Here is a 115,343-nt window from a genome sequence, read left to right as displayed (position 1 = left end):
ATTTTTTATTTTTTTAATATTAATGATGGAAAGTACCGAGACAAACAATAAGGTATAGTTAATGGTCCAAATATTACTTAATTTTCTAATATCGTAATTCCAAAGGTAATTTGGGTGTTCTTGGCCCTCTGGCGAAATAACGAGAGCGGAATCCAAGTATAATTGATTCCAATAAGTAGTTATTTCTATCCTGAATGCAAAATATATTATTAGCCCTAAAATGATGGGAATGGACTTGGAGATTATTGTCAAGTAAGTGTTCCTTGATGTAATTGTGGAGGAATACCTATGCTTTAAATCAATCCAGTACATGAATCCAAAAGCGGATATTATCAGTAATGAGGTTAGAAAATTAATATTAAGTAAGGGAGTAATCCTTGTTCCACTTATTTCCGGAACGTATCTACCATAAACCCACGACCAGTCCTCAAAAATGCTCAATAAGGCTAATATCATCAATGGATAAGATAGTTTTTCATAAATAGGCACATTTTTAGATCGCCCAATCCAAAATAATAAAGTGGCCTCTCCCGCCCACAACAGCGTCACCCAATTTCCGTCTAGTTGAACAGGTACAGCAATGGTTATAAAGACTAAGACCAAACCAATAATAAAATAAAACAAATTTACATCAGCCAATTTTTGACGATAGATTAAAATACCTACGGCAAAGTGTATTAACGCGTTTCCTAAAGTAAATAATCCCAAGAGTTGTTTTCCTGTCTCATGACTGCTTAGAATGGCATAACCCAACCCATAAAAAATAATTGAATTCAACAACAGGAGTATTACATCCGTAATCCCAAATTTTTCTTTCTGAAGTAGTTTGTAGCCTAAAAAGGCCAAATAAAATATAATGAAAAATAGGCTTAAAAAAGTCAAGGCTATTCCGAAATGGTCCTCCATTTTATAATTTATCAGGTACCAAAAAAGGAACATGACCCATGTTAAACCAAAAGACGAATAGTATACCGGTTTCCAATATTTTTTAAAGGCGATAATTAGTATCCCTATCTTGATGATACCCATATAACTAAAAAGAACCCTCACTTCCCCTGAACCTTCACTCAACAAAAATGGGATGGCGTATGCTCCTACCAAGCCGATAAGGGCAATGACCTGCCTATTATAATTTAAGGCAGCCACGACTGTAAAAACAGTAAAAACAACCATAATTGCAAAGGCCAATAGTTGAGGGAAAAGTGCATAGAAACTATAGGCCGCAAATGTTATAAAATACAAAATGGCCATGGCGCCACTAACCAATACAGCACTATAATTTTCGTATTTTACTTTTAATTTTATTCCAAACCCCAAGAGTCCAGCTCCGGCCAAATAGCCTAAAATTATTCTTGTCAGTGGACTTATAAGATCATGTTCAATAGTGTATTTTGCACCAATAGCTACCCCGATTACAGTAATAACAATACCTATTTTATTGATAAGGTTTTCGCCTATGAATTTTTCAATATCCGATTTTAATTTTGGTGTGTTTTTTGCTCTAGGCAGATCATTTCCAGCATTGGTGTTTTTTTGCTGAGAAACTACTGGTGAAGTTGGCAATACCTTTTCAGTCAATTCTTTGCCTTGCACTGGGGGCATAGAAGAAATTACTTCTGGGAGGCTTGCATCTTCTTTGGATCCTCTTAAGGAATTGATATCTGTGCGTAAAGTATTTATTTCCTTTGAAAATTCGTCCTGTCTCCTTAACAATAGTTCGAGCTTTTCTAAAAGGAGATTTATTTGTTCCTGGGAGTCTGCCATTATATGTTGGTTAGCTTATTGGTCAAAATATATAATATCCTTGGTTAAACTAATTGGTAAAATATTAATTAACCTGGATTGCTCAATACAAACGTTATTTTGGCTATTGTATTTTATCTATGGGACAACTATCTATAGGGCAAGCTATATCAAGTTGTCCAGTAATCTTAATTTTAATGAGGAAAAATTTGGCTGCAAGGGCTATTTAAAATAGATACTCATTATTTTTTAATAGCCTTGGCAATTATAGGCCAAATATTATTGGCTACTATCTTTTGTCCCTCTGCAGTGGGGTGTATGCCATCTGCCTGATTCAGATCCGGATTTCCAGCTACATCTTCCAAAAGAAATGGGATTAGGCCAATATTATACTGTTGTGCAAGTGAAGGAAATATATCCCTAAATTCTGCAGTATATTCCTGACCCATATTGGGAGGAATTTGCATTCCCGCCAAAATTATGGTCGTATTTGGGTTTTTATGGTGTACCACATCTATAATTTCCTCCAAGTTTTTACGCGTTTCCTCCAAGGGAATACCACGTAGCCCATCATTTGCACCAAGTTCCAATACAAATACATCTATATCTGAATTTAACACCCAACTGATCCTATTTTTACCACTTGCCGTAGTTTCACCACTTAAACCTGCATTTATTACATTGTAGGGCAATTGCAATGAATCTATTTTGCCTTGGATCAATGCAGGAAACGCCTCATTGAGGTCGAGCCCCATTCCGGCAGTTAAACTGTTTCCAAAAAACAAAATGACCTTCTTTTCAGTCGTGGTCCCAACAACGTTTTCAGAACCATTTTTCCCTTTTTCTTCAGAATCCGATTTTTTGGTTCCCAGATCCCCGCAAGACACGCAAAAAATGATTAATAAATAAGAAAATCTTAACAAGGTTCGCATGGAATATTGGATTAAAATCAAAATCATTTCTGTATTTTGCCTTCTTCAGCAAAACCGCGAAATAGATATTATATGGCAAAGATATTAAACGTAGACAATTTAGGGAAAATCTATAGTAGTGGTTCCAAAAAACTTACGGTATTGCAAGATATTAGCTTCGATGTGGAAGAACGGGATTCTTTTTCCATTGTTGGGCCTTCCGGTAGTGGAAAAACTACCTTATTGGGTTTATGTGCAGGTTTGGACCAACCTGATTCTGGTACCGTAACCTTATGTGGTACCGAGCTGAGTAGTTTAAGCGAAGATGAAAGAGCAATATTAAGAAATAGGAATGTCGGTTTTGTCTTTCAAGATTTTCAATTATTGCCTACCCTTACTGCTTTGGAGAATGTTGCCATTCCATTGGAATTAAGGGGGGATAAAAATGCTATGAAAAATGGAAAGGAACTATTGGACAAGGTGGGCTTACAAAATCGTTTCCACCATTATCCCTCACAACTCTCTGGTGGTGAGCAACAACGCGTAGCCTTGGCAAGGGCATTTTCTAATAATCCATCAATACTTTTTGCCGATGAACCAACGGGTAATTTAGATGCGGAGACCGGGGAGAAGGTAATACAACTACTTTTTCAGCTCAATGAGGATGCGGGAACTACCTTGGTCATTATAACGCATGATTTGGAATTGGCGGCTAAAACCCAACACATTTTGAGGTTAAAAGGGGGTAAAATTGTTACCACCCAGAATACAACTGCCTTGTGAAGAACCTAAATAATACTTCGAAGGCTGGGTTTAGATGGCTTCTAAAGATGGCATGGCGCGATGGAAAAGCCAGTAAGAGAAAACTATTTCTTTTTATGGCCTCAATTATTATGGGGATTGCTGCAGTTGTTTCTATCCAATCCTTTGGAGATAATCTTAAAAAAAATATTGCAGCACAGTCCAAATCTTTAATGGGGGCAGATTTTATAGTGGATAGCAGAAATCCACCAAATGAAAAGGTTTTAAGAATAATGGACTCCCTTGGAGGTCCAAATGCCAAAGAAATAACCTTTCCTTCCATGGCCGCGTTTCCGAAAACAGGAGCCTCCAAATTGGTTCAAGTTCGCGGAATTGAAGGTGGATTTCCATTTTATGGTGTTTTGGAGACCGTACCGGTGTCAGCAGCAAATAACTACCAACAGAAGGGTGCCGCTTTGGTGGATGCCACAGTCATGCTACAATATGACCTACAGGTCGGAGATAGTATTAAGGTTGGTGAAATAACCTTTCCAATTGCAGGTTCTTTAAAATCCATGCCAGGGAGTTCGGGCCTATTTAGTACTATAGCTCCTCCTGTAGTAATTCCGTATAGATTTATCCAAGAAACAGGATTGATCCAGAAGGGTAGTAGGTTGGACTATGAATTCTATTTTGCCCAGCCCAATGCGGACCTTGAGGTTCTTGAAGAAAAATTAGATCCTGTATTGGATGCCGAAGGTGCGGATTTGGATACCCATACTTCTACGAGTGCCAATCTGGGAAGGAGATATGGGAATTTTGGTAAGTTTCTTAATCTAGTTGCCTTTATCGCCCTTCTTTTGGGCTGTATAGGAATTGCAAGTGCTATCAATATTTACATAAAGGAAAAGTTACGATCGGTAGCTGTTTTAAAATGTTTAGGGGCAACCAAAAAGCAAACTTTTTTAATTTATTTATTACAAATCGGGGCGCTAGGATTACTGGGAGGAATTATCGGTACCGCAGTTGGTTTAATTCTACAGCAGTTATTTCCTATGTTTTTAGGGGATTTGCTACCGGTAGATGTACAAATATCCCTGGCACCAAAAGCAATTGCAATGGGACTTTTGTTGGGCCTCTTTATGTCCATACTATTTGCTCTTTACCCTTTAATGAGTACTCTGTATGTATCTCCGTTACAGGCTTTAAGGGTACAGGAAGTGGACCGGTCCAAGCATAAGAAAGGATTAGCCTTGGTCTCTTTGGGGATTTTGGCCTTTTTATTTCTTTTTTCCTTTTGGTTATTAAAGGATTGGAGGTATTCGGCAGCCTTTGTAGCGGGAATTTTAGTAACCTTTGTTATACTGGCGGGTTTGTCTGCAGGAGTTATGAAAATCATAAAAAAATACTTTCCTACTTCCTGGAGTTTTACTGCGCGTCATAGCTTATTAAACTTATTTAGGCCACAAAACCAAACCCTCACCTTGGTACTAGCTATCGGTATTGGAACGTTTTTGATAAGCACCCTTTATTTCACTAAAGATTTTCTGTTAGCCAAGTCGGCTATGGGAACTGACGCCAATAGTCCCAATATGATCCTTTTGGATATTCAAACGGAACAGAAAGAGGCCGTTGCAAATACTATTTTACTGGGGGGACATCCTGTTTTGACCAATATACCTATTATTACGATGAGGGTCAATAGTATACAAGGAACGGCGGTAAATGTCATTAGAAAAGATACTACTTCCACCATAAATTCCTGGATTTTGAATCATGAATTTAGGGTAACCTATAGGGATAGTCTCATTGCATCCGAGAAATTGGAATCAGGAGAATGGGTATCCAAAGTGACTTCCAAAGAAAAAATACCCATTTCCATTAGCGACAACTTTGCTAGGGATGCTAAGGTAGAGGTTGGTGACAAATTATCCTTTAATGTACAAGGGGTAATTATGAATACTGTAGTAGCCAACATAAGAACGGTGGACTGGGGTCGGATGCAACTAAATTTTTCCATTGTTTTCCCCTTGGGTATTTTGGAAGAAGCCCCTCAATTCACAGTGCTTACCACCAAGGTAGCTGATGAAAATGCTTCGGCATCACTTCAGAAAGAATTGGTAAGCAAATTTCCGAATGTATCCATTCTGGACATTAGACAGATCTTGGTTGTAATAGAAAATTTGTTGAACAAGATTTCATGGATCATTAATTTTATGGCTTTTTTCAGTATCCTTACTGGAATAATAGTGCTTTTAGGGGCGGTGAGGACAAGTAAATATCAGCGAATACGGGAAAGTGTACTTTTACGGACCATCGGTGCCAAGAGTGGACAAATACTAAAAATAGTGGCCTTGGAGTATCTGTATTTGGGTATTTTAGGAGGGCTATCTGGAATCTTGTTATCACTGGTGAGCAGTCAATTGCTAGCTTTATTCGTGTTCGAAACCCCATTTACACCATCATTATTTCCATTTTTGGTGCTGTTCCCCGGAATAACTGTGCTTGTTTTACTAATTGGCCTTGGGAATAGCATAGGAGTTATAAAAAGTCCTCCCTTAGAGGTATTGCGAAAGGAAGGGAGATAGGCCCGACGGAATATTCATTTATTTTGTAAAATACGGCAGTAACTGTGGTTCTATTAGGATTATCCTTTATTTATCCTTTCATAAGTAGGTAGAGGTCATTAGCTTTACCTAGGTCCGTTTTAAAATTTAGTTCTATGTTCAAAAAATATTCAAGTTGCCATTTTTGGGTTTTTTGAGCTGTTTTGTTGGTGGGGTTTGTCCAAGGAGGGTAAACACGAAAACCACGTTTCCCTAACTTTATACCATGTGATACAATTCCTTTTTCCTTAAGAACATTTTTAGGAAATACAAATTGACCTAGTTGTGAACCCTGGCGAGAGTTTATTACAATAAGATCAACTTCATCAGAATCTTCCAAAGGTGTTGTTTCCCCCTTTATATTTCTTTTCCACAGGGTAACGAATTGCCCAATTTTTTTTGGAGTGATTTTACTTCTTCTAGATTTTATGTTCAGGGTATTTAAGAGAAAGGAAACTGCCTCGTATTCTTTGCTTTCCTTGTCTAATACAAAGTTTGATACTTTTAAGCCACAAGGTGCATAGACTTCTTCCACAATAAGGGTGAAATCTGAATTTGATGTATTCTTCATTTCTATAAATCTACTGCAAAATGTAGATAACTAAGTACTTATTTTTCAGTATTAAATACTATTATCCGCCAATTTAAGCCTCTCGGCTTCCCAACCATGATCTATATATTCATAGAAAAAATCATTACCCTTCACCTTAATTTTGACAAAGCCTTCTTTGGTATTGTGCCTTCTGCCTTTCCATCCGTTCCCAGCAATAGAACCACCAGTTAGAAAATGAAATCGGTCGTTGATGAATCCGTATTCCTTCCAATGAATATGCCCTTGTAAGACTAATTTTAAATTATGGTTTTCCATTATCTTAAAAACATCTGAAGCATTACTGGCGGTTCTACTTCCTTCACCTCCATTTAATTGCAAATAGGTACAAATCATTGGAATATGGGTGGTGATGACAATGGGCGTAGATTTATCCACTTTTTCAATATCCTCCTTTAACCACTGCAGTTGTTCTTGGTGAAAGAATCCTTTATATCTTTTGTTTTCTGTTACGTCCAAGGAATTCAAGGTTATAAAATGCCATCCTTTATGATCAAAAGAGTAGTACGTTTTTCCAAAATGTCTTTCCCACATTCCATACTTATAATCAGGATGATCTTCCGATTCCGGACTTTCTTCATAGATAGCGAACAAGTCGTGATTTCCTATACAATTATAGACCGGCATTTTAAACCCTTTACTCATGTCTTTGTACAAGGTAAAAAGTGATTCGCTTTGTTCGTAATTACCGCGCATAGTATCATAAACAAGATCTCCGCCTGTAATCACAAAATCGGGGTTCAATTCATTTACCTTATCAATGGCCATTTGAAATCCTTTTGGCGCGTTCATTTCAGGTTTTATATGGATATCCGTTAAGAATGCAAATTCAAAGGAATCTTCATGATTTTCTTCTTCTAATTGCTTTTCTTTTGAAGATTGACAGGAAATTTGTGTAAACGGAATAGCCACCGCTGCCAATCCTGATTTAAGCAAAAATTTCCTTCTACTGTCAATCTTTATCTTTTTTTCCTCCATAACCTATTCCTTTCCTAAGTTACCTTGATTAATTATCCAAATCTCGGATACTTGAGCGCCCCTTTCTCCCTCACCACAGGTCCATTCCAGTTCCAAAACTCCGTCCTGTAATGCTTCAGTTGGAATTTTAAACTCATAAATGGGTTGCACTCCAGTCTTGATGAAGTCGTGCACAGGTATATTCTCTGCAGTCAGTTTTATTTTTGAACGAAAACGCCCCGTATAAGCCACTTTAATGACATAGGAACCTTTGGGGTCCAAACCATTATAGACCATTTTGAGAGGCTCGTCATATAAGGTGGTTACTTGGTTCATCCAAGATAATGGCGTTGTATGGCCGTCAAAACCTATAGCCGTAATCTCGTGTACCCATTCTTCCCCTTTAAGTCCTACCCCAAAACTTACCCTTGGCGAATTCAACCCTCCCGGGTCCTCCGCATAACTATGATTGGAAACTACCCGGTTCCAACTTCTTGGTGTACCAAAATTGTCATAGTACCCTCCGGGACCGGGGTTGTTGCGTTGTAGCAAATCATTTATAGAAACCAATTTTTCAGCCTCGCTTCCATTTTTTTCAATCGTAAAAAGTTGATCTATCAACCACATTCCATCATTCAACGGCACATCTATATTATCAATAAAATTTCCTCTTCCTCCTGCGGCAAAGTGCTTTTCTACCGTTAATTGGGCGCCAATACTCTCAAACAAATCATCGGCCAAGGACAGGCATCTATTTTTCCATTGGGCCATAATAGGTTCCTTTTTTGCCTTATACAATATATTCTTTGCCTTTTCTATAGCGCTAATTGGGCCTATAGTTTTGGCTGTTGACAATATTTCGCGAGCTTGTTGTTCCAATTCCGTCTCGTATATCAATCTTCTGTATTGATAAGCATCAAAATAGGCTCTAATAAGCCCCATTTGGAAACGGAAATTACTTAAAACTTCTTGGGATGCACTCTTTTCCAAATCCTGCCATTGTTGTAAAGTGGTAATTACACCATCATTATTTAGTAGTGGGCCTTGAATATTTCTTTCCAATGCCATTAAACCACTAGAAACAGTTTCGGTATATTTTGGTCCGATAAAATAGCGCGAATAATCTCGTAGGGTTTCCATAACCGGGGTTTCCGGATCCCAATCCTGATCGCTCCATATTATTTTATTAACGTCATCGTTGGTTCCTTCAGAGTAGCTAATACTTCCTTGTGCAAATTGGTCAAAGGCATTATGTATTAATTTTTGGTCTTGTGGCCGTGGGTTGATGGATTCTCTCCCTAAGGTAATGGCATATGCCAAATCCCAGTTGGGAATTGGGTATTGACTACTTAGGTTATGGGTAATGTCGGGATATCGCCTTATTGGAATTCCAGGGTTAATGCGTTCTGCAATTTCTTTTATAGGGGTTTTTATCCACGGGCCGAAAACCACGCCTCCAAGCCAGGGATAATTTTTGTTGATATGTTCATAAAAGGAATCGAACCAAGCTTTAGTTGGTCTGAAAACCTGTGGAGAAACCCATATTTTGGCATTGGGATGGTACTCATGCAACACTTCGGCTTCTATTTTTAACCAATTAAACAATTCATCAGGCTCCAAATCCCCAGGATCTCCCCCCGGAACAAATAGAGCGTCCAAACGCGGAATGGCTTTGAATACTTTTCGCCTCTCTTCAATTTCCACTTTTAAGGAATCTGGATTTGTATAGTCCGATCCCAAATTGGGATACCACATCCAAACATCCATACCATATTTATCACAAATTTTGGATTGCTCCACAATCATTTCAATGGCGGGAATTTTCATGTGAACATTTGTGAAATCATCATCGGTACGGGGAGGCATTATTTCAATACTATTGGCACCGAAAATGGCCATATCACGAATGTAGTTGTCATATTGCTGTACCGAAAATGCATCGTACGCATTAGTTTTTGGTCTGTATCCCATTTGATGGCCTCGGATAGGAAATCTAGGGGTAGAGGCGATATTCAAATCGTTGGGCAGTAAAATTTGTCCAGGATATATTTCCAATTTTCTCAAAAGTTTTCCAATGCCATATAATACTCCTCGGGAATCGTGCCCTACCACCAGAACAGTATTTTTTTCAGGTATCACCACAATTTTATATCCTTCAGCCTTTATTACCGGCATTGACGCAATGAGCTGCTGATATTCCATTGGAAATTTGTCCAATCCAGCTTCAAGTCCAATAACAATACGGTTTTGTAATTGCTTAGGGAATTTGCCCACCTTGTTTAACATTATCCCACTCCCTTTATCGATTTCTTCCTGCAATACGGATATAGCGTTCAAGACAAGAGGATCTTTTTTCTCAAGGCTGATAATTTTCGATTTACTTAAATCTATCATTTGCCCAAGAAGGGAAGATGGATTAAGACCAAACAAGCAAAGTAATATTAGAAATAGTTTAAAGTATGTATTCATATAATCTCTATTAATTCTTTAATAATCAATATATCTAGTATCGAAGAATGACTTATATTATATCGCCAATTCGCTACCCTCGGATAAATTTCTGTCATCACCCACGGCAACTTTTATAGTATTCATGTCCTCGGAGAGTTTTTGACTAAATAGGCGAAGGTCGGAACTGTGTAAGACTATGTTAGCCCCTTCCTTTATCCATTTAATCTGATAATTTGGATGTGCGGGAAAATGTATTCCGGCGGCAATACCTTTACTTCTTGCCTTGTTTATGATTTCCTTTACCGTTTTTTCAAAATCGGGATGGTCATATTGTTCGGGCAACCCCATATTTATAGAAAGATCATGTGGTCCTATTATAATGCCATCCAATCCAGGAACACTGAGGAGTTCGTCCAAACGCTCCACCGCAATGGTACTTTCTATGTTTATCAAGCATAAACTATCTTGGTTGAAATGGTCCAGATAGGTCTTCAATTCAACTGATAATTCCTCCTTCCCAAGAAGCACATTTTGTAATCGCTCTCCTTTCAGAGGCCTGTATTTTGTTGCCCCCACCATTTGTTGTATCTGCCCTATATTTTCAATATAAGGGGCAAGCACTCCCACCGCACCAGCATCTTTGGCCATACATGCTGCATACGGATCAGGACTAGGTATACGGACAATTGGAGACAAACCATGAGCAGTATACACCTGGCACAAAAAAGTGAGTTCCGTTCTGTCCATTGGAATGTGTTCCGTATCCAAAAAAACAAAATCCAATCCACTCCCTTTTACAACCTTGGACCAAATAGGAGAGGTAGATAAAATACAGGTGCCATAAATATTTTGTTTGTCGCGTAATTTCTGCTTGAGGTTGATTGGCATTGGTTGTTATTTAGTGTTCGTTTTTGGGCTTTTAATTTTATTTGTTCACCACATTAATTGGGTTACCTTTTAAAAAAGCTTCCAAATTTTCCAGGGCCGTATTCAACAATCTATTTCGAGATTCGTTTGGAGCCCAAGCAATGTGAGGTGTTATTATGCAGTTGTCGGCTTTTAACAACTCATTGTTTTTATCTATAGGTTCTTTGGAAACCACATCGATTGCTGCACGGGAAATTTTACCATTATCTAATGCCTCTTTTAAGTCCTTTTCCACTATCAATTGCCCCCTGGAGGTATTAATGAGCATGGTACCCTCCTTCATTTTGGAAATGTTGGTAGCGTTTATGATGCCGTCGGTTTCTGGAGTTAAGGGGCAATGTAGGCTTATCACATCTGAATTAGCTAAAAGTTCATCCATATCCACCTGCTTACAGCTACTTGTCTCTAATTCTGGCCTCTTTCTACTACCTGATGTCAAAATATTCATTCCAAATGCTTGGGCCAATTTCGCAGTGGCTTGCCCAATTCTCCCAAAACCAATAATTCCCATGGTTTTCCCGTCCAGTTCCATGAGCGGGTAGTTCCAAAAACAAAAGTCCTTGCTTTTAGACCAGTCACCCTGCTTTACAGCCCGATTATGTTCTCCTACATGATGGCACATTTCCAAGAGCAAGGCCATTGTCAATTGTGCCACGGCAGTGGTGCCATAACTGGGCACATTGGTAACTACAATACCTAATTCCTTTGCGGCTACAACATCAACTACATTGAACCCTGTGGCCAAAACGCCAATATATTTCAGCGATGACGCTTTCTCCAATACTTTTTTGGGCAAAGGCGTTTTGTTGGTAAAAACAATCTCTGCGTCACCTATAGCTTCAATTATTATATCATCCTTATACTCGGTTCGGTCATGTACGGTAAGCGCCCCAAAGTCTTTTAATTTCTCCCAGCTCAAATCTCCAGGATTTAAAGTATATCCGTCTAGAATAACAATTTTCATAATCAAAAATTTATTTTCTTTTAAAGACCTCAATATAACTACATAAAACTGAAATCAAGGTCTCAATTAATGGTCCATACCCTGTATAGTAGTCTTGATTTTTAAAAGTGTACCAAATATTTAACTTGAATTAAAAAATCAATTATACACATCTAACATAATGGTTTTTAAAAACTTATATAATTATTTGTTCGATTCAAATGAAAAATAGTGAACTATGATTCAGTATAGCGCTTATGGAGCATAATGGGTAATATAACTTTTCTGAAAAATTGGAATTAGGGTATCAAATGCGGCCCTATTTACATTCCATGTTTCTTCTTTTTTACCTCATTAATTTAAAGAACATAGGCCAATTCCCTAAAAAACCCTAGGAGCTCTTTACAAATATAGGATATACCATAAGCGTTTTATAGCCTATAATTTATCTATTTAAGATCATATTTTGACCTTCAAGAATTATAAATTGGTAATCATACTTTTCCATTTGAATAACATCACTTTATATTGTGGCTTCTGATAATTCAGGAACAATACCAAATTTATTGGGGAAGGATTCTTGCATTCTATTGACCGATTGAAATAAATCATCCTAAAAAATAACATTTTATCAAAATTAAACGGGTAATTATAGTGCGTATGCAAGGGTAGGATACTATTTTTAAAGTGTTTTTAAGATTTCCGCTATAAATTCAACTTAAATCTAATTTTTCCATGAGTAAGGTACTTATTTACATGTTTTTGGCCGTTTTGCCCATATACTCCTATAGTCAGGCCTTAGAGTATAAGACATTGGAGGATGTGTATTATTATGATTCCCCCATTGACGATCAAACGGACTACATGAAACAGAAATGCCTCATGGATATTTATTACCCGGAGGATAAACCAAAGGCTCCTGTGGTTATCTGGTTTCATGGAGGGGGGTTAACGGCTGGTCAAAAGGAAATTCCATCAGCCTTAAAAAATAAAGGATTTTGCGTGATAGGAGTAGGGTACAGACTTTCCCCTAATGTAAAAGCCGAAACCTGTATTGCAGATGCTACGGCTGCCATCGCTTGGGTATTTAAAAATATACACCGCTTTAATGGTGACGCAAATCAGATATTTGTTTCAGGCCATTCCGCGGGGGGATACTTGGCCTTAATGTCCGTTATGGACAAAAGTTGGTTAAAGAAATACAATATTGATTCGGATAAGGTAGCTGGACTGGTTCCTTTTAGTGGTCATACTATAACTCATTTTACGATAAGAAAGGAACTGGGAATTCCTGGGGAGCAGCCTATAATAGATAAATGGGCACCATTATTTCATGTACGCAAAAATACACCTCCAACACTGTTGATCACCGGGGATCGTGAAAAAGAGATGCTGGGGCGTTATGAAGAGAATGCCTATTTCTATAGGATGATGAAGGTAGTAGGAAATCTAGATATCACCCTTTACGAAATGGACGGCTATGGACACAATATGACCGAACCGGCCTTTCCCTTGCTAGTGGATTTTGTAAGTTTAAAATCGAAAGAGAATTAGAAGAAAGTTACATTTCTGAAACTTTGCCCTGGATTATTTAAAATAACCCTCTAAGGGATTGCCATAATGGATAAAATCATAATAAAGAATGTTTAATTTATGATGGACAATATATTATATGTTTTGGGTGAAATATAGGCTATAAAACAGCTGTAGTATACCCTATATTTGTAAAGAGCACACCAAATGTTTAAAAAAAATCAAATTAAGTTATAATGAATATCGTAATTGCCCCCGACTCCTTTAAGGAATGTTTATCAGCGAGGGAAGTGGCATCCAATATAGCTAAGGGAATACGAAAGATTACCCCTCATGCAGAAATACATGAAATCCCGATTTCCGACGGTGGTGAAGGAGTGCTGGAGGCTATCATGACAGGTGCTGGAGGAACAAGAGTGTCCGTATCTGTAAAAGATCCACTTATGCGAAAAATTCTTGCTGAATACGGAATTTTAAAGGATAAGAAAACCGCAGTCATAGAGATGGCCAAAGCCTCTGGATTGGAATTACTACAGGAGGATGAAAAAAATCCCTTATTAACTTCTACCTATGGTACTGGGCAATTAATACGGGATGCTTTGGAAAATGGGTGCACTAAAATTATTATTGGTATAGGAGGCAGTGCTACCAATGATGGGGGAGCAGGTATGATTCGGGCTCTGGGCGCCAAATTTTTAAATGAAAAAGGAGAGGAGATTAATGAGGGTGGAGGTAGTTTAAATGAGTTACACAAAATAGATTTATCCAATTTTGATAAAAGAATTCAAAGTTGTGAAGTGATCGTTGCCTGCGATGTTTCCAATCCCCTGACAGGGACAAAGGGTGCTTCTATGGTATATGGGGGGCAAAAAGGCGGGAATATTGAAGCCTTGGAATTATTGGATGGTAACTTGGCCCATTATGCCAAAATAATTAAGGCAACCGTGGGAATAGATATCTCTAACATTCCAGGAGCTGGGGCAGCTGGAGGAACCGGTGCAGGGCTTATGGCGTTTTTGAAGGGCCATCTAGTAAATGGGATAGGATTAATATTGGAAACCTTGAAAATTGAAGAATATATAAAACAGGCTGACGTCGTGTTTACAGGAGAAGGCAAAATTGATGAACAAACCTTGCATGGCAAAACAATATCGGGGATAGCGAAGTTGGCAAAGAAGTATGATGTGCCTGTAATTGTAATTACCGGAAAAATAGGTGACAATATAGAAGGGATATACAATATTGGAGTAAGCGCTGTATATTCTATTGTAAATCAACCTATGGAACTAAAGCAAGCTATTGACCAAGCCCCAAAGCTCATTCAGGATTGTGCCAAAAATATAATGTCCACCATAATTTGTTTCAATCAAGCTTGAAGCCCTATTTAGAAGGAATAAGAATGAGTATAACACCGAAAAAACTTTTGTCAGACCAAAGAAATATTATAATGGTGGGGTGCTTCGATACCAAGGCAGAAGATTTCGCCTATTTATATAACTCATTAATACAATTAGGAACTAAGGTAATTACCATTAATACAGGGGTAATGGGATCTACTGATTTATTTCCCATACATTTTGAGGCGGAAACTGTGGCGATAAGTGGAGGGACCACCATATCCCACCTACGTGACCGAAAGGATCGTGGTTGGGCTATTGAAGTTATGGGCAATGGGGCAGCAATTATAATTGCAGAACTTTTTTCCCAGAACAAAGCTCATGGCATTATAGGTATGGGTGGTGGTGGAGGTACTTTTATTACCCTCAAGGCAATGCAAGCGCTACCTTTTGGTATCCCCAAACTATGTGTCAGTACTTTGGCAACTAAAGACTTGTCAGAACATATTGGGAGTAAAGACATTACCTTAATGCCATCCATTGTTGATGTGGCAGGTCTAAATAATATTAGTAAAGTCGTAATACGCCAAGCGGCTGCCGCCATTGTCGGAATGACGCAAACTTCGGTATCTGATAACATAAGACAGGGTAAATCTATAGCCATTAGTGTTTTTGGTAATACCACCCTATGTGTGGATAAATGTTCGGAGTTATTGAAATTAAAGGGGTTTGAGGTAATGGCATTCCATTCGGTCGGGACAGGAGGTAAGACCATGGAAGATCTAACCTTGGATGGCTGTTTTAATGCCATATTGGACATTACCACCACCGAGTTGGCCGATGAACTTTGCGGCGGAATATGCAGTGCCGGCCCGGACAGATTAACAGCCGCATCTAAAATGGGAATTCCCCAAGTTATAGTACCTGGATGTATGGATATGGTCAATTTTGGCCCTTTGAATACTGTACCAGAAAAATATAAGGACCGACAATTATTCAGTTGGGCACCAGATGTAACCCTAATGCGAACCAATGAAGAAGAGAACAGAATTCTTGGAAAGACTATGGGCGAAAAACTTAATAAGTCCAAGGCTCCCGTGACCGTATTACTTCCCTTGGGAGGCCTATCCCAAATTGGTGGAGTCAGGGAAGTGTTCCATAATCCATCTATAGATCAGGAATTGTTCAATTCCATTAAAAGCCATGTAAATAATAATATTAAGGTATTGGAGGTAAACTCAAATATCAACACCGAGGATTTTGCAGAACAAGCCGTAAAACGCTTACTGGAATTAATTAAAGAATCCTGATTTCATATAATATCAATTGAAGAACAGCAATTAAAAATTTCAACGAAAATCAATTAATCAAAACTAAAAGAAAATTATGCCGAATCCATGGACGGGGAAAGGAAACCCTTACACTAAACAAGAAGTTAGAGATAGATTACAATTAGTAGTTAATCAAAAAAAGGCAATTATAGCTGCCGGAGCGGGAACTGGAATCAGTGCTAAATTTATAGAAAAGGGAGGCGCCGATTTGATCATTATATATAACTCCGGCAGGTTTAGAATGTCCGGGCACGGTTCAACAGCCGGTATGATGGCCTATGGTGATGCCAACGCAGTAGCCATGGAAATAGGTGAATTTGAGGTTTTGCCAGTAGTAGAGGAAGTTCCTGTTATATGTGGTGTCCATGGAAGTGACCCAAGGAGAAGAATGTGGCACTTTTTGGGGAAAGTGAAAGATATGGGATTCTCAGGTGTAAATAATTTCCCAACGCATTCCATTATTGATGGTCATTTTAGAAGGGTCCTTGAAGAAACGGGAATGAGTTTTCAAAAAGAAGTGGATATGGTTAATTTGGCCACCAAAATGGACTTGTTTTCCGTGGTTTATGTAGGCAAACCGGAGGAGGCTATACAAATGGCAGATGTAGGAGCCGATGCCATAATTGCCCATGTAGGTACAACGGTCGGTGGATCTATTGGGGTTACCAGTGCTTCGGCATCAATGGATGATGCTCTGGAACGCACACAACTAATTGTTGATGCAGTGAAAAAAGCGAATCCCGACACCTTCCTTCTTGCCCATGGTGGACCAATCAATACACCTGCTGACGTAAAATATGTTCTGGAGCATTGTAAAGGCCTGCACGGCTTTGTAGGGGCATCATCATTGGAAAGAATGGGAATTGAACAATCCTTGACTAATTTGACCAGGGAATTTAAAGCCTTAACCCTTTAAGATATCTATGGACAGGAATTGGAAATTTGTAAAGGAAAAGGACCTAATGTACGAAAAGGCCTTTGGGCGGGTACATTATTGGCACTATCATCCCGAAATTATTAAACATGCCGACTCCTATATGGTAAAGGTGGTGATGCCCAAGGGTGGTGGTCATAACTTTCACGTTCATCCAGAAATGAACGAAATACTTTATGTGCTAAAGGGTACTGCAGAACAATGGATAGAAGATGAGATGCAGATATTGAAAAAGGGGGACTCCGTCTATATTGGAGCCAATGTTGCCCATGGGACTTTTAACGCTGGGGAAGAAGAGTTGGAATTTTTGGCCATCCTTTCCCCACCAGAAGGTTGGGAAGCGGGAACGGTAGATGTAAGTGAAAATGCTCCATATTCTGGGTACCGTCCGCGAGTCTGATGGTTCTTATAGCAATTTAATCCAATTTAAACTTGACCATAGTAATTTATAATTTGAAAAATCGAAAAATGAAAAATTTAACTGCTTACCTTTCCTTACTAATCTGTGGAATGGTCCTTTTATCTAGCTGCTCAGGAGAAAAAGCACCTCCTCCTCCGTTGACTTATACCGGTGAAAACCCTAAGGTTCAGAACCCTCTAAGTCCAGAAGATTCCCAAAAACACATTCAACTTCCTGAGGGTTTTAGCGCTAAATTATTTGCAGCGGAACCCAATATAATTAATCCCATCGCTTTTACTTGGGATGAAAGGGGAAGGCTTTGGGTAGTACAGTCAAAGGATTACCCCCATGGTCTTGGCAATGATGTTGGAGGTGATAGGATTACTATCTGTGAAGATACCAATGGGGATGGTAAGGCAGATACCTTTATTGATTTCGCCACCGAGCAAAAGTTGACCACAGGAATTACCTTGGTAAGGGGCGGGGCCATTGTTTCCCAAGCACCTAATATGGTTTTTTTGGAAGATACCGATGGAGACGACAAAATGGACAAAAGTACCGTTCTGTTCGAAGGTTTCGGAACCTTTGACACCCATGCCGGACCTTCCAATTTACGCTATGGCGTAGATAACATGATATGGGGTTCCGTAGGATATTCCGGATTTGAAAATCAATTTCAGGGTAAACCAGTTGAATTTAAAATGGGCGTCTACAAATTTGCCAAGGATGGCTCTTATTTTGAACCCGTGGGCCAATTCAACAACAATACCTGGGGACTTGGTTTTAACGAGAATTTTGAAATATTTGGATCTACAGCCAATAATAACCATTGTTGTTATGTAGGCATACCCCTAAAACATTATGATTATTTAAAGAAACTGCCTTCTTGGGCAGTCAATGCCGATTTTATTCAAGGACACTATGAGATTACTTCAGTAGATACTATTCCGCTACAACAGGTAGATGTTCGAGGGGGATATACTGCAGCCGCTGGTGCTAATTTTTATACGGCCAGAAATTATCCGGAGGCTTATCAAAATCAAATGTATGTTTCAGAGCCTACTGGACATTTGGTACACATAGCAAAAATCGTCAAGGATGGGGCAGGGTATAAAGAGGTTGACGGTGGAAATATTTTTGCCAGTACCGATGCCTGGACAGCTCCTGTTTTTGCTGAAACTGGCCCGGATGGCAATTTATGGGTTGCCGACTGGTACAACCCGGTAATTCAGCATAACCCGGATAAGCGCGGAATGGACAATCAGATTTGGAACGCCGATAAAGGTGAAGGGAATGCCCATAAAAATAATTTGAGGGATTACGGGCATGGTAGAATATATATAATTACCCATGAGGATGGTGATGATTCAGATATAACCTCATTAAATCCAAATAACGAGGAAGAACTTTTAGAAGCCGTGCAAAGTGATAATATGTTTTGGCGGACTACCGCTCAACGTATGATCGTGGAGAATAAGAAAGTATCACTAATTCCAGACCTTATTAAATTGGCCGGGAACAATGATAGTGATAAAAGTGGCCTCAATGCTGGTGCATTACATGCCTTATGGACCTTAAACGGATTGGGCGCACTTAACGGTACCAATGCGGCTGCCAACGAGGTGGTTGTAAATGCCTTGATCAATACTTCCTATGCCGTAAAACGTGCCGCACTGGCCTTATTGCCATTAACGAAGGAAAGTAGTGAAAGTCTTGCACAATCTGGACTCTTAAAAAGTTCCGATCCACAGATCAAGCTGGCTGCGATTTTAAAGGCAGGACAACTGCCAGAATCCAATGCCTTGTATGCGGAAATAGAAAATATTGCTCAGGATGATTCCAGTACTTCGGATAAATGGATCAATGCCGCACTAAAGATTTATTATAGGGAGTCCAATTTTGAGACAGTAGATCCGTCCTCCTTAGTATTGCTGGTACCCTCGGCGGAAGAGAAAAAGACTATTTGGAATTATACAAATGAGAAACCTTCCGAAAACTGGATGAAATCAGAATTCAATGATTCGGATTGGAAGAAGGGAGCTGCCATGTTCGGTGGTGATAAAATTAAGAATGCGAATACCAATTGGAGCAGCTCAGATATCTGGATGCGACAAGAAGTGGTTATTACAGATGAAGTAACTGAACCAGTATTGAAGATTGCCCATGACGACGATTATGAAATTTATGTCAACGGACAACTTTTGATTGCGGAAGTGGGGTCAAGTAAATCGTATAAATACATAAAGCTAGATGCGGAGAAGGGCGAATTATTCAAAAAGGGCAAAAACCTAATTGCAGTGCATTGCGCAAATACTGGAGGGAAACAATATATTGATTTAGGCATAGGCAAAGTCGGAAAAATAAAGGCCGATGTTACCTTTGTACTTAATACTGTTGATCAGGAAATGGCCTATGATAAGAAGACCCTATACGCCACAGCTGGTCAGACCGTGGAAATAGTTTTGAAGAATAAAGATCAGATGTCCCATAATTTAGTGGTAATACAACCGGGAAGTTTGGACACTTTTGGAGATATGGTAGATGGCTTCCTTAAAAATCCCGAGGCAGAAAAAATGGGATATGTTCCCAAATCGCGCTATGTATTGGCCGCAACGGAAATGTTGACACCAGGGGTTACTGGGTCTGTAGTTTTTAAACTTCCGGATACCCCAGGCATTTATCCATATGTCTGTACCTTTCCAGGGCATTGGCGTATGATGCAGGGAGTAATCATTGTAACCGCTCCTGGGTCATATATTTCTGAAAATAAGGATGCCCAAAAAATTTCTGTAATGGGCGGCGGTGGTTCCCATGACTTCCTTAAATATTTTGGTATTGCAGATGGTAAAATCCTTAGTGAAGGAGGAAAGAACACGGTAATCTACACAGAGAACCCTATGGAACTGGGTATCATGGTGCCATCTACAGATGTACTTTTCCTAAGCAATAACAAACCTTTGGATAAGAACACAAAATCTGCCATCATGTCGCGTGTAAAAGCAGGGGAGATGAATATGCTCATCAACCATCCCAGCACTTGGTACAATTGGGAGGATTGGCCCGAATATAACAAAACACTGGTAGGTGGTGGTTCTAGGTCTCATGAGGATCTTCAAGAATTTGAAGTGAGGGTACTAAAGCCCAATCATCCTATTATGAAGGGGGTTCCCTCAAAATTCAGGATTGTTGACGAATTATACCGTTGGGAAAAGGATCCAGAGGCAGAGATAGAAGTTTTGGCAGTAAGTCGCGGGTTAAAATCAGGTGAAGAATATCCCACCGTTTGGATTGTAAAACATCCAAAAGCGAAAATTGTTGGCAATACTTTAGGGCACGATGAAAGAGCCCATGATTTAAAGGCGTACCAGACCATACTAAGGAATAGTTTAGAGTGGGTAGGGGAGCAATAAATGTATTTTATTGAAAGTAAAATTGCTTTAACCGGAAATATGTTTGGAGCGTATATTTTATCATTTAAGCCGAATCATAGTAATTTTTTAATTAAAATTAATTAAAAAGAACCTTTATTTTTGAAGAAACCTATAGTAGTTTCGCGAAATGAATTTAACGATTGAAAATATACTCCTTGTCGGTTCAATTCTACTTTTTATAAGTATAGTTGTTGGTAAGACGTCATATAAATTTGGGGTACCTACCTTATTGCTCTTTTTGGGAATTGGAATGTTAGCGGGTTCGGAAGGTATTGGAGGAATCCGATTCAACGACCCTAAAATTGCCCAATTTATTGGAATCGTATCACTTAATTTTATCTTGTTCTCGGGAGGTCTTGATACCAATTGGAGTACGGTTAAACCAATTTTAAGGGAAGGCCTTGTATTGAGTACCTTGGGAGTCCTACTAACCGCCTTAACCATTGGCTCCTTTGTTTGGTGGATAACCGACTTCACCATTTACGAAAGTATGCTATTGGGTTCCATTGTTTCCTCCACAGATGCAGCCGCCGTATTTTCAATCTTGCGATCAAAAAGTCTAGCCTTAAAAACGAACCTGAGACCAACCTTGGAATTGGAAAGTGGTAGTAACGACCCAATGGCATATGTGCTTACCCTTGCCTTTTTGTCCTTGGTTGTTCACCAAGATCAGAGTATTTTTTCCATTATACCATTGTTTTTAAAACAAATGATTTTGGGCGGAGCTGCGGGTTTTGGATTTGGAAAACTTAGTAAATATATAATCAATAAAATAAGGCTCGACTTTGAGGGACTTTATCCTGTATTGGTAATTGCCCTAATGTTTGTAACATTTTCAGCGACAGATTTTGTTGGTGGCAATGGTTTTCTCTCCATCTATATCTGTGCGGTGTATCTAGGGAATCAAGATTTGATTCATAAGAAGACAATTTTAAAAATGTTTGATGGTTTGGCCTGGTTGATGCAAATTGTACTGTTCCTTACTTTAGGATTATTGGTGTTTCCTTCCCAAATCATCCCGGTTATGGGCGTAGGTTTACTTATTTCAATATTCCTCATCATGGTAGCCCGTCCGATCAGTGTATTTCTAAGTCTCGTCTTTTTCAAAATGAAAATGAGAAGACGTTTTTATATTTCATGGGTTGGGTTACGCGGAGCTGTCCCAATTGTATTTGCTACATATCCACTTTTGGCCGGAATAGACAAAGCAAACATGATTTTTAATATTGTTTTCTTTATTTCGGTAACTTCTATTTTATTTCAAGGAACCACCCTCTCTGTCGTGGCTAAATGGTTAGGTGTGGCCATTCCCGAGAAGGCGAAAAAGTTATCGCCAACAGATTTGCTGTTTTCTGAAGATCCTAAAACAATCATGAGGGAGATTTTGGTAGGTTCGGAATGTTTTGCTACTAATAAAAAAATAGTTGAATTAGGCTTTCCTAAAAACGCCATAATTGCAATGATCAAAAGAGGCGACAAATTTATTACCCCGAGCGGATCAACTAAAATTGAAAGTGAGGACATCTTAATAGTCCTTGCCGATAGATTGGGAATAATAGACGAAGTATATAAAGTGCTTAAAATAAAAAATCCCAGTTCGTAAAAATTTCTTATTACACCTTTCAGCCCTTTGATTATTTCTTAGGATTCAAATAGGCCTAGGGATAAATTTACTAAGTATTGGCCTTTTCATAACAATGAACTTTAAACACCATAATTGTTCCCTGTGGTCTATTATCACGATAGGATAGTCGGTTTATCTCATACCATAATTTATTGTCTTTATGGAAATCCAATTTCACTTCGAAACAACAAATTAAAACTATTTGGGTCGGATCATTTTGCTATTTTATTGACCACTTTATGTTACTTACAAAAGCTACATAAGCTAATTTTCACATAGTTATGTGATTGTGAAATGCTAACAACAGTATTTACTTTGTAGTAAATAATAGCATCATGAAAACATTTTTGTACACTACTAAAATGAATTCCGAATCCAGAAGGAATGCCCATTTTACCCATCAAGTAAATAGCAAAAGAATTCAGTGGTCTGAGTCTTCTCGATATGTCCTTTAAAGGAATTACTACTATAACTTCCATTTAAGCTTTTTAAGTTGGAATTAATTAGCTCCCCCCAATATTAACTTTTAATGACAAGGCCAGACGGACTTTATTAATAATCCATAAAAAACTACTAAGTAAATGAAAAGTGCTAAAATAAACTCTAATTATAGTAATCCCAATATATTTGGCATGCACAAGATTCTGACTATTGTTTTGTGTTGGATGCTAATTCAATTTATTTTTTTTATTAATGAATACTCCTATGTTAATGAATTAATTCAAATGAAAAAGCTTACCGGCAGCTACGAATTCTGGTCTGGACTTTTGAACTCTTTACTCATAAATACTTTAAGTGGGATTGTCGGCGCATATGTCTTAGTGGTGAAACTACCATATAAATTCAAACAAAAAATTTTGAATTTTGGAGTATTGGGATATGGGGTATTATTTGTTTTTTCCTATTTAACATTGTTAACCTGTGTATTTCTGCTACTTTATATTTATTCTCTTGTCCAATTGGAATTTGATATAGCATTTTATAATATCATTAGTACCTTAAACCCAAAATTAAAAGCGCCCTCTTTTTTTATTTCCATTATTCTATGGGGCATATTGGTTACGGTAACTCAGTTTATGTTCGAATTAAATAATAAATTTGGTCAAGGTGTACTTTGGAGGTTTATTATAGGTAAATACAACAATCCTGAAGAAGTAGAACGTATTTTTATGTTTCTTGATTTAAAAGGAGCTACTTCCATTGCGGAAAAGATGGAAAGCAAATTGTTTTTTGAAATGCTAAAGGAAATCTACTATGATATAAGCACACCGATTATAGAAAGTTCAGGGGAAATCTATCAATATGTCGGTGATGAAGTAGTAATCACCTGGCCAAAAGAAAAAGGTCTAAAAAACAATAATTGTTTGGCTAGCTTTTTTCGAATTGAAAGCAAGATCCAAGAAAAAAAGATAAAATATCTTAAAAAGTATGGTGTAATCCCAACCTTTAAGGCGGGTATGCATATGGGTAAAGCAACGGTAGGTGAAATTGGGGTGATTAAAAAAGAAATAGTTTACTCAGGGGATGTCCTCAATACTACCTCACGGGTGCAGGATTTATGCAATTATTTTAATGTAAAAATACTTATTTCAAACAGCTTGTTGCAGCTTTTGCAAATAAGTGGGAAATACATCAATATTCCTATGGGTGAAATAAGTCTACGTGGTAAGGATGATAAAATTGCTTTGAGTAATATAGCACAATTGTAAAGAATTATGGATAGTTTAAATAGAGAATAATTAATTTTAAATCACAACCCTACAAATGAACTAGAAAAAGTTCCATACTCAATAGTCCAATCCATAGCTCTCAAATATTTTTAGTTGACCCCTAAAGGATTACTGCAATTTATCCAATAACGGATTTGGATAATTATCGGATTGATCTTCTATGGTTTCATCCATACAAACAAAATCTTTCTCCAAAAGTAAAAATAGTTCCTTACCATTTGCTAAGGAAATAGTATGTTGAAATCCAACGCGATTGCTGATTGCCCAATCATTTTTATCCTGTTCTGGGAGGTACATGGTAATCGTATCGCTTTTAAAATCGGCATCTAGATTGGAAATGCTGTCGAGACTCCTTAATTCATATTTAAAAATCTGATTTTTAAATTCTGTTCTCTCCATAAAATAACCTTCCCCACAAAAGGTTTCCACTTCTGGCTTGGTAAGCCTATATCGTATTGAGTTTCCTTTAATTCTTATTTTCATAATACTTTCATTAAAAACGATTACCGCTTTTCATAGGTGGTATTTGCTCTTGTAGACTTATTTTAGAGGCTTTCATACCAACTAAATATTGAATTGGACCCTATTTATTCCTCATTTTTTATCAATTCCAGTTTATCCGTCTTATAGTTGATAGTTACCCGAGTTCCCTTTCCTTTAATCGAATTGATAAAAAGACGTCCATTAATATAATTCATTCTTTCTTTCATAAAGAATAGCCCCATTCCTCCATCACTATTATTTTTAGGTACCTTTCCCAAAATGGAGTCGTCAAAACCTTTGCCATCATCGTCGATAACGGCACTTAGAATATCATCATTAAAATTAAGGGTTACTAGAATAAAATTAGCTTCTGCATATTTTATGGCATTGTTTACAGCTTCTTGTACTACCCTATAAATATTGGTTTCTGCCAACGAATTAAACCTAATATTCTCCTCGGTTTTGTTTTCGAACAATATGTTTTTTCCGGTAAGCTTAGACAGTTCATTGGTCATTTTCTGAATGGCCGGAAATATACCATGATCACTAAGCTCTGGCGGGGTTAAATTAAAAGTAGCAGTCCTAACCCCTTTGATCAAGTCACTGGAAAGCGCTTTTATATATTCGATTTTTTCGGCCGTTTTCTCCAAATTGGATAAATTAATGGATTCTATGTTAAACTTAAGGGCGGTTAGCATCTGCCCAATACCATCATGTATATCCTTGGCTATTCGTTTGCGCTCCTCCTCCTGACCTTCAACAATCTGGCTGGCCTGCAACTGCTTTTGCCTCATGGTCTCCTCATAATTTTCTTTCGTCAACTGGGCCACCTTCAATTGATTTTTTTTCCGTTCAGTAATATCGGAACACAAGATTAAAATAGACTGTTTGGCACTAGATTGATGCATTGGAATAATGGACATATCCAACCATAAGGATTCACCTTTTGTTGTTTTGACCTTTATTTCTTCAGTCCTTATATTTTTCCGATTGCTTTTTAAGACCTCCATCAGATATTGTTGCTGCCCTTCATCGGTAGTCAATATTTCGTATAAAGGTTTATTTAGATCACTATCATTGCGTCCAAGAAGTTCCTTGAACTTTTTACTGATAAAGACAACATGACCATCTTGCTTGGCGCTTGCAAAAAGTGCAGCATTGTCGATTACAAAATTAAGCTCCTGTAATTCCTGTAATGATTTTTCCTTTTCTTGGAAAAGTTTTTTTATTTCCTTGGTACTTTCCTCCGATTTCTTTTGGGTGATCATCAAATTTTTGATGGTATTTCTAATTTGAACGGACAACGGTCGAAAGATGAAAAATATCTCCAACAGTAGAATCAGAAGTGAAATTGCCAACAAAAGGTATTCCTTGAACTTTAAATTTTGCAGATGGGTTTTGCTAAAGGTATCATATTTATTAACGATGGTATCCATCATCGCCAAAAAGGCACTTTCGTTTTCCAGGACAGTATCTATATCCGACTGATTTGGAAAAGAATTACCATTTTTTCCATAATCATTCAAAATATTCTCCACAGCACCTACCATGGCATTATAATGTGGGTTTATATTTTCAAAAAGAACTTTAATTTCTTCGTTTTCCGCTTTTGAAATACCCATGGCCATATCACCAAATTGCAATGTCTGATGGGCGTTTTTCCATACCGATAACGTTTCAGTTAGTAAGGTAATTACCTGGACACGCTGTACTGCATCCGTACTTTCCTTTAGCAATAAAACTTCTTTGGTCAATTTTTGACTATAGGCCCTTTGTCTACCCGCTATATTAATTACTTTGGAATCATCCAATTGCGAATTTAAATGATGCTGGATCAGAATTTGGGCAAAGATTATGCTTAAGGCAATGGTGGCCAACGCAACTAAATACCATTTACGGACCCTTAAAAAGGTTGAAGTGTCCAAAGGTGTAAGTAATTTATCGTCGTTCATTTCCCAAATTCTGTTGCTTAAATAGATTTACCCTTTTAGTGCTTTGGTTATTAGGTTTAGGGAGTCCTGTGACAAAGGTAGCTTTAATGCAGCTTCATGGCCTTTATCAGACATTTTACGCCATGTTTTCTGAAGGATATCCATTAGTTTTTCTTCTGGGTACTTATGGGAAAACGGTTCAAAATAAAATTCTAGAAATACGAGACAAATAACATCTTCCAAGGTCTGGGTTTCAGCATTCTTTTTAAGCTGTTTCTTTTCCAATAAGAAGCTCACTTGATTTATCATTTCTTGATCATATCCCACCTCCTTAAGGATGGTCCCGGCCTTGTCCGCATGAAAGGTCTTAAGGTCCTGTCTCCATTTTAAATAACCAGTCCTGTTCATTTCATAGGATTCCCTAGGGATTTCCCATCTTCTAATATGCTGGCACCTTGCGGTAAGTTGAAGCGACTCGGGAGCTTCAGGGGCAAAAGCTCTTAATTTATCCGTCATCCTCATAGCGTATAATAGCTCCTTTGGATATTCCTTACCCTTCCAAAACTCCTTATTAGGGTCATTTCTATTAGCCTCGTCGAAAAGTCGGAAGGCTTCATTAAGTTTTTCTGAGGCCATATTTTATCTTGGTTTTTTCCAAAGCTATTCAGAAAAACCAATATAAACAAAGCCATCCTCAATTTTAACCGGATATGTTGCAATATGGTCTAGGTCACCATTTATGTGTTTTCCCGTTTTTAAGGAAAAGGAATTTTTATGTAGTGGGCAGGCTACTTTGGGTTCCCCTTGATCTTCTCCAATCATTCCTCTGGATAGCACCATTTCCATCTTGTGGGGACATAAATTCTGGCAAGCGTACCAAGTGGATTCTCGGCTAAAATTGAAAACTGCAATTTGCTTATCCTTGTATTTTACACAAGCACCCCCATTTTTTGGAAATTTAGCCACAGCTGCGGCTTTGAACCAAATTCGAACATTTTCAGATTCTACAACTTCGTATGTACTTAAATTAGATATCATCTTTCATTATTTTAAATGGACACTTATATATTGTGCCTATTGTTCAACATGTTTATTGTTTGGGCTTACAGTTCCTGATGACAACTACACCCAGGCCTTAGGCATTTTTTGTTCCCTTAAGGAAACAAATTCAATGGTATCATCTGTTTCATCGGCATTTACAAAATGGGTGTATTTTGCTCTTATTTCAGGATTTTCAACGGCCTCTTTCCACTCACATTTGTAGGTATCCACTAAATACTGCATTTCCAGGTCCAGTTGGTCGGCAATACCAAGACAATCGTTTATAACCACATCTTTCACATAATCTATGCCTCCTTCTAGTTTGTCCAACCAAGCAGCGGTACGGGTTAGGGGGGGGGCAGTTTGTATGTAGTACATTAAAAATCGGTCCACGTATTTGGTAGCTGTTGCTTTGTCGACCTTTTCCACCAACAACTGCGCGTGTTGTGGATTGGCACCTCCATTTCCACATATGTAAACATTCCAACCACCTTCAACGGCAATAAAACCGAAATCCTTATTCCTGGCCTCAGCACATTCCCTAATACATCCTGATACACCACCTTTTATTTTATGTGGGGAACGGATTCCTTTATAGCGGTTTTCTATATCAATGGCAAAAGTCACACTTTCATCCATCCCATACCTACACCATGTTGAGCCCACACAACTTTTAACGGTACGTAACGATTTACCGTAGGCTTGACCCGTTTCAAACCCTTCAGCAATCAGTTCCTCCCAAATAAGAGGTAATTCATGCAATTGGGCTCCAAACATGTCGATACGCTGACCCCCTGTAATTTTGGTATACAAATCATACTTTTGGGCTATTCTACCCATAGCTAAAAGCTGTTTTGGGGTAATCTCACCAGCCGCTACCCTCGGTACAACAGAATAGGTGCCATTTCTTTGAATATTCGCAAGATACCGATCGTTTGTGTCCTGAATAGTTTCTTGCTTATTAGCAGTTTCATTATAAATACTGGCAAATATCGAAGCCACTGCAGGCTTACAAACCTCACATCCATGACCTTTTCCAACCTCGTCCAATAAGGAGTCATAATCTTCAATTTTCCTGAGTTTTACAATATCATATAGTTCCTGTCTAGAAAATTCAAAATGTTCGCAAAGTGATTCCTTAACTACTTTTCCGAGCGATTTTAAGGTTTCTTTTACCAAATCATCTACCATAGGTTTGCAACCACCGCAACCAGTGGTAGCTTTAGTGGCCTTAGCTATAGCTTTCACACTTTCATTACCGTCATCTTTTACAGAACAGCATATTTGGCCTTTTGTTACTGCTTCACAAGAACATACGACAGCCGTATCGGGCAAGTCCATGGCGCTTCCAAAGGAAACATCCTCGCCACTTCGGCTTCCTAATATTAGATTCTCCGGGTTTTTTGGTAGTGGCATTTCATTAAGATACATCTGCAATAGCATATTGTAATCCTTAGCGTCACCAACTAGAATACCCCCTAAAAGTCTTTTCCCGTCATGACTTACATTAATTCTTTTATATAGACTCTCCGTCTTATTTTCAAAAATAATGGAATGACCTTTTTCTGGTGGCATAAACGGGATTCCAAAACTGGCCACATCAACGCCTATTAATTTTAATTTGGTAGACATATCTATTTCCGCAGCCATGGTAGTTGCTTCCAAACCTATTATTTGATCTACGGCAACGCCAGCCATTTCATAACCAGGTGCCACAAGACCATATATCATTTGGTTATAAAGTGCTATTTCCCCGATAGCAAAAATACTTGGATCTGAGGTTCTCATTGTATTATCCACCACAATTCCACCTCTGGTGCCCATTTTTAGACCACAGCTTTTTCCCAATTCATCCCGCGGTCTTATTCCCGCTGAAATCACCAACATGTCTACATTAAGGATGTCGTCCTCTCCAAATTCCATTCCTATTACATGGCCATTTCCCAAGATTTGATTGGTTGCTTTGCTCAAATGGATATTTATACCCATAGATTCCAATTTTACCTGTAGCACCTTACTACTTCTGGTGTCTAACTGCCTAGGCATTAATTTTGGGGCAAATTCTACCACATGAGGTTCCATACCCATATCCATAACCGCTTTGGCAGCCTCCAGACCCAATAGTCCACCACCTAGAATAGCAGCCTTTGGTTTTTGAACTGTCTTTTTTATTTTTTCCGCATAGGCCAGAGTTTCTTCCAAATCCTCTATGGTCCTGTACACAAATACGCCATCCTTATCTACTCCATTTATCTGTGGCACAAAGGGACTAGATCCTGTTGCCAACACTAGGTAATCATAATTGAAGGTTTTCTCGCTTAGGGTTGTTATGGTTTTCGAATTTCGATGAATGTCTGTAACTCTCTCGTTTGTAAAAAGCTCAATGTTATTCTCTTGGTACCATTCACGAGGAGCCATGGATAAACGTTCTGCGTCGCCATTTTCAAAATATTCACTTAAATGCACCCTATCATAGGCAACTCTTGGCTCTTCTCCGAAAACAATTAGTTTAAAGGAGTCCTGGTCTACCTTGGCGACAAACTTCTCACAAAATTTATATCCAACCATTCCATTTCCAACTACAATTACGGTCTTCATACGTATATATTTAAATATTACGTAGCAATATTACGTATTATTACGTAATAATAATGTGTTTTTATGAAAATAAATACGTAGTTTTGTTGCGAAATTCTTAATTGAATACCTTAAACTATAGAAATTATGAGCATATCCAAAGCCCCAAAAGTAAGTCTAGTAGGTGCAGGTCCTGGGAGTAGCGACCTTATCACCATAAGAGGATATAAAGCATTGGAAGATGCCGATATCATTCTATATGATGCTTTGGTCAGTATGGAATTGCTTGATGACTTAAATCCCAACATTCCAAAAATATATGTAGGGAAAAGATGTGGGGAGCATTCCTTTTCCCAGGAAGACATTAATAGATTAATCGCGGAAAAAGCCTTTGAATACGGGCATTTAGTACGTTTAAAGGGTGGTGACCCCTTTGTTTTTGGAAGGGCAAGCGAAGAATTGGAATATGTGGAATCTTTTGGAATCCCAGTCGTGGTGGTTCCAGGGGTTACAAGTGCCATAGCCGTGCCGGCAAGTCAGGGTATACCGGTAACGCGACGCGGAATAAGCAGTAGCTTTTGGGTAATGACGGCCACGAAACGAGATGGTTCATTTTCAGAAGACCTGGAACTTGCCGCCAAGTCATCGGCTACCATGATCATACTAATGGGAATACGTAGATTTTTGGAAATCGCAAATAAAGTATCACTATATAGAAAAGAATCGACTCCTTTCGCCATTATACAAAATGGGACAACCAAAAACGAATCCTGTGTAACAGGAATACTTAAGGATGCTCAATCAGTCGTGGACAAAATAGATACATCACAGCCAGGTATCATAGTAATTGGGGAGGTTGTAGCAGAACACCCATCATTTTTTGAAGAGGAGATTCAAAGGGTGCTCAACTATTAAGGATCAACTTACAAGCGAATATTTACGATATAATAAATTAATCTATCATTATTCTTTGATTTCGTAATCACGTCCTCCATAATTTTTCACCTTCATAAAAATAGAACTCACTACCATAATTACGTAATAATAATAAGTAATAATACGTATAAATACGTAATTTTGAATTGTTTAATTAAATAACTAATCCTAAAAACAATTCAGTTATGAAAGAATTTGTCTCAGCCAAAGCTACAAAATTAGAACTTTTAAACTTCAAAAGCCTTCCAATACGTACATTTTGGATTACCTCTATAGCCTTTTTCATTTGTTTCTTTGCATGGTTCGGCATTGTCCCTTTTATGCCAGATGTAGTTAAAGACTTGGGGCTGACCCCAACCCAAAAATGGAACTCCATTATTTTAGCAGTTTCGGGAACCGTATTTGCTAGACTATTAATTGGCAAATTATGTGATAAATACGGTCCTAGATTATGTTACACCTATTTATTAATTCTTGGTTCCATTCCGGTGATACTGCTGGGGTTTGTACAAACACCGCTTCAATTTCTAATATGTAGGTTATTTATTGGTTTTATAGGTGCTTCTTTCGTAATAACCCAATTCCATACTTCTATAATGTTTGCCCCAAATATTGTGGGCACAGCCAATGCCACTTCAGCCGGTTGGGGTAATCTTGGTGGAGGAGCCAATCGCTTGGGCATGCCGTTGATTGCGGCCGGAGTTATTAGCTTTGGAATTTCAGAAGAAATAGCTTGGAGATATTCCATGGTAATTGCTGGAGTTATTTGCTTGGCAATGGGCATTATATATTACTTCTTTACAAAAGACACCCCCGAAGGCAATTTTAAAGAACTTAAGGAAGAAGGTAAAATGCCGAGTTTAAAGAAAGATGAAGTGTCTTTCCTTAGCACCTTAAAGGACTATAGGGTTTGGATTTTGTTTTTGGTATATGCAGCTTGTTTTGGAATAGAGTTGACGGTATATGGTACTATGGATGACTATCTTCAGAATAGGTTTGGCCTAGATAGGTCTACCGCAGGAAATTTGGTACTGTCCTTTGCCCTAATGAACATATTTGCAAGAACATTGGGTGGCTATTTCGGAGATCTGTTCGGAAAGTCCCGTGGCCTAAGGGGCAGGGTAATTTTTCTTGCCTTGATATTGGCTGCCGAAGGTATTATGCTCTCTGTATTTTCTGTAACCACTAGTTTGGTATTCGGAATGATATTTTTGATTGCCTTTAGTCTCACTGTTCAAATGGCGGAAGGCGCTACTTTCTCGGTAGTCCCATTTATAAATAAAAAAGCGATAGGCTCTATTTCTGGAATTGTCGGTGCTGGTGGAAATGTGGGTGCATTTCTGGCTGCTATGTTATTAAAATCCAAATCGGCAGTGGCAGAAAGTGCCGCCATAGCAGCGAACAGCCAATTAGGCGAACAGGCAGTGAAGTCAGCCCAAACTACGGCAGCAGCTTCAGCCGTTTCAAATGGATATTTTATTATTGGAGGATTCATAGTATGTGCAGCGGTACTATCACTAGCAATCAGGTTTGCTACGGCCGAAGAAAAAGCCGTCATCCGGGAAACCAAGGGAGAACTTTTATTATCCGGGATGGACAAATAGGTACAAATATCAAGTGGGAAACTCACTTTAAAGGTTCTCCCCAAAGAACCCCAATTTATAAAAATTCAAATCGAATTGAGGAACGATCATTATACAATACCTATTTCCGTAACACTGATTAAAACATGAAATAAGCCATGATAGTTTTTTTATAAACCGAGTGTTTAATGGCGAATTACATCTGACCACTAAAAAACAAATACAAATTTACAGATGAAAAGAATATATCTATTATTTACCGTTATAGCCCTATGTGGGCCATTATTGAATGCGCAGTTTTCCTTGGACGGAGAATTTAGACCTCGAACCGAATTGCGTCATGGTTTTGGTAGCCTAATTGCCGATGATGCCGAGGCAGGTATTGGCGTTTCCACCCGATTACGATTAAATGCAGGCTACGTTATGGAGGCCTATACCTTTTATGTAAGCCTTCAGGATGTTATGGTATGGGGAGAAAACAGACAGTTGTTACCAGATGATGAGAATAATTCCTTCGCTGTATTTGAGGCCTGGGCAGATATTAATCTTGGCAGTGGTTTTTCTACCAAATTAGGAAGGCAGACCTTGGATTATGACGACCAGCGCATATTGGGAAGTGTTGGGTGGACACAACAGGGACGTAATCACGATGCTGCTATTTTAAAATATGCCAGAGAGAAATTCCAAATAGATCTTGGATTGGCATATAGCCAGGATTATGATAACCCCAGCGGTTTTCAATCCGTAGGTACCACCTATAATACAACTGGATTCTTCACCTATAAAACTATGCAATACCTTTATTTAAAGGAAAGTTGGAAAAATCTAACAGCAAGCCTTTTGTTATTGAACAATGGCTTCCAGAACTTTGAAACGGATGGTACTACAGCGGATGGGATAAGTAGTTTACAAACCCTTGGAACACATTTGGACTATAAAAAAGGCCGTTTCGAGACTGCTTTGAATGCTTATCTTCAAACAGGGGAAAGGCAGGGCGCCGTTGATGTAGGTAGCGCTTATTTGTTGGGGCTTGATTTTAACTATGCAGCATCAGCAAAAGTAAGTCTTGGGGCTGGAATGGAAATTATTAGCGGTAATAATGCCAATACCAGTGGTAAAACGGAAGCATTTTTTCCCCTGTATGGCACCAATCATAAGTTCAATGGATTTATGGATTATTTCTATGTAGGCAATCATGCTAATTCAGTAGGTTTATTCGATGTTCATATAAGCGCCAATTTCAAACTTGGTGAAAAATCAAGCCTTCTGATAAAGGCACTTAATTTTAGTGGAGAGCAAGCATTACCCAGCGGGGAAAAATATTTGGGTACGGAATTAGATCTTGTATTTTCACAAGCATTCAATGGCTATTCCTTACAATTGGGTTATTCCCAAATGTTTGCCGCTGACGGTATGTATGAATTAAAGGGCATCACACAAGACGCCTCGGCCAGTAGTCAAAACTGGGCATGGGCCATGCTGGTCCTTAAACCTAAATTTTTAAATACATCAAAATAGGTAAATTAAAAGCATAGGGCCTCACCATTTGGTGAGGCTTTTTGCGATACAGCCTTACTTGAAAGATAGATTAGGGATATAAGCTGAAAATTGCAACATCTATTTTCACCGTATGAATACTTAGTTTTAATTTTATCCTATATTTGTTTGGAAAGAAAGAATTATTGTGAATAAAACAACGCGTATTGTATTGGCAGACGACCATTCCTTGGTAAGGGATGGAATTCGTGCACTTCTGGAAGAAGATGAAAATTATGTAGTTATTGGTGAGGTCTCCAATGGTTTGGAGGCTGTTCAAATGGTATTGGAAAAAAAACCTGATCTCTTAATTATTGATATCCGAATGCCTAAAATGAATGGCATAGAAGCTGTAGAGGAACTTAAAAATCATGCTTCGCCCACAAAATGTATCATACTTTCCATGCACGATTCGGAGGAATATATCCTTAAAACGGTTAGTGCCGGCGCTAATGGCTATTTATTAAAGGATACTGGGAAAACAGAATTTCTTAAGGCAATTTCCACAGTGGAGCAAGGTGGAAAATATTTCAGCGGCGACATTTCCAATGTTTTAGTAAATAATTTGTTGAGTCAGGGACAGGCCAAGCAAGAGAGCCATCACCCCATAACCAATGGAAATAATACCTTTGGCATAACCAGTAAGGAGCTCCAAATATTGGAACTTGTACTATCAGGACTTACCAACAAGCAAATTTCAGAAAAACTTCAAAAAAGCAAACGTACCATAGAAACCCATCGCTTTAATTTAATGCGAAAGATGGGAGTGAACAATCTCATGGACTTGGCCAAGAAAGCACAAGAATTTAAGTTGGTATAAACACCCCTTATTGACAATCATTTACTTACTTAATTTAGTATATGACTTTTACTGCTAAATGTTAATTTGGTATTATATAATATAACATCACTTTTATTGTCTTTTCAACAATATTCTGCTTAACTATTATCAATAAATTACTACGTATTTATACTTAATTCGGTAATTTTAGATGATTATTAAATGGCTTCTTTTAATACAAGGATTTTATGCAGAAAAAGAACGAACATAAAACTATTTGCTCCTATTGCGGAGTTGGATGTGGAATTTTGGTGGAACAGGACGCAAAAGGCAATATCAGCGTTGAAGGAGACCCGGATTATCCAGTGAACAAGGGAATGCTTTGTTCCAAAGGAAAGAACCTTAACTATGTGGCACAGGATACCAGCGATCGTATTTTGTACCCGGAAATGAGGTGGAGTAGGAACCACCCTTTACAAAGAGTTTCATGGGATACGGCCTTTGACAGGGCTGCTGCTGTTTTCAAGAGCATAATTGAAAAACATGGTCCCGATAGTGTAGGCTTCTATGTTTCGGGTCAGTGTCTTACAGAAGAGTATTACTTGGTAAACAAACTGACCAAAGGCTTTATTGGCACCAATAATATTGATACCAATTCTAGACTCTGCATGAGTTCTGCAGTAGTGGGTTACAAAAAAATGCTAGGTGAAGATTCAGTACCTATTTCCTATGAGGATATAGAACTTTCTGATTGTTTTCTAATCGCCGGGGCAAATCCTGCTTGGTGCCACCCCATACTCTTTAGAAGAATAGAAAATCACAAAGAGAACAATCCCGATGTAAAAATAATTGTTGTAGATCCACGGAAAACGCAAACTTGTGCTTCTGCTGATCTGCATTTACAGATTTTACCAGGAACAGACGTAATTCTGTTCAATGCCATGGCGCGTTGGTTGATAGAAAAGAAAAAAATTGATAGGAATTTTATTAAAAAGCACACTGTAAATTTTGATGCCGTAAAGCAGTCTGCTTTTCAACTTTCTTTAAAAAAGGCAGCTGAACTTTGTGGTATTCCTGTAGAGGATATTAAAAAAGCGGCAATGTATATTGGCAATGCAAAAGCTTTCATAAGCATGTGGACCATGGGATTAAACCAAAGTGTCATTGGGGTCTCTAAAAATGTTTCTTTAATGAACCTGTCCTTGCTTACAGGTCAAATTGGAAAACCTGGAGCTGGACCTTTTTCGCTTACGGGACAGCCGAATGCCATGGGTGGTAGAGAGGTAGGTGGCATGGCCAGTTTATTGGCTGCACATAGGGAATTGGGCAATCCAAAGCACCGTAAGGAGGTGACGGATTTCTGGGGAGGAAAAGAAATAAAATCGGAACCCGGATATACGGCAACAGAGATGTTCGATGCCTTGGAAAGTGGTAAAATGAAAGCAGTGTGGATCATTTGCACCAACCCCATTGTAAGTATGCCCAATGTGCACAAGGCTGAACGGGCCTTAAAAAATGCCAGTTTTGTAGTGGTTCAGGATATTTCCCATAATTCCGAAACTACCAAGTTTGCAGACCTGCTCTTACCTGCTGCCGGTTGGTTGGAAAAGGATGGTACCATGACCAATTCCGAAAGGCGTATAAGTTATCTTCCCAAAGTGATCGATGCACCAGGGGAAGCTTTACCAGATTCCGAAATTTTATGGAAGTTCGCCCAAAAAATGGGGTATCATGGATTTGATTATAAAGACGCCAGTGAAGTATATGACGAACATTGCCTTTTAACAAAAGGCACAGAAATAGATATATCGGGACTTTCCCATGAGCGATTAAAGCGGGAAGGTAGTTTTCAGTGGCCAGTTCCACATAGCACACATGTGGGTACTCCCAGATTGTTTACGGATTTTCAATTCTTTACCAATGACAAGAAATCGCACTTTAACGCCCCTGCTTCACTATACAATAAGTCTGAAGTAACAACCCCTGAATATCCCTTAATACTCAATACCGGTAGGGTAAGGGATCAATGGCATACCCGTACCAAAACGGGGAAAGTTAAGCGGCTACTTACCCATATTCCAGATCCATATCTGGAAATGAACAAGGTTGACGCCTATTTGCGGAAATTAAAAGATGGGGATATTGCGGTCATAAAGAGTAGAAGGGGAACGGTTCGAGTTAAAGTAAAGGTGAATTTCGACATCCGTGAAAAGGTAGTATTCTTACCCATGCACTGGGGCAAGGTGCTCAACAATGATTTTGGAAGGGCTAATAATTTGACCAATGATCTCGTTGATCCCGTTTCCAAAGAACCAGATTTTAAATATTGTGCAGTAGAAGTCGCAAAATATATAAAACCCAAACAAAAGATCATGATAATCGGGGCAGGAGCCGCGGCATATAGATTTATTCAAACCTATAGGGAGAAAAATGAAGTGGATGAGCTCCATGTATTCTCCAAAGAAAAGGATCCATTTTACAATCGGGTATTACTCCCGGAATATGTGAGTGAGGAACTCTCTTGGGAAGCCTTGGAAAAATTAAAGAAGGGAGAACTGCAAAAGTTGGATATCACTCTACATTCAGGGATAGGCATATCTGAGATAGATAGGAAAAATAAAACCATAATGGACGACAATGGTTTTGAATATTCCTATGATACTCTCATTATGGCAACAGGTAGTCGTGCTTTTGTGCCAAGTGAGGTGCAAATAAATATGCCTGGCCGCTTTACGATGAGAGAACGAAGTGACGCCGATAAATTGCGTAAATATCTACAGGATACAGGGCTGCCGACGGAGGAACAACATGTGGTTATCGTTGGGGGTGGCCTTTTGGGCCTAGAGCTGGCCGCTGCACTAAAGAATAGAAATGTTAATATCAGCATCATCCAACGTGCCCCTAGATTAATGGAAAGACAGTTGGACCGAATTGCAAGTCGACTATTGGCGGAAGATGTTAATGACCGGGGAATAAAGGTTTATTATGACAATGAAGTAAGTACCGTATTTGAGGAAAGGGATGACAAAAATTCCCTGTCGATTACCCTAAAAACGGGAAGGACTATAAAGTGCAATGCTATAGTTTATGCCATAGGTACACGCCCCAACATTGAATTGGCAAAACATTCCGAGCTTAAAACCGGAAGGGGAGTGGTGGTCAATGAATATTTACAGACCAATGATCCCAATATTTTTGCTTTGGGCGAAATTGCGGAATTTAAGAATGCCTTATTTGGAATAACCTCTGCCGCCGAACAACAGGCAGATACGGCGGCCAAATATATTTTGGGAGACTTTAGCAGTATCTATAACGGATCAATCTTAATGAATATTCTAAAGTTCGAAAACCTAGATCTTTGTAGTCTTGGTATGGTGAACGCACCCATGGATGATAATAGTTATGAAGAAATAATCCTGATGGATGTCAGTAAGAAATATTATAAGAAATGCATTGTTAAGGATGATACCTTAAAAGGTGCCATTTTAATGGGGGATAAAAATGAGTTTGCCGAGTTTAAGAGACTCATTGAAGAGGAAATTGAACTATCTGAAAAGCGAAATGAACTGCTTAGAGGACAATCCAATTCGGTTCCCTTAAAAGGCAAATTAGTTTGCTCCTGCAGTCAGGTCGGGGAGGGCAATCTAATAGAAACCATCAACGGAGGTTGTGAGGACTTCTCTAAACTCTGTTCAGAAACTGGAGCCGGATTAGGGTGTGGAAGTTGTAAACCGGAGATACAGGATATACTGCGCAAACAATTACAAACTGTTACTTCATAAAATATAATATTATGAATGATGATTTACATAGAATACTGATCAAAGGGGGGGTAACCTCTCCAGGAGAATTAAAGGATATCATTGCCATGTTGGAAGCAGGCGGGTTGAAAGAGGTGTTTTTTGGATCCAGACAAGATCTATTGTTTCCTTTGCAAAATGCCAAAGAGGAACAATTGGAACAAATATCCAAATTTAATACAGATATAGTTGCTGATAGAAGCTATCAAAACATAGTAAGTTCCTATGTGTCCGCGGATGTTTTTGATATGACCTACTGGCTAAAAGGTTCTACCTATCTGTATATTTTGGAGGGTTTTGATTATCTGCCCAAGTTGAAGATCAACATTACCGATCCAAAGCAACGTTTAGTTCCAATTTTTAGCGGTAACCTAAACTTTATAGCTTCTGACAATGAGGATTATTGGTACCTGAACGTTAAGTTGCCCCACTGGAACAAATCTGTTTACTATCCGGTCCTAATTTATAGCTGGGACATTAATACAGTGGCTAAAGCCATTGAGGAAATATATGTGGACATTGCGGATATAGATGAACTATTTTTTGTTCTCAATAAAAAGTTGGACACCAATAATAGGACTATTGAGCGGGAACTGGAGATTCCCTATATTAAATTTCCTTATTATGAAGGAATGAACCGGATGGGGTTGGATCAATATTGGCTGGGTCTATATTGGAGAAACAATAGATACGACCTTGATTTCCTAAAAAAACTTTGTGGGTTTTGTTTAGACAATAGTATTGGAAAAATATGTATTACTCCATGGAAATCCTTCATAATCAAGGGAATTAAGAGTGCTAGTAGACCCGAACTGGAGCGTTTTTTGGGACAAAAAGGAATAAATATTCGTCATTCACAATTGGAAATGAACTGGCATCTACCTGTAGATGATATGGAAGCCTTGGAGTTAAAAAAATTCTTGGTACTCAGCTTTGATCAGAACGACATAAGTACTTATGGACTTACCTTTGGGATAAGCAATGAAACAGGTAAACGAACCCATTTCTCCTCCGTTATTATTGAGAAAAATACCCAACCCACTATAGTTCAGGATTTTGCAGTGAGGCCTACTTATAACGTATTGCATTTCAGAAATTTTGACCCCAATACCCAAGAATATCAGGTGTATGCACAAGACGTAGATAAGATAGAACTTCCGGGCCTTTTAATGGAACTTAGTAAAAACTACTTCGATCAGTTGGGAAGGGTTGTAACTAAGAAAGAGGCTCCTAAGGTTACAAATGTTGACCAATTGAAAGAAGTCTATCAATGTACCTCTTGTTTCACCGTTTACGATGAGACCTATGGGGATGCTAAATCACAAATTCCTGTTGGAACAGCATTTAAAGACCTTGCCGAGGATTATTGTTGTTCTGTTTGTGGGGACCCTAAAGCCGGATTTGAGAAAATGAAACTGCAGATATTGTAAGCCTGATATGATTTGGAAGAAATAATTTGGATAGATATTATAAAGTTTACATTTCAGACCCAGTATTTTCAATTGAACCAATTTTTATTTAAATCAAACACTGTATTATTAAGATATTTCCAATGAATTACCTAAAGCTTTCAGATCTTATCACCGAATCGATTTCTGCCTAGCACAAATCCTGACTAAAACCTATATGAACTAGGCCTGACCAATATTTAAAAACTCCTGTTTTTCGATAATTTTTCTTGAATAACCTTAATCTTTCCTTGCTATCGGGAATACAAAATATATTGCTAAAAAACACATTTACTTTCCAGATATACACACAATTATTTGCACTGAAAGTCAATCCCTATTGCTATTATAATTACAACCAAAACCAATCATAAATACTAAATTTTTGATAGTGGTAATACAGGCTAAGTAGGCATGTTTTTAAGTCCAAAACACATTTTTTAAGGACTAAAATGATCGTTTGTACAAATGGCCTTTGTTCAGTACAAAAGAGGTGTGTGGTCAGATATAATTGGTCTATTCCCAGTCCTACACCACAATAAAATGCAGTTTCACAACAAAACAATAGTTCTGGTACTTAATAGAGAAAAACAGCTGCAATATATTGAACTTCTGTCCCGTTATAAGGTCTTTCCTACAAGAAGGAATAAAAAGTACTTTTTAACTGCAATTATAATATAAGGGGCAATATCATGATAAAATCGACCGCAAAGCTGTTACTGCTTATCCTGTTGTTTAGTTTTAATTCTGGGAGTAGCATCGCTCAGGTAACCAGGAGTTTACAAAATACCAATTTTAATTCCTGCGGCAGCAGCCTTCCTCAATCCGAGCTCAATCTTGGCAATTTGGTTTTGACCGAATCTTTGGTAACGGATTTTGGTACAGGTACCTATACCTTTTTTATTGAGGCTCCTTCTAATTTTGCAATTAATGCCACTACTATACTTAAATCGGGGGCAGATATTACCAATGCCGTTGTTGTCCAAGATCCTGGAAATACCTCTAGGTTGCAAGTAACCCTTACGGTTGCCGCCCAAATAACCAAGGATATTATTACTATTGAAAATATTAGAATTCAACTAAATTCCGGCGCTACAACTACAAACGGTAATTTGAAATATATTTTAAATGGGAATGCCAATAAAATAAATGCATTTGTAGATGCCCAAAATTTGGCTACCGTTTCTTTCACTCCATTAACTGGAGGTACTGGGGTAGACCAACAAGTATGCGCCATTAATGACGTTCAGAATATAAGTATAACTGGATCCAATATAACCCAAACCAGAACTTTTGTATGGGAAAAGGATGTAAACGGAACCTGGACGGCCATTGCCAATTCCAACACGGAAACCCTATTGGTTAACAAGTCCACTTTCCCTAATGGAATTAGCAGATACAGACGATTAACCTCCTTTACGTTATACGGGGAGTCATGTACACAGATCAGTACCCCGGCAACCATTACAGTAAATGAAATATATGCAGGCAGTATTACCGATGGAACCGGTCAAAATGTTTGTGCTACACAAACACCCCAACAATTGAGTACCTCTGGGGATGTTGCTGTAACACCAACAGGTACCACAACCTATCAATGGTATAAAAACGATTCTGGCCCATGGGCCCTAATTCCCGGAGCAACAAATAATTCCTATCAACCTACCGCCTTATCCGTAACTACCTCGTTTAAAAGAAGAGTTACCAACGTCCTAAACGGGTTTAGCTGTTTTAAAGAAACACCTGCCGTCTCCATTATAGTAAATTCTGCGGTTTTAGGTGGTACTGCCACAAATCAGAATATCTGTGCGTTAAGTGACCTTCAATTATTAACTATAAATAATGGGGAAAACAATGGAACCTATCAATGGCAAAAATATAATGGAAGTAACTGGGCAAATATAAGTGGAGCTACCCTTAGCACTTATAACGCAAGTTCTAACCTAAATCCAGGCATTCAAGAATTTAGAAGGGTTACCACTGTTTCAGGTGCAAGCTGCCAGGGTATTAGTAGTGTAGCTACAATTACTTATACCAATTTTGGAGTTGGAAGTATTACAGGAACCGAAACGGTGTGTTACAATGCCGCCCCAAACACAATTACATCTGACACCAATGCAACTGGTTCAGGAAGTATTTCCTATAAATGGGAACGATTTAACGGAAGTTCTTGGACTACAATTTCCGGAGCCAACAATGCGGAATACCAGCCAACTGCCCTTACCCAATCGACTACCTTTAGAAGACAAGATAGTATACTATTAAACGGGTATACCTGTTCAGATTACACCAATGAAATAGTAATTACCGTTCTAAGTCAAATAAATGGTGGAACAACAAGTACAAATCAAACTATTTGTGCAGGTGAAAATCCCAATTCCATATCCGTTAGCGGCGGTACGGCTGCTGGCCCAAACATAACCTATCAATGGCAATCTGGAACTACCGGTAATTTTACCAATATAAATGGGGAAACCAATGCTACCTATAGCTTTGCGGTTGCTCCAACGGTCACTACAAAATATAGAAGACAAACTATAATTACCAATAATTCCAAAATATGTTTGGAGAATTCAACTGAGACAACTGTTTTTGTAAACACCTTGAATACAGGCGTAATTGGTAATAATCAAAATGTTTGTGCTGGACAGGCATCAAGTACTTTGGTAAATGTATCCAACACTACAGCCGCAGGAAATATAACTTATGCCTGGGAATCATCAACGGACAACGGTGTAAACTGGAATGTTATAGCCTCTGCAACAGGTGCTACTTATACTCCAGGGGTACTTGCAGTATCCACCAAATATAGAAGACTGGATACCACTACACTGAACGCTAAGGTTTGCTCCAACTATACCAACGTGTTGACCATAAATGTAGCAGGCACAATTGCCGGTGGAGAGGGATCTGCGGACCAAGCGGTATGCGAAGGCGAAACACCATCAACAATTTCTGTTACAAACGGTACAGCTGCAGGGGTAGGGGTGAATTTTCAGTGGTATTCTTCCACTGATAATGTAATCTACACTGTAATATCAGGAGAAACTGGAGAGGATTTAAACTTTTCCTCGGGATTGGCAACATCTACTTATTTTAGAAGAAATGTAACTTCTACCAGTAATGGAAACACCTGTGAAGCCTCAAGTCTTCCTACATTGGTGACTTTAATCTCACTTTCGGAAGGAACAATTGCCCAAACACAAACGGTATGTGGGTCAAGCAATATTCCACCAATTACAAGTACGGCCAACGCCACTTCTAATGGAACAATAAGTTATACTTGGCAAAATTCGCCAGATGGTACTACTTGGTCCGATATTGCAGGTGCCAATCAGTCTACCTATACACCTGTCAACACCAATGAATTGGCAACCTATTTCAGAAGAAAGGCCACAGCTACCTTGCAAAGTACCACTTGTGAAGTAATAACACAACCGGTAATAGTGTATGTAAATAAATTTGACAATGCACCTAGCCATAACATCACCTTTTCTTCTGGGGCAGCTGGAAGTACGGAAGTTTGTAATTCGGGAGACCCTCAACCTTTTAGCACCAACTTTCAATTGATTGCCTCAGGAACTTTAACCTATCAATGGCAGAATTCCAATGACAACATCACTTTTAACGATATTTCTGGAGCTACCTCGGTTTCATTTGATCCACCAGTTGTTACACAGGATATTTACTATAGAAGAATAAGTACCTCAACCTTAAATGGTGTTCAATGTAGTGTGACCAGTAATGTTTTGGAAATAATCAATGGAGGCGATGCCACGGGAGGAACCATTGGAACAACAAATGCTAACGGCACAAATGGAACCAATGAAGAAGTTATATGCGAAGGAAATGACCCTAGCATAATTCAAGAGCTGACCCCTTCAACCGGGCAAACATTAACCTATCAATGGTATGCCAACGGGGCATTGATCTCGGGTGCAACGGGAACAAGCTACGATCCACCGGCCAACCTAACATTTACGAAAACTTACATTAGAACTACTACTAGTACCGATATTTCCGGAGTGGAATGTAAAGTGGATAGCAATCCAGTTGTAGTCTTGGTGCCACAGGCCAAAAATCTAGGAAACTCTATGACTATTTGTTATAATTCCATGGCCCCTACGCTAGGAAACCCTAGTGCTATAGAAGGACTTCCATATTTAACTTTTCAATGGTACGATTCAAATGATGGACTTACATTTAACCTTATAACAGGTGCAACCAACCCTACCTATTCCCCTGCAACGGCTTTGACAAGCGATAAATGGTACCGCAGGGATTACCAAACTACTGTGGACACTTTTGTTTGCGGACCATACCAAGAAAGTAATGTTATTAGAATTTTTGTTAATGATGTAGACGGAGGCACCATTTCAGGAGATCAAAAAATATGTTACGGATATGATCCCGCGATATTGGGCAATACTGTTAATGGTACGGCCGATGGGGTGTTAAAATATCAGTGGTACTCTTCTGTGGATAATAGCAACTGGGGAATAATTAACGGAGCGGTCAACAGTAGTTATGACCCACAAGCGGGTAATTTTCCAACGACCTATTTTAAGAGGACTACATCCTCCACTTTTAACAATGTGGTTTGTTCTGAAGATAGCAATACCGTAGTGGTGCAGGTTACAGAACCATTATTGCCAGGAACATTGACTAGCGACCAAACCATCTGTGAAGGGGTTGTACCGGCTGCATTAACTGTTTCCGGCGGCAGTAATTTTGTAGACCAAACCTATAATTGGTTTTCTTCTCCAAATGGCACAACTTGGACAGATATTGCTGTGAGTTCTGCCTCTTATACGCCACCGATACCCACGGGAACAATGTTTTATAAAAGAAGTATTACCAGAACTTCCTTAGTGGATAAAACCTGTGTGGTAGAATCGAACCCAGTAAAAGTAACACTCAATTCCGTTTATGCCGGTAAAATAACGGACAATCAATCGGTTTGTGAAGGAGGTCAGCCACTGGATATTGTGGAACTTGAGTCCGCTACAGGAGCTGGAACCTTGACCTACCAATGGTGGTCTGCACCAGATAATCAAAATTACACTGTAATATCTGGGGCCACTCAAAGAAATTATACACCTCCAAGTACGTTGACCACCTCAACCTATTTCAAAAGAGTGGTAACTAGTACTATCAATGGAGTGGGTTGTAGTGATGAATCGTCGCCAAAAATAGTAACGGTAATACCTTATCCTATAATTAACAACGATGCCATTATCGACAACGATATTAGCAATGTAAGTTGTAATGGAGGTAATGATGGTAGTATTGTTATACCCAACGCAAGAATTACCGGGGGTAATACCGCAAAAAAACAAATAAATACTATATCCCTGTTTGGAACCCCAACATTAAATAATACGTATAGTATACTAATTGATGGAAAGGTTTATGACCATAAAGTTATCTTGAATGGCATTAATCAGCCACAGGATAATAACGAGGTGGCTGCTGCACTTGCACAGAAAATCAACACGGCAACAGGACCTAACCTAAGCTCGGTAATAGCCTCGACCAATTTCCATGAGATTATATTGACGGCAAAAGTTGCCGGAATTGGATTTACCGCTTACGTTAGCACAGGAACTGACCCCAATGTCAGTTCATCCAACGTAATAACGCAGTCCAATTCGGTAGCCAATACCTATGTATGGTCCAAGATTGGGGATAACAGCTTTACTGCATCCACATTAAGTATTAGTAATTTAACAGCGGGGGTTTACCAATTAACGGTGTACAACGAATTCTGCGGAACTACATCCTCCCCTTTCCTTGTATCGGAACCAGAAGTATTGACCTTGACTATTGGAGACACCTGTAATACAGCCATTTCGGCTACTAGCACTGGTGGTATTGCACCTTTTACCTATACGCTTACAAGGCCCAACGGTACAACATTGGTGCAGACGTCCAACAATCCCAATATTACCTACACTAATTTAACGGGCGGAGCTACCTATAACGTTAGTATTAAGGATGCCTCTTGTGCCATACAGGAATCACAATCGGTTACCTTGCCATTAGGATTGCAATTTAATCAGGCTTCCGTAGTAGTAGAAAATGCGACCTGTTTTGGTCAAAATGATGGAAGTATTAGTTTAAACATTGGAGCTACCACAGTAACAGGTGGTTATCCTCCCTATAATTTTAGTTGGACAGGACCAAACAATGCCAACTATTCAACGCAAAACATTAGCAATTTGGCTCCCGGAGTATACGTACTTTCTGTAACCGACCAAATTGGATGTTCCACAACATATACAGCAAATGTAGCTTCCAAAGCAGTACTAGAAATAAGCAATGTTCAAGTGACCAACGCACAACTACAATGTGCCGGAGACGCCAATGCAGAAATAAGTATACAGATAAGTTCCGACACAAGTAGTCAGTTGCAGATAAACTGGTACAAAAACGGAACAAGTTACTCAACAAATAACACTAGTCTTACCAATTTGGGAGGCGGAAGTTATGAAGTGGTTATAATTGACACAAACAGTGATCCTAATACGCCATGTACGGTTAGGCAGACCTTTATAATTACCGCTCCTACCGTATTTAGTGCAACAAAAGTGGATACCGGGAATTCTAGTTGTGTTGATGCCAACACCGGACGAGATTTTACTTTTAGGGTGCAGGGAGGTACATCACCTTTCCAATATTCTGTTGATAGTGGAACTCCTGTTATCTTCAGTAGTTCGCAAACCACGATTAGCGCTCTTTCCAACAACAGTCATGTAATTGAGGTAACCGATACCAACCAATGCGTGGTACAAACGTTTACCATGGAGAGTTATGAGCCTATGGATTATACCGGTTCCAAATCTTATACCATTCCTTCTTGTGAAGTTAATTACGCATTCAGCTTGAATACCAATTTGATTTCAGGAGGAAAACCTTTTGTGGATGGGAGTAACAACCCGTATTATTTTTACGATTGGAGAGGTCCTAACAATTTTGTGGCCCAGGACATCACCAGTTTTGATGCCGTTGCAGGCTCTTATTGGTTAACCATTACCGACAGTAATGACTGTTCCTCTCAGGAAATAGAATTTATCTTTAATACCACCTATACTCCGATTGTTGTAAACAATACAATAACTCCTGTAAGTTGTGGAGCTACCAATGATGGTGCTATTTCCATTGCAGTAAGTGGTGGTCTAAGACCATATACCATTACTTGGGAAAAAGAAACGGCTGGTACAGCTAACAATCCCGATCCAGTGTTTACTCCTTTCGGTCAAAACATAACCCAGTTGAGTGGCTTGGAAGAAGGTAGATTGAGGCTGACCGTTACAAGTAATATAAACGGCTGTTCCAATGCGGATCCAGCTTACTATTATCGAGAAATTATCACGATTAACAAAACGCAATCATTGCAACTTCTTGATGGACCATATTTGGATGAATCCCTATGCTTGGGTAATCCTGGCAGTATTTCGGTTTCGGTCTTTAATAGCCAGCCGGGCGATCTTAGCTTTTATTATGAAAATGCACTTGCACCTTCTGTTAAAACAGGTACAAATACCTATACCGTACAAATTGGAAATCCATTGGCAGACGCTTCGTTAAACGTGGTCAATGATCAAGGGTGTGGAATAACGATGCCAATTAGTTCTGGTGTCACAGATCCAATATTCAGCTATACCTCGGACGAGTATGAAATAACAGGTCTACTAATGGCCAAGGAAGAGATTCGATTCAGTATAAATAGTGAGCCGGGTTATGGCAATGCTTCATGGGATTTTGGAGATGGAAGCCCAATTGTAAACGTAGACCCTGTTAATGACGGAATTATGACTACGCATAACTATAGCTACCCGGGTATTTTCATTACAACGCTAACGTTATTTAATGAACAGGGTTGTAGCAAAACCGTAGAACAAAGCCTACAGATTGGTAACGGTTATGATGTAATGTTCCCTAATGTTTTCTCAGCGAATGCTGATGGTATAAATGATTATTTCCAGGGAGAATTCACTGGAATGGCCTCATTTACCTTTCAAATTTATGATATGTGGGGGGCCTTAATATATAGTGTAGCCCATGACTACGACGGTATGCCCGTAAATTGGGGATGGAACGGTAATTACAGTTCTGGTAAACCCTATAAAAATAAGTCTTTCCGATATTTATTTGTAGGAACCACCAAAGACAATAAACAAATAACCAAAACCGGCGAAGCCTCAATATTACGCTAGAGATGAAAAAACTAAATCATATATTCCTCCTTCTAATTCTAATTTCGTGGGGGGCCAGTGCACAAGAAAAATTCGTACATAACCTTAGTAAGTTACCTGCATCATTGAACCCTAGTTTTCATGCCTTTAAGGACAAGACCAGAATAGGGGTATTGGCAGAATTTGCAAGTCAAAATCAAGGAGCACAATCACAACATAAATACGCCTTTGGCTCAACAGCCTTTGAAGAATATAATTTTCAATTGGGTGTGGATTTGTTTAATAATAACCTTAATAACTCTGGATTTAACTATACTTCGGCTGCCTTAAGTTATATGTACAAATTGGTTTTGAAAAACGATTGGATCCTATATCCTGGCATAACGGCAGCCTATAGCAACTATAGGTACGATTTTAACAATCTTACGTTTCAGGATCAAATTAACATCTTTACAGGGCAAATTAGTGCTAATACCATTGATCCTATTACAGCCGCAGAAAATATAGGGTATTTGGATATGGGTGCTTCAATATTGGTGCATAATGATATTAATATGCTATTTGGACTTTCTCTTAAACATTTGAATCAGCCAAGGATATCATCCAAGCAGAGTGAAAATAATGTGAATTTGAACATGCTTATTTCAGGGCAATTCGGATATGAATTGAACATCAATAAATATGGTCAAGCCAAATTGCCCGAATACTCCTATTTATATTTGTTCAATGCAGTATCTGTACAAGGTCCAAATACTAGATTGGATTTTTATCAAGATTTCACCCTCGGTAATTTCAGTATTGGTATAAATGAGCATCTCAATTACATGGAAAATGCTTCGTTCTCGGAAATAGGATTTGCTACTAGCTTAACCCTGGAGACGTTTGAATTTGGATTAAACTATAGAGTGCCCTTTGGCGGTGAAGCTAAACAGATTATTCCAAATTCTTTGGAACTATTCTTAGTCTTTGATATCTCGAGATTTAAGGAGCGTAGACGATCGGACTATAGTAAGTTTTATTAACTAAGGTCTACTTGAACGCAGGTCAAATGAAGATGAAATAGAATACTTAAAGACGGAATAATTTCTTAGCATTTTCATATAATATTTTACGTTCGGTTGGTTTAGATACTAGTCTTCGGATCTCAGCAATATCCAGGGTGCCCGAACAACTTTTTGGATCAGAGCCTGTTGGGTCTGCACAATCACTTCCATACAATAATTTGTCCTGGTGTCTTTCCAAAAAAGCTTTCGCATGGTCTTCATCTCTTTTAAGGGCATTAAGACCTGAGCCCGCAGAAAGATCGCCATACATGTTCGGATAATCACTAAGATAACGGTCGGTAATTCCTCCTGGGGTAACAGGTTTTTTAGGATAAAGGATAGATTGATCTGTATGATATTTGTCAATATTAGCCCACCAAGTCTGCGCATGGCCAATGAAATTTACTTTAGGATATTTCTCCAACATTTTATAAAATCGTTCGAAACCATAATTATACATTTCATGCTGCCAATGCATTAGTACCGGTACATTATAGTTTTGTGCCAGTTGGTAAATTTTTTGCATCTCGGGCGAATCACAGGTGACGCCAAATTTTAATTCACCAATAACCACCGCTCCCAATTTTAAATATTTTTCAATCTCATAAAGCCCATCTTTCATGTCTGGAACAGCGCAAGCACCAAAGCGGAATTCCTTCTTATGTTGGCTTGCAAATAAGTAACATTCTGCATTTCCGCCCGCTTCAGCTTGCAATCCATTGGCTATGCCTTGATGAGTAGATGGCGAATTTACCGGACGACCTGATGGCAATAGAATAGTTGTAGTAATGCCCATTGCTCTTTGATGTGCAAGCAGTTGTTCATCTGTACGTTGCACATAATGAGTGTGCTGATGAATGTCGATTATCAGTTCTTTTTTGATGTTTGAAATATCAGTAAATGCGTTTAGTTTTAAAGAAGTGCCCAGCGCGAACAAACTAGTACCTGCTATAAATTCACGACGGGAAAATCCTTTATTTGATTTTGACATAAGAACAAATTTAATGGGGGAGTGGTTAGAACATTTTCTACTTTTTTCTGAATTTTTTCAATTATGTAGTAATGGCCGCCCATTGAATACAGTGACCCTCGACATAAACCGGTCCTTTAAATAGGATGCACCTCCCACATTTTTCATTTGACTTTGGAGGGATATAGAGCGCGCAATTACCACAAGAACTATTAGGAACGGCAGATTGTTTTACATATCCTAAGCTTTGGCGCTTTTTAATTTCCCCGTCGCTTATACCAATTAGATCATTACAAGGGTCTTCTAGGGTGCTTTGTATCTTGTTCTCACTTTCATTACTGGAAGATTCATTTGTACCGCGACAGTTAAGAAAGAGGGCGCCCCCTAAAAACAAACTCCCTGTCTTAAAACATTTATTTATAAATTTCCTTCTGGAATAGTCTTTATTCCTCATTTTTAAAACTGTTTTTTAATGGATATAATTTGACGATAATAATAACTGTTTGCGTCATCTTTCATGGAAACCCCCATAATTTTGTTACAACTATTTCTTTATGCCGTAAAGCCGCATTCTATCTGGCTATAAAAAACTATTTATTCTGCATACATTATTTTTAAATCTCGAATTGCTTTAGCTGCATTGCTTTCTGCTTCTGATCCAATGGTTTTTAATTCTTCTTTTATGGTATCTCCCAAGCCTTCCGATTTTCCAATTCCTTCGAGCAATCCCTTAATACCTGCCGACTGCCAGCTAGCCGAATATGATAGCGAAGGTTGATCTAGGATGCTAATTAAACCAAAAACCTGACTTTTATCATTACGAGCACCAATTACATAAGAACAAGTTTCAATAAATTTTAGCTTCCACGATGAGGAGTCCTTAAAAAAAGAATTCTTCTCCAAGGATTTTAAAAGGTCAATACCTGATCCAGCTTCTGAACTCAATACTGCTGTCCTGAACCATGGACTCTGTCCATGTAGTTCCAACGCTTTTGCCAGAGCGGGTATCACCGTGTTATCTTTAAATTGACCTATACTCAGAGTAGCTTGGAATGCGACCCGGATTGAAGAGTCGTTAATCATTTCTTCCAACTGGGATAAACAACTAGGAAAGCGTTCGGCAAGGATCGCAGCATTTTCTCGAACTCCTGCTGAAGGATCTTTCATTGCCATCTTCACAGTAGCTGCATCCAGAGCATCCATTCCTTCTAAAACATATAAGGCATGTAATCTGAATCTTGGTTTTTTACTTTGGGAAAACAAAGTGCTTACCTCTTGTAACACACTTTTATCCTGGCGCTCCAATAGAAGCCTTTGAGCTGTTAGGTTCCACCATCGATTTTCATGCTGCAAGGCTTTAACCAGTTCGGAAGAAGACGCTTTGGTGAGATTAGGGTTCACCGGCTTGTATGCACCTTCATCCACAGGTACTATTCTGTAAATACGCCCGTATTCATTCCCGGCGTCGAAGTCCATGGTCTCTTGCAGGTCTTCAGGGATAGACATTGGTGTTTCAATATGTTGCCGGTACATATCCATAATATATAGATAACCATCTGGGCCTACTGAAAAATTTGCAGGTCGAAACCACGAATCCGTAGTGGCCATAAATTCCTTATCTTTTTCCTTTTCGCCTTGCTTTGCTACCATATAAGGTACACTATCCGCAACGGAAAGAATATCCCGGTGCACCAAGTTGCCTGCAACATCGCCTGTGAAGATATTACCATAATATTCTTTTGGAAACTTATCGCCATCGTAGTACGTACCACCTGAAGCCCCCGTAAAATGACCCCTTGCATATTCTACCCTGTCAAGGTTATTTTCCTGGTAATCCTTATTACGTCGGTCAGAACGTACCTGTCTCCAGTATGGCGTTTCACTTAATTGGTGCATAAGCGGATCATGGTCCGAAATATTTTGAATCGTACTTTTAGCAGAAGTTGGAAGAAAAGGGTTTCTTTCAAGGTATCTCAATGGAACCACCACCTCGCGAATGTGTAAGGAATTGGCTGTAAAAAACCGATGGCCCCAATCGTCTATTGCAAGTCCAAACTGGCCTGGTCCTGTACTACGTTCAAATTCATTCCGGTCGAGCCGAAAGCGAAAATCGGCACCCTGCACATTTAACCGGGGCGCATCAGGTCTGCGGCTAAAACTTATTTCACCTGCCTGCCCGCCATTATTCGCATAAATCCAATTATCAATACCAAACCGAAGATTGGTAACTTGCACCTCTTCATTCTTATTAAAGAAACCGGTAAAAAGAATCTCTTTTACATCAGAACGGCCATCTCCATCAGTATCCTTATAATACGTGATATCAGGTGCTGCACATACAAGCAGGCCACCCTTCCAAGGCAACACACTTGTTGCCTCCCTAAGACTGTCTACAAAAACTGTAGACGTGTCGGCCTTTCCGTCGCCATTAGTGTCCTTTAACATAACGATTTTCCCTTTTCCTTTTACAGAATCATCCTTGTAGGCATCCAACATGCCCACAACGTAAGCATTTCCATCTCCATCGTACTGCATGGACACAGGGTCTATAACTAAAGGTTCTGATGCGAATATTTCCGCCTTAAAGTTTTCTGCAAACTGAAATGTTTTCATGGACTCTTGCGGACTCAGTGGTCCTTCATACAGCGGCTTTCGTTTACAGGAAACCAAAATCACTACAAATACTATCAGAAATTGTAGATTAACGACTAAGTACCTTGTTATTGTTCTACCTATATTTTTAATCTGAATAATTGTATTGTTAGAGAAATTTATGGTTATTATTTTTTTCAGAATTATTTATTTGAAGGGTTAATATTAGGCTTAATGATGTAAAATATAGATGTTCTTTACTCACTAAGTGAGATTTGAATGCCCCGGCGCCTGCCCTTTCCGTTCAGGCGGGCGTCGAAATGTTACAAGGAGTTTCTTTTGATACCTCATGGGCTTGCCCTGAGGTAATTGACTCGAAAATACTAAAAAAGTTCTTACAGAATCCAAGTTGTCCGATGAAAATCTAAAGTAGTACAAAAAACCTTGCCATTGTCTGTTTTACACAATTGGGTTCTTATTTGTACAACTGCCACACTTAGTGTCGAAAAAAAATTGCTTTATTTTTAGTTTTTAATATCTAGAGGTTTAAAGAATGTAGAAGACCGTAATACAATAAGTTTCATTAAAATGTTATAATAGATACTCCAATTGGTTAGACCTATTCTTTTAAAAATAAATAAAAATTTAAAGTGATATCGTTTTTAGTAAATGTTCTGGATACGACATTCCTATCATTATTTAGTCACAAAGATTTCGGCAATCCAATTAAATAAAGTCTTTTTTGGATATTACAACCTATAAATTGATAATAAATAAAAATAAATAGTGTTTTAATTCACACTTTTTCTGCAATAATAGGATAAATTCATTCGTAGAATACCTTTTTGCAAGTAATTTCGACTAATATCAGCTGTACTATAAATAAAGTTTTTATTCAGGATGATAATAGACCTTGAATTAGTTTTTACGACTAAAGTGAAGGTTTACAAACTTGTATTTTCAATTACTAAATAAAATTTACTACGCTTAATCAGTTAGTTAACAACTACTTAAACACAATATTTATTGGTTGACTACATTTAATTAATAAAATTAAATTCAATAAACACTCCACCAAATAAACCCGAAGTATACCTTTTAATAATGTTGAAAATTCAACCAAATTATTAATGCAAACCTTTGCATTAATAATTTGGGAAAGCCATAGGAGGTTAGTTATATTTTTTGTTGATTTGACTTGCTCTCAATATGGATTAAGCTCATAAAATTGTGCAATTATTTCGTAATAAGAAATATTCTTAACTATTTGTTAATGCAAAAATCAAGTTTTTAAGAAAAAAATTTATAAATTAGGGTTGAAAAAAATCGGGAAATGCGGTCACATTCCCCGAAAATTTAAGAAGCGATTAAAACTAATGTCTAACCACTTAAAGCAATACAAAGATATGAAAAAACCTCAGTAACTTATTCGGTTTGCCTCCATTTTTATGCTATAATTCTACTAAAAAAATCCTAGTTAAACTTCAACTTATGAATTTTGTTAGTGATTTTTTGCTCCTGCTATAATAGTATAATAAGAGCATTATAGGAAATCGGCAATAATCGATAAGCTTTTATAGAACATCTTTACTCTTCAGTGAATGGTAGTATCGGGCAAATTGTATTTAGCGCTATACAGATGATTCTTAATATTCTACAGCAATTTTTTATTTCTTCTCCATTCAGAATATGAACCAACATTCTTTATAAGGGATTAAATGTCTTTACTTGCTTAAACGTTTAAGTCATACCGTCTTGAAATATATTAGTACAAGGGAAAATCAACTTAAAAATTATTATAAACATGAAATTTAAAATTAATTTAAGACAAAAGCCAAGGGTTGGAAGCTTATTCCTGTTAGCAGTACTATATGCTTCGGGAATACAAATTACGTATGCCCATAAGATTGACGTAAAAACAATTTTCGAAGTTAATTTTCAGTCTACCACCGTTACCGGTGTAGTCAGTGACGACAACGGTACTCCGCTACCTGGTGCCAGTGTGGTCGTAAAGGGCACTGCCACGGGAACAGTTACCGATTTTGATGGCAATTATTCCATTGAGGTGGGTTCATCTGGAACATTGGTTTTCAGTTATATAGGTTACAAAACTGTTGAAGTAGTGGTCAATGGAAAGTCCGTTATAAATACCATCCTCCCTATAGATGCAACCCAGCTGGATGATGTGGTAGTGGTAGGTTATGGTACCCAGAAAAAAAGTGAGGTAACTTCATCTATTTCGCAGATAAACGGTAAGGATTTTCAAACATCCACAGCTTCCAATGCAGCTATGGCGTTACAGGGCAGGGCCTCGGGTGTGGAATTTGTTAATTCTGGAACACCAGGAAGTACACCTAGCATCAGAATCAGGGGAATTGGAACAATAAATAACTCTCAACCTCTTATCGTTTTGGATGGGGTACCTGTATCTTCTGATATGTTATCACAACTGGCTTCTTCAGAAATACAATCTGTGGAGATACTCAAAGATGCGGCATCGGGTGCTATTTATGGTACGCGTGCAGCTAACGGTGTTGTTTTAATTACTACCAATACGGCAAGATTTAACGAGAAAACAACAGTAAGACTTAATGCCTCTACGGGTTTTAACAGCGTCATAAATAAGTATCCTGTAACCAATGCGGAACAGCTTTACGAATTAAAACGTGAAAGATACGTTATGGACGGTCTTCCCATTGACCCAAATTCGCCATGGGCAGATGAGTACTACAATCAGACTAGAACGGATTGGCAAGAAGAAATGTTCCGGGACGGTATTTTTCAAGATTATAATATGAACATAAGTGGTGGTTCAGAAAAATCGACCATTAATGCCAATATTTTTTATAGGGATGAAGAAGGCACCCAGATAAATACCTACTTTAAACGCTTGGGGATTTCTTTGAGAGGTACACAGAAAATATCAGATCGATTTAGAATTGAGGAAAATATAAGGATTACCAACAATCACACCTTATTGACGCAGGACGACGGTGGAACAGGAACCTCTCAAACTATCTATTCTTCCTATAGATTTATGCCCGCTATCCCAGTAAAATATGAAGATGGCAGTTATGGTTCTGGAAAGGCTTCCACCCAATTGGGAGATATGTGGAACCCTGTATATAAGGCAAAGGAAGAATGGAGACATCGATATAAATTTAATACGCTGATAAGTATGAAAGCGGATTATGATTTTACCGATGAATTAACGCTTACAGCTAGGGCGTCTTATCAAAAATCTACTTCCAAATATGAAGCCTTTCAGAACATCACTCCAGATCAGTCAAGAACGGAAAACCTACCTATACTTAGGATCAATACGGATGAAACCACTGTCACCCTGGGAGAATTATTTACTAGCTATAAAAAATCTACAGGACTACACAACATAGGAGCTGTACTTGGGATATCCGGACAAGTAGATAAAGGTCATTTCCTTAATATGTCCGGGGAGGGTTTTGCCTCTGTAGACGAAAACCAATTGGTAATGGATAATGCTTCTATCATAAAAGGCGGTGGGAATGATTATTTAGCCACTGGATTGGCCTCCGCATTTGTACGTGGAACCTACGGTTACAATGACAAGTATTATTTGTCCGCTATTTTTAGGGCAGATGGTTCTTCAAGATTTGCGGATGGAAATCGTTGGGGGTATTTCCCTTCAATTTCCGGTGGATGGAGAATTTCCAATGAAAGCTTTTTGGCAGATGACCCAACAATTTCCAACATGAAACTAAATGTAGGTTGGGGACAACTAGGGAATCAAAATGTAAATGCCTTTCAATATCTAAATGTATATAATAAGGATACCGAATATGTTCTGAACGACACCAATTTAACCGGAACCCGATTGGCATCTTTTGCGAATCCAGATATTACTTGGGAAACCACAAGTGCGTTAAACGTTCTATTGGAGCTAGGCCTTTTCAATAATAAATTTAATTTGGACGTTGCCTATTTTGACAGGTTAACTACAGATATGCTAATTCCCTTACCTGGTCTGAATACTGCCGGTTTGGTAGCTATTCCCGATTCCAATATTGGAGAAATGCACAATTCTGGATTTGAAATTGAACCATCCTATGTTGGACAAGTGGGGGATTTGAATTTTGAATTAGGGGTGAATGCCACTATAATAAAAAATGAAGTAACCAAACTTTACGGCTCAAGTAAATTTATTTCTGGAGGAGATCAGACCAGAACTTATGAAGGAGAACCGATTAGTTCATTCTATGGCTGGAAAACAGATGGTATCTATCAAAACCAAGGGGAAATTGACAGTGATGCCAATATTTCAAGTGACGCACGTAGAGCAGATATTACTCCTGGTGATGTTCGCTTTGTGGATACCAATGGGGATAATATTGTTGATGAAAAGGACAGGGTGCATATAGGAGATGCCAACCCTAGTCTACTTCTAGGCTTTCATGGAGATTTAAACTATAAAGGGTTTAACTTTTCAGCTGTGTTCAGTGGGGCATTTGGACATGATCTGTACGATGCCATGATGATGCGGGGAATTGACCCAACACAAAGCGCCAACATGGATGCAGTGGCCTACCAGAGATGGACTGGCGAAGGAACTTCCAATACCTATCCAAGAATGTCCACCATTCGTGCAAATGACAATTACAGAGTATCTGAATTAGGCATTAAAAGCGGTAATTACCTTAGAATGAAAGATGTAGTTTTAGGCTATACCATTCCTGAAACTATTACAGATCAGATAGGAGTAAGCAATATGAAATTTTATATTTCTGGACGTAACTTATTGACCTTTACTAACTTTGATGGAGTAGATCCTGAAGAAAGTGGGACAAATAATTTGACTCGTGGAGTTATTTATAACAATTATCCTCAGTCCAAAAGTGTTGTTCTTGGTGCTAACATTACATTTTAATTTTAAAGCTATATAACGATGAAAAAGTATATAATTATATTAATTGCAATAGTCATGACAACTTCATGTGATGATATATTGGAACAGGATTTAGTTGGGAAACGAACTGATCAAGATTATTGGACTACCGAAGCCGATATGGTAGACGCATTGGCCGGTGCTTATGGACAATGGGCTACAAGGGCGTTGGGTATGCACGACCTATTCTTTGACAATCAGGGGGATGACCATTGGAGAGCGGGAGATCATGCAGAAGACGAGGAGATTGAAACTTTTAACACCAATCCCTCCAACTATAAGCTAAGGGATACCTATCGATATAAATATGAGGTGATCAGTAGTGCCAACGGTATTTTGATCAATGGTCCAAAAGTAAAGGAATTAGGAGCTATAGGTGATGCTTCGTACAATTCAATTATGGGACAAGCCTATTTTTTACGGGCATATGCCTATTACCGCTTATATCTTATACACGGACAAGTTCCCATAATTACAGAAGAAAATGTTTTGACCAATGAATACAACATTCCAAAATGTGAGTCGCCTGAAATTTTGAGTGATTTTATATTGGCCGATTTGGAAAAGGCTGTTGGTCTTCTTCCTTTGAACAATGTTGCCGGAAGTGTTGGCAAGGGTGCTGCTTGGGCAGTAATGACGTCCATATATATGCATAGGGCTACAGAATACAACAATACTGAATTTTTGAACAAGGCAATTACAGCGGGTCAAAATGTTGTAGACAATTATCCCTTAGCGGACGATTATCTTTCCCTTTTTCGTGAAGGTAATCAATATTTAAAGGAAAACCTTTTTATCATGATGAACGATATGGATTGGATCAACCAAAGCATAATGTCCAAACACAGAGGTCCTAGACCATGGGGGATGTATGGGTTCCAGGAGCCTTTGGATGATTTGGTAAACGAATATGAAGCTGGAGACATTAGGAAAAGTGTAACCATTATTTCTGATGGCGAATTTTCGCTTCAAGGTTCTTTGGGACTGATAGAACACACTTCAGATTTAACCAATACAGGACATAGTTATTTTAAATATATGGACTGGACGGAATCAGGTAACTTTAATCATGGTCTAAATATTCCATTTTTAAGAGCGGCCGATACCTATTTGTTAGTAGCAGAGGCACAAATCAGGTTGAATGGTGCAGGTGCTGGGGATGATTTGATAAACGCTGTGCGAGAAAGAACTAGTTTAGCTCCAGTATCCGGAGCGGATATAAATGATTTGATCCACGAGACAAGGGTAGAACTGGCCGGTGAAAATTTCCGCTACCAGAATCTAATCAGATGGGATAAAGCAGGGATATATGATTTGGAAGAATTCCTGGCAAGACCGGAAAAAATGATTCCAAGTGATGTAGGAAGGAAAGTTTGGAATGGCCCTAAAAATTATTATCAGCCGCTATATCAAACGGATATTGATAATTCGGATGGTGTACTAGTACAGAATCCCGAGTGGGTCAATTAACAAAGTATGTATTAGTCAAGGATGAAAGGTACAACCAATTATTCTTGACTAATTCCAATTTAATATCTTATATATTTGATTTTCATATATATAGATGTATTATTTTTATAGAACCGATGCCTATCCTTTATAGGGTTTTATTAAAAATGGGGGCTGAGGACTAATACTTACAGCTTTAATTGTTATTGAATAAATTCCCCAAACAATATTTTAGTCAGCTATTACAATGGCTAAGAACTGAATTATCATTTGGGGAATTATTTTATAATATTATTCACGTTAAAAGCTCATGAAAACTCTCTTATAGACGATTCAGATTCCATAAGGATCCTTAATAAAATTTAAAACATTATTCATATGAAGCATAAAGGCCTAAAAATTATTTCAGGAGTGTGTATTCCTATTTGCCTTATTCTGTTATTTTCATTCAATCAAAATTCATTTAAAGAGGAAAATTCAACCAAGGGTAGTCAAATTAAATTGAATGTAGCAGCCTATAACGTGGAATTTAGTGACAAGGGAACTGCTGAGGAAATAGGGGAATTACTTAAGCCATTCAATTTTGATGTAGTCTGCTTTTCAGAAGCTCCGGGAGGTAATTGGACTAAAAAAGTTGGATCCGTAATGGGGCTAAATCACGTAATTGTCGGCAAATATCCAACTGCTGGCCATAAAGACAAATATAAAACTATCGCCAGCCGTACGCCACTCTCAGGCTACGAAGAGGTTCTCATGGCAGATACATTACATACAGTAACTAGAGCAATTACCATTGTTAATGATAAAGAAATTGCATTGTACTCAGTTCACTTTCCTTTTGGGTGGAGAGATCAGGCACACATAGATGAAACTACTGGCAAAGTAACCGCCTTTGTAGACTACCTAAAAGAAAGACAAACAAAAGAAGTTTCAATCCTTATGGGCGATTTCAACTTCCTCCTTTCTACGGAAGATTACAGGAGTCCATATTATGAAATGTTTGTAGACATAGGAATGGTTGCCAGTTGGCGCGATTTAAATATAGATGTTATCCCATTGGGGTCTATGGTAAAATTTGAACAAGGAAAGCATAAAGCAGGTGGAGTCATAGATCATATTATGTATCCAAGGAATAAGGTCAAGGCTATTGATGGGAATATCATAGAAATGGTCCAGCCCTTATCCGATCATAAGCCCGTCTGGGCATTATTGCAAATAAAGTAACAATCATTAAAAAATTGATAATGAAAAAATGTATCACCCTGGTAATGATGTTCTTTATAACGTTTATGTTTTCCCAAACAACATCTAAAACAAATATTATGTCCTTTAATATTAGGTATGATGAACCAAATGACAAGGAACAGAACTGGCATCATAGAAAGGAAAATGTGGTAAAAATGCTTAAGTTTTATGATTTGGATATGATGGGTTTTCAAGAAGTATTGCTTTCCCAATTAAATTACCTCAAAACCAATTTAGAAGAGTATGCTGTTGTTGGTGTTGGCCGCGAGGATGGTGTGGACAAAGGTGAGTTTGTCCCAATATTCTATAGGAAGAACCGATTTGAAAAAGTTGAAACAGGTACCTTTTGGCTAAGTGAAACCCCGGATAAGGTGAGCAAAGGTTGGGATGCTAATTTAGAAAGAATCGTGACTTGGGTAGTTTTATTGGATAAAAGAAGTGAAAAGGAGTTCCTGATTTTAAACACACATTTTGATCATAGGGGTGTAGAAGCCCGAATAAAAAGTGCCCAATTATTAAAATCAAAAATAGTAGGCATTTCCAAAGGAAGACAAGTTATTCTTACAGGTGATTTTAACTCCTTACCTGATTCGGACGCAATACAAGGCTTAACGGATTCAACTGATGATGATAGCCTAGTTAACTCAGAAATGGTAGCTAAATTAACTTATGGTCCAAATTGGACCTCTCCAGGTTTCGACACCAAACCTTTTGATCAGCGCAGGGTTATTGATTATATTTTTTTAAAAAATATCTCTGCAGTAAATAGATATGCCGTTTTCACAGAGAAATTAAATGAAATTTGTTTATCCGACCATTGCCCGGTCTTTATTCAAATTGAAATGTAAATTGCTATGGTTTGTGTGAAAATTTTTCAAATGAAATATATACTCAACCTATAAAATAATTAGGCTTATCCTTAATTTATGATGACAGTTTTAGATAGGGGATTAAAAACAAATAGCCACCCCTCTTTACAGATTATAAATAGATGTTCATTAACCAATTATAATCAAATTATGAAAAAAAAACCAATTTTAGTTGGGAATACAAGTACACTGATACTAGTATTACTGCTTATCAATTTCAATCAGGTAACAGCACAAAAAGAAGTGGAGAAACTACAGGTTTCCCTACAACAAAGAGTCCCTTCACAATTAGATAAGGGGGCCACCATACTCACCAATCGGATCGAGGAATGGGATATGACCGAAACCGCAGTAATAATTTGTGACATGTGGGATAGACATTGGTGTGTGGAAGCAACTGATAGAGTGGCCGAAATGGCTCCCAAACTCAATAGTGTAGTAGAGATAGCTAGGGGAAGGGGAGCAATGATTGTACATGCGCCTAGCGGAACCATGGATTTTTACAAAGACCATCCCGGTAGGAAACTAGCCATGAGGTATACTAATAAAAAAGTAGCTTCTAAAATTGTAGAGGAAGAAAAGCTCGAAAGTGAGCAGGTCGCCTCATGGCCTTTTCAGATTTCCAATGGTGGTTGTATGGCATCCCCTGGAGATGCCCCGGAAAATGAAAGTGTTTGGAAAAGGCAGATCAGTACCATTGATATTCTTGAAGGTGACGCCATTTCAGATTCTGGGGTAGAAATTGGTAGTTTGTTCGCCAAAAAGGGAATAAAAAATGTTATCCTAACTGGAGTACATACTAATATGTGCGTTATTGGTAGGACCTTCGGTTTACGTAACATGAAAAGATTGGGAATGAATGTGGTACTAATGAGGGATTTAACTGACACCATGTATGATAGTACTTCAGAACCTTTTGTATCACACTTTACTGGCAACAGTCTTATGTGCGAATATATTGAAGAATTTGTTTGTCCAACCATGGTTTCCACAGATATTACTGCAGAAAAACAGTTTCGATTTCAAGATGACGACAGGCCTATTATTGCCTTTGTCATAGCAGAGAGTGAATACCGAGCGGACCAAAGGTTGCCCGAATTTGCCCATGAACTCTTACTCCGTAAAAACGTTAATTGTGAATTTGCTCTCGGCAAGCCCATAATGGAAGGGGAGGGGAGACATAACATTGAGAATCTTCAGATTATGGAGGACGCTGATCTAGCCGTTTTATTTATTCGTCGAAGAGCCTTGGAGCCAAATAAAATGAACCTCATCCAAAACTATGTTAAAAGTGGTAAACCCGTACTGGGAATTCGCACAGCTAGTCACGCTTTTGACCCTAAGGGCAATGTTCCAAGAGAAGGCGGTGTTATTGAAAAAGCAAAAGGCACGGTGGATGATTTTCTATCCAATTGGACCGAATTTGATTTGGAAGTTCTCGGAGGGAATTATCAAGGACACCATGGCCATTTAAACGAAGGGACAAAAATAAGTATCATTCCAGGAATGCAAGGAAATTCCATCTTAAAGGGGGTAGAGGTGAATGGTTTTACTAGCGCTAATTGGTTATATATAAACTCCCCCCTAAGGTCCAACACAGTACAAGTATTACTGGAGGGAACTATACCTAATCATCCCTCGGAACCTGTTTTCTGGATCAACACCAACCAATATGGAAAGGCCATTTATACCTCTATGGGGCATTGGGATGACTGGGAAATTCCGAATTTTAAAAATCTTATGTTCAATTCCGTGGATTATTTACTAAACCAGACTAAAAGCAACTAAAATGGAAAGACGAAATTTTATTAGAAAAACATCTCTTGCCGGGGCATCGGTAGCCATGATTACAAGTTCTGGATTATTAAATGCGTCCTGTTTGGGTGCCAATGACAAAATAGTACTTGCAATTATAGGTGCTGGCGGTAGGGGCAGAGGAACCATAATCGATACCTGTAAGGTGAACAAGAATGTCGAAATCAAATCGGTCTGCGATGTAAATCCGGTTAAGGCCAACAAGACCATTTCACAAGTGGAAAAGGAATTGGGATATAGACCAAACTTTGTGAAGGACATGAAGGCCGTCTTCAATGACAAGGATATTGATGCCGTTTGGATTTCAACTCCAGAACATTGGCATGCACTGGCTACGGTATGGGCCTGTCAAGCAGGAAAAGATGTATACGTTGAGAAAAACCCAAGTATCAATATTTGGGAGGGAAGAAAAATGGTTGAAGCAGCCGAGAAATACAATAGAATTGTCCAGGTGGGATTCCAAAACAGAAGTGCGCCTTATGGATTTTCTGCCCGAGATTATATAAAAAGCGGCAAACTTGGTAAAATTGTGCATGTTAAATCCTATAATATGTTGGGCGGAAATAAATGGGAATCAAGGGCCAATACTGAAGTGCCCCAAGGGTTGGACTGGGATGCTTGGCAAGGACCAGCACCCTACCGTGCATATAATCCTGGTATCCATGATATGGAAGAACGAGGGGGATGGGGAAGTTTTTGGGCCTACAGTGGCGGTACTTTAGCGGACGATGCCAGTCATGTTTTAGATTTGGCTAGAATGGTACTAGGGGACCCCGGTCATCCCAAGTCCGTCTACGGATGGGGCGGGAACAATGCTTGGGGCTCGGAACGAGAAACCCCTGAATTCCAATCTATTACTTATGATTTTAAGGATTATGCCATTACTTGTGAGAGTGGCAATGCCACAAATTATATGAAAAAGACTCCTGTGTCAATACGTGAAAGTAATTCGCAATTCCCCGATTGGAGACAGAATGCAACACGCACAGAAATCTATGGAACAAAAGGTTTAATGTACTTGGGCCGTCATGGTGGTGGTTGGCAAGTATTGGGTGAAGATGGGGAAATCCAGGCCCAAGAGTACGGTATAGTTCCGGACATCTATCACCAGCAGGATTTCATTGCTTCCTTAAGGGAAAGAAAGCAACCTAACGGAAGCATGTTGGAAGGGCACAAAAGCGCCACATTGATACATTTAGGAAATATAGCCTATAGGGTTGGCAATAAGCAATTGTTCTTTGATGCGGAAAAAGAAATGTTTATTGGGAGCCAAGAAGCCAATGCATTACTACGAACAGAATACAGGGAAGGCTATAAGATACCTGAGCAAATCTAATGTCTATTACAATAGAAAGTAACATTAATATTATATCGTAAACCAACTCACCAATTATTATGGAAATCCAAAATGAAAATGTTCTTAAAAAAATATGGCATCTCCTTCTTTCAGTGGGCCCAGGGATATTTTGTATAGGCTACACCATAGGCACTGGAAGTGTTACTTCTATGATTAAAGCTGGAAGCATGTATGGAATGGGGCTATTGTGGGTGTTATTCTTGAGTGCTTTTTTTGCTTGGGTACTAATGAATGCTTTTGGACGATTCGCCGTGGTCACTGGAAAGACGGCCATAAATAGTTTTAAGATGGATTTGAAGTGGGGCAAGTTTTTCGCCATTATAACCATTATAGGAATCGTTATGGGGCAATGGAGCGCTTTATCCGGAATACTAGGGCTTACAAGCAATGCCATCTATGAGCTAGTACGCCTCTTTTATCCAGGCTTGGATGAAAGCAACTATTGGGTGGTTTTGGCAATCTCTATTCTTTTAGTACTCCTGATGTATATATTTCTTTTGGTTGGTAAATATTCATTTTTCGAGAAGATATTGGTGGTGTTCGTTACAATAATGGGAATATCGTTTATTCTTTCCATGTTCATGGTCATGCCTCCAGTACAGGATATATTAAAGGGTTTTATACCCAAAATACCACCTGGAGGCAATCTTATGGTCGCTGCTTTCGTGGGCACCACAATGGCGGCCCCAACCTTTGTTGTTAGACCTATTATTTTAAAGGAGAAAGGCTGGGGAAAGCAACATATAAAAGAGCAACGAAAGGATGCCCTAGTTTCGGCTATTTTCCTTTTTGTGATCTCGGCCACCATTATGATTGCAGCTACTGGTGCACTCTTTTATGATGGGTTATTGATCAACAACGTTCTAGATATGGTATATGCGCTAGAACCTATTGCTGGTAAAATGGCAGTGGTGGTATTTATGTTTGGAGCCATGAGTGCAGGTTTATCCTCCATATTTCCAATTTTGATGGTACTTCCCTTACTAATCGGCGACTACAAGAATGGCGAAATGGATATTAAATCGCCCACCTTTAAAATATTGGCTGCTATTGCCTGCCTAATCGGTCTAACAGTGCCAATTTTGGGAGCAAATCCCATAATAGCTCAAATAGCTACGCAGGTGGCCAATGTTTTTATCCTGCCCGTGGTAATATTTGGCATTTTTATCTTAATAAATAGAAAGTCATTAATGGGTGATCAAAAAGCGGGATATTTAATGAATACTGCCCTTATAGCGGCTTTTTGCTTTGCCTTAATTATTTCCTATAAGGGAATTTTGGCATTAAGTACTTTCATAGGGTAATTTAAGCTGAGGATGTACCTAAAACTAATTTAGCTTTTAAAGTGATGCCCTATGTTATTAACCATACATTTTTATATAGTTATATCGCCAAGTATATGATGACATAATAGTTATTAAAGTTAAATATTAAAAAAGAACAGGACTTCCATCTAAATAGAAATTGTTTATGGAGAAACGTAAATGTAAAAACACAGACTTGGAACTGTCCATTTTGGGAACAGGTTGTTGGTCTTTTGGTGGCGGGGATTACTGGGGAAGCCAAGACCAAAAAGACGTAACCAATGTTGTTCATGAGTCCGTAAACCTAGGTATTAATTATTTTGACACTGCCGAGGCCTATAATGAAGGTAGGAGTGAATTGGCCTTAGGAGATGCCATTAAGGGAATTCCAAGGGACAAACTAATCCTTGGAACAAAAATTAGCCCATCTAATTGTTATAATAAGACCATAATAGCACATTGTGAACAATCCTTAAAAAGACTGGGGACCGATTATGTCGATATATATATGGTGCATTGGCCCATACATCCCCATTCTATAAAACATTTTACCGATAATCCGTCTATATTAAAAAATCCACCTAATATAAATGATACCATTGAAAGCCTTCGTCAGTTAAAAAAATCTGGAAAAATAAGGGAGTTTGGAATCAGTAATTTTGCAAAGAGCCGCATGGAGGACCTTCCATTGGAAGAAATTGCCGTAAACCAATTGCCGTACAATCTGTTATGCAGGGCCATTGAATTTGATACCTTGCCCTATTGTGAAATGAAAGGTGTAGGCATAATTGGATATATGGCCCTATTACAAGGAATATTGGCAGATAAATACGCTACTCTTAATGAAGTGAAACCCTGGCAGCGTAGAACTCGCCATTTTAATGCCTTAGGTTCCGAGCATTGTCGGCATGGGGAGACTGGAGCGGAGGAAGAAACTAATTCAGCCTTGAATGCCATTCGATATTTATGTAAGGAAACAGAGCTTACCATGACCGATATTGCTATTAATTGGATTATTCAAAATCCTGGGATTACTTGTACTTTGGTAGGTTCTAGAAATATTCAGCAATTAAATTCCAATGTGCAATCCTTAAATAAAAAATTGCCCTTGGATGTGAAAGAAGAATTAGATCGCATTACCGCTCCACTTATGAACAAATTGGGCAATCACTTCGACTATTACGAAAGTGCTTCCAATGACCGCACAATTTAGATTGGAATAAAGCTATTATATCGTTTTGTAATTCCTGGAAAAAGTGGGATAGTGATTTTTAAAATTTATATATATGAAAGTCTCTTATTTTCTATTCATACTATTATTATCTGTCGTTTTTAGCTCATGTAATCATAATAATGAAGAAAATGATTTTGCGCTTCTTACCCAAAGGGACCAATGGTCACATGAATATGCTCTAGGGAGTCCTACTTGGGATACTTTCGAACGCTTCTCGAATAATCCGGTTTATAGGGGCAGTAAAGGTCTTGAATGGCCCGTTAATGGCTTCTTGTTTTCCGATCCCATGAGTCATAAATGGTATTTATATATTGGTGAGTATAAAGAAAACTATCGTTCCGATCAAGATATTGATACTGCAGACTTCAACTGTGTAATATATGAGTCCGAGAACAGAGGAAAAACATGGAGTAGTAAAGGGAATTTGTTTCCCGCTAACATGGTTTCATATGATTCAATTAAAATACAGGCCCCTGATGTTATGGTTACCTATGCTGATGGAAAATATCACATGGTATTTGACTGGGTTCCAGCAGATTTCAATTGGCAGAGCTCTGAGAAATCGGGAATCGGTTATGCCGTGGCCGACAGCCCAGAAGGACCTTTTGTGGTTTCAAATAAGCCCATTAAACTGAATACCCAGTATAAACAAAACCAATTACTGGATAGATATTCAAGGATGTACGCCCCTATGATTGTTAAAAGGGAAAAAGACTGGGCATTACTCTATATGATGGATACCTCGCCTGCTCGCAGCTGGGTGCTTGCGGTTTCAACCTCCCCAAAACCGGAAGGTCCATACGGTGAAACCAATATTATGTTGAATGTAGAAAGTAAATCCAATTATCAGCCACTGCAGGAATTTTATCCAGCATTCACTCACGACGGATATGTCTATTTTCCATCAACATCTGTTGCAATTAACAGAAACTATCAAGCGGTACATCGTGTAAAGGTAGAAGATTTGACCAAAGCAAATAGTTATGAATTGTTCAGTGACGGGGGTTTCTGGCATTCAGAAAATGTCGAGAATGAAGATGCCGGAATATGGGGACAAACTATTACCGGGTTTATTGATAAAGATTCAATATATGTCATGTTTCCGTCTAAGGATCCAAAGAATTATGGCACCATCAACCTTGCAAAGGCTTCCTGGAATAAATTGTTTAGGGAAAGAGGATTCAGTCTAACAGCGAATAAAGGAAATACATTCTCTTATATAAAGAAAGCTATTGATGTTGAAGAAATTAATATGGAATTTAGGCTGGATGGCAAAATGCATGTCATTTGGGATTTTAATTCTCCATTAGACAAATTGGATGGTTGGGGAAAATTTAGCCTTAATCATACTTACGCGGATTATAAAGAGGTTGTTATTGATAAGAGTGGTTGGCAGATAAATGTGTATGAAAGTGGCAAAAATATGAATCAGTTGGATTCTGGGGTCATAAAGGATTGGAAAAAGGATGGAAATCAACTTCTATTGCAAAAATTGAATGGAGAATTCCAGCTAAGCATTAATGGGCTAGAGTGTTGGCGAGGGGAATTAACAAACCGCCCAGGAATTATAGGATTGGCCTTGGATCTCAACAGCTTTTTATTTGCCAATCGGCTTATTGTAGAAGGTCCCCAGGTAGAAGGCTTTGTTACCTATGGTTTTTATGAAGCCTTGGTAAACTCGGGGAACCAGGATAGTGATTGGGACTTCAAAACGGATTCTTTATTTCTATACGGGAAGGGAGCGGTGTCCAAAAAGGATTCAAGTTTTGCCAAATGGAACTTTGAAGGTAATGGGTTTGAAATTTATGCCCCACGTGGTCCTTTGTATGGAACAGTTCATATTTATCTCGATGGTAAATTGGTAAAAGTTATCTCCTTAAAAAATGAAAAGGATTTAAAATCAAAGTCCATATATAAGTCTTTGGATATCAGTACAGGCAAACATGCAGTTTACTTGGAAACCTTGGATGGACTACTCCCTTTGGATTGTATTAAGGTAGAGTTGTAATCCATTAACATCAAAAATTAAATTTCACTTTTGTTCAACATGCAGGTCCGTACTACTTCTTGTCAATAGCGATTTCGGGTTGTTTACCTTTTATTGTTTTGAATAATAGAAATAAGACTTGATGCATCTCTTGCCCAATTGACTGCCTAAGTATAGCAAAGGCTTTAGTGATATGGGCTTCAACGGATTTAACCGAAACCTGTTTATACTCCGCAATCTCTAAATTTGTCAGTCCATCATGTTTGCTTAACATAAATATTTCCTTGCATTTGGGAGGCAGGTTGTTAATTTCTTTTTTTACTAGATTTATTTTTCGATCTAAGGCATATTGATCTTCATTTTCGACAATAATGGTAAGTGCTTCAATATATTTTTTCTCCAAGGGAACAACTAACTTCTGTTTCCGATATTCATCTATAAATTCGTTATAAACGGATTTATAAAGAAAACTTCTAATTTCAAAATCACACTTTAATTGATCTCGTTTCTTCCAAGTACGAATAAAAACGTTCTGTACAATATCTTCAGCAGCATTCTGATCATTGACTAGACTATACGCATAAATACAGAGCTTATGATGAAAGTAATCGACTAGGACGGTGTACGCTTTTGAATCCCCCGACTTTAAGGCCTCAATAAATTGTGTGTTATCTAAATAATTGTTAAGCATATTGCAATATGATAATAATTAGCTACTTATTTGGATAATTTAAAAAAAAATGTACTAAAAAAGTTAGGGTTGTGTAAAATTCATACGTATTAATTATAAATAGCAGAATGAACGATCAAAAAGTGAAAGCTCTAATAGCCAAATTCTTGACCCATCAGGCTTCTCTAGCCGATTTGGATGAACTAGAGTTTTGGTTGAAAGATGCTAGAAACGAACAATTGTTCAACTCCTATGTCCAAACCAATTTTGCAATTGAACACGAAATGAAACAATTCGACGCCAATAAATTAAAAAGCAAGTTGCAGAAATTAATGGTCGAGGAGAAAAAGACTTATAGACTCCAAAGAATGCGTCGGGTTATAAGTTATGCCGCTGCCGCAGTTGTTACAGGTTTATTGGTCACAGGTTATTTCCTTAAGGACAATATCTTTACTGAACCCATTGAAACGCAACCTAGAATAATTAGCAATAATATAGAGAATGGTTCCAATAAAGCAACCTTGACCTTGGAGGACGGCTCTCAAGTTGCTTTAGGGAAGGGTAGTGCTTATCAAACACAAAATGTCCATAGTGATGGTGAAGAAATCATGTACGGAGCAGGGGAAAGCAATATTTCAGAAGTGGTCTTCAATTTATTAACTGTTCCAAGAGGAGGACAGTTTCACCTGGTTTTGTCTGATGGAACAGAAGTGTGGTTGAATTCCGAGTCGCGGCTTAAGTATCCGGTAAACTTCATAAAAGGACAACCCCGTCAAATTGAACTCGTATACGGTGAAGGGTACTTCGATGTTTCTCCGAGCACTGAACATGACGGCTCAAAATTTATAGTTTTCAATCAATTTCAAGAAATAGAGGTCTTGGGCACAGAATTCAATATTAAAGCCTACAAGGAAGAAACTACAATATATACAACTTTAGTGGAAGGCAAAGTGGCAATTAGTACGGCATCTACAAAAAATGTACTGGAGCCTTCACAACAAGCAAGCCTGAACCTTAATGATGACAGCATAGATATAGCTACCGTCAATGTTTATAACGAGATTTCCTGGAAAGAAGGTGTTTTTAGTTTTCGTAGAAAACCGTTAGTAGAGATTATGAAGGTGTTATCACGCTGGTATGATATCGATGTTAATTTTGAGAGTCCTAAACTTGAAAAAGCACTATTTAATGGAGCGTTGGGTAAAGATCAAAATATTGAAGATATATTGAATACAATTAAAAATTTCGGAGTCATAAGGGATTATGAAATAATTAATAAAACAATCCTTTTAAAATAATATTTTTTATAAAAGGGAGCGAAGAAGAACATTTAGCGGTGCATCAACTTCGTCCCTTTAGAGCGTATTACTTAAACTAATGTCTAACCAATACCATGTAAATTTATGAAAATTAAATTAATTAAGTCGCAGTCATTCGTCCGAATGCGGGTGCTAATTTTGATTATGAAAGCCTTTATCTTCTTATTGTGCACAACCGTTTTTGGAATTACTACAGAAAAATCTTTTTCTCAAGAAAAAATATCTATTGAAGTAGATAAGGTAGTTTCTGTAGATGAGGTCTTTGATATTATTCAGGACCAAACAAAGTATCGTTTTTTATATCCTGCCGATTTGTTTACAAACGCGCCTAAGGTACAATTAAAGAAAGGAGAGATCGGAGTAGATGAGCTCCTAAAACAAAGTTTATCCAACAGTGCTGTTGAATTTGAACTGTCACAAAAAAATCGTATCGTTATCCGGGAACGTATCTCAAATGATAAGCCTACCGAAGTGATTTCGCAGCAGCAGAAGCAGCAGCAATTCGAAGTCTCGGGTATGGTATACGACGAAGATGGTGGGCCTTTACCAGGAGCGAGCATTGTTGAAATGGGAACCTTAAATGGAACCCAAACCGATTTTGATGGTAATTTTTCACTAGCCGTCACCAATGAAAAGGCTGTTTTAAAGATATCCTACATTGGTTTTGCTTCTAAAGAAATTTCTATCAATGGGCAAGAGAATATAACTGTGACCCTAGAGGTAGATGCCTCTGGACTAGAAGAGGTTGTAGTTGTTGGTTATGGAACCCAGAAAAGACGGGATTTAACCGGGGCGGTATCCTCTATCAGTACTCAGGCAATCGTTAGGGCAAATCCTGTACAAGCTGCCGCCGCTCTGCAAGGGCAGGTAACTGGTGTTAATATCAATAAAGTAAAAGGTAGACCGGGAGATGGTTTCACTATTGATATCCGGGGCCTAAGTAGTTTTGGCGATAGTGAGTCAAGTGCTCCCCTTGTTGTAATTGATGGGGTTGTCGGGGGTGATATAAATGCAATGAACCCTAATGATATTGCGGCCATGGATGTATTGAAAGACGCATCATCTACGGCTATTTATGGTTCACGTGGCGCCAATGGGGTAATTATTATCACAACCAAGAAAGGGGTGTCGGGTAAGCCGAAAGTGACCTATAAAAACTATACAGGAATAAAAGTACCTACGAACCTCCCCGATATGATGAACGCGCAACAGTTCTATAACAAGAACTATGTATTGCGTCCTCAGGAAACAGGAAGGAATCCTCGTAATATAACCGACAGTGAATTGGCCAATGTCCAAAATGGAACAACAGTCGATTGGCTCGATTTGATAACGGGTGCCGCATTGCAAAGTACCCATGATCTTGCGCTATCCGGTGGATCTGATAAAACCACCTACGACTTTTCAGCAGGTTATTTGAACGAAGAGGGAAATACTTTGGAAACTGGTTTTAAAAGATATACTATAAAAGGAGGAATCCAAAGTATTTTAAACGATAAGTTAAAAGTAGGTATGTCAACTTACTATACCTATAGTAAGCAAAATTTGGCAGGGACCGAGGCGCTGCGATCGGCTTACAGAGCAAGACCTACAGGAACTGTTTATTATGACGATTTATTGCCACAAGATCAGGCTCAGGACAAAGATTGGAATGGGTATGCGGTTTTTATGGGAATTAATGACAATCAGGTTATTAACCCTTTTGTCGAAATAAATCCTGAAAATTTTGTTCTTGAAACCCGTCGTTCATCCCTATTGGCGAATGCCTATGTCGATTTTACTCCCGTTAGGGGATTGTCGTTCAGATCCTCGCTTTCTGCAGCAGTATCTAACCAAAGGGCCGGTGATTATAGGGGCACCTACACCAAGTCCCAAAAAACCACTCGCTTGCCTAAAGCCAATCAGCAAACCACCGATGTGTCTTCCTATACCTTGGACAATACAATAACCTATAAGCTAAATTCGGACTCTCACAATTTGACCGTAACGGGCTTATACAGTATTTTTCATGAAAGAGAACAATATTCTCGGATAGATGTAAAGGATCTACCATTTAGGTCCTTATGGTTTTCCCTGGGAGATGGTGAGGTTACCAATAACGAGTCCTTTTTGTCCGAGCAAGCCTTAATTTCTTACATGGGGCGGGTCAATTATAGTTTTAAGAATAAATATTTGTTGACTGTAACTGGCAGAACTGACGGCGCATCTGTATTGTCTGAAGGCAACAAATGGCAATTTTTTCCTTCAGTAGCCATAGCATGGCAAGTGGGTGAAGAGGATTTTATCAAAAATTCAAACTTGGTCTCAAATTTGAAATTAAGGGCAAGTTATGGCGAAGTGGGTAACGCTACTTCTATTAGTCCATACGACACCCAATCTACAGTGACCCAAACCCAGTACGATTTTGACGGTTCTCCGGCCTATGGGTTTGCAATCAACAACCTGGCCAATAAAAATTTGGTATGGGAGCGAAGCAAGGAACTCAATTTCGGACTTAATATGGGGCTCTTTAATAATAGGATCTCCACTTCGATCGAAGTTTACGATAGAAAAACCGTTGATTTGATCTTGGGTGATAAACTACCCAATTCAACTGGATTTACCGATGTCGTAGCCAATGTGGGTGAGATTCGCAATTCGGGCGTAGAAGTTCTTTTGAACACTGTCAATATTGATAAAGAAGATTTTAGATGGTCTACCTCCGTAAATTTTAGCAAAAATAAAAATGAGGTAACTAAATTGGCCGGGGGCCTTACTCAGGACATTGGAAACAATAGATTTGTTGGCGAGTCGGTTAATGCACTTTATTACTATGAAGTGGCCGGGATATGGCAAACAGACGAAGCAGCAGAGGCAGAAGGATTTGGTTACGAACCTGGTAATGTAAAGTTTGTTGATCAAAATGGAGATGGCAAAATAACAGAAGATGACGACCGGGTAATCGTTGGGTCTGAAGTTCCTGATTTTATTATGGGTATTCAAAACCAAATTAAGTACAAAAACATCGATTTTTCCTTCTTTATCTATACCAGACAAGGTTTACAATGGAAAAGTAATTACCTGACTGGGACTTTTGGTCAAATAAACGAGGATCGATATAATGCAGATGCCAGTCTCAACTATTGGACAAGTACAAATCCTACCAATGACTATTATGGTTTAGATGGCGCTGGGGGGTCAGGTAAAACACCAACGAATTCCTTTGCCGTAGTGGATACGGACTTTATTAGGGTCTCGGATATAACTTTGGGTTACACCTTACCCAATGAGTTAATAAGTCACTTAGGGCTAGGTCATTTAAGAATCTATGTACAAGCAACCAATCCATTTATGTTTACAAATACCAAAGGGTTCAGTCCGGAATACAATTCGGGTGTAAATAGTGATGATGTGCCCTTCGCAATGTTTGCAATTGGGTTGAATGTAACTTTTTAGGTTATATAATTTGGTAAAAATTGTTTCACAAAAAAATAGAATAAAATGAAAATATATAAAAAATGGCAATTACTGACCACATGTATTTTGGTCTTTTCGGCAGTTGCATGTAGTGATTTTTTGGATGAGGATCCACTATCACTTCAGACCGCTAATAATTATTATGTAAATGAAGATGGGTTTGAAGATCTGGTAAGGGCCGTTTATCCCTTATGGCGCGATATTATTAGGGAACGTACCTTAGTGTTGAGAGGCACGGATATATTCAGCGCGGGTGTCTGGGATGACGCTACTACCAACCTGGGCCAGGCACCGCCAGAGGATGCTTATGACACAGGTTTTGGAACTGGCCTTGAACCGTTGGAAACCTTATGGAACTTGTTGTACAGGGAAATCAACAGGGCCAATACCGTAATTGACCGTTCGGAAGCGGTCGAAGGTATGGACGCTGGACTGAAGGCTATAAGGGTTGCCGAAGCCAAGGTTTTGCGTTCAATGGCACTCTTCTATGCAGTACAGCAATGGGGAGATATTCCAATGCCATTGACAGAAACCTCTTCTGCGGACAAGGAAGTGACCAAGATAGCTGCAGCTGATGTGTATGCCCAACTCATCACGGATTTAACGGCCGCTGAATCTATTTTACCTAAAGAAGCTTCCGATTATGGACGTGTAACGAAGGGAACCGCTCAATTTGTGTTGTCCCGGGTATATCTGACCCGTGGATGGAATTTTAACAATTCTTTAGGGGGTAGTACTACTGATTTTGATATGGCGCTGAATTTTGCAGACAAAGTAATTGCAGAATATCCGTTGTCTGCAGACTATGCTGATCTTTTTCCACAACGCAATGATAATCCGTTGCTTGAAACCAATAATCCAGGTAGTCAGAATGCTAAAAATGGGGAAATTGTATTTGCCATTCAATTTAATACAAATGATATTACCAATGCCGGTGATGACACCAATGACAATTCGATAGTAGGTAACGATTACCACTCTATCTTCGGTGGAGGAGCGGACGATGTGCCAGGTGCAGTAGCCCGTTCCGGATCCTATAACCGACACTTGAATAAATTCAATACAACCCCGGCAATATACCGTTTGTTTGACCCGGAAATGGATATGCGTTACAACCATAACTTCCTCGGAAAATTATATGCCCTAAAGGATGCCTCTGGGTTTAGTCCTGTAGAGGGTGGTGCCCCAATAGATATAGCAAAGGGAGATGTTGTACTTGAGTTTAGACCTTGGAACAGTCCGGCGTTGACGCCAGCAGAAAGAGGATTGGACGTTGGGGGTACGTTGCCTTATTCCGTCATCAATACCGACGAATATGGTAGAATAGACGCTTCTAAATACCATGACCCTTATAAGTCCCCTATGATGTGGAAATTCTGGGAACCGGGTATTCCTTATGGCGATGGAGGGGGAACGTTCGATTTTGCCTTATTCCGTTCAGCGGAAGCCTATTTGATCGCTGCTGAGGCAATAGTGAAAGGTGCGACTGGTGGCAGTCTTGGAACGGCAGATGTATATTACAATACAATCCTTGATCGAGCCTTAGGTGGCAACGCTGGAGCCGATCCATTACAGGCATCTGCTCCAGAGGATATTACCTCTTTAGCTTCAAAGTCATATAGGGCCACTGGAGCCACTATTGATATCGATATGATTTTGGACGAACGTGCAAGGGAATTGATGGGAGAGTATATGAGATGGTACGATTTGAAGCGTACCGGAAAGCTAATTGAAAGAGCTACAGAATATAACCCTTGGACCGCAGCTAGTGGTAGTTTGGATGCACACCATCTATTGCGTCCAATTCCTCAGCAGGAGATAGATTTGTCCTCAAATAATTTGGGACAGAACCCAGGTTATTAAAACAAAATGTTAGTTTAGTTAGTTTTCAAGTATAGACATGCCCAATATGGGCTTGTCTATACTTATTATGATGGGTTCACTCAAATAAATGACCTTATATTTTATTGTTTAGCTACATTTTTCTCTATAATTATAGCTATACCTATTTAGAAAGCAATAATAGAATAGGTCACTATTTGAACATCAGAAATAAGGAAGCGGTAAGTTTCTATATGTCTTTGCCAAAATTGACATATGTTTAATTCCATCCTTTAACCGATCAACTTTTGATAATTAGTTTTAATAAATTAAACCTATGGAAAGAAGAAATTTTGTAAAATCCAGTGCCTCTGCTTTAGTAGGTATTGCAGGCTTATCTATAATACCCTCAACTGTTCTGGGAAAAACCTTTGGGAATATTGCCCCTAGTGATAAAGTAAATTTGGCCTGTTGCGGAATTGGCAATAGAGGAGGGAGTATTACCAAATCTTTGCACGCAACAGGTTTGGCCAATATTGTTGCATTATGTGATGTAGATATGGGTGCTCCCCATACCTTAGAGGTAATGGAAATGTTTCCCGACGTTCCACGTTTTAAGGACTTTAGGGAAATGTTCGATAAAATGGGCGATAAAATTGAAGCGGTGAATGTGGGAACACCAGATTTTTCACATTTTCCGATTACCATGATGGCTATGTCTTTGGGCATTCATGTATATGTAGAAAAACCAATGGCAAGGACTTTCAATGAAGTAGAATTGATGATGGATTGTGCCGAGAGGCATAATGTAGTTACCCAAATGGGGAATCAAGGACATTCTGGGGAGAATTATTTTCAATTCAAAGCATGGAAGGACGCCGGAATCATCAAGGACGTAACGGCTATTACCGCACACATGAACGGTCGTAGACGTTGGCATGGTTTTGATACAAAAATGACGAAATATCCAGCAAAGGAGATCTTACCTAAAACACTAGATTGGGATACTTGGTTGGGTACGGCCTCGGAGCACGATTACAACAAAGATTTTATAAACGGACAATGGCGCTGTTGGTACGATTTTGGTATGGGCGCCCTTGGCGATTGGGGAGCACATATTATGGATACGGCACATCAGTTTCTTGAGCTTGGCCTGCCGTATGAAGTAGATCCGGTTATGCTTGAAGGACATAATCCTTTTTTCTTCCCTATGTCATCTACCCTTGTATTTAAATTTCCGGAAAGGGGCAACATGCCAGCACTGGACATCACTTGGTATGATGGGATGAATAATCAACCACCAATACCAAAAGGGTATGGTGTTTCTACAACAGATTCTAATATTCCACCACCGAGTAACGGAAAATTGGAGCCTACCAAACTAAAGCCCGGAAAAATAATCTACGGAAAGGATTTGACTTTTAAGGGAGGTTCCCACAGTAGTCCATTATCAATTATCCCAGAGAAAAAGGCGAAGGAAATGCAGGGGAGTTTACCTATTGTTCCCGAAAGCCCTTCAAACCACTTTGAAAACTTTTTGCTTTCATGTAAGGGCGAAGAAAAATGCCGGTCATCATTTGATATTGCGGGGCCATTGAGCCAAGTTTTTACCTTAGGTGTTTTGGCGCAAAGATTAAATTCAAAATTGATTTTTGACCGCGAAACAAAACAGATTACCAATAATCCACTTGCCAACATGATGCTAAGAGGAGGACAACCACGCAGGGGTTGGGAGGAATATTATAAACTCTAAAATTATTATATCAAGTTTCATGTACAACACTCTATTAACGAAATTAATAACTAGTTTTCTTATTCTGGTCGTCTCTACCAGCATCTATGCCCAAGAGTATACGATAACGGACTTCGGGGCCAGGAATGATGGAAAAACATTGGCATCATCCGCAATTCAATCTGCCATTGATGCTGCCCATAAAAAAGGCGGCGGAAAGGTAGTTGTCCCCAAAGGGGTTTTCCTTACGGGCAGTATCATCCTTAAAACAGGAGTTGAACTACACCTGAAAAAGGAAGCCATACTTCTGGGAAGTACGAATCCATATGATTATAAGGGAATAAACCGATGGAAATCACTGGTTTTGGCAGATGGCCAGAATCATATTGCAATTACCGGGGAAGGCACTATTGATGGTCAGGGCCAAGAGCTGGCGTTAAAAGTAGATAGTCTTTTTCATGTCGGGAAACTCGATAGTACCCATTATAACATCCGTAGGAAAAGGCCAAGTGAGGTTATGCGCCCGCAGCTTATTGAAGTAGTGAACAGCGAGCATATAACTATATCTGGGATAACATTGAAGAATGCAGCTTGTTGGGTACAGACGTATGATAAGTGTACGGACCTGATTATCGATAAGATTCGGGTGGATAGCGATGCCTATTGGAACAATGATGGCATGGATATAAGTGACTGTAAAAATGTTCGCATAACTAACTGTTATGTAAACGCGGCCGATGACGGAATTTGTCTTAAATCGCATTCGAAAGGTTTCCAGAATGACAATATCTATATCGCTAATTGTACCATTCGATCCAGTGCCAGTGCTATAAAGTTTGGTACTGCATCTGTTGGTGGATTCAGGAATATTAAAATAGAGAACATAACGATTTTTGATACCTTTCGATCCGCTCTAGCCTTTGAGGCCGTTGATGGGGGTACCATAGAAAATGTAACTGTTACCAATGTATCTGCAACCACTACAGGGAATGCACTCTTTATTAAGTTAGGACATAGAAATGTAGACGGTAAAGTAGGTGCCATCAAAAATATAAAGATTAAAAATCTAAACGTTCATATCCCATTTTCCAAACCAGATCTTAATTATAATATTAGAGGTCCGGAACCCCCGTTTTTTCACAACGTTTTTCCTGCATCTATTTCCGGATTGCCTGGACATGATGTGGAAAATATTACATTGGAAAACATCTCCATCTCCTATCCTGGACGTGGAAATAAAGGTTATGCCCACTTACCGGTTTGGCGTCTTAACACAATACCCGAAAAAGCTTCTTCGTATCCGGAATTCTCTATGTTCGGAGAACTTCCCTCCTGGGGACTCTTTGTGAGACACGTAACAGGTTTGGAAATGAAGAATGTGAGGTTAAGTGTTCGAGAACTAGATTTTAGGCCGGCTTATGTCTTTGATGATGTAAAAGGTCTAAATATAGAAGGTGGGAGCATCACCTCGCTATCAGATAATGAGCAATTTATTATTAAGGACGTTAAGGGTTTAAAGGTGAGCGATCTTTCTGTAGATGGTTTTGAATTAGAAAAAGTGATATCCTATGGTACAAATTCTGATGTACTAGGGGTTCAATTTCAAAAGTAACAAGGCCTAATGTTATTGAAAATAAACAGGAGGGTATTCAAATTGGAAATGAATGATGTACTCATTAAGGAATAGAAAATTTTTGTCTTATGAAAATCAAAAATAGCAGCGCTTATTTAGTCATGGGAGTATTGATTATGTTGGGTTGTTCCGAAAACAAGGAACCCATTACCCCTCCTAACATTGTTTATATTTTAGCAGATGACCTAGGGTATGGAGATGTATCCATTTATAACCCCGAGTCTAAAATAAAGACTCCCAACATTGATAAATTGGCCTCAGAGGGAATGCGGTTTACCGATGCACATTCACCTTCTTCGGTTTGTACGCCAACCAGATATGGAATTTTAACAGGAAGATATTGTTGGCGGACCAAATTACCAACAGGAGTGTTACGTGGTTATGGACAAGCCCTTCTAGAAAAAGATAGAACTACCATAGCCTCCTTATTAAAGGAGCATAAATATACAACTGGTGTAATCGGAAAATGGCACCTTGGCCTAGACTGGGTCTTGAAAGAGGAGTTTAAAGATTCCATAAACAGCGCGTCTGTTCAGAAAAGCGAATTAGGCATTATTACCCAAATGAACGGAGATTGGGTCGATTTTACCAAAAAACCGACAGATGGACCATTGGAGCATGGGTTCGACTATAGTTATATTTTGCCCGCCTCTTTGGATATGGAGCCATATTGCTATTTGGAAAATGATGTTTTAACGGAATTACCTAACGACCATACACCTGGTAACGACCTTGATACCGGGTCTTATGCCACAGAAGCATTTTGGCGGCCTGGGCGTATTACTAAAAGCTTTGATTTCTATGACGTATTGCCCAAGTTCATCGATAAGGCCAAAGAGTTCGTCCAATCGCATTCAAAGAACGAAAAACCATTTTTTTTGTATTTGCCTTTGGCTGCCCCTCATTCACCTTGGGTACCCAAAAAAGATTATGATGGTACTTCTGGAGCAGGTCAATATGGGGATTTTGTGCAAATGGTGGATGCCCAGATAGGAAGTTTTCTGAAAAGTTTGGATGAAAGTAAGGTTTCAGAAAATACAATTGTAATTTTTGCGAGTGATAATGGCCCCTTCTGGAAGCCCGATTTTATAAAACGATTTGATCATAAGGCCACTGACATTTATCGCGGTATGAAAGCAGATATTTATGAAGGGGGTCACAGGATTCCATTTATAGTACGTTGGCCAGGGAAGGTGAAAGCGGGATCTGTGAGTGATTTTAAAACCACACTGACGAATTTGATTGCTACTTCTGCTGATATAGTTGGTATACAGTTGAACGAAAGAACCGGGGAGGATAGTCAGAGTATCTATCCCATTTTATTGGATGATGATAAAAAGAAAGTTGAGGCAAGGCCAATTGTTCACCATTCGTCCAAGGGCTACTTTGCCCTTAGAAAAGGAAATTGGAAACTAATTGAGAAAAGAGGGTCCGGTGGATTTTCTATACCTGTTGTGATAGAGCCAAATGTGGGCGAACCAAAAGGGCAGCTGTACAACATAGCAGAGGATCCTTCTGAAACCAATAATTTATATAGTGAAAAACCGGAATTGGTAAAAGAACTATTGACAGAATTGGATAACATTAAAAATCCTTGATCCATAAAAATTATGGGCATTAACCTTTACAGTCTTAATAATTTAAATATAATCTTCTTGAAATTGCATCCAACCAAGGCATATAAGAAATCCGTTATCGTTCTAAGCCTGCTCACAAGCATTCTGTTTATTTTATTATCCTGTAAGTCTGAAACCGATGGGCCGATCAACGAGCGTATTTTAATGGATAACATTACTATTCCCAAGGGATTTGTTATCGAGAAAATATATAGTCCCGTAGACAAACAACAAGGCTCATGGGTAAGTATTACTCAAGATGACCTTGGCAGATTGTACACTTCGGACCAGTTTGGATATCTGTACCAAGTAACGCTCCCCAATGCCTCAAACAAGCAAGATAGCGTGGTGGTGAAAAAACTGGATATAGAGATTGGCCTCGCACAAGGGTTGCTTTGGCATAAAGATGTGCTCTACGCCTTGGTCAATTCTAACATCAAACGTAATCTACATATTCACAGCGGGTTTTATAAAATTACTGATTCCAGTGGAGATGGCAATTTGGACAAGGTAGATACGCTAAGAGTTTTTAAAGGAAGTTTTGGGGAGCATGGCCCTCACAATATTGAATTGTCTCCAGATAAAAAATCGCTGTATGTAGTGCTGGGAAATCGAATAGTAATCCCGGAAGGGTTGGACAGTTATGTACCGAAAGTCTGGGGAGAAGACAATATATCACCCGTAATAACAGACCCCAGTGGTCATGCCAATGAAGTGATGGCACCTGGCGGATGGGTAGCAAAAATTGATTTAGAAAGTGAAGAATGGACCGTTCATAACGTTGGAATGCGAAATACCTTTGATATTGCATTTAATCAGGACGGGGAACTATTCGGTTTTGATTCCGACATGGAATTGGATTTGGGGATGCCTTGGTATAGGCCTATACGCCTTTGTCATTTTACGAGTGGCAGTGAGTTTGGTTGGCGCAGGGGCACTGGAAAATTTCCGGCGGAATATCCCGATAATCTTCCCGGAATAGCCAATTTAGGACAGGGTTCGCCTACTGGCTTGATGAATGGCGAAGGATTAAGGTTTCCTTCCTACTATCAAAATGGAATGTATCTTTTTGACTGGAGTTATGGCACCATGTATTTTGCAAGCCTTACACCAAAAGGGAGTAGCTATTCCGTTGAAATAGAGGAGTTTTTGTCCGGCGTACCCTTGCCATTGACCAATGGTGTAGTGGGCAATGATGGTTCCATGTATTTTCTCACTGGAGGTAGAGAGTTGGAATCTGCATTGTATAAGTTGACATACACAGGCGAAGAGTCTATCAAAATACGCGACCTTCCAGAAAACGTCGAAGGGGCGGCCGAAAGAAATCTACGAAAGGAGTTGGAAGTCCTTCATGTGCAAAGGGAAGCTGATAAAATCGATTTTATTTTAGAGAATTTGGATCACCCCGATCGGTTTACAAGATTTGCGTCTCGGATTGCCATGGAAAATCAGGAATACGGTCTTTGGAAGAATGAAATATACAATAGCAAATCCCCTTTAAAAACAATTGCACTTGCTATATCCATTGCCAGGCATGGCACTGATGTGGACAGATTACGGTCACTTGATGCATTACTGGAAATTAATTGGACAACGCTGCCCGAGTCACAGCAGGTCGATTTTATAAGAGCGATTGAATTGATATTGATCAGAACGGAAGAGAAATTACCCGAGGCAGTAAAAAACCGGTTGACGGATGTGTTGATTCCCGCTTATCCCAAGAGTACAGATATCATCAACAAAGAACTATGTAAAACATTAAGCTTTTTACAGATACCCGGAATTATACAGCCTACACTGGAAATGATGGAGCGGGACACTATAATAACAGCGGCACAAAAGGTTAACTATTTATCGGGAAATATTTCTGGGAGAAACGAGCAGTATGGGAGCAAAGTCGAAGAAATGCTTAAAAACATGCCGAATGCCCAACATATAAGCTATGCAAAAAGCCTTAGTACAATGGAAAGGGGTTGGACAAACGAATTAAGGGAAAGATATTTTAATTGGTACAACATGGCTTTAAAGAAATCCGGAGGCAAATCTTATGCCCAATATATCAGGAAAATTCAAGAAAAAGCCTTGACCTATGTTCCCATAGCTGAGCGACAATATTTTGAAGCGTTGGCTACTGAGGCTGTTCAGGAGTCCAATAATTTAATGCAGGGTGTAGTGCAACCCAAAGGTCCTGGACAAAACTGGACCGTTGCAACTATAAAATCTGCGTATGCAAATAATAAGGACAAGGTGAATTATGAAAATGGGCAGAATTTTTTCAAGGCTTCACTTTGTGTTAGTTGTCATAGTGTTAAAGGAGTTGGCGGTAATTCAGGTCCTGAATTGACCCAATTAGGGACACGGTTTACAATTTCTGATATGGCGGAAGCCATCATTGATCCCTCAAGTAGTATTTCTGACCGATATCGCTTTACCGAATATCATTTACCAGAAGGAAGAGTAGTAACCGGTAAACTAATCAAAGAAACGAAAAGTGAATTAAGAATTAGTACCAACGCATTTTCCCCGAGTTTGATAACGATTATTAAAAAGAGAGATATTATCAAAGAGGAAGAGTCACCCATTTCGGCAATGCCCCCTGGGTTGATCAATCGATTAAACGAGAAAGAGCTCAGCGATCTTCTTGCATTCTTAATCTCCGGAGGGGATAAAAATCATAAAATTTACAATGAATAGAACAAGTAACTCCAAATTATACGGTATGCAAAAAAACCTTTTCTGTTTTGCAATATGTCTTTTATTATTTGCCTGCAAGACACCCATGAAAACATCTAAAGAACATATAGAAATAATTTCACTTTTCAACGGGGAAAATTTGGATATGTGGAGGGGAGATTCCCGTATCTGGTCTGTGGAGGATGGTTGTATCGTTGGACGAACAACCGATGAAAATCAGATAGATAAGAACACCTTTTTAATTTATGAGAATCCCTTTTCCGATTTCGAACTTAGTTTTAAATACAAAATCATTGGAGGTAATAGCGGTGTACAGTACCGGGCGAAAGTCATTGATGAAGATATGTTCATAGTTGGGGGGTATCAGGCAGATATGGAAGCGGGAATCCAGCATTCGGGAATTTTATATGAAGAAAAGGGAAGGGGTATTTTGGCAAAAAGAGGGGAAGCGGTCGTTGTAGATGAAGAAGGACATAAATCTGTAAATCAATTTGCAAATAGTGAAAGCATTCAGAAGAATATAAAGAGCGAACAATGGAACATCTATAGAATTGTTGCCAATGGAGATCATTTGCAACACTTTATTAACGGGCATAAAACTATTGATGTAATAGATAAAGAAATAGAAAAGAAATCCGCTTCGGGCATAATCGCGCTACAAGTGCACAAAGGACCCAATATGGAGGTTTTTTATAAGGATATTAAGATTAAGAATAAGCCATGATTATGAAAAATGGAATTAAACAATTCTTTTACCTAGGAACACTGGCATTAGCGGTTTCACTTAACTCCTGCTCAGCTGAAAAACCTAAGGATAAGCGTCCTAACATTGTGCTGATCATGTCAGATGATATGGGTTATTCAGATATTGGTTGTTATGGAAGTGAAATCGCCACCCCTAATTTGGATTATTTGGCATCCAAAGGGATTCGTTTCACCAATTTCTATAATGAGGCTAAATGCTGCCCAACAAGGGCATCCCTATTAACGGGTGTCTATCACCATGAAGCCGGTATGGGCCGTATGGTATCCGATTCGGAAAAGGAGATAAAACCCGGACCCTATCAAGGTTTTTTAAACGATCAAACCATAACCCTTGCAGAAGGCCTAAAAAGGGCTGGGTATGCTACTTATATGTCAGGTAAATGGCATGTAGGGGAGCGTAAGGAGCATTGGCCGACAAAAAGAGGGTTCGACCAATATTTTGGTTTGATAAGTGGTGCAAGCAGCTACTATGAGTTATTGGATCAAAAAGAAAGAAAGCGGGTCATGGCGTATAACGGAGAGTCATGGAATCCGCCCACGGAAGGTTTTTACATGACTGATGCTTTTACGGACAAGGCCACATCGTTTATTTCCGACCATGAAACAAAAGATCCGGATCAACCCTTTTTCTTATATCTAGCCTACAACGCTCCACATTGGCCGTTGCATGCTTTGCCCGAGGATATTGCTAAATATGAAGGTAAGTATAATATAGGCTGGGATGAGCTACGAAAAAATAGATATGCAAAACAACTGGAGTTGGGTATAGTCGATAGTAGCTCGCCATTATCTTCACGTACTTCGACCATACCATCTTGGGAGTCCGTTGAGAATAAAGAAGATTGGGCTTTACGAATGCAGGTATATGCAGCCATGGTAGATCGAATGGATCAAGGCATCGGTAAAGTAATAAAGCAATTGGAACAAGCTGGTGAATTGGATAATACCCTTATTGTTTTTGTATCGGATAATGGAGGTTGTGCCGAAAGTGTCGAAGGCCGAAATCTGGATATTAGCGGAAGTGTCATTGGAGAAAAGGGTTCGTATAAAGCTTATAGGGAACCGTGGGCCAATGCCTCAAATACGCCATACAGATATTACAAAAATTGGATGCATGAAGGAGGAATTTCCTCCCCTTGTATTGTTTATTGGCCGAAGGAAATAAAGGAATCTAGAATAGAATCAAAACAGTTCGGTCACATACTGGATATTATGCCCACCTTTTTGGAAGTGGCAGGGGTAGATTATAGCAAGGTTTCCAATGGAGAACCGTTGATTCCCCTGAAGGGAAAAAGTATTTTACCTATTCTTAATAACCAAATGATTACCAGGGATAAGCCTCTTTATTGGGAATTTGCCGGTGCAAAAGCAATGAGGTCAGGAGATATGAAATTGGTAAAGGGAAGTACTACCGATTGGGAACTGTACAACTTAAAAAATGACCCTACAGAGTTGACCGATTTAAGTGCCAAAAAACCTGAGATAGTCGAGGCTATGAAAAAATCCTATCAGGAATGGGCCATTGAAGTAGGAGTTAAATAATATTTGAAAAAGTCAAGGTGATAGTATCCAAAATGAAGATTAACAATATTTCAAAATTAAAAAGCACATTGCTTTTAGTGCTGAGTATGTGTTTAGGTTTTCTTTTTTGTACATGTTCTTCAGCTAAAAAAGAGGCCGCAAGACCAAACGTCTTATTCGTTGCCTTTGATGATTTAAACGATTGGGAAGGTGCTATGTTCGGACATCCACAGAGCATAACCCCCAATATTGATCGCCTAGCAGCAAAAGGGGTTCTATTCAGTAATGCCCATAGTGTGGCCACCATGTGTTGCCCTTCGCGAACTTCGGTAATAACTGGGTTAAGACCTACTACAACAGGAGTTTATAAAAATACGGATACACCTCTAGATCTTTATAAAAGTAAAAGAACCCTAAATAGACATTTTAAGGAAAACGGATATTTTGTTGCAGGAGCTGGTAAGATTTTGCACAAGTTCCATTATGAGAAAACCGATTGGCACGAATTTGTGGGCAGACATCAAGACGATGGAATAGTGGGTAACCGAGAGAATCCAGAAAGGGAAAACATAACCAGGCTGAGCGGTAATATTGCTTGGGGCTCCTTTTCCTCACCGGACTCCTTAACGTTTGATGGTAAAACCGTTGACTGGGTCAAAGACAGAATTAATCGTGACCATGACAAACCGTTCTTTTTGGCCTGTGGCATTTATCGTCCGCATATTCCTTGGTTTGTACCCGAGAAGTACTTTGACCAACATCCCCTGAAGGAGATAAAACTACCCTTGGTTAAAGAAAATGATTTGGATGATGTCCCTCTATCAGGAAAAAATATTGCCTATTCAACATCCAATTTTAGTAATGATAACGACCTGGATAATACAGACCAAAACAGTGAGCATGAAGCCATTAAAAATGCAGATTTATGGCATGAGGCCGTTCAGGCATATCTGGCCTCGGTAAGTTATGCCGATGCACAATTTGGTCGATTGCTTGATGCCCTAGAGAACAGTAAGTACGCTGATAACACCATTATTGTACTATGGAGCGATCATGGATGGCAGCTCGGGGAAAAGGAACATTGGCGAAAGGCTACTTTATGGGAAGAAGTAACCAGGGTTCCACTTATAATTTATGACCCTAAAAATGCAGGGAATGACGAATGTAGGCAAGCTGTTAGTCTCATAGATATTTATCCCACCTTGATTGAACTGTGCGGCTTACCACAGATTGATGCTTTGGAGGGTGAAAGCTTGGTTCCACAATTAATCGACCCCAAAGCTAAAAGAACCGGCCCAGCTATTTCAAGTTTAACGCAAGATTTTCATTCGATAAGAGATAACCGGTTCAGATATACTTCCTACGGAAACGGAGAGGAGGAATTGTATGATCATGAAACAGATCCTCATGAATGGACCAATATTGCTGGCGATATTAATTACAAAGAATTAAAGGAAAAGCTTAAAACTTACCTACCAAAGAGTGCCCAAAAGCCTACGAAAGGAATTTATAACAACCAAAACCAAGAATAAAAGTGTTATGAAATCAAAAAATACAAGTTACATTTTAGTAGTTGGGGTTTTGCTATTGTTGAGCTCATGCATGGGGGTAACCCCAGCTAAGAAAGAAAAACAAAAAAGCCCCAATATAATTTTTATTCTGACGGATGATCAGGGATGGACACAAACTTCGCACCGGGCCGACCCAAATATTCCAGAATCGAAAAGTGACTATTATGAAACACCGAATATGGATTTACTGGCTGAATCAGGGGTGTTGTTTACTGAAGGGTATGCACCCAATCCAATCTGTTCCCCATCGCGTAACAGTTTAATGTTCGGACAAAACGGGGCTAGGCACATTTACAATAAAGATGCTGACTGGTATAAAAAAACAACCAATTGGCTAACTATTCCAAGAGCCATTAAAAAAGCTAACCCTGCTTATAGAACTGCTCATTTTGGCAAGTGGCACATTGCCATGGAACCTAAGGTTGCCGGTTTCGATTACAACGATGGAATGACTTCCAATAGTGGGGGCGAAATTTTTGGTGATGGTTTTTTAAATATCAAAGAGTTTACAAGGGCTGCTGATAAATATATGAAAGATAATAAGGAAGAAAATCCTTCAAATGCTAAAAGGGCCGGCAAGCCAAGCGGACATTGGGACGATAAGAATGCCAAGGATATTTTTGGAATCACCAAACGTGCAAAAGATTTTATGAAAGAGAGTGTTGCTGAGGGGAAACCTTTTTATGTTCAGCTTTCGCACTACGCCGCCCATCTTTCATTGGTATCACAAAAGGAAACCTATGAATATTTTAAGGACAAAAAACCGGGAGAGCGACATACAAACCCGGAATTTGGGGCAATGCTGAAAGATTTGGATACCGGTGTGGGAATGATTATGGATTTTGTTAAAGAGATGGAGATCGAAGACAATACCTACATCTTTTTAATGGGCGACAATGGCGGACGATTATCGCTAAATCAAATTGCAGTAATCGATGAAAACAAGGAACTGGTAAATGCTTATTATTCAACACAGCACAACAGAAATCTTCCGTTACGCGATGGAAAACACTCCTTCTACGAAGGTGGCATAAGGGTTCCGTTTATGGCTGTAGGCCCTGGAATTAAACCCAGCAGAGTTAGCAGAACTCCAGTAACTGGTTTGGACTTTTTACCTACGTTTACGGAGCTGGCTGGGGGAAATGTTGAAATGACAGAGGCAATTGATGGTGGAAATATGGTTCCATTACTACTCAATGACAATATTGAAAAAGTGGATCGGAACAGCGAATACCTGATATTTCATCAAGCGTCTCACCGCAAACCACGGAGTGCCATACGAAAAGGAGATTTTAAACTAATTAAATATTGGTCCAAGGAGACAAAATACAAGAACACACCTAAAGTTGAGCTGTTCAATATAGGAGAAGATTTGGGTGAAACCACGAACATAATCGAAAAATATCCGAAAATAGCAAAAGAACTAGAAACAGAACTAAATAAGTTCCTGACCAAAACAAATGCGGAAACCGGAATACGGGATATTGAAGGAGCATACTATCGTTTAATGGACGATTTGAAGATATCATCTGACGACGACGAATGAAAGTAAGAAGTTTTCTAATCTGGTTTTAAAGGTTTGGGGACACATTATTAATGAAGGCAACCTCAAAAAAAAAGAATCTAAAATTATGGGTTTAGGTAGAAGGCAATTTACAGAATCGTTAGGGGCATCCCTGATGCTTTCACTTTTGCCGGGTATTATTTATAGTAGTTGTGGAACAAAGTCCTTACAAAGTGTTGACTCGGTCTCCTTATTTCTTATCAATGTAACTAAAGCCCGAAATTTTAGTCACTCGGTCTGGTATAACAGACAACATGTTTTTTTGAAAATTCAATCAGGTAATCACATTGGTTGGGCCGAAGCGTTGGTAAATAAAAACGATCTTGATTTTGATATTGCTGCATGGGGAGCTTTCCTGAAGGAGTTACAAGGTCTGAAACTAGAAGAGGCTATAGGATATGTCCGTAATAAATTTCTTAGGGGTACCTGGAATGCCAAACAGAGTGAGCCGGCACTTATTGCTCTGTACGATTTAGTGGGCAAGGTAGCCAATAAGTCTACCATCCAATTATGGGGTCTAGAAGAACGAAATCCTGTTCCTGGTCTCTTCTGTATTTTGGAAAAGGAAGTAGAGCAGGCTTTGAGGCAAGCAGAAATTGCCAAGGAGCAAAAATTGGCCAGCCATGTAAAAGTGAAAATGTTCGGTATTACCGAAGTCGATTTGGCACTGACCAAGGCACTTCGGAGTTCTTTTGGCAAAGAGACTTTTTTAATGGCCGATGCAAACAGGGGTTATAAAGCGTGGACAAGTATTGATGAATTGGCTACAACTTTAAAGGGGTTACAATCAGAAGGATTGGATGCTATGGAAGATCCGGCGGAATTAACATCGGAACAGTGGATAGCCTTACAGTCCAAAGTTGGTGATTTTTCGTTGATTCCTGATCGCCCGATGCGTCCCGCCTATAAAGCGCTCGATTTATTTAATCCCCAAATGGGGGATTATTTCAACATACACCCCGATACCATGGGAACTTTCGAAGAGGCTATAGAATTGGGCAAGAGGATATTGGCTTCCGACCGTGGTTTAATGATCGGGGATAGCAGCCTAATTGGTCCGGCCTGTACATTTTGGCAACAATTGGCCATTGGGTTGGGTGCCTCCTGGGTCGAAGCCATTGAAAAACCACAAGAGTCACAGGTATTCGCCAATTGTGTAAAGCAAATGTCAACAAGAATAAATAACAAAGGGATGAGTGAAATTACCAAGCTGCACCCTGGTTTCGGAATAGAAATGAATGAAACAAAACTCGGAAAAATGGCCGACATTTTTGTTATTCTATATTAGCCAAAAGATTAGTTTTAAATGCAAACACTTGAAATTTATGATTACAATGAATATTAAGAAAGTGAAAAATTACATAAAAATAATGCTGCTGGCCATCGTTGTAAGCGCATCGATTATACCAGCTAAAGCGCAACAAGAGAAACAACCTGCCGATTTGGTCTATCCCTTGCTGGATGCGGCAAATTCACGTTGGTTTTACTTCTCATCGGCAACCCGCCCCTTTGGAATGGTAAATCTTAGTCCGGATATGGGTGTCGGTGGTGCTTGGGATTCGGGATACCGTTATAACAGGGATACCATAAACTTTTTTAGCCACATTCACGCATGGCAATTGTCCGGTATTCCAGTACTTCCTGTAACCGGGGACTTTAAAGGGCATCTTGGGGCGGAAAAATACGGATCGCGCTATTCCCACGAAAATGAGGTAGTAAAAGCTGGCTATCACTCCGTAGACCTTGAAACTTACGATATAAAGGCAGAACTAACGGCCACAACACGTGTTGGTTTTCATAGATATACCTATCCCGAAGGAAAAGAGAAGTACCTGTTGCTCGATCTAGGGGCAATGCTGGGGCCAAGTGGCACAGAAAAAGGGTATGCCAAACAAGTAGGTAAAAATGAGATTGCTGGGTATGCGTTAATGGAGGCAACGCGAAGAAGGCCAAAAGCGACCTATGTGTATTATTCCATCAAGTTCGATACCCCTTTCGAGGCTATGCGGGCATGGCAAAATGGAAAATTATTGGACAAGACCAAAAAGTTCGAAGGCAGTAATGGAGGGGTCTACGTCAATTTTAAGGGCAAAGAAGGCCAGACTGTGCAAATGAAGGTAGCCATATCCTATGTAAGTACGGAACAAGCTAGACTAAATATGCTAAGTGAACTCCCTCATTGGGATTTTGACAAGGTAGCAGCGGATGCCTTCAATGAATGGAACAGTTGGTTGGGCCGTATCGAAATTGCTGGTGGTACCGAAAAACAACAGTCTCGTTTTTATACTGATCTTTGGCATGCTCTGCAAGGCCGGCGGATTATTAGCGATTTTAATGGGAAATATAGTGATATGACCGGAGAATCTCCGCGTGTTGGACAAATACCATTGGATGCCAATGGAAAGCCGAAATTCAACCATTATAATTCTGATTCCTTTTGGGGTGCACAATGGACCATTAATACCTTATGGCATTTGGTGTATCCAGAAGTTTCAGAGGGATTTGTGAACTCTATGCTCAAGATGTACGATGACGGTGGACTGATTCCACGGGGTCCGTCAGGGGGAAATTACACCTACGTAATGACCGGGGCATCGTCTACACCTTTTATTGTTAGTGCGTATATGAAAGGTATTCGGGGTTTTGATATAGATAAGGCTTATGAAGGAATGCGTAAAAACGCATTGCCTGGTGGCATTATGGGCAGAGCTGGATATGAACACAATACAGAATTAGGCGGTGGTCTCACCTATTATATCAACAACGGATACGTTCCGTTTCCCAATCCGGATAAGAATAACGCATTCCATAACGAGGGAGCTGGCCAAACCTTGGAATATGCCTATCAAGATTGGTGTTTGTCACAAATGGCCAAGGCTTTGGGTAAAAATGAAGATGCGTCACTTTTTTCCAACAGGGCCAAAAATTATCAAAATGTGTGGGACAATAGTTCAGGCTGGATGAGGCCGAAGGAGTTTGACGGTAGTTGGATCGAGCCATTCAATCCTATTTTGAGCCACCATGGTTTTGTGGAAAGTACCGCCACACAATCTACTTGGTTCGTGCCTCACGATATGCAAGGCCTTTTTGATCTGATGGGTGGTAATGAAAAGGCAGCCCTTAAATTGAACCAACAATTTCAGATTAGCAATTCACACGATTTTATTTCAAAATCCTTTAAATCGGACAAATTTGTTAGCAGAGCGCTGCATAACACATATCTTAATTACGGCAACCAACCATCCATGCAAGTCGGTTTTATTTTTAACTATGCAGGAAAACCCTGGCTGACACAATATTGGACCCGTGAAGTAACGGAAAGAATTTACAGCCATTTAGACCCACAAAATGGATATAACGGTGATGAGGACCAAGGGCTGATGGGATCCCTGTCTGTATTGTTGAAAATGGGATTGTTTGAGATGAGGGGAGGGGCCGCACTTAGACCTAGTTACGAAATTGGAAGTCCAATTTTCGATAAAATAACAATCAAACTAGATAAAGAGTTTTTCCCAGGAGGAGAGTTTATAATTGAAACCAAAAACAACTCTTCACAAAACAGATATATCCAATCTGCAAATTTGAATGGAAACGTCTTGGACAAGACTTGGTTCTATCACGATGAATTGATAAAGGGTGGTAAACTCATTTTAAATATGGGCCAGGAACCTAATAAAAGTTGGGGTAGTGATCCTAACAAACTACCTAAATCCATGTCTACAGAGTCCAACTAGGAATAAAAATAATAGAAAGTTTTAAAAATGATGAGAAAAAAAATGATGGCAAAAGAATTGAAAACAAAGGTGTAAATACGTAAGTAGATTTAAATTCAGGAATTCAATTCCGAAGTAACTCCCTTGAAAATGGCCAAGTATGTGGTTATCAAGCAGAAAAGCACTGGAAGGTAGGATACTTCCACAAGACCATGGAAATACTGTTTCTTTTAGGAGTATAAAAATTAGAGAAAATTAACTGGCTAGCTGTCAAATTGCATCCGTAAACAACCAATATGATACTTTATGGAAGCAATGAAGCTTAGAAAATCATCATTTTAATTTGAAAGTAATTCGAAATTGACCGTAAAACAAGGATATGTATTATAAAGAATCAATGAAGTTTTTACTATTATTTCTAGTTCTGGCTTCCTGTCAGTCTAATGACCCTAAGGGACCTTATTTTGGAACCGGAATTAAAATTGGAGAGGTTACCCAATCAGAGGCCATAGTCTGGGTTCGTATAACAGAAACGCCTTCGCGAGTTGGAAATGACGCCCCAATGCCGATTGTTAAATACAAGGATGCAAAAACTGGAAAAATGATAGCCCGAATGGGGAGGCCTGACATCAGTCCGGTGGTCGATTTTCCAGACGGGTATAATATTAAAACTATTCAAGGGGCAACACCCGGAAGCCAGGGAAAAGCTCGCTTAAAATATAAGGTGAAAGAGGAGGAGAATTGGATACAAAGGGAATGGCAAATGGTGAACCCAAAAGCTGCATTTTCCACACAATTTAAATTATCCAATCTTTCCCCCGGAAAGGAATATGAATTATTGGTGGAAGCCGGTCCGTTAAAAGGAAATAAAATCAGCGCATCAATGAAGGGTAGCTTTAAAACTGCGCCAGCAAAGAATGTTGCTGCCGATGTGAATTTTATAGTAACAACGGGCACATCTTATTCTGATGTGGACAGTGATACCGGGTATAAAATTTATCCAAGTTCATTAAAATTAGATCCTGAATTTTTTGTTCACACCGGAGATATAGTGTATTACGATGATTTAGGGAAAACGGCAGACTTGGCGCGTTGGCACTGGGATAGAATGTATAGTTACCCCAACAATATCGAATATCATCGGCAGGTAGCAAGTTATTTTATAAAAGATGATCATGATACCTGGATGAATGATGCTTACCCAGGAATGAAAACCAAATTTATGGGGGAATTTACCTATGAGCAAGGCACACAAATTTTCCTTGATGAGGTCCCTATGGGCGATAAAACATACCGAACTATCCGCTGGGGTAAAGACCTACAGATTTGGTTGCCGGAGGGGCGGGACTATAGAAGTGAAAACACTATGCCAGATGGCCCAGAAAAAACGATATGGGGAAAAGAACAAATGGATTGGTTCAAAAAAACAGTTATTGAATCAGATGCTACATTTAAAGTAGTAATTAGCCCTACACCAATTGTTGGTCCCGATCGGGGAAGCAAAAATGACAATCATGCGAATATCGGTTTTCAGTCTGAAGGAGATGTATTAAGAAAATTTATAGGTGAACAAAAGAATATGGTTACCGTCTGTGGTGATCGTCATTGGCAATACGTATCAAAAGATTCAAAAGATGAGGTACTTGAATTTAGTTGTGGCCCAGGAGGTAATGCACATGCCGGAGGATGGAAGCAAGGTAACTTGTTACCGGAACATATTTACTTGAATGTTGTTGGAGGATTTTTAGAAGGCACAGTTTCCCTTGAAAATGGGAAGCCTACCCTAATTTTCCGTCATTATGATCCAGACGGAAATGTTTTAAATGAATATATAATAGAAAAGTAAAATCGAGAAACATGAATCGAAGCTCTTTTATAAAAACTACCTCGGCCGGATTTTCAGCAATGATGATAGCTCCCGGCCTGTGGTCCTTTGTCCCCAAAAAGGGAATTAAGCACTCCTACAAGTTTAGGGCTTACAGACCAGGCCGTTTCTTGGCCCCCGTTACTTGTGTAACTCCTAATGACGGTTTTTATGTACATACTTTTTATGACGTTGTTCCTTGGAGCCCTGATCAAAAATTTTTAACGGTCACAAAATTACCATACCAGGGTAAAACTCCGGTTTGGGGAGATCCGGCCGAAGTTTGCGTGATAGATCTTGAAAATGAGACTATTCAAACCGTTTATAAGACCAAGGCCTGGTCCTTTCAATTGGGGGCCAATGTTCAATGGGGAGCAACATCCAATAGATACCTGTATTGCAACGACCTTATTGATGATAGGCCGGTCTGTGTTCGCATAGATTTGGAATCAGGTGTTGCCAAAGCTTTTTCTGGAGCAAAATATGATATTTCCCCCGATGAAAAATCAATAATAAGTCCTAACCTTCTGACTATGAATATCCATCAATACGGATATGGCGTTCCAGACCGGGTATTTCGAAAGCCGGATACTTTCACTGAAGCGGATATAAAAACTGAAGGTCTATGGCAAACGAATCTGGATACCAATGAAACAAAATTACTGGTAGGATTTGATAAATTTCTTGAAAAGGTTGAAGGTCCTGCAGAGGACCTTTCTTATTACAGTAAAAGTATTCCCTATCTATTCCATTCCAAATTTAACAAGCAAAACACTCGCATATTACAGGTTTATAGAGGGCTAATAGATGATGAGGGAAGAGATGCATCGCTGTTTTCCTTGAACATTGATGGAAGTAATCTGAAACAATGCCTAACCCGTGAGAATTGGAATCAAAAGGCCCGTTTCGGAGGAGGAGGTAACCACCCAAACTGGCACCCTGATGGCGAGCATATTATTATGAACTGTATTCCTAGATGGATGGGTCATGAAGATATGTTGTTCTGTCAATTTAAATACGATGGATCGGATTTTAAGGTGCTTTCTGAAATGCATAGGGGTAGTGGACACCCTAGTGTCAATGCCGATTCAAGTTATTTATTGGCCGATACTTATCCCAAACAAAAATGGATTTCTTCTCCAAAAGGCGAGGTTCCTATTCGATTATTAGATCTTAATACAGACGAAGAACAAATGATCTGTTCCGTGGCTACGAATGTGGGCAATAATGGGAAAGCATACAAAAAAGGGGAAACGGGAAGTCATTACAAACTAGACCCGCATCCCGTGTGGAGCCACAATTACGATCAAGTTTGTTTTAATGGTGCTCCTGAAGGAAAAAGACAAGTATTTATCGCTGATTTGAAAGATGTTATTTAAAATAGATTGAGTAGGTAGCATGTAACCAAGCACCACAACAATGAGCAGACATTTCTTAAAGTTTAACATATGTGTACTGCTTTAAATTAAACTAAAATGAAATTGAAAATCTTTACAAAAGGAATACTATTAGTTACGTTTATAGCTGTTTATGGGTATTCAAATGCTCAAGATAGGCCCAACGTAATAATAATTTATACCGATGATCAGGGAACGGTAGATTTGAACTCCTATGGTGCAACCGATTTAGTAACGCCAAACATGGATAAATTAGTTGAGGATGGTGTAAAATTCACCCAGTTTTATGCTTCCCCGATCTGTTCACCTTCTAGAGCGTCTTTACTTACTGGGAAAACACCACAACGAGCAGGTAGCCCGGGAAATGCGGGTGCTAATCCAAATAGTAATAACGGGCTTCCTGGCGCGGAATACACTATGGCAGAAATGTTTAAAGATGCCGGCTATGCCACCGCTCACATTGGTAAGTGGCATTTAGGATATCAACCAGAAATGAGTCCAAACGCACAAGGTTTTGATTATTCATTTGGACACCTAGTTGGCTGCATCGATAATTATTCGCATTACTTTTATTGGAATGGTCCAAACCGTCACGATCTCTACCAGAACGGGAAAGAGGTTTTTTACGATGGTGCATTTTTTCCCGACTTAATGGTAAAAGAGGCATCATCCTTTTTAGAGCAGAATACAGAACAGCCTTTCTTTATGTATTTTGCTATGAACTTACCGCATTATCCATATCAGGGAGATACAAAATGGCTCGAATATTATCGTGAAAATGGAGTTGCCTATCCACGCGATTTATATGCTGCATTTCTTTCAACGCAAGATGAACGAATTGGTCAGCTTATTAAAAAGATTGAGGAATTGGGATTAATAGAAAATACCATTATTGTTTTTCAGTCGGATAATGGACATTCAACAGAGGAACGCGCTCATGGGGGTGGGGGAAGTGCAGGAATTTATCGAGGTGCAAAACAATGTTTGTTCGAGGGTGGTATTCGCGTGCCTGCAGCAATTAGCTGGCCTGGGAAAATTTCTTCAGGCGAAGTGCGCGACCAATTCGCTGTAAATACGGATTGGATGCCAACTCTTGCTCAATTGTGTGGAATTCAATTAGATACCAAGGAATTAGATGGTAAGAGTTTAATGCCCGTAATCAGTAATGGCAAATCAAATACGCTACACACTGATGGGTATTGCTGGGCATTTAAGGACATGTGGGTTGCCCGCAAGGGAAAGTGGAAATTATTAGGAAATCCTTACGATACCAGTCAGCGCGAATATACTTTTTCAGAAAAACTGTTTTTGGTGAATTTGGAGAAAGATCCTGGTGAGAGAAATAATCTAGCGGTGAAGTATCCTGACAAGGTAAAAGAACTGGAGAATCAATATCGTAAGTGGTTGGTGGAAAATAAAAACAATTGAAGCATTTTTTAAATAATAAAATAGAATAAAATGAAATTTATAAAACAATTGATTCTCTCCCTCCTCATAAGCTTGGTTTCAGTAACAATAACTGCTCAAGATAGACCACCCAACATTGTTTTGATGATGGCCGATGATATGGGTTACGAGTGTTTGAGTGCAAACGGAAGCACTTCATACAACACCCCTTTTTTAGATAAAATAGGTAAGGATGGAATACGATTTAACTATGCCATTTCGCAACCACTTTGCACACCATCCCGGGTAAAAATAATGACCGGTAGTTATAACTATCGGAATTATAAGTCTTTTGGTTATCTGGATGTTAATGAAAAAACTTTTGGAAACCTTTTAAAAGATGCGGGTTACGCCACCTGTGTAGTTGGTAAATGGCAACTGAACGGAGTAAATTCAAAATTTGAAACGCCCGAAAAGGAGATGCTAAAGCGCCCACAACATTTTGGTTTTGACGAGTATTGCTTATGGAACTTTATTGGGGGCTCTGGTGATCGTTATGCGAATCCCAATCTATACCAAAACGGAAAGCAGCTTAGTGGACTGGAAGAGGCTTATGGTCCCGATGTGGTGAGCGATTATGCTATAGATTTTATGAAACGTAACAAAGACAGGCCATTCCTAGTCTACTACCCCATGATTTTGACACATAACCCCTTCCTGCCCACACCTGACTCCAAAGAGTGGAAAGACAAAAATAAGCGACTACAAGGAGACAAAAAGTTCTTTAAAGACATGGTTGAATACACCGATAAAATTGCATTAAAACTGGTAAACACCATCAAAGAACTTGGTCTCGAAGATGATACGATTTTTATCTTTACCGCTGACAATGGAACCCATTACAGCATAACTACCGAAACATTAAATGGCGCATTTAAGGGAGGTAAGGGAATCATGCCCGATGCGGGAACCCATGTACCTATGGTTGTTTATAATCCATCAAAAATTAAAACAGGGTTTGACTATAACGAACTCTTCGAATTCAGTGATTTTCTTCCAACCTTGACCGAAGCTGCAGGACTACCTATTCCTGAAAAAACAGATGGAAAAAGCTTCTATCCACTTTTTTCCAATGAAAACCAACCGTCTAGGGAAACAGTTTTTGTTCATTATGACCCCTTGAAAAGAGCAAATAACGAACAGTGGTACGGACGTTTTGTTCGCGATAAAACATATAAACTATATAGCGACGATCGGTTTTATAATGTGAGCCAAGATGCTGAAGAAAAGCATCCAATAGCCGATACTGAGTTAACAAAAAAGGAACTTTTGTTAAAAGAAAAATTTGAGGCTCAATTAAATTCTGCGCCTCCACATCACTTCAAACAGAGTGATGAATATCCAAAGAAAATTAAGTGATGTCCATGTTAATTAAGGAAAAATTTATTCTGTCGAGGTTGGGGGGAATCGTAATAGGATTAATTTTCATACTTTTTACAGGATGTATAAGTGCTGAAAAGCCTATTGAATCAGATGGTGAAATAAAAGTAACCAGCAGTATGATTTATCCAAAAATCAGAATTTGGACAACGCCTTCCAATGGTGAAGAACCAGCCTTCAATTCTCCCAGTTTTCAATGGCCTTCAAAGAAAAAAACCACCTACGGTATTCGAATTTCATCTTCAAAGGATTTCAACGAAAACCTAATTGAAAAGCAGGGGATTGCTTTCGCCATTTATAACCCGCACCAAGTGTTAAATAAGGGAAAATGGTACTGGCAATATAAGATCCATAATGAGGAATGGAATAAAATCGACTCCTTTACAATCAAAGCGTCTACCCCAAAATTCAAAACGCCAGATATTGAATCTATTTTGTCTAAAATTCCTTCAACACATCCAAGTATTTTAGTAAATAAAACAGATTTGGAAGACCTTAGGAAAAGGGCGGAAAATTACGAGGAGTCGAAAACCATTATTCAGGAGGCTAATAAACATTTAATCCAATTACCTCCAAAAGAGAATTCCGCACTTCCTAAATCTCAAGGAAAAGATGATTTTGAAAATAAAAAAATTGCAAGCTTGGCCAGTAAATGGGTGGGATGGAATGTTTACGAAGTTCTCAATCTATTTTCGCAAGCTTACCTGTTAACAGGGGATGAAATATATTTTACGGCAGCTAGAAAGTGGATGCTCGAAATTTCCAAATGGAATCCGAAGGGGCCAACACATACAAATAATTTCGGTGATGCCGGTATAATGGCCGGGTTGGCCGTTGGAGCTGATACTTTCTGGGATTTATTGTCAAAAACTGAACGGGATGATATAATAAAACAAGCGTCATCAAGAGCAAATCAATTTTATAAAAACTATATCAACCAGGTGGAAAGCCGCTCTTCATCCATGCACGTTTGGCAGCACATTCTGCATCGGATGCTTTATACTTCTCTCGCATTTGTGGGTGAAATTCCGGAGGCAGACCTTTGGTTGGAATATATTTATGAACTGTGGGTTGCACAGGCACCAAAAATGGGAGCAAATGATGGTGCCTGGTTTAATGGAACTTCGTATTTCAGGATGAATACACTTACAATGTATGATTTTAGCAATACATTAAAAGAATTATCCGGTGTTGATTTTATGCGGTCCGATTGGTATAAAAACAATCCACGCTGGTTGATTTATGCATTTCCACCTAATTCTGTAGCCGATGGATTTTGTAACAATGGTGATAGGTTGCCAAAACCTAATATAAACTACGCAGGATATGCCGATGCTGCAGCCCGAATGTTCAATGATCCATACTCTTCTTGGTATGCAAATGAAATTGCTAAAAATCTTGGGCAGAATGTTTCATCTGATGATGAATTTCGCTGGTTCAGGATTCAAAAGGGATATAAAATGAACCTGCCGGCACCGGTAAAAGAATTTGCTCTACCACAGGCCGCTATTTTCCCTGATGCTGGAGTTGCCTATATGCACACCAGTTTACCAAATCCAGAAACAAACCTTATGTTATCCGTGCGCAGCAGCCCTTTTGGATCACTGGCACACACACATGCCGACCAGAATACTTTTAACATTGCTTATGGCGGCAAGCGTCTTTTTTATAATTCGGGGTACCGTCCTGCTATGGGCGATCCTCATTTTCTGGGTTGGCATAAACACACTCAGGGGCACAACGGGATTTTAATTGATGGAGAAGGGCAACCTTTTAGTGATGGAGCTTTTGGATGGGTACCTCGTTTTTTGACCGGGGAACAGATTTCGTATGCTGTTGGCGACGCTTCCAATGCATACGCAGGAAAAGTGGAAGGTAAAAATATTGATTGGGGCTTGAAATTTTTCCGCCGCCATTATATTATGCTTCGGCCCTCAATAATCGTAATTTATGACGAGTTGGAGTCGGAACATAATGCAGAATGGAGCTGGTTGTTGCACAACGATAAAGGGTTTGAAATTGATGCCGTTAACCAAACAATTCTGGCTGAAAGTGAATTTGCCAAGGCTAAAATTTCTCTTTTTTCTTCGTCTGAAATTGATTTTCGTGTTACCGACCAATTTTCCGTTCCTGTAGATAACTGGACAAATAAAGTAGATGAGGACGGAGAGAAATTATTGTTTGAAAACCAATGGCATTTTAAAGGTGTTTCGAAGGAAAAAACTTCAAGAATGCGGTATCTAGCCATTATTCAGGTAAAACCTGATGGCAGTTTTGAGAAGGCAATCAATAATAACGATGATAAATTTACTGTGGGAAACTGGAATATAAAAGTGCAGATGGATACCTCTAAACCAGCAAATATTCAAGTTTGGAATAATGATAATAGCGCTTCGTTGGTTTCTTCCGGAACACTTGTCATCAATGGAAAAACATTTAGTGGAAAAGAATTGGGTAGTTCAAAATTGGTTGAATTGATTGCCGGAGAATCAGTTTTTCAAGAAGCCGTCGATGAAATGCCAGAGGCAATCCAAATAGCGATGAAAAGGGATTCGATTGATAGTAATAAATAATGTAATCTACCTGGTGAATTAATTAAAAACACAATCAATTCAAATGAAAAACAAACTCAACCTTCTCTTTTTTGTTAGCCTGACTTTCTTTGGTTCTATAGTGAGAGCACAGGAAATAAACCAGCAACGGCCAAATGTCTTAATGATTTGTGTAGATGATCTGAACGATTGGATCGGGGTTATGGGCGGTCATCCAAATGCGATAACCCCTAATATGGACAGGTTGGCTGCAAGGGGGGTGCTGTTTACCAATGCGCAATGTCAAGCTCCTATCTGTGGCCCCTCCAGGGCCTCTATGATGTCTGGTCTACGGCCATCTACTACAGGGATTTATGGCCAAATTGACGATGAAGAAATCAGGGGTTCCTCCGACGTAACCCTAGACGTAGTTTTTCTTCCCGAATATTTCAAAAACAATGGGTATCACACAATGGGCAAGGGAAAGTTATTCCACAACTTCGCACCTGCAGGTGTTTTCGATGAGGCGGCGGGGAGAGAAAAAGGATTTGGGCCAAAGCCGGAAAAAAACTTTAAATGGGATAAAAAGGGAACCAGTACAGATTGGGGCGCATTTCCTGAAAGAGATATTCAAATGCCGGATTATAGAACTGCAAAATGGGCCGTTGAAAAATTGGGGGAAGATTATGAAAAACCATTTTTTCTAGCAGCGGGCTTTGTTCGACCCCATGTACCTTGGTATGTACCACAGAAATGGTTAGATATGCATCCTGTCAGTGGCGTTCAAACCCCTCCTTATAAAAAGAATGACTTTAATGATTTACCGGCTATTTCTAAACAGGTACATGAAATGCCAATGATGCCAACAACCGAATGGGCCATTGAATCTGGGGAGTGGAAAAATATAGTGCAGGCCTACTTAGCAAGTGTAACCTTTGTAGATAATTATATTGGTGAAGTTCTCAACGCCCTCGAAAATAGCAAATACAAAGACAATACAATTATAATTCTCTGGTCTGACCATGGATATCAATTGGGCGAAAAGGGGACTTTCGCTAAGCATGCGTTATGGCAAGAAGCTACAAATGCTCCGTTGATTATTTCCGTTCCCAAGGGGCAGAAGGGGTTAGTCCGTGAGCAAGCAGTTGAAATGTTGGATATCTATCCCACACTCCTCGATTTGTGCAACTTACCTCCGAATACAAAGAATGAGGGTAAAAGTCTAAAGTCGATGATAGAAAACACCAATTTAAATGACGAATATTTTGCGGTAACGACCTATGGTAGAAACAACCATGCCGTGGTTTCTGAGCAGTACAGGTATATTCGCTATGAAAATGGGGCCGAAGAATTATACGATCATGCAAACGATCCCAATGAATGGCAAAATATTGCCAATGATACGGCCAACAGTACGATCATTCAAATGCACAGGCAAAAGCTACCTGTTCGGAATGCACTTTGGACCTTGAATGGAAAAAATAATTCCGTAAATACTTATTTTGAAAAACAACGTGCCGAACAGTCATACCAACAGGGATTAAAGAATTAAAAAACAGGAAAATGAAAAACTACACAAAACAATGGGTAACGGCTTCAATATATTTGATTTTTATTTCAATATCCCTCTTAGGTTGCAAACCTAAAAATGAAACCGGACCTGAACCGGAACAGAAGCCAAATATCCTTTTTGCCATTGCCGATGACCAATCCTTTCCTTATGCTTCCGCTTATGGGACCAGTGGTATAAAAACCCCTTCTTTTGATAAGGTCGCCCAAGATGGTATTTTATTTACAAACGCATTTGTTGCAGCGCCACAATGCAGCCCTTCAAGAGCTGCAATCCTAACTGGAAAAAATATTTGGCAAATTGAAGAAGCAGGTACACATGCAAGCTATTTTCCGAAAAAATATCCTGTGTTTACGGATTTATTGGCGAGTGTTGGTTATAGAATTGGTTTCACAGGAAAACCATGGGGACCAGGTAACTGGAAAGATGCCGGCTGGCTACAAAACCCTGTGGGACCGGAGTTCAATGATAAAAAGATGAGTTCTGTTCCAACAACTGGTATTCAATCGAAGGATTACTTTGGAAATTTTATAGCATTTTTTCAACAAAAGGAAAAAGAACAACCTTTCTTTTTTTGGTACGGTGGCCATGAACCACATCGAACTTATGAAGAAGGTTCAGGAGTAAAGGCCGGTAAAATTTTAGAGGAATCAGCTGTGCCAGCATTTCTTCCCGACCATGAATTAATTAAAAGTGATGTTGCCGATTATGCCCTAGAAATAGAATGGTTCGACACCCATTTGGGAAAAATGATACAGTTCTTGGAAGAGCAGGGGGAACTCGAAAATACGATTATTGTGGTGACTGCGGATAACGGTATGCCCTTCCCTTCCGCCAAGGCTAATTTACAGGAATACGGTACCCATGTACCGTTGGCCATTTGTTGGCCCTCTAAAATGAAAGGGAATAGGGTAGTGGAAGACTTGGTAGCGCTTATAGATTTAGCACCTACCTTTCTAGAACTTGCCAATGTTGAAGAGGTACCTGAAATGACAGGTAAAAGTCTTTCAAAACTATTGATTCCAAATTCGGACATTAAGCCCCAAACACATCGTAAATTTGTCTTGACGGGTCGTGAAAGACATACCCATGCCAGACCGGATAATTTAGGGTATCCTGCGCGCGCCATTCGCACTCAAAACTACCACTATGTGCGTAATTTTAAGCCTGATCTATGGCCTGCCGGTGATCCAGAACCTATAACCGCAAAAAACCAATTGCCATCCAAAGGCTTTAAGTCATTATCGCCTGGTTTTCATGACGTAGATGACTCCCCTTCAAAACTCTTTTTAATAGAGCAACAATCCAAGTATCCTACCCAATATAATTTGGCCTATGAGAAACGGCCTCCGGAACAATTATACGATATTAAAAAAGATCCAAGCTGTGTAAACAATGTTGCAGAAGTACCTTTCTACGCAGCGATAAGAAAGGAATTAAGAACGAAACTTGATACGGAACTAAACCGGCAAGGCGACCCAAGAGTTTTGGGTTATGGGGATATATTTGATAGTTACCCCCGTATTTCAACCATGCGCGAATTTGAAGGTTTTCACGAACGAGGGGAATATAATCCCGCCTATATTCAAAAGGGACAGGTAAAAATAAAATAAGAAAGAAGCCTGCTTTTTTTAAAATAATCTGCTATCTCGTGCCATGGACTAAATTATTGGGCGAATTACTATAATGTAGGTGAAAAAACTATAAGTGGAACACAATTCACTATGGGAGAACATTTTGTAAGGTAAAATCCGTTATTTTTAAACTTAGAACCAAAAAATAGCATTTTGAAAAAACTGAATAACCTATCCCGTTTATTACTTGTTTTTGTGTTGTTTACTATTTTGTCCTGCGAAGACAAGGCCGTGGACCAGAAAACAACGAAGCCAAATATAATTTTTATCATGTCCGATGACCATACTACACAGGGCTTTGGTATTTATGGAAGTAGATTGGCCGGTTTAAATCCGACCCCAAACTTGGACAAGATTGCCAAAGAGGGAATAATATTTGACAATTGTTTTGTAAATAATGCCATCTGTACGCCCAGTAGAGCGGCTATTATATCCGGACAGAATTCACAGGCCAACGGAGTATTGGATCTAGAGGGAGCTATTGGCCTGGAAAAACAATATCTGCCTAAAGAGATGAAGAAATTGGGGTATCAAACGGCCATAGTAGGTAAATGGCACTTGCATGATGAGCCTGCAGCTTTTGATTATTATAAGGTTTTACCAGGGCAGGGTAATTATTTTGATCCTGAATTTCTTGTAAGAGGCGAAAAATCTTGGCCCCAAAATTTGGTTCAGACCAAAGGCCATTCTTCGGACAACATCATGGATATTACCTTGGATTATTTAAAAAACGAAAGGGATCCCAACAAACCATTTTTCCTAATGCACCACTTTAAGGCTCCCCATGATGATTTTGAATATGCCCCCAGATATGAAGACTATTTGGCCGACACCTTTATCCCTGAACCAGAGAGCCTTTATGATAACGGAAACAACGGTTCCATTGCTACCAGAGGTAAGAACGATTCACTTACCAGGATCATCGGTTCTTCGGTTTCACACCGGAATCTGATACGTCATCAGGCCAACAATATATATTGGAACGATACCACTGTCTATAAAAAATATAGAAATGCAGGGGACATTGCCCCATCGGAATATGTAAAGTGGGAAATGTCAGGTGATGAAAAGGAATACACCAGTAAAGTCTATCAAGATTATTTAAAGAAATACCTGCGTTGCGTTAAGGGTGTAGATGACAATGTAAAGCGACTAATGGATTATTTGGAGCAGGAAGGATTGTTGGAAAATACCATTATTGTCTATACCGGGGACCAAGGATTTATGTTGGGAGAACACGATTATATAGACAAAAGGTGGATGTATGAAGAATCAATGCGGATGCCATTTTTTGTAAGATACCCCAAATCTATTGAAGCAGGAACCCGTACCGATGCCATTATCAACAATACGGATTTTGCACCAACATTAATTGAAATGGCAGGGGGGAAGACCCCAGATTACATGCAAGGGCATAGTTTTAAAACTATTTTGGAAACAGGGAAGGAACCCGATGATTGGCAAAAATCAACATATTATCGCTATTGGATGCATATGGCACACCGCCATCAAAATCCGGCCCACTTTGGAATTAGGACAAAAGAGTATAAATTAATATTTTTCTATGGGAAGTATTATGTGAATACCGATGATCCTAAGGCAACTTGGAACAAAGATAGCTGGGGCAACGATTTTGCCAATCACACCCCACCGGCATGGGAGTTTTATGACCTTAAAAAAGACCCCAAAGAAATGAACAATGCCTACGGGGAAGTTGCGTATAAGGATGTCATAGCCGATTTAAAGCAACAGTTAACAAAACAAAGGGAAGATTTAAACGAGACCGATGTCAACTATCCGCACATTCAAAAAGTAATCGACGCGCATTGGAACGATTAGAAATAGTTAAATTATTTAGAGGATAAGCATCAAATATGACCACACTCTAATTTATGGGTGCTGTGGCCTTTGAGCACTTCAATGGTTTGGGTACTTGTGTTTTGGGTCCTTTGCTTTACCATTCTAAAATGGGGAGTATTATATTACCCTACCAAGGGAAAAAATAATACATATATTCGTAAAAATAACCCTCATTATTCCCTAAATGCATCTTTTTCCATTAGAAAAGACTTATTACATGATTACTAAAAAACTATGTTTGTTGCTATTTGTATCAGTCAGCCTTAACTGCAACAAGACCAAAGTTGATCTAACCTTAAGCGCTCCCAATGGAAATATAGAAGTCCATCTTGTTGAGGACAAAGGAACACTCACCTATTCGATTCATAAAAATGGAAAAGCAACAATTTCAAGTACTATGCTTTCTATACTTCCAGGAAAAAAAGTGGCAATAACGACATCGACAATTAAAGAAAAGGAAAAAACTTGGCGACCAGTTTGGGGACAGTTCAGCGAAATCACCGACCATTATAACGAACTACAGTTGTCTTTGGATTACGAAGGTGTTCCAGCTACTTTGTTTGTTAGGGCATATGATGGCGGCTTTGCTTTTAGGTTTCAGATCGATAATGTACCTGAAAATGTAGAACCTTCTTTTTTAATCGAATATGGCCTTGCCGATGAAGACATGCTTTATATGCCGGCAGGGGAGAGTATGCCCAAAGGACCAATTGTTTTTGGAGATCTGGCCCAGATGGATTCAATTCCATACCATTGGCAGGTGCCTTTGGTCGTGGAGACGGGTCAAGGACAATTTATGTCGCTTCTTGAATCTGATCTGGTGAGTTCCCCGGGGTTTACAGTAATCAATTTTGATTACGATCAAGAAAGGAAAAAAATTAAAGCGAACAATGCCTTTACATCAAAAGAAAAAAAACTAATAACACCTTGGCGCTTGATTCTTTTGGTAGAAAATATTGGTGATCTACTAACCAATACGATACCTCTCAACGTAGCCGCACCTTTAGCCCTTGAAGACCCATCATGGATCAAACCGGGAAAAACGGTATGGGACTGGCGTGTACATGGGTATACAACAGCAGACGGGTTTACCTATGGAATTGATACGGAAAGCTACCTACGATTTATCGATTTCGCTTCAGAGAACGGTATTGAATACTTTTTAATAGATGATGCCTGGTATACTGATGTTTCAGAAGGGCATATAGAAATGTCGGATAAACTTGACCTGAAAAAGGTAATGCAATATGCCCAGGAAAAAGGGGTGTCCATACTGTTATATTATGACAGACGCGAAGGAAATTTTGGTGACGAGGCACTTTTTCCCTACTATCAAAAATTGGGTGCCAAAGGCATAAAATATGGCTTCATGGGAAGTAATGTTTCCTTTAGCAGGGATGCCATTCAGATGAGTGCAGAAAGTAGACTTTTAATCGATTTTCATGATAGTCCAGTTCCGTTTACGGGTGTTACGAGAACCTATCCCAATGCCATAACAAGGGAATATTGCCATGCCCAACAAGATTCTAGACGTGCCTTCACACCACAAGGTTTTATAAGAATGGCTTTGATAAATGCCTTGCAAGGGCCTTTGGATATGAACAATGGTTGTTTTGATATCACGGGCATTAATGCAGGTGAGAGGGAAAAAGGTCCAAAAGCACAAAACCTTTACACTACGGTTACGGCAGAAGCGGCCCGAACCTTGATTATCTTTAGCGGTCTAGTTTGTATTCCCGACGCACCGGAAGCCTATATCGAAAAAAGTGACCTTTTTGAGTTTATTAAAGAAATGCCCGTGGGAAAATGGGACGAAACTAAAATACTACATGCTAAAATGGATGCCTTTATTACAACAGCTAGGAGGCATGGTGAAACATGGTTTATAGGCTCTGTGTATAATGAACCGGGAGGTACACTTCCCATTACCTTGGATTTCTTGGAAGCGGGCAGGGAATATGATATCACCTATTATGAAGATACCCCTGAAACCCACTTCAAGACCAATCCCGAGGCCTATCAAGTTCGCAAAGGAAGGGTGAAGAAAGGGGATATGGTAAATGCTAAAATAGCCCCTGGCGGGGGACACTGTATGTGGATAAGACCAGTTTCTATAAAATAAACACTAATACTATGCAATTAAAGGTCTGTAGAATGTTAAAAATGAGTGTCTTGCAGGGCATTTGTCTTCTGGTTTTGATTTCCTGTGGAGACAAAAAAGAAACAGCTGAGCAGCCTAAAAAACCCAATATCCTTTTTATAGTGGTCGATGACCTAGGTTATGCAGATTTGAGCGTTATGGGCAGCAACTATTATGAGACCCCCAATATTGACCGATTGGCAAGGTCTGGAGCTATTTTTACCAATGGTTATGCCACCTGTGCCGTTTGTAGTCCGTCTAGGGCGAGTTTATTGAATGGGCAGTTTACGGCCAGACACGGGCTTACTCAATATGAGGGTGCCAAATCAGGACAGACTTGGAAGAATTTGAACCGGCACTCCAAATTGTTGCCCCCGGAGTACAAGCATCATTTAGATCAAAAAGATGTTACCCTGCCCGAGGTTCTGAAAGAAAATGGGTATACTACCTTTTTCGCTGGCAAGTGGCATTTGGGGAGTGAAGCAGACCATTCCCTTCCAACCGACCATGGGTTTGATATTAACCAAGGGGGGTATGAAAAGGGCGGTCCATATAGCGGAGGGTATTTTTCGCCTTTCAACAACCCACAAATGAAAGATTATCCAGAGGAGAAGGGAATTCCCCTTTCTATGAAGTTGGCCAAAGAAACATCGGCATTTATCCGGGAACAAAAGGATTCCACCTTTTTGGCTTATCTCTCTTTTTACGCGGTTCACTCTCCGATACAAACTACCAAGGCCAAATGGAAAAAGTATAGGGACAAGGCGGACAGTATGGGTATTGCTGAAAAAGGCTTTGAAATGGAGCGGGTACTGCCCGCTAGAAAGAATCAGGACAATCCTGTATATGCGGGGTTGATAGAACAAGTAGATGAAGCCGTTGGCAGTGTTTTACAAACACTGAAAGATCTTAATTTGGATAAAAATACAATAGTGGTCTTTACCTCGGACAATGGCGGTGTTACCTCCGGTGACAATTTTTCCACCAACCAGCTAAGTCTTCGTGGTGGTAAAGGTTATCAGTGGGAAGGTGGATTGCGCGTGCCATACTTTATTTATGTGCCTTGGATGTTGCAAGAGGGTACTAAAAGTGAAGTGCCGGTATCCGGTGCAGATCTGTTTCCTACGCTGTTGGATTTGGCAGATATTCCTCTTCGTCCCGAAAACCATGCAGACGGAATTAGTCTAGAACCACTTCTGAATGGAAATAGTATAGCAGAAAGACCCTTGTATTGGCACTATCCACATTACGGCAACCAAGGAGGGGAACCTGTTTCTATAATGCGGAAAGACAATTGGAAAATAATTCACTATTGGGAAGACGGCCATACGGAACTTTATGACCTGGATTCCGACCTGGGTGAAACCAATAATTTATCTGGCGAAAACGAAACAATGACGCTTGAAATGAAAAAAGAACTCATGGCTTGGTTGGAGTCCATGCATACCCAATATGCCGAAGTTGACAGCTCCTGGAACGAAGCCGCATGGAAACAGAAGCTAGACGACAATAAAACTAAATTGATGCCAAGGTTGGAGAAACAACGCAAAGAAATGTTATCGCCCAATTGGCAGCCCAATGAAGATTGGTGGGGAAGTGAAGTGAACCAAGGCAAATAAATTAAAAAGTAGTCCACAGCGTATAAAAAAAAAATGGAAAAAATGAAATCTCACTTAGTAGCAGTTATCGCATTAGCCTGTCTGATGTCTTCTTGTAATTTTTCAAAAAAATCAAAAGACACCCAGGGTACGATAAAAATTAAAACTGATTCCATCAGCTTTAGTTACCAAGAAATAAAAGGTATTGGTGTCGATTCGCTTTATAACAGAAGGGATAACAGCGACATCATCAAAGTAGGCAAAACCTACTACGTTTGGTATACTCGCATGAATAGTCCAGAAACAGCAGGTTACTGGGGTACTATATGGTATGCAACTTCAACGGATGAGGGCTATACTTGGAAAGAAGAGGGTATGGCACTTGGTTTGGGAGCTAAAGGCGAATTTGATAATCAATCCGTTTTCACCCCTAATATTTTAGTTTACGAGGGTAAATACTATCTGTATTATACGGGGGTAAAACCTACACCTGGCCATATGAGCAATGAGTTCGAGAATAATTCGGAAACGGATATTACGGCCATTGGTCTGGCGGTAGCAGATAGTCCAAATGGTCCGTTTGTAAGGGTAGAAAATAATCCTGTATTGGAGATTAGCAATGTAGCCAATGATTTCGACAGCTACCGAATAGATGATGCCAGCTTATTAAAGAAAGATGATAAAATATGGTTGTACTATAAAGGCCGATCCATAATCCATGGGAAATCCGGTCCAGGTAAAACACAAATGGGTGTGGCTTATGCCTATCGTCCAGAAGGACCCTATAAAAAAAATGAAGGCCCCATTTTAGATAAAAGTCATGAGGTACTCATTTGGAACCAGAACGGAGGGGTAGCTTCTTTGGCCTCTATCAACGCTTCGATAAACTTTGCATCCAATGGCAGGGACTTTGTGCCTTTACATACAAACCTTGCTGAAATTCCTACGGCGCCCGGTTTGTATCGTCCACATCTACAGGAGGAGCATGTTGTAGATGAAATACCAAGTTGGGGAATTTCACTGATTCAAAAAAAAGGGATAGCCTATTTAGTGAGATTTGAAATGGATTAACCTAAGGCATCCTAATTGAATGAAAGTACCCCGACGTACCCATAGAGCGGGAATGTGATGGAAATTTATAAATAGAATTGTACTCACTTCTTTCACATATTTTATTTAGTTAAACCGTTTAAATACATTGGGTCAATTCTACAGTGTTTATTGTTTTTTACAATTCCCAAAACAGCAGAATAGGTTAGCGCCTTTAGCCTAATCTTTTGTTAATCTTGATTAGATTGTTAATTTTTTAATACTTTTGCATTATATGAGGAAGCGTTTCCATAAAATATTAGCTGTTTCAATGGCATTTGTAGTTATGTTCACTACAATGTCGTTTACAATGGATATGCATTATTGTGGAGCGTCTTTGGTAGATTTATCATTCTTCAGCAGTGCCGATAGTTGCGGTATGGACAAAATAAAGTCCACACAAGATTGCGAAACTGAAATTACGACAAGTTCATGTTGTACAGAACAACAATTGGTCAAGGAAGCGAATCAGGACCTTAAGATTTCATTTGATAAACTCACATTAGAGCAGCAGACTTTTGTTGCCACTTTCCTATACTCATATATTAATCTTTTTGAGGACTTAGATGAAAACATCAAATCTTTCATTGATTATTCGCCGCCCTTTCTCGAGCGTGACGTACAGCAGCTGTACGAGTTATACTTAATTTGATTTTTAGACAGTTCCCGATAATCATCGGGATATAGCCCAGCGGACATTTCGCAATGGGCAGGTTTTGTTGTGTTCCAAATTCTGGACGCCTTTTTACACAAAAATGTATAACTGTCTAATTACCAAAATCCATGCTAAATAAAAGCATTAAATTTCTAATAGAAAACAAACTGGTTGCGGTTCTATTACTTACTCTTTTTATAGGCTGGGGTATAATAAATGCACCTTTTAATTGGGACACGGGCTTTTTACCCACAGACCCGGTTGCCGTAGACGCCATTCCCGATATTGGTGAAAATCAGCAAATAGTCTTCACCAAGTGGGAAGGACGTTCCCCACAGGATATCGAGGATCAAATTACTTATCCACTTACCTCCTCACTTTTGGGTATCCCAGGTGTCAAGACTATCAGGAGCTCATCTATGTTCGGATTTTCAAGCATCTACATCATTTTTGAAGAGGATATAGAATTCTATTGGTCCCGTAGTCGTATCCTTGAAAAACTAAATTCCTTGCCTAGCGGCCTGTTGCCTGATAATGTAAATCCTGCATTAGGTCCCGATGCTACTGGATTGGGCCAGATTTTTTGGTATACGCTGGAAGGTCGGGATAAAGAAGGCAATGTCACTGGGGGTTGGGATCTACAGGAATTGAGAAGTATTCAGGACTATTATGTAAAATATGCACTTTCTTCTGCGTCTGGTGTTTCAGAAGTGGCTTCTATTGGTGGGTATGTCAAAGAATATCAGGTAGATGTTGATCCTGAAATTATGCGCCAATATAATATAAACCTTAGCGATATTGTAAAAGCCGTTAAAAATTCCAATCAAGATATAGGTGCACAAACATTGGAAATTAATCAAGCAGAATACTTGGTACGCGGCCTCGGCTATGTAGAATCTATTGAGGATATAGAAAATGCAGTTGTTATTTCCGAAAACTTCACCTCCCTTCGCATTAAGGATTTGGGTAAAGTACATATGGGACCGGCACCTCGTCGTGGTATATTGGACAAAGAAGGAGCCGAAGTTGTTGGTGGGGTAGTAGTAGCTAGGTATGGTTCAAATCCCTTGGAAGTCATTAACAATGTAAAAAAGCAAATCGAGGAATTGGCCGCTGGCCTGCCTTCCAAGCTATTGGAAGATGGAAGAACTTCGCAAGTGACCATTGTACCCTTCTATGATAGAACAGAATTGATACACGAAACCTTGGATACACTGAATGAGGCGTTAACCTTGGAAATACTCATTACAATCCTAGTCATTATTGTAATGATATTCAATTTACGGGCTTCCATTCTTATTTCGGGTTTATTGCCTGTTGCCGTTTTAATGGTTTTTGTAACGATGAAGTTGTTTAACGTGGATGCCAACATCGTTGCCCTTTCCGGTATTGCCATAGCAATCGGTACTATGGTTGATGTGGGGGTGATTCTAGCCGAAAATATGATAAGGCATTTGGAAGATGAAAAATTGCGATATAGGGAAAACGGAACCGAATATACCATTAACGAAATTGTTTATAACGCTACTTCGGAAGTTTCCGGTGCCATTTTAACCGCTGTACTTACCACTATAATAAGTTTTATGCCCGTCTTTACCATGATAGGTGCAGAAGGGAAACTTTTCCGGCCTTTGGCATTTACAAAGACCATGGCACTTACGGCCTCCCTGATTATAGCCTTGTTTTTAATTCCCCCTTTTGCGGCAGTACTCTTTAAGAAAACCAACCTCAAAAGAAATTCCAAATATATTCTAAATGCCGTCCTGGTTGGGCTTGGCATCACGGCAATTTTTTATGGATATTGGCTGGGTCTAATTCTTATAGCTTTTGCCACAACCGCATTTTTGGGCATACATGGAAAAATTTCTTCCAAAAGGGGAAATTTGATTAATATTATTACATCAGTTATTGCCATTATACTCCTTCTTGCCGTCTATTGGAGACCACTAGGCTTTGACCGTAGCATCCCTATGAACCTGATTTTTGTTAGTATCATCTGTTTTGGTCTTTTGGGAACTTTTACGATTTTTAGAAATTATTATACCCGTATTCTACAATGGGCTTTGGCGAATAAATTGATCTTTCTTATCATTCCAACAACGGTTTTGATACTGGGATTTACCATCATGAAAAACACGGGCAAGGAATTTATGCCTGCCTTAAACGAAGGCTCATTTCTATTAATGCCCACTTCTTTGCCGCATGCAGGGGTAGAAGAAAATAAGCGCGTATTACAGCAGCTGGATATGGCTGTTGCGAGTATCCCAGAAATTAAAACAGTAGTAGGTAAATCTGGACGAACAGAATCGGCCTTGGACCCCGCACCGCTTTCCATGTACGAAAATGTAATACAATACAAATCCGAGTACATGCGCAATGCTGAAGGAAAACGCCAGCGTTATCAAGTAAACGAGGATGGTCTTTTTGTTTTGAAAAGTGGCAATTTTATTATTAATCCCAACAATGAAGTGGAGGATGATATTAACTATGAAGAGTCTCAACTGCAATCTACAGCGACAAGAGATGAATTAGTTCCAGACAATGATGGGGAATATTATCGAAATTGGCGGCCAAAAATTAATTCGCCAGACGATATCTGGAATGAAATCGTGAGGGTAACAAAATTTCCAGGTGTTACTTCCGCGCCAAAACTGCAACCTATAGAAACGCGTTTGGTGATGTTACAAACGGGGATGCGGGCACCAATGGGTATCAAGGTGAAAGGTCAGGATTTGAAAAAAATCGAAGCTTTTGGCCTTGAGCTGGAGAAAATTCTTAAACAGGTGGATGGGGTC

The 115,343-nt window shown here is 39.2% G+C and carries 68 protein-coding genes (2 of these 68 cut by a window edge); 53 read left to right on the top strand and 15 right to left on the bottom strand.

Annotation, left to right across the window (positions count from 1 at the left end):
* Together CWD90_RS05440 and CWD90_RS05435 are read right to left on the bottom strand one after the other, a co-directional pair.
* On the bottom strand, positions 1–1,764 hold the 5' portion of the coding sequence (locus tag CWD90_RS05440; protein ID WP_103474919.1) for a DUF2339 domain-containing protein. The gene continues 597 nt to the left of window position 1, outside the view; 1,764 of the gene's 2,361 nt are visible here — the first part of the coding sequence; it begins with the start codon at positions 1,762–1,764; its stop codon lies off the left edge, out of view.
* A gap of 221 nt (positions 1,765–1,985) precedes the next feature.
* Positions 1,986–2,675: an arylesterase gene (locus CWD90_RS05435; RefSeq protein WP_103474954.1), complete on the bottom strand. Its 690-nt coding sequence runs from the start codon at positions 2,673–2,675 to the stop codon at positions 1,986–1,988.
* 72 nt (positions 2,676–2,747) lie between these two features.
* Here CWD90_RS05435 and CWD90_RS05430 point away from each other — a divergent pair, with 72 nt between their 5' ends.
* Together CWD90_RS05430 and CWD90_RS05425 are read left to right on the top strand one after the other, a co-directional pair.
* A complete protein-coding gene (locus CWD90_RS05430; protein WP_103474918.1) occupies positions 2,748–3,437 on the top strand; it encodes an ABC transporter ATP-binding protein in 690 nt (229 codons plus the stop codon).
* Positions 3,438–3,484: 47 nt separating this feature from the next.
* Complete coding sequence (locus CWD90_RS05425; RefSeq protein ID WP_103474917.1) at positions 3,485–5,983, top strand: ABC transporter permease; 2,499 nt, start codon at positions 3,485–3,487, stop codon at positions 5,981–5,983.
* 70 nt (positions 5,984–6,053) lie between these two features.
* On the opposite strand, the gene CWD90_RS05420 is transcribed toward CWD90_RS05425, so the two are convergent.
* From CWD90_RS05420 to CWD90_RS05400, 5 genes are read right to left on the bottom strand one after another with little or no spacing between them, the layout of a single operon-like run.
* Positions 6,054–6,572 carry a MepB family protein gene (locus CWD90_RS05420; protein ID WP_103474916.1) on the bottom strand — a complete coding sequence of 173 codons (519 nt, stop codon included), beginning with the start codon at positions 6,570–6,572 and terminating at the stop codon, positions 6,054–6,056.
* Positions 6,573–6,623: 51 nt separating this feature from the next.
* The gene (locus CWD90_RS05415; protein ID WP_103474915.1) at positions 6,624–7,589 is read right to left on the bottom strand and encodes a metallophosphoesterase family protein; all 966 of its coding nucleotides are present in this window, start codon (positions 7,587–7,589) and stop codon (positions 6,624–6,626) included.
* Positions 7,590–7,592: 3 nt separating this feature from the next.
* The gene (locus CWD90_RS05410; RefSeq protein ID WP_192877991.1) at positions 7,593–10,037 is read right to left on the bottom strand and encodes an alpha-glucuronidase family glycosyl hydrolase; all 2,445 of its coding nucleotides are present in this window, start codon (positions 10,035–10,037) and stop codon (positions 7,593–7,595) included.
* A gap of 57 nt (positions 10,038–10,094) precedes the next feature.
* Positions 10,095–10,907: an HpcH/HpaI aldolase family protein gene (locus CWD90_RS05405; RefSeq protein ID WP_103474913.1), complete on the bottom strand. Its 813-nt coding sequence runs from the start codon at positions 10,905–10,907 to the stop codon at positions 10,095–10,097.
* A gap of 37 nt (positions 10,908–10,944) precedes the next feature.
* Positions 10,945–11,910 (bottom strand): D-2-hydroxyacid dehydrogenase, encoded by a 966-nt coding sequence (locus CWD90_RS05400; RefSeq protein ID WP_103474912.1) that lies wholly within the window; start codon positions 11,908–11,910, stop codon positions 10,945–10,947.
* Between the two features lie 714 nt (positions 11,911–12,624).
* On the opposite strand from CWD90_RS05400, the gene CWD90_RS05395 reads away from it, so the two are divergent.
* The 8 genes from CWD90_RS05395 to CWD90_RS05360 all read left to right on the top strand — a co-directional run bounded on the left by CWD90_RS05395 (position 12,625) and on the right by CWD90_RS05360 (position 24,188).
* On the top strand, positions 12,625–13,443 hold the full coding sequence (locus CWD90_RS05395) for an alpha/beta hydrolase (RefSeq protein WP_103474911.1): 819 nt from the start codon (positions 12,625–12,627) through the stop codon (positions 13,441–13,443).
* Between the two features lie 215 nt (positions 13,444–13,658).
* Positions 13,659–14,798, top strand: a complete 1,140-nt coding sequence (locus CWD90_RS05390) for a glycerate kinase (protein ID WP_103474910.1) — start codon at positions 13,659–13,661, stop codon at positions 14,796–14,798.
* 23 nt (positions 14,799–14,821) lie between these two features.
* Positions 14,822–16,069: a Tm-1-like ATP-binding domain-containing protein gene (locus CWD90_RS05385; protein WP_239986468.1), complete on the top strand. Its 1,248-nt coding sequence runs from the start codon at positions 14,822–14,824 to the stop codon at positions 16,067–16,069.
* Between the two features lie 76 nt (positions 16,070–16,145).
* Positions 16,146–17,006 (top strand): phosphoenolpyruvate hydrolase family protein, encoded by an 861-nt coding sequence (locus tag CWD90_RS05380; RefSeq protein WP_103474909.1) that lies wholly within the window; start codon positions 16,146–16,148, stop codon positions 17,004–17,006.
* A 7-nt stretch (positions 17,007–17,013) separates the two neighbouring features.
* A complete protein-coding gene (locus tag CWD90_RS05375; protein WP_103474908.1) occupies positions 17,014–17,424 on the top strand; it encodes a cupin domain-containing protein in 411 nt (136 codons plus the stop codon).
* 68 nt (positions 17,425–17,492) lie between these two features.
* Positions 17,493–20,834 (top strand): PVC-type heme-binding CxxCH protein, encoded by a 3,342-nt coding sequence (locus CWD90_RS05370; RefSeq protein ID WP_103474907.1) that lies wholly within the window; start codon positions 17,493–17,495, stop codon positions 20,832–20,834.
* Between the two features lie 148 nt (positions 20,835–20,982).
* On the top strand, positions 20,983–22,458 hold the full coding sequence (locus CWD90_RS05365; RefSeq protein ID WP_103474906.1) for a potassium/proton antiporter: 1,476 nt from the start codon (positions 20,983–20,985) through the stop codon (positions 22,456–22,458).
* A 746-nt stretch (positions 22,459–23,204) separates the two neighbouring features.
* Positions 23,205–24,188 carry an adenylate/guanylate cyclase domain-containing protein gene (locus tag CWD90_RS05360; RefSeq protein WP_192877990.1) on the top strand — a complete coding sequence of 328 codons (984 nt, stop codon included), beginning with the start codon at positions 23,205–23,207 and terminating at the stop codon, positions 24,186–24,188.
* A gap of 129 nt (positions 24,189–24,317) precedes the next feature.
* Here the strand turns inward: CWD90_RS05360 and CWD90_RS05355 are convergent, their stop codons facing one another.
* The 5 genes from CWD90_RS05355 to nirB form a co-directional block, all read right to left on the bottom strand.
* Positions 24,318–24,692 carry a DUF7009 family protein gene (locus CWD90_RS05355; RefSeq protein ID WP_103474904.1) on the bottom strand — a complete coding sequence of 125 codons (375 nt, stop codon included), beginning with the start codon at positions 24,690–24,692 and terminating at the stop codon, positions 24,318–24,320.
* 104 nt (positions 24,693–24,796) lie between these two features.
* Positions 24,797–26,644 carry a PAS domain-containing sensor histidine kinase gene (locus tag CWD90_RS05350; protein ID WP_103474903.1) on the bottom strand — a complete coding sequence of 616 codons (1,848 nt, stop codon included), beginning with the start codon at positions 26,642–26,644 and terminating at the stop codon, positions 24,797–24,799.
* 27 nt (positions 26,645–26,671) lie between these two features.
* Positions 26,672–27,259 (bottom strand): DUF4202 domain-containing protein, encoded by a 588-nt coding sequence (locus tag CWD90_RS05345; RefSeq protein WP_103474902.1) that lies wholly within the window; start codon positions 27,257–27,259, stop codon positions 26,672–26,674.
* Positions 27,260–27,283: 24 nt separating this feature from the next.
* Positions 27,284–27,661 carry a nitrite reductase small subunit NirD gene (gene nirD, locus CWD90_RS05340; RefSeq protein WP_103474901.1) on the bottom strand — a complete coding sequence of 126 codons (378 nt, stop codon included), beginning with the start codon at positions 27,659–27,661 and terminating at the stop codon, positions 27,284–27,286.
* A gap of 84 nt (positions 27,662–27,745) precedes the next feature.
* Positions 27,746–30,262 carry a nitrite reductase large subunit NirB gene (nirB, locus tag CWD90_RS05335; RefSeq protein ID WP_103474900.1) on the bottom strand — a complete coding sequence of 839 codons (2,517 nt, stop codon included), beginning with the start codon at positions 30,260–30,262 and terminating at the stop codon, positions 27,746–27,748.
* Between the two features lie 126 nt (positions 30,263–30,388).
* On the opposite strand from nirB, the gene cobA reads away from it, so the two are divergent.
* From cobA to CWD90_RS05290, 8 genes are all read left to right on the top strand, one after another.
* The gene (gene cobA, locus CWD90_RS05330) at positions 30,389–31,156 is read left to right on the top strand and encodes a uroporphyrinogen-III C-methyltransferase (protein WP_103474899.1); all 768 of its coding nucleotides are present in this window, start codon (positions 30,389–30,391) and stop codon (positions 31,154–31,156) included.
* A 206-nt stretch (positions 31,157–31,362) separates the two neighbouring features.
* Positions 31,363–32,781: an MFS transporter gene (locus CWD90_RS05325; protein WP_103474898.1), complete on the top strand. Its 1,419-nt coding sequence runs from the start codon at positions 31,363–31,365 to the stop codon at positions 32,779–32,781.
* A gap of 213 nt (positions 32,782–32,994) precedes the next feature.
* Positions 32,995–34,278: an alginate export family protein gene (locus CWD90_RS05320; RefSeq protein WP_103474897.1), complete on the top strand. Its 1,284-nt coding sequence runs from the start codon at positions 32,995–32,997 to the stop codon at positions 34,276–34,278.
* Between the two features lie 166 nt (positions 34,279–34,444).
* The gene (locus CWD90_RS05315) at positions 34,445–35,116 is read left to right on the top strand and encodes a response regulator transcription factor (RefSeq protein WP_103474896.1); all 672 of its coding nucleotides are present in this window, start codon (positions 34,445–34,447) and stop codon (positions 35,114–35,116) included.
* 209 nt (positions 35,117–35,325) lie between these two features.
* A complete protein-coding gene (locus CWD90_RS05310) occupies positions 35,326–38,859 on the top strand; it encodes a nitrate reductase (protein ID WP_103474895.1) in 3,534 nt (1,177 codons plus the stop codon).
* 11 nt (positions 38,860–38,870) lie between these two features.
* Positions 38,871–40,307 (top strand): rubredoxin, encoded by a 1,437-nt coding sequence (locus CWD90_RS05305; RefSeq protein ID WP_103474894.1) that lies wholly within the window; start codon positions 38,871–38,873, stop codon positions 40,305–40,307.
* Positions 40,308–41,017: 710 nt separating this feature from the next.
* The gene (locus tag CWD90_RS05295) at positions 41,018–48,544 is read left to right on the top strand and encodes a T9SS type B sorting domain-containing protein (protein WP_103474892.1); all 7,527 of its coding nucleotides are present in this window, start codon (positions 41,018–41,020) and stop codon (positions 48,542–48,544) included.
* Between the two features lie 2 nt (positions 48,545–48,546).
* Positions 48,547–49,545, top strand: coding sequence for a type IX secretion system membrane protein PorP/SprF (locus CWD90_RS05290; protein ID WP_103474891.1), 999 nt, complete (start codon positions 48,547–48,549; stop codon positions 49,543–49,545).
* A gap of 46 nt (positions 49,546–49,591) precedes the next feature.
* Here the strand turns inward: CWD90_RS05290 and CWD90_RS05285 are convergent, their stop codons facing one another.
* Both CWD90_RS05285 and CWD90_RS05275 read right to left on the bottom strand, forming a co-directional pair.
* The gene (locus tag CWD90_RS05285; protein ID WP_103474890.1) at positions 49,592–50,557 is read right to left on the bottom strand and encodes an amidohydrolase family protein; all 966 of its coding nucleotides are present in this window, start codon (positions 50,555–50,557) and stop codon (positions 49,592–49,594) included.
* Positions 50,558–51,130: 573 nt separating this feature from the next.
* Positions 51,131–53,212, bottom strand: coding sequence for a PVC-type heme-binding CxxCH protein (locus CWD90_RS05275; protein WP_449371717.1), 2,082 nt, complete (start codon positions 53,210–53,212; stop codon positions 51,131–51,133).
* A 1,720-nt stretch (positions 53,213–54,932) separates the two neighbouring features.
* On the opposite strand from CWD90_RS05275, the gene CWD90_RS05270 reads away from it, so the two are divergent.
* The 9 genes from CWD90_RS05270 to CWD90_RS05230 all read left to right on the top strand — a co-directional run bounded on the left by CWD90_RS05270 (position 54,933) and on the right by CWD90_RS05230 (position 69,330).
* Positions 54,933–58,031: a SusC/RagA family TonB-linked outer membrane protein gene (locus CWD90_RS05270; RefSeq protein ID WP_103474887.1), complete on the top strand. Its 3,099-nt coding sequence runs from the start codon at positions 54,933–54,935 to the stop codon at positions 58,029–58,031.
* 18 nt (positions 58,032–58,049) lie between these two features.
* Positions 58,050–59,519 carry a RagB/SusD family nutrient uptake outer membrane protein gene (locus tag CWD90_RS05265; protein ID WP_103474886.1) on the top strand — a complete coding sequence of 490 codons (1,470 nt, stop codon included), beginning with the start codon at positions 58,050–58,052 and terminating at the stop codon, positions 59,517–59,519.
* A gap of 357 nt (positions 59,520–59,876) precedes the next feature.
* A complete protein-coding gene (locus tag CWD90_RS05260) occupies positions 59,877–60,722 on the top strand; it encodes an endonuclease/exonuclease/phosphatase family protein (protein ID WP_103474885.1) in 846 nt (281 codons plus the stop codon).
* Positions 60,723–60,742: 20 nt separating this feature from the next.
* On the top strand, positions 60,743–61,591 hold the full coding sequence (locus CWD90_RS05255) for an endonuclease/exonuclease/phosphatase family protein (RefSeq protein WP_103474884.1): 849 nt from the start codon (positions 60,743–60,745) through the stop codon (positions 61,589–61,591).
* Positions 61,592–61,762: 171 nt separating this feature from the next.
* The gene (locus CWD90_RS05250; protein WP_192877989.1) at positions 61,763–63,400 is read left to right on the top strand and encodes an isochorismatase family protein; all 1,638 of its coding nucleotides are present in this window, start codon (positions 61,763–61,765) and stop codon (positions 63,398–63,400) included.
* A gap of 1 nt (position 63,401) precedes the next feature.
* On the top strand, positions 63,402–64,763 hold the full coding sequence (locus CWD90_RS05245; protein WP_103474882.1) for a Gfo/Idh/MocA family protein: 1,362 nt from the start codon (positions 63,402–63,404) through the stop codon (positions 64,761–64,763).
* Positions 64,764–64,822: 59 nt separating this feature from the next.
* Complete coding sequence (locus CWD90_RS05240; protein WP_103474881.1) at positions 64,823–66,088, top strand: Nramp family divalent metal transporter; 1,266 nt, start codon at positions 64,823–64,825, stop codon at positions 66,086–66,088.
* A gap of 166 nt (positions 66,089–66,254) precedes the next feature.
* The gene (locus tag CWD90_RS05235) at positions 66,255–67,301 is read left to right on the top strand and encodes an aldo/keto reductase (RefSeq protein WP_103474880.1); all 1,047 of its coding nucleotides are present in this window, start codon (positions 66,255–66,257) and stop codon (positions 67,299–67,301) included.
* A gap of 73 nt (positions 67,302–67,374) precedes the next feature.
* A complete protein-coding gene (locus tag CWD90_RS05230; RefSeq protein ID WP_103474879.1) occupies positions 67,375–69,330 on the top strand; it encodes a glycoside hydrolase family protein in 1,956 nt (651 codons plus the stop codon).
* A gap of 52 nt (positions 69,331–69,382) precedes the next feature.
* Here CWD90_RS05230 and CWD90_RS05225 read toward each other — a convergent pair whose 3' ends face one another.
* Positions 69,383–70,000, bottom strand: a complete 618-nt coding sequence (locus CWD90_RS05225; protein ID WP_103474878.1) for an RNA polymerase sigma factor — start codon at positions 69,998–70,000, stop codon at positions 69,383–69,385.
* A 107-nt stretch (positions 70,001–70,107) separates the two neighbouring features.
* Here CWD90_RS05225 and CWD90_RS05220 point away from each other — a divergent pair, with 107 nt between their 5' ends.
* The 26 genes from CWD90_RS05220 to CWD90_RS05095 all read left to right on the top strand — a co-directional run.
* Positions 70,108–71,277: a FecR family protein gene (locus CWD90_RS05220; protein ID WP_103474877.1), complete on the top strand. Its 1,170-nt coding sequence runs from the start codon at positions 70,108–70,110 to the stop codon at positions 71,275–71,277.
* Between the two features lie 105 nt (positions 71,278–71,382).
* Positions 71,383–74,733: a SusC/RagA family TonB-linked outer membrane protein gene (locus tag CWD90_RS05215; RefSeq protein ID WP_103474876.1), complete on the top strand. Its 3,351-nt coding sequence runs from the start codon at positions 71,383–71,385 to the stop codon at positions 74,731–74,733.
* 45 nt (positions 74,734–74,778) lie between these two features.
* On the top strand, positions 74,779–76,617 hold the full coding sequence (locus CWD90_RS05210) for a RagB/SusD family nutrient uptake outer membrane protein (protein ID WP_103474875.1): 1,839 nt from the start codon (positions 74,779–74,781) through the stop codon (positions 76,615–76,617).
* 295 nt (positions 76,618–76,912) lie between these two features.
* Entirely contained in the window at positions 76,913–78,328 is a 1,416-nt protein-coding gene (locus tag CWD90_RS05205) for a Gfo/Idh/MocA family oxidoreductase (protein WP_103474874.1), read from the top strand.
* A 19-nt stretch (positions 78,329–78,347) separates the two neighbouring features.
* Complete coding sequence (locus CWD90_RS05200; protein ID WP_103474873.1) at positions 78,348–79,919, top strand: glycoside hydrolase family 28 protein; 1,572 nt, start codon at positions 78,348–78,350, stop codon at positions 79,917–79,919.
* Positions 79,920–80,008: 89 nt separating this feature from the next.
* A complete protein-coding gene (locus CWD90_RS05195) occupies positions 80,009–81,538 on the top strand; it encodes a sulfatase family protein (protein ID WP_103474872.1) in 1,530 nt (509 codons plus the stop codon).
* Positions 81,539–81,595: 57 nt separating this feature from the next.
* Positions 81,596–84,250: a c-type cytochrome gene (locus tag CWD90_RS05190; RefSeq protein WP_157941163.1), complete on the top strand. Its 2,655-nt coding sequence runs from the start codon at positions 81,596–81,598 to the stop codon at positions 84,248–84,250.
* Between the two features lie 85 nt (positions 84,251–84,335).
* Positions 84,336–84,974, top strand: a complete 639-nt coding sequence (locus CWD90_RS05185) for a 3-keto-disaccharide hydrolase (protein ID WP_157941162.1) — start codon at positions 84,336–84,338, stop codon at positions 84,972–84,974.
* A 2-nt stretch (positions 84,975–84,976) separates the two neighbouring features.
* A complete protein-coding gene (locus CWD90_RS05180; RefSeq protein WP_205161207.1) occupies positions 84,977–86,557 on the top strand; it encodes an arylsulfatase in 1,581 nt (526 codons plus the stop codon).
* 32 nt (positions 86,558–86,589) lie between these two features.
* Positions 86,590–88,068, top strand: coding sequence for a sulfatase (locus tag CWD90_RS05175; RefSeq protein ID WP_103474868.1), 1,479 nt, complete (start codon positions 86,590–86,592; stop codon positions 88,066–88,068).
* 7 nt (positions 88,069–88,075) lie between these two features.
* Positions 88,076–89,653, top strand: a complete 1,578-nt coding sequence (locus tag CWD90_RS05170) for a sulfatase (RefSeq protein ID WP_157941161.1) — start codon at positions 88,076–88,078, stop codon at positions 89,651–89,653.
* An 85-nt stretch (positions 89,654–89,738) separates the two neighbouring features.
* Positions 89,739–90,959: a mandelate racemase/muconate lactonizing enzyme family protein gene (locus CWD90_RS05165; RefSeq protein ID WP_103474866.1), complete on the top strand. Its 1,221-nt coding sequence runs from the start codon at positions 89,739–89,741 to the stop codon at positions 90,957–90,959.
* A gap of 46 nt (positions 90,960–91,005) precedes the next feature.
* Positions 91,006–93,405: a GH92 family glycosyl hydrolase gene (locus tag CWD90_RS05160; protein ID WP_103474952.1), complete on the top strand. Its 2,400-nt coding sequence runs from the start codon at positions 91,006–91,008 to the stop codon at positions 93,403–93,405.
* A 376-nt stretch (positions 93,406–93,781) separates the two neighbouring features.
* Positions 93,782–95,230 carry an alkaline phosphatase D family protein gene (locus CWD90_RS05155; RefSeq protein ID WP_205161206.1) on the top strand — a complete coding sequence of 483 codons (1,449 nt, stop codon included), beginning with the start codon at positions 93,782–93,784 and terminating at the stop codon, positions 95,228–95,230.
* An 11-nt stretch (positions 95,231–95,241) separates the two neighbouring features.
* A complete protein-coding gene (locus tag CWD90_RS05150; RefSeq protein ID WP_103474865.1) occupies positions 95,242–96,627 on the top strand; it encodes a TolB family protein in 1,386 nt (461 codons plus the stop codon).
* 96 nt (positions 96,628–96,723) lie between these two features.
* The gene (locus CWD90_RS05145) at positions 96,724–98,073 is read left to right on the top strand and encodes a sulfatase-like hydrolase/transferase (RefSeq protein WP_103474864.1); all 1,350 of its coding nucleotides are present in this window, start codon (positions 96,724–96,726) and stop codon (positions 98,071–98,073) included.
* A gap of 30 nt (positions 98,074–98,103) precedes the next feature.
* The gene (locus tag CWD90_RS05140; protein ID WP_103474863.1) at positions 98,104–99,450 is read left to right on the top strand and encodes a sulfatase-like hydrolase/transferase; all 1,347 of its coding nucleotides are present in this window, start codon (positions 98,104–98,106) and stop codon (positions 99,448–99,450) included.
* Entirely contained in the window at positions 99,450–102,044 is a 2,595-nt protein-coding gene (locus CWD90_RS05135; RefSeq protein WP_103474862.1) for a DUF4962 domain-containing protein, read from the top strand. Before CWD90_RS05140 ends, CWD90_RS05135 begins: the two co-directional genes overlap by 1 nt.
* Before the next feature lie 43 nt (positions 102,045–102,087).
* Positions 102,088–103,554: a sulfatase gene (locus CWD90_RS05130; RefSeq protein WP_205161205.1), complete on the top strand. Its 1,467-nt coding sequence runs from the start codon at positions 102,088–102,090 to the stop codon at positions 103,552–103,554.
* A gap of 11 nt (positions 103,555–103,565) precedes the next feature.
* A complete protein-coding gene (locus CWD90_RS05125; protein ID WP_103474861.1) occupies positions 103,566–105,185 on the top strand; it encodes a sulfatase family protein in 1,620 nt (539 codons plus the stop codon).
* Between the two features lie 291 nt (positions 105,186–105,476).
* Positions 105,477–107,045, top strand: a complete 1,569-nt coding sequence (locus CWD90_RS05120; protein WP_239986471.1) for a sulfatase family protein — start codon at positions 105,477–105,479, stop codon at positions 107,043–107,045.
* A 238-nt stretch (positions 107,046–107,283) separates the two neighbouring features.
* A complete protein-coding gene (locus CWD90_RS05115) occupies positions 107,284–109,188 on the top strand; it encodes a glycoside hydrolase family 97 protein (RefSeq protein ID WP_103474860.1) in 1,905 nt (634 codons plus the stop codon).
* A 41-nt stretch (positions 109,189–109,229) separates the two neighbouring features.
* Positions 109,230–110,825, top strand: a complete 1,596-nt coding sequence (locus CWD90_RS05110) for a sulfatase (RefSeq protein WP_103474948.1) — start codon at positions 109,230–109,232, stop codon at positions 110,823–110,825.
* A gap of 42 nt (positions 110,826–110,867) precedes the next feature.
* Positions 110,868–111,875, top strand: coding sequence for a family 43 glycosylhydrolase (locus CWD90_RS05105; RefSeq protein WP_157941160.1), 1,008 nt, complete (start codon positions 110,868–110,870; stop codon positions 111,873–111,875).
* Between the two features lie 253 nt (positions 111,876–112,128).
* Complete coding sequence (locus CWD90_RS23765; RefSeq protein WP_103474858.1) at positions 112,129–112,545, top strand: HYC_CC_PP family protein; 417 nt, start codon at positions 112,129–112,131, stop codon at positions 112,543–112,545.
* A 131-nt stretch (positions 112,546–112,676) separates the two neighbouring features.
* Positions 112,677–115,343: the 5' portion of an efflux RND transporter permease subunit gene (locus CWD90_RS05095; RefSeq protein WP_103474857.1), read on the top strand. The gene runs 1,086 nt beyond the window's last position; the window shows 2,667 of its 3,753 coding nt (coding positions 1–2,667); its start codon is at positions 112,677–112,679; the stop codon falls past the right edge of the window.

Origin of the sequence: Arenibacter catalasegens (assembly GCF_002909235.1) — a bacterium.
Taxonomy (GTDB): domain Bacteria; phylum Bacteroidota; class Bacteroidia; order Flavobacteriales; family Flavobacteriaceae; genus Arenibacter; species Arenibacter catalasegens.
This window is presented reverse-complemented; position numbering and strand designations above follow the sequence as displayed.

Excerpts from the sequence above, each read along its gene's own strand:
- CWD90_RS05435 (WP_103474954.1), bottom strand. The coding sequence starts at position 2,675 with ATGCGAACCTTGTTAAGATTTTCTTATTTATTAATCATTTTTTGCGTG.
- CWD90_RS05430 (WP_103474918.1), top strand. The coding sequence starts at position 2,748 with ATGGCAAAGATATTAAACGTAGACAATTTAGGGAAAATCTATAGTAGT.
- CWD90_RS05425 (WP_103474917.1), top strand. The coding sequence starts at position 3,485 with ATGGCATGGCGCGATGGAAAAGCCAGTAAGAGAAAACTATTTCTTTTT.
- CWD90_RS05420 (WP_103474916.1), bottom strand. The coding sequence starts at position 6,572 with ATGAAGAATACATCAAATTCAGATTTCACCCTTATTGTGGAAGAAGTC.
- CWD90_RS05415 (WP_103474915.1), bottom strand. The coding sequence starts at position 7,589 with ATGGAGGAAAAAAAGATAAAGATTGACAGTAGAAGGAAATTTTTGCTT.
- CWD90_RS05410 (WP_192877991.1), bottom strand. The coding sequence starts at position 10,037 with ATGAATACATACTTTAAACTATTTCTAATATTACTTTGCTTGTTTGGT.
- CWD90_RS05405 (WP_103474913.1), bottom strand. The coding sequence starts at position 10,907 with ATGCCAATCAACCTCAAGCAGAAATTACGCGACAAACAAAATATTTAT.
- CWD90_RS05400 (WP_103474912.1), bottom strand. The coding sequence starts at position 11,910 with ATGAAAATTGTTATTCTAGACGGATATACTTTAAATCCTGGAGATTTG.
- CWD90_RS05395 (WP_103474911.1), top strand. The coding sequence starts at position 12,625 with ATGAGTAAGGTACTTATTTACATGTTTTTGGCCGTTTTGCCCATATAC.
- CWD90_RS05390 (WP_103474910.1), top strand. The coding sequence starts at position 13,659 with ATGAATATCGTAATTGCCCCCGACTCCTTTAAGGAATGTTTATCAGCG.
- CWD90_RS05385 (WP_239986468.1), top strand. The coding sequence starts at position 14,822 with ATGAGTATAACACCGAAAAAACTTTTGTCAGACCAAAGAAATATTATA.
- CWD90_RS05380 (WP_103474909.1), top strand. The coding sequence starts at position 16,146 with ATGCCGAATCCATGGACGGGGAAAGGAAACCCTTACACTAAACAAGAA.
- CWD90_RS05375 (WP_103474908.1), top strand. The coding sequence starts at position 17,014 with ATGGACAGGAATTGGAAATTTGTAAAGGAAAAGGACCTAATGTACGAA.
- CWD90_RS05370 (WP_103474907.1), top strand. The coding sequence starts at position 17,493 with ATGAAAAATTTAACTGCTTACCTTTCCTTACTAATCTGTGGAATGGTC.
- CWD90_RS05365 (WP_103474906.1), top strand. The coding sequence starts at position 20,983 with ATGAATTTAACGATTGAAAATATACTCCTTGTCGGTTCAATTCTACTT.
- CWD90_RS05360 (WP_192877990.1), top strand. The coding sequence starts at position 23,205 with ATGAAAAAGCTTACCGGCAGCTACGAATTCTGGTCTGGACTTTTGAAC.
- CWD90_RS05355 (WP_103474904.1), bottom strand. The coding sequence starts at position 24,692 with ATGAAAATAAGAATTAAAGGAAACTCAATACGATATAGGCTTACCAAG.
- CWD90_RS05350 (WP_103474903.1), bottom strand. The coding sequence starts at position 26,644 with ATGAACGACGATAAATTACTTACACCTTTGGACACTTCAACCTTTTTA.
- CWD90_RS05345 (WP_103474902.1), bottom strand. The coding sequence starts at position 27,259 with ATGGCCTCAGAAAAACTTAATGAAGCCTTCCGACTTTTCGACGAGGCT.
- nirD (WP_103474901.1), bottom strand. The coding sequence starts at position 27,661 with ATGATATCTAATTTAAGTACATACGAAGTTGTAGAATCTGAAAATGTT.
- nirB (WP_103474900.1), bottom strand. The coding sequence starts at position 30,262 with ATGAAGACCGTAATTGTAGTTGGAAATGGAATGGTTGGATATAAATTT.
- cobA (WP_103474899.1), top strand. The coding sequence starts at position 30,389 with ATGAGCATATCCAAAGCCCCAAAAGTAAGTCTAGTAGGTGCAGGTCCT.
- CWD90_RS05325 (WP_103474898.1), top strand. The coding sequence starts at position 31,363 with ATGAAAGAATTTGTCTCAGCCAAAGCTACAAAATTAGAACTTTTAAAC.
- CWD90_RS05320 (WP_103474897.1), top strand. The coding sequence starts at position 32,995 with ATGAAAAGAATATATCTATTATTTACCGTTATAGCCCTATGTGGGCCA.
- CWD90_RS05310 (WP_103474895.1), top strand. The coding sequence starts at position 35,326 with ATGCAGAAAAAGAACGAACATAAAACTATTTGCTCCTATTGCGGAGTT.
- CWD90_RS05305 (WP_103474894.1), top strand. The coding sequence starts at position 38,871 with ATGAATGATGATTTACATAGAATACTGATCAAAGGGGGGGTAACCTCT.
- CWD90_RS05295 (WP_103474892.1), top strand. The coding sequence starts at position 41,018 with ATGATAAAATCGACCGCAAAGCTGTTACTGCTTATCCTGTTGTTTAGT.
- CWD90_RS05290 (WP_103474891.1), top strand. The coding sequence starts at position 48,547 with ATGAAAAAACTAAATCATATATTCCTCCTTCTAATTCTAATTTCGTGG.
- CWD90_RS05285 (WP_103474890.1), bottom strand. The coding sequence starts at position 50,557 with ATGTCAAAATCAAATAAAGGATTTTCCCGTCGTGAATTTATAGCAGGT.
- CWD90_RS05270 (WP_103474887.1), top strand. The coding sequence starts at position 54,933 with ATGAAATTTAAAATTAATTTAAGACAAAAGCCAAGGGTTGGAAGCTTA.
- CWD90_RS05265 (WP_103474886.1), top strand. The coding sequence starts at position 58,050 with ATGAAAAAGTATATAATTATATTAATTGCAATAGTCATGACAACTTCA.
- CWD90_RS05260 (WP_103474885.1), top strand. The coding sequence starts at position 59,877 with ATGAAGCATAAAGGCCTAAAAATTATTTCAGGAGTGTGTATTCCTATT.
- CWD90_RS05255 (WP_103474884.1), top strand. The coding sequence starts at position 60,743 with ATGAAAAAATGTATCACCCTGGTAATGATGTTCTTTATAACGTTTATG.
- CWD90_RS05250 (WP_192877989.1), top strand. The coding sequence starts at position 61,763 with ATGAAAAAAAAACCAATTTTAGTTGGGAATACAAGTACACTGATACTA.
- CWD90_RS05245 (WP_103474882.1), top strand. The coding sequence starts at position 63,402 with ATGGAAAGACGAAATTTTATTAGAAAAACATCTCTTGCCGGGGCATCG.
- CWD90_RS05240 (WP_103474881.1), top strand. The coding sequence starts at position 64,823 with ATGGAAATCCAAAATGAAAATGTTCTTAAAAAAATATGGCATCTCCTT.
- CWD90_RS05235 (WP_103474880.1), top strand. The coding sequence starts at position 66,255 with ATGGAGAAACGTAAATGTAAAAACACAGACTTGGAACTGTCCATTTTG.
- CWD90_RS05230 (WP_103474879.1), top strand. The coding sequence starts at position 67,375 with ATGAAAGTCTCTTATTTTCTATTCATACTATTATTATCTGTCGTTTTT.
- CWD90_RS05225 (WP_103474878.1), bottom strand. The coding sequence starts at position 70,000 with ATGCTTAACAATTATTTAGATAACACACAATTTATTGAGGCCTTAAAG.
- CWD90_RS05220 (WP_103474877.1), top strand. The coding sequence starts at position 70,108 with ATGAACGATCAAAAAGTGAAAGCTCTAATAGCCAAATTCTTGACCCAT.
- CWD90_RS05215 (WP_103474876.1), top strand. The coding sequence starts at position 71,383 with ATGAAAATTAAATTAATTAAGTCGCAGTCATTCGTCCGAATGCGGGTG.
- CWD90_RS05210 (WP_103474875.1), top strand. The coding sequence starts at position 74,779 with ATGAAAATATATAAAAAATGGCAATTACTGACCACATGTATTTTGGTC.
- CWD90_RS05205 (WP_103474874.1), top strand. The coding sequence starts at position 76,913 with ATGGAAAGAAGAAATTTTGTAAAATCCAGTGCCTCTGCTTTAGTAGGT.
- CWD90_RS05200 (WP_103474873.1), top strand. The coding sequence starts at position 78,348 with ATGTACAACACTCTATTAACGAAATTAATAACTAGTTTTCTTATTCTG.
- CWD90_RS05195 (WP_103474872.1), top strand. The coding sequence starts at position 80,009 with ATGAAAATCAAAAATAGCAGCGCTTATTTAGTCATGGGAGTATTGATT.
- CWD90_RS05185 (WP_157941162.1), top strand. The coding sequence starts at position 84,336 with ATGAAAACATCTAAAGAACATATAGAAATAATTTCACTTTTCAACGGG.
- CWD90_RS05180 (WP_205161207.1), top strand. The coding sequence starts at position 84,977 with ATGAAAAATGGAATTAAACAATTCTTTTACCTAGGAACACTGGCATTA.
- CWD90_RS05175 (WP_103474868.1), top strand. The coding sequence starts at position 86,590 with ATGAAGATTAACAATATTTCAAAATTAAAAAGCACATTGCTTTTAGTG.
- CWD90_RS05170 (WP_157941161.1), top strand. The coding sequence starts at position 88,076 with ATGAAATCAAAAAATACAAGTTACATTTTAGTAGTTGGGGTTTTGCTA.
- CWD90_RS05165 (WP_103474866.1), top strand. The coding sequence starts at position 89,739 with ATGGGTTTAGGTAGAAGGCAATTTACAGAATCGTTAGGGGCATCCCTG.
- CWD90_RS05160 (WP_103474952.1), top strand. The coding sequence starts at position 91,006 with ATGAATATTAAGAAAGTGAAAAATTACATAAAAATAATGCTGCTGGCC.
- CWD90_RS05155 (WP_205161206.1), top strand. The coding sequence starts at position 93,782 with ATGAAGTTTTTACTATTATTTCTAGTTCTGGCTTCCTGTCAGTCTAAT.
- CWD90_RS05150 (WP_103474865.1), top strand. The coding sequence starts at position 95,242 with ATGAATCGAAGCTCTTTTATAAAAACTACCTCGGCCGGATTTTCAGCA.
- CWD90_RS05145 (WP_103474864.1), top strand. The coding sequence starts at position 96,724 with ATGAAATTGAAAATCTTTACAAAAGGAATACTATTAGTTACGTTTATA.
- CWD90_RS05140 (WP_103474863.1), top strand. The coding sequence starts at position 98,104 with ATGAAATTTATAAAACAATTGATTCTCTCCCTCCTCATAAGCTTGGTT.
- CWD90_RS05135 (WP_103474862.1), top strand. The coding sequence starts at position 99,450 with ATGTCCATGTTAATTAAGGAAAAATTTATTCTGTCGAGGTTGGGGGGA.
- CWD90_RS05130 (WP_205161205.1), top strand. The coding sequence starts at position 102,088 with ATGAAAAACAAACTCAACCTTCTCTTTTTTGTTAGCCTGACTTTCTTT.
- CWD90_RS05125 (WP_103474861.1), top strand. The coding sequence starts at position 103,566 with ATGAAAAACTACACAAAACAATGGGTAACGGCTTCAATATATTTGATT.
- CWD90_RS05120 (WP_239986471.1), top strand. The coding sequence starts at position 105,477 with ATGTCCGATGACCATACTACACAGGGCTTTGGTATTTATGGAAGTAGA.
- CWD90_RS05115 (WP_103474860.1), top strand. The coding sequence starts at position 107,284 with ATGATTACTAAAAAACTATGTTTGTTGCTATTTGTATCAGTCAGCCTT.
- CWD90_RS05110 (WP_103474948.1), top strand. The coding sequence starts at position 109,230 with ATGAGTGTCTTGCAGGGCATTTGTCTTCTGGTTTTGATTTCCTGTGGA.
- CWD90_RS05105 (WP_157941160.1), top strand. The coding sequence starts at position 110,868 with ATGAAATCTCACTTAGTAGCAGTTATCGCATTAGCCTGTCTGATGTCT.
- CWD90_RS23765 (WP_103474858.1), top strand. The coding sequence starts at position 112,129 with ATGAGGAAGCGTTTCCATAAAATATTAGCTGTTTCAATGGCATTTGTA.